The 115343-nt window shown below is 67.9% G+C and carries 95 protein-coding genes, 1 tRNA gene and 1 other RNA gene (1 of these 97 running past the window's edge); 52 read left to right on the top strand and 45 right to left on the bottom strand.

All coding sequences use genetic code 11. The features are described 5' to 3' along the window. From AX018_RS04415 to AX018_RS04400, 4 genes are all read left to right on the top strand, one after another. A protein-coding gene (locus tag AX018_RS04415) for a ferritin-like domain-containing protein (RefSeq protein WP_170146176.1) crosses the window boundary here: on the top strand, positions 1–104 show its end. Its footprint begins 1960 nt before the window's first position; the window shows 104 of its 2064 coding nt (coding positions 1961–2064); the start codon falls outside the window, past its left edge; it ends in the stop codon at positions 102–104. After that, positions 101–1063 (top strand): MNIO family bufferin maturase, encoded by a 963-nt coding sequence (gene bufB, locus AX018_RS04410; RefSeq protein ID WP_245951423.1) that lies wholly within the window; start codon positions 101–103, stop codon positions 1061–1063. The genes AX018_RS04415 and bufB overlap by 4 nt, the downstream gene beginning before the upstream one ends. Continuing rightward, the gene (locus tag AX018_RS04405) at positions 1060–1890 is read left to right on the top strand and encodes an HvfC/BufC N-terminal domain-containing protein (RefSeq protein WP_111876093.1); all 831 of its coding nucleotides are present in this window, start codon (positions 1060–1062) and stop codon (positions 1888–1890) included. The genes bufB and AX018_RS04405 overlap by 4 nt, the downstream gene beginning before the upstream one ends. A gap of 316 nt (positions 1891–2206) precedes the next feature. Beyond that, entirely contained in the window at positions 2207–2575 is a 369-nt protein-coding gene (locus AX018_RS04400; RefSeq protein ID WP_146749214.1) for a hypothetical protein, read from the top strand. A gap of 564 nt (positions 2576–3139) precedes the next feature. On the opposite strand, the gene AX018_RS04395 is transcribed toward AX018_RS04400, so the two are convergent. The 5 genes from AX018_RS04395 to AX018_RS04375 all read right to left on the bottom strand — a co-directional run bounded on the left by AX018_RS04395 (position 3140) and on the right by AX018_RS04375 (position 6653). Continuing rightward, positions 3140–4432 (bottom strand): hypothetical protein, encoded by a 1293-nt coding sequence (locus AX018_RS04395; RefSeq protein ID WP_111876091.1) that lies wholly within the window; start codon positions 4430–4432, stop codon positions 3140–3142. A gap of 16 nt (positions 4433–4448) precedes the next feature. Further along, positions 4449–5204 carry a hypothetical protein gene (locus AX018_RS04390; RefSeq protein WP_111876090.1) on the bottom strand — a complete coding sequence of 252 codons (756 nt, stop codon included), beginning with the start codon at positions 5202–5204 and terminating at the stop codon, positions 4449–4451. A 51-nt stretch (positions 5205–5255) separates the two neighbouring features. Then, a complete protein-coding gene (locus tag AX018_RS04385; RefSeq protein ID WP_111876089.1) occupies positions 5256–5843 on the bottom strand; it encodes a hypothetical protein in 588 nt (195 codons plus the stop codon). After that, a complete protein-coding gene (locus tag AX018_RS04380; protein ID WP_111876088.1) occupies positions 5840–6121 on the bottom strand; it encodes a DnaJ domain-containing protein in 282 nt (93 codons plus the stop codon). Before AX018_RS04380 ends, AX018_RS04385 begins: the two co-directional genes overlap by 4 nt. 157 nt (positions 6122–6278) lie before the next feature. Then, positions 6279–6653: a YgiW/YdeI family stress tolerance OB fold protein gene (locus tag AX018_RS04375; protein WP_111876087.1), complete on the bottom strand. Its 375-nt coding sequence runs from the start codon at positions 6651–6653 to the stop codon at positions 6279–6281. A 322-nt stretch (positions 6654–6975) separates the two neighbouring features. On the opposite strand from AX018_RS04375, the gene adh reads away from it, so the two are divergent. From adh to AX018_RS04360, 3 genes are all read left to right on the top strand, one after another. After that, entirely contained in the window at positions 6976–8496 is a 1521-nt protein-coding gene (adh, locus tag AX018_RS04370; RefSeq protein WP_111876086.1) for an aldehyde dehydrogenase, read from the top strand. A 147-nt stretch (positions 8497–8643) separates the two neighbouring features. Next, complete coding sequence (gene adhP, locus AX018_RS04365; protein ID WP_111876085.1) at positions 8644–9675, top strand: alcohol dehydrogenase AdhP; 1032 nt, start codon at positions 8644–8646, stop codon at positions 9673–9675. Between the two features lie 74 nt (positions 9676–9749). Continuing rightward, positions 9750–10157: a DUF779 domain-containing protein gene (locus AX018_RS04360; RefSeq protein WP_111876084.1), complete on the top strand. Its 408-nt coding sequence runs from the start codon at positions 9750–9752 to the stop codon at positions 10155–10157. A 12-nt stretch (positions 10158–10169) separates the two neighbouring features. Here AX018_RS04360 and AX018_RS04355 read toward each other — a convergent pair whose 3' ends face one another. The 3 genes from AX018_RS04355 to sbcB all read right to left on the bottom strand — a co-directional run bounded on the left by AX018_RS04355 (position 10170) and on the right by sbcB (position 14707). Further along, positions 10170–12194 carry a sigma-54-dependent Fis family transcriptional regulator gene (locus AX018_RS04355; RefSeq protein ID WP_111876083.1) on the bottom strand — a complete coding sequence of 675 codons (2025 nt, stop codon included), beginning with the start codon at positions 12192–12194 and terminating at the stop codon, positions 10170–10172. A 124-nt stretch (positions 12195–12318) separates the two neighbouring features. Further along, positions 12319–13203: an NAD-dependent protein deacetylase gene (locus tag AX018_RS04350; RefSeq protein ID WP_111876082.1), complete on the bottom strand. Its 885-nt coding sequence runs from the start codon at positions 13201–13203 to the stop codon at positions 12319–12321. A gap of 67 nt (positions 13204–13270) precedes the next feature. Continuing rightward, positions 13271–14707: an exodeoxyribonuclease I gene (sbcB, locus tag AX018_RS04345; protein WP_111876081.1), complete on the bottom strand. Its 1437-nt coding sequence runs from the start codon at positions 14705–14707 to the stop codon at positions 13271–13273. Positions 14708–14786: 79 nt separating this feature from the next. On the opposite strand from sbcB, the gene AX018_RS04340 reads away from it, so the two are divergent. After that, the gene (locus AX018_RS04340) at positions 14787–16151 is read left to right on the top strand and encodes a lytic murein transglycosylase (protein WP_111876080.1); all 1365 of its coding nucleotides are present in this window, start codon (positions 14787–14789) and stop codon (positions 16149–16151) included. Between the two features lie 160 nt (positions 16152–16311). Here AX018_RS04340 and clpA read toward each other — a convergent pair whose 3' ends face one another. From clpA to dnaE, 3 genes are all read right to left on the bottom strand, one after another. Next, entirely contained in the window at positions 16312–18660 is a 2349-nt protein-coding gene (clpA, locus tag AX018_RS04335; protein WP_111876079.1) for an ATP-dependent Clp protease ATP-binding subunit ClpA, read from the bottom strand. Positions 18661–18716: 56 nt separating this feature from the next. Beyond that, positions 18717–19085, bottom strand: a complete 369-nt coding sequence (clpS, locus tag AX018_RS04330) for an ATP-dependent Clp protease adapter ClpS (RefSeq protein ID WP_111876078.1) — start codon at positions 19083–19085, stop codon at positions 18717–18719. Positions 19086–19268: 183 nt separating this feature from the next. Next, positions 19269–22814, bottom strand: a complete 3546-nt coding sequence (gene dnaE / locus AX018_RS04325) for a DNA polymerase III subunit alpha (protein ID WP_111876077.1) — start codon at positions 22812–22814, stop codon at positions 19269–19271. A 191-nt stretch (positions 22815–23005) separates the two neighbouring features. Between dnaE and AX018_RS04320 the strand changes: the two genes are divergently transcribed. After that, positions 23006–23803 (top strand): outer membrane protein assembly factor BamD, encoded by a 798-nt coding sequence (locus tag AX018_RS04320; RefSeq protein WP_111876076.1) that lies wholly within the window; start codon positions 23006–23008, stop codon positions 23801–23803. On the opposite strand, the gene AX018_RS04315 is transcribed toward AX018_RS04320, so the two are convergent. After that, positions 23766–25934 (bottom strand): ATP-dependent DNA helicase, encoded by a 2169-nt coding sequence (locus tag AX018_RS04315; protein ID WP_245951422.1) that lies wholly within the window; start codon positions 25932–25934, stop codon positions 23766–23768. The two genes, AX018_RS04320 and AX018_RS04315, sit on opposite strands and share 38 nt — an antisense overlap. A gap of 209 nt (positions 25935–26143) precedes the next feature. Here AX018_RS04315 and AX018_RS04310 point away from each other — a divergent pair, with 209 nt between their 5' ends. Continuing rightward, complete coding sequence (locus AX018_RS04310) at positions 26144–26935, top strand: PP2C family protein-serine/threonine phosphatase (RefSeq protein ID WP_111876075.1); 792 nt, start codon at positions 26144–26146, stop codon at positions 26933–26935. Between the two features lie 54 nt (positions 26936–26989). Here AX018_RS04310 and AX018_RS04305 read toward each other — a convergent pair whose 3' ends face one another. From AX018_RS04305 to AX018_RS04285, 5 genes are all read right to left on the bottom strand, one after another. After that, positions 26990–27709 carry a hypothetical protein gene (locus AX018_RS04305; protein ID WP_245951421.1) on the bottom strand — a complete coding sequence of 240 codons (720 nt, stop codon included), beginning with the start codon at positions 27707–27709 and terminating at the stop codon, positions 26990–26992. Between the two features lie 35 nt (positions 27710–27744). Then, entirely contained in the window at positions 27745–28842 is a 1098-nt protein-coding gene (zapE, locus tag AX018_RS04300; RefSeq protein WP_111876125.1) for a cell division protein ZapE, read from the bottom strand. An 80-nt stretch (positions 28843–28922) separates the two neighbouring features. Beyond that, complete coding sequence (gene lpdA / locus AX018_RS04295; protein WP_111876074.1) at positions 28923–30350, bottom strand: dihydrolipoyl dehydrogenase; 1428 nt, start codon at positions 30348–30350, stop codon at positions 28923–28925. Positions 30351–30443: 93 nt separating this feature from the next. Then, entirely contained in the window at positions 30444–31706 is a 1263-nt protein-coding gene (gene odhB / locus AX018_RS04290; RefSeq protein ID WP_111876073.1) for a 2-oxoglutarate dehydrogenase complex dihydrolipoyllysine-residue succinyltransferase, read from the bottom strand. 65 nt (positions 31707–31771) lie between these two features. Continuing rightward, positions 31772–34651, bottom strand: a complete 2880-nt coding sequence (locus AX018_RS04285; RefSeq protein ID WP_111876072.1) for a 2-oxoglutarate dehydrogenase E1 component — start codon at positions 34649–34651, stop codon at positions 31772–31774. A 222-nt stretch (positions 34652–34873) separates the two neighbouring features. Between AX018_RS04285 and AX018_RS04280 the strand changes: the two genes are divergently transcribed. The 3 genes from AX018_RS04280 (at position 34874) to AX018_RS04270 (ending at position 38733) form a co-directional block, all read left to right on the top strand. After that, positions 34874–35926 carry an AI-2E family transporter gene (locus tag AX018_RS04280; RefSeq protein WP_111876124.1) on the top strand — a complete coding sequence of 351 codons (1053 nt, stop codon included), beginning with the start codon at positions 34874–34876 and terminating at the stop codon, positions 35924–35926. Positions 35927–36026: 100 nt separating this feature from the next. Further along, positions 36027–38297 carry a diguanylate cyclase domain-containing protein gene (locus tag AX018_RS04275; protein ID WP_111876071.1) on the top strand — a complete coding sequence of 757 codons (2271 nt, stop codon included), beginning with the start codon at positions 36027–36029 and terminating at the stop codon, positions 38295–38297. Positions 38298–38376: 79 nt separating this feature from the next. Further along, positions 38377–38733, top strand: a complete 357-nt coding sequence (locus AX018_RS04270; RefSeq protein ID WP_111876070.1) for a FlxA-like family protein — start codon at positions 38377–38379, stop codon at positions 38731–38733. On the opposite strand, the gene AX018_RS04265 is transcribed toward AX018_RS04270, so the two are convergent. From AX018_RS04265 to AX018_RS04250, 4 genes are read right to left on the bottom strand one after another with little or no spacing between them, the layout of a single operon-like run. Then, the gene (locus AX018_RS04265) at positions 38724–40397 is read right to left on the bottom strand and encodes an ABC transporter ATP-binding protein (protein ID WP_111876123.1); all 1674 of its coding nucleotides are present in this window, start codon (positions 40395–40397) and stop codon (positions 38724–38726) included. The genes AX018_RS04270 and AX018_RS04265 overlap by 10 nt on opposite strands. Further along, complete coding sequence (locus AX018_RS04260; RefSeq protein WP_111876069.1) at positions 40397–41497, bottom strand: ABC transporter permease; 1101 nt, start codon at positions 41495–41497, stop codon at positions 40397–40399. Before AX018_RS04260 ends, AX018_RS04265 begins: the two co-directional genes overlap by 1 nt. 10 nt (positions 41498–41507) lie before the next feature. After that, positions 41508–42542 carry a microcin C ABC transporter permease YejB gene (locus AX018_RS04255; RefSeq protein WP_111876068.1) on the bottom strand — a complete coding sequence of 345 codons (1035 nt, stop codon included), beginning with the start codon at positions 42540–42542 and terminating at the stop codon, positions 41508–41510. A gap of 24 nt (positions 42543–42566) precedes the next feature. Continuing rightward, positions 42567–44399: an extracellular solute-binding protein gene (locus AX018_RS04250; RefSeq protein ID WP_111876067.1), complete on the bottom strand. Its 1833-nt coding sequence runs from the start codon at positions 44397–44399 to the stop codon at positions 42567–42569. A gap of 125 nt (positions 44400–44524) precedes the next feature. On the opposite strand from AX018_RS04250, the gene fabI reads away from it, so the two are divergent. Next, complete coding sequence (fabI, locus tag AX018_RS04245) at positions 44525–45322, top strand: enoyl-ACP reductase FabI (RefSeq protein WP_111876066.1); 798 nt, start codon at positions 44525–44527, stop codon at positions 45320–45322. 190 nt (positions 45323–45512) lie between these two features. Here the strand turns inward: fabI and AX018_RS04240 are convergent, their stop codons facing one another. Continuing rightward, complete coding sequence (locus AX018_RS04240) at positions 45513–47882, bottom strand: arginine/lysine/ornithine decarboxylase (RefSeq protein WP_111876065.1); 2370 nt, start codon at positions 47880–47882, stop codon at positions 45513–45515. Positions 47883–48028: 146 nt separating this feature from the next. Between AX018_RS04240 and AX018_RS04235 the strand changes: the two genes are divergently transcribed. The 3 genes from AX018_RS04235 (at position 48029) to AX018_RS04225 (ending at position 49575) form a co-directional block, all read left to right on the top strand. Beyond that, positions 48029–48460 (top strand): NfeD family protein, encoded by a 432-nt coding sequence (locus tag AX018_RS04235; RefSeq protein ID WP_111876064.1) that lies wholly within the window; start codon positions 48029–48031, stop codon positions 48458–48460. 46 nt (positions 48461–48506) lie between these two features. Beyond that, positions 48507–49421 carry an SPFH domain-containing protein gene (locus AX018_RS04230; protein WP_111876063.1) on the top strand — a complete coding sequence of 305 codons (915 nt, stop codon included), beginning with the start codon at positions 48507–48509 and terminating at the stop codon, positions 49419–49421. A 64-nt stretch (positions 49422–49485) separates the two neighbouring features. Beyond that, positions 49486–49575: transfer RNA gene (locus AX018_RS04225), tRNA-Ser, on the top strand. Positions 49576–49736: 161 nt separating this feature from the next. Here AX018_RS04225 and ssrA read toward each other — a convergent pair. The 4 genes from ssrA to ompA all read right to left on the bottom strand — a co-directional run bounded on the left by ssrA (position 49737) and on the right by ompA (position 52271). Further along, positions 49737–50115, bottom strand: a transfer-messenger RNA (tmRNA) gene (ssrA, locus tag AX018_RS04220). 13 nt (positions 50116–50128) lie between these two features. Continuing rightward, positions 50129–50812 (bottom strand): HAD-IA family hydrolase, encoded by a 684-nt coding sequence (locus AX018_RS04215; protein WP_111876122.1) that lies wholly within the window; start codon positions 50810–50812, stop codon positions 50129–50131. Next, positions 50812–51528 (bottom strand): bifunctional 2-polyprenyl-6-hydroxyphenol methylase/3-demethylubiquinol 3-O-methyltransferase UbiG, encoded by a 717-nt coding sequence (ubiG, locus tag AX018_RS04210; protein ID WP_111876062.1) that lies wholly within the window; start codon positions 51526–51528, stop codon positions 50812–50814. The genes AX018_RS04215 and ubiG overlap by 1 nt, the downstream gene beginning before the upstream one ends. Before the next feature lie 80 nt (positions 51529–51608). Beyond that, positions 51609–52271 carry an outer membrane protein OmpA gene (ompA, locus tag AX018_RS04205; protein ID WP_111876061.1) on the bottom strand — a complete coding sequence of 221 codons (663 nt, stop codon included), beginning with the start codon at positions 52269–52271 and terminating at the stop codon, positions 51609–51611. Positions 52272–52504: 233 nt separating this feature from the next. Here ompA and gyrA point away from each other — a divergent pair, with 233 nt between their 5' ends. The 21 genes from gyrA (at position 52505) to AX018_RS25605 (ending at position 76804) form a co-directional block, all read left to right on the top strand. Then, positions 52505–55168, top strand: coding sequence for a DNA gyrase subunit A (gyrA, locus tag AX018_RS04200; protein ID WP_111876060.1), 2664 nt, complete (start codon positions 52505–52507; stop codon positions 55166–55168). Positions 55169–55269: 101 nt separating this feature from the next. After that, entirely contained in the window at positions 55270–56379 is a 1110-nt protein-coding gene (gene serC / locus AX018_RS04195; protein WP_111876059.1) for a 3-phosphoserine/phosphohydroxythreonine transaminase, read from the top strand. Between the two features lie 52 nt (positions 56380–56431). Further along, positions 56432–57532 carry a prephenate dehydratase gene (gene pheA / locus AX018_RS04190; protein WP_111876058.1) on the top strand — a complete coding sequence of 367 codons (1101 nt, stop codon included), beginning with the start codon at positions 56432–56434 and terminating at the stop codon, positions 57530–57532. Positions 57533–57549: 17 nt separating this feature from the next. After that, the gene (locus AX018_RS04185; protein WP_111876121.1) at positions 57550–58440 is read left to right on the top strand and encodes a prephenate dehydrogenase; all 891 of its coding nucleotides are present in this window, start codon (positions 57550–57552) and stop codon (positions 58438–58440) included. Then, entirely contained in the window at positions 58440–60479 is a 2040-nt protein-coding gene (locus AX018_RS04180; protein WP_111876057.1) for a bifunctional 3-phosphoshikimate 1-carboxyvinyltransferase/cytidylate kinase, read from the top strand. Before AX018_RS04185 ends, AX018_RS04180 begins: the two co-directional genes overlap by 1 nt. Positions 60480–60634: 155 nt before the next feature. After that, positions 60635–62323, top strand: a complete 1689-nt coding sequence (gene rpsA, locus AX018_RS04175) for a 30S ribosomal protein S1 (protein WP_111876056.1) — start codon at positions 60635–60637, stop codon at positions 62321–62323. Positions 62324–62429: 106 nt separating this feature from the next. Beyond that, complete coding sequence (locus AX018_RS04170; RefSeq protein ID WP_281269532.1) at positions 62430–62783, top strand: integration host factor subunit beta; 354 nt, start codon at positions 62430–62432, stop codon at positions 62781–62783. A 97-nt stretch (positions 62784–62880) separates the two neighbouring features. Beyond that, positions 62881–63210 carry a LapA family protein gene (locus tag AX018_RS04165; RefSeq protein ID WP_111876054.1) on the top strand — a complete coding sequence of 110 codons (330 nt, stop codon included), beginning with the start codon at positions 62881–62883 and terminating at the stop codon, positions 63208–63210. Beyond that, positions 63200–64357 carry a lipopolysaccharide assembly protein LapB gene (gene lapB / locus AX018_RS04160; RefSeq protein WP_111876053.1) on the top strand — a complete coding sequence of 386 codons (1158 nt, stop codon included), beginning with the start codon at positions 63200–63202 and terminating at the stop codon, positions 64355–64357. The genes AX018_RS04165 and lapB overlap by 11 nt, the downstream gene beginning before the upstream one ends. 32 nt (positions 64358–64389) lie before the next feature. Next, positions 64390–64695: a ComEA family DNA-binding protein gene (locus tag AX018_RS04155; RefSeq protein WP_111876052.1), complete on the top strand. Its 306-nt coding sequence runs from the start codon at positions 64390–64392 to the stop codon at positions 64693–64695. Between the two features lie 102 nt (positions 64696–64797). Further along, on the top strand, positions 64798–67764 hold the full coding sequence (locus tag AX018_RS04150) for a monovalent cation/H+ antiporter subunit A (protein ID WP_111876051.1): 2967 nt from the start codon (positions 64798–64800) through the stop codon (positions 67762–67764). Then, positions 67764–68129 (top strand): Na+/H+ antiporter subunit C, encoded by a 366-nt coding sequence (locus AX018_RS04145; RefSeq protein WP_111876050.1) that lies wholly within the window; start codon positions 67764–67766, stop codon positions 68127–68129. Before AX018_RS04150 ends, AX018_RS04145 begins: the two co-directional genes overlap by 1 nt. 46 nt (positions 68130–68175) lie before the next feature. Then, complete coding sequence (locus tag AX018_RS04140) at positions 68176–69984, top strand: monovalent cation/H+ antiporter subunit D (protein WP_111876049.1); 1809 nt, start codon at positions 68176–68178, stop codon at positions 69982–69984. Continuing rightward, entirely contained in the window at positions 69981–70475 is a 495-nt protein-coding gene (locus AX018_RS04135) for a Na+/H+ antiporter subunit E (protein ID WP_111876048.1), read from the top strand. Before AX018_RS04140 ends, AX018_RS04135 begins: the two co-directional genes overlap by 4 nt. Then, positions 70472–70756, top strand: a complete 285-nt coding sequence (locus AX018_RS04130) for a K+/H+ antiporter subunit F (protein ID WP_111876047.1) — start codon at positions 70472–70474, stop codon at positions 70754–70756. The genes AX018_RS04135 and AX018_RS04130 overlap by 4 nt, the downstream gene beginning before the upstream one ends. Further along, on the top strand, positions 70753–71127 hold the full coding sequence (gene mnhG, locus AX018_RS04125; RefSeq protein WP_111876046.1) for a monovalent cation/H(+) antiporter subunit G: 375 nt from the start codon (positions 70753–70755) through the stop codon (positions 71125–71127). The genes AX018_RS04130 and mnhG overlap by 4 nt, the downstream gene beginning before the upstream one ends. Positions 71128–71439: 312 nt before the next feature. After that, positions 71440–73269, top strand: a complete 1830-nt coding sequence (locus tag AX018_RS04120; protein WP_111876045.1) for a M14 family metallopeptidase — start codon at positions 71440–71442, stop codon at positions 73267–73269. A gap of 178 nt (positions 73270–73447) precedes the next feature. Then, positions 73448–74452 (top strand): TRAP transporter substrate-binding protein, encoded by a 1005-nt coding sequence (locus AX018_RS04115; RefSeq protein ID WP_111876044.1) that lies wholly within the window; start codon positions 73448–73450, stop codon positions 74450–74452. 52 nt (positions 74453–74504) lie between these two features. After that, positions 74505–74885, top strand: coding sequence for a fluoride efflux transporter CrcB (gene crcB / locus AX018_RS04110; protein ID WP_111876043.1), 381 nt, complete (start codon positions 74505–74507; stop codon positions 74883–74885). Positions 74886–74963: 78 nt separating this feature from the next. Next, the gene (locus tag AX018_RS04105; protein WP_111876042.1) at positions 74964–75821 is read left to right on the top strand and encodes an LOG family protein; all 858 of its coding nucleotides are present in this window, start codon (positions 74964–74966) and stop codon (positions 75819–75821) included. A gap of 122 nt (positions 75822–75943) precedes the next feature. Further along, on the top strand, positions 75944–76804 hold the full coding sequence (locus AX018_RS25605; RefSeq protein ID WP_245951419.1) for a hypothetical protein: 861 nt from the start codon (positions 75944–75946) through the stop codon (positions 76802–76804). A 222-nt stretch (positions 76805–77026) separates the two neighbouring features. Here the strand turns inward: AX018_RS25605 and AX018_RS04095 are convergent, their stop codons facing one another. The 4 genes from AX018_RS04095 to pncB form a co-directional block, all read right to left on the bottom strand. Beyond that, positions 77027–78193: an MFS transporter gene (locus tag AX018_RS04095; RefSeq protein ID WP_111876041.1), complete on the bottom strand. Its 1167-nt coding sequence runs from the start codon at positions 78191–78193 to the stop codon at positions 77027–77029. Between the two features lie 7 nt (positions 78194–78200). Next, positions 78201–79610 (bottom strand): DNA recombination protein RmuC, encoded by a 1410-nt coding sequence (locus AX018_RS04090; protein WP_111876040.1) that lies wholly within the window; start codon positions 79608–79610, stop codon positions 78201–78203. A gap of 120 nt (positions 79611–79730) precedes the next feature. After that, on the bottom strand, positions 79731–80711 hold the full coding sequence (locus AX018_RS04085; RefSeq protein WP_111876039.1) for a 2-hydroxyacid dehydrogenase: 981 nt from the start codon (positions 80709–80711) through the stop codon (positions 79731–79733). 105 nt (positions 80712–80816) lie between these two features. Further along, on the bottom strand, positions 80817–82025 hold the full coding sequence (gene pncB / locus AX018_RS04080; protein WP_111876119.1) for a nicotinate phosphoribosyltransferase: 1209 nt from the start codon (positions 82023–82025) through the stop codon (positions 80817–80819). Between the two features lie 342 nt (positions 82026–82367). Here pncB and ggt point away from each other — a divergent pair, with 342 nt between their 5' ends. Next, positions 82368–84377, top strand: a complete 2010-nt coding sequence (gene ggt, locus AX018_RS04075) for a gamma-glutamyltransferase (protein ID WP_111876038.1) — start codon at positions 82368–82370, stop codon at positions 84375–84377. Between the two features lie 123 nt (positions 84378–84500). Here ggt and AX018_RS04070 read toward each other — a convergent pair whose 3' ends face one another. Continuing rightward, positions 84501–84977: an acyl-CoA thioesterase gene (locus tag AX018_RS04070; protein WP_111876118.1), complete on the bottom strand. Its 477-nt coding sequence runs from the start codon at positions 84975–84977 to the stop codon at positions 84501–84503. A gap of 220 nt (positions 84978–85197) precedes the next feature. Between AX018_RS04070 and AX018_RS04065 the strand changes: the two genes are divergently transcribed. The 6 genes from AX018_RS04065 (at position 85198) to hemP (ending at position 88577) form a co-directional block, all read left to right on the top strand. Then, positions 85198–85755, top strand: a complete 558-nt coding sequence (locus tag AX018_RS04065) for a phasin family protein (RefSeq protein ID WP_111876037.1) — start codon at positions 85198–85200, stop codon at positions 85753–85755. A 262-nt stretch (positions 85756–86017) separates the two neighbouring features. After that, positions 86018–86290 carry a (2Fe-2S)-binding protein gene (locus AX018_RS04060; protein WP_111876036.1) on the top strand — a complete coding sequence of 91 codons (273 nt, stop codon included), beginning with the start codon at positions 86018–86020 and terminating at the stop codon, positions 86288–86290. A gap of 112 nt (positions 86291–86402) precedes the next feature. After that, the gene (locus tag AX018_RS04055) at positions 86403–87098 is read left to right on the top strand and encodes an energy transducer TonB (protein ID WP_111876035.1); all 696 of its coding nucleotides are present in this window, start codon (positions 86403–86405) and stop codon (positions 87096–87098) included. Between the two features lie 35 nt (positions 87099–87133). Next, positions 87134–87850: a MotA/TolQ/ExbB proton channel family protein gene (locus AX018_RS04050; protein WP_111876034.1), complete on the top strand. Its 717-nt coding sequence runs from the start codon at positions 87134–87136 to the stop codon at positions 87848–87850. 6 nt (positions 87851–87856) lie between these two features. Continuing rightward, complete coding sequence (locus AX018_RS04045) at positions 87857–88264, top strand: ExbD/TolR family protein (protein ID WP_111876033.1); 408 nt, start codon at positions 87857–87859, stop codon at positions 88262–88264. 94 nt (positions 88265–88358) lie between these two features. After that, a complete protein-coding gene (gene hemP, locus AX018_RS04040) occupies positions 88359–88577 on the top strand; it encodes a hemin uptake protein HemP (protein WP_111876032.1) in 219 nt (72 codons plus the stop codon). 173 nt (positions 88578–88750) lie between these two features. On the opposite strand, the gene AX018_RS04035 is transcribed toward hemP, so the two are convergent. After that, the gene (locus tag AX018_RS04035) at positions 88751–89158 is read right to left on the bottom strand and encodes a GlcG/HbpS family heme-binding protein (protein WP_111876031.1); all 408 of its coding nucleotides are present in this window, start codon (positions 89156–89158) and stop codon (positions 88751–88753) included. Positions 89159–89389: 231 nt separating this feature from the next. Here AX018_RS04035 and AX018_RS04030 point away from each other — a divergent pair, with 231 nt between their 5' ends. Both AX018_RS04030 and AX018_RS04025 read left to right on the top strand, forming a co-directional pair. Further along, positions 89390–90085: a Bax inhibitor-1/YccA family protein gene (locus tag AX018_RS04030; RefSeq protein WP_111876030.1), complete on the top strand. Its 696-nt coding sequence runs from the start codon at positions 89390–89392 to the stop codon at positions 90083–90085. A 134-nt stretch (positions 90086–90219) separates the two neighbouring features. Then, positions 90220–90588, top strand: a complete 369-nt coding sequence (locus AX018_RS04025) for a hypothetical protein (RefSeq protein ID WP_111876029.1) — start codon at positions 90220–90222, stop codon at positions 90586–90588. 97 nt (positions 90589–90685) lie between these two features. On the opposite strand, the gene rlmD is transcribed toward AX018_RS04025, so the two are convergent. The 3 genes from rlmD to AX018_RS04010 form a co-directional block, all read right to left on the bottom strand. Further along, positions 90686–92155, bottom strand: a complete 1470-nt coding sequence (rlmD, locus tag AX018_RS04020; protein ID WP_111876028.1) for a 23S rRNA (uracil(1939)-C(5))-methyltransferase RlmD — start codon at positions 92153–92155, stop codon at positions 90686–90688. A gap of 40 nt (positions 92156–92195) precedes the next feature. After that, positions 92196–92510 (bottom strand): hypothetical protein, encoded by a 315-nt coding sequence (locus AX018_RS04015; protein ID WP_111876027.1) that lies wholly within the window; start codon positions 92508–92510, stop codon positions 92196–92198. Between the two features lie 140 nt (positions 92511–92650). Further along, entirely contained in the window at positions 92651–93133 is a 483-nt protein-coding gene (locus AX018_RS04010; protein WP_111876026.1) for an Lrp/AsnC ligand binding domain-containing protein, read from the bottom strand. Between the two features lie 109 nt (positions 93134–93242). Here AX018_RS04010 and putA point away from each other — a divergent pair, with 109 nt between their 5' ends. Next, positions 93243–96989, top strand: coding sequence for a trifunctional transcriptional regulator/proline dehydrogenase/L-glutamate gamma-semialdehyde dehydrogenase (gene putA, locus AX018_RS04005; protein WP_111876025.1), 3747 nt, complete (start codon positions 93243–93245; stop codon positions 96987–96989). A gap of 127 nt (positions 96990–97116) precedes the next feature. Here the strand turns inward: putA and AX018_RS04000 are convergent, their stop codons facing one another. The 6 genes from AX018_RS04000 to AX018_RS03975 all read right to left on the bottom strand — a co-directional run bounded on the left by AX018_RS04000 (position 97117) and on the right by AX018_RS03975 (position 104927). Then, a complete protein-coding gene (locus tag AX018_RS04000; protein ID WP_111876117.1) occupies positions 97117–97845 on the bottom strand; it encodes a DUF2325 domain-containing protein in 729 nt (242 codons plus the stop codon). Between the two features lie 359 nt (positions 97846–98204). Next, positions 98205–99758 (bottom strand): methyl-accepting chemotaxis protein, encoded by a 1554-nt coding sequence (locus AX018_RS03995; protein WP_111876024.1) that lies wholly within the window; start codon positions 99756–99758, stop codon positions 98205–98207. Between the two features lie 118 nt (positions 99759–99876). Then, positions 99877–100962, bottom strand: coding sequence for a FecCD family ABC transporter permease (locus AX018_RS03990; RefSeq protein WP_245951418.1), 1086 nt, complete (start codon positions 100960–100962; stop codon positions 99877–99879). Then, a complete protein-coding gene (locus AX018_RS03985; protein ID WP_111876022.1) occupies positions 100959–101939 on the bottom strand; it encodes an ABC transporter substrate-binding protein in 981 nt (326 codons plus the stop codon). The genes AX018_RS03990 and AX018_RS03985 overlap by 4 nt, the downstream gene beginning before the upstream one ends. Then, the gene (locus AX018_RS03980; protein WP_111876021.1) at positions 101936–102709 is read right to left on the bottom strand and encodes an ABC transporter ATP-binding protein; all 774 of its coding nucleotides are present in this window, start codon (positions 102707–102709) and stop codon (positions 101936–101938) included. The genes AX018_RS03985 and AX018_RS03980 overlap by 4 nt, the downstream gene beginning before the upstream one ends. A 1-nt stretch (position 102710) precedes the next feature. Then, on the bottom strand, positions 102711–104927 hold the full coding sequence (locus AX018_RS03975; RefSeq protein ID WP_111876020.1) for a TonB-dependent receptor: 2217 nt from the start codon (positions 104925–104927) through the stop codon (positions 102711–102713). 515 nt (positions 104928–105442) lie between these two features. Between AX018_RS03975 and zigA the strand changes: the two genes are divergently transcribed. The 3 genes from zigA (at position 105443) to fur (ending at position 107855) form a co-directional block, all read left to right on the top strand. Next, complete coding sequence (gene zigA / locus AX018_RS03970) at positions 105443–106666, top strand: zinc metallochaperone GTPase ZigA (protein WP_111876019.1); 1224 nt, start codon at positions 105443–105445, stop codon at positions 106664–106666. 87 nt (positions 106667–106753) lie between these two features. Further along, complete coding sequence (locus AX018_RS03965) at positions 106754–107314, top strand: LbetaH domain-containing protein (protein ID WP_111876018.1); 561 nt, start codon at positions 106754–106756, stop codon at positions 107312–107314. Between the two features lies 1 nt (position 107315). Continuing rightward, positions 107316–107855, top strand: coding sequence for a ferric iron uptake transcriptional regulator (gene fur / locus AX018_RS03960; RefSeq protein ID WP_415842231.1), 540 nt, complete (start codon positions 107316–107318; stop codon positions 107853–107855). Positions 107856–107941: 86 nt separating this feature from the next. On the opposite strand, the gene AX018_RS03955 is transcribed toward fur, so the two are convergent. The 4 genes from AX018_RS03955 to AX018_RS03940 are packed head-to-tail and all read right to left on the bottom strand — an operon-like array spanning position 107942 to position 114953. Further along, on the bottom strand, positions 107942–109171 hold the full coding sequence (locus tag AX018_RS03955; RefSeq protein ID WP_245951417.1) for an MFS transporter: 1230 nt from the start codon (positions 109169–109171) through the stop codon (positions 107942–107944). A gap of 19 nt (positions 109172–109190) precedes the next feature. Continuing rightward, on the bottom strand, positions 109191–110612 hold the full coding sequence (locus AX018_RS03950) for an efflux transporter outer membrane subunit (RefSeq protein ID WP_111876015.1): 1422 nt from the start codon (positions 110610–110612) through the stop codon (positions 109191–109193). Positions 110613–110617: 5 nt separating this feature from the next. Then, positions 110618–113761: a multidrug efflux RND transporter permease subunit gene (locus AX018_RS03945; protein WP_111876014.1), complete on the bottom strand. Its 3144-nt coding sequence runs from the start codon at positions 113759–113761 to the stop codon at positions 110618–110620. A 10-nt stretch (positions 113762–113771) separates the two neighbouring features. Next, a complete protein-coding gene (locus AX018_RS03940; RefSeq protein ID WP_111876013.1) occupies positions 113772–114953 on the bottom strand; it encodes an efflux RND transporter periplasmic adaptor subunit in 1182 nt (393 codons plus the stop codon). A gap of 93 nt (positions 114954–115046) precedes the next feature. Here AX018_RS03940 and AX018_RS25145 point away from each other — a divergent pair. Further along, on the top strand, positions 115047–115343 hold a 297-nt coding region (locus tag AX018_RS25145; RefSeq protein WP_170146175.1), incomplete at its 3' end, for a transposase.

Genomic DNA, 115343 nt, shown 5'->3' with positions numbered 1-115343 from the left:
TGTTCCGCTACGGGCCGACCATCGGGTGGATCCAGGACTACAGCGGCCAGGGCATGACGGCCTGCGGCGCCAGCGGCATGAGCGGCGCCGGAAGCTGCGCGTGAAGCCCCCGTCCGTGGCCCATCGCATGGGCGGCTTTCCGCAGGACGCCCGGCTGGGCCTCGGCGTGGGCCTGCGCAACCAGCACTTCGGCCACATCCAGGCCCACCGGCCCCCGGTGGACTGGTTCGAGGCCATCTCCGAGAACTTCATGGACTCCGGGGGGCGGCCCCGGGCCGTGCTGCGCTGGATCGCCGAGCGCTATCCCGTGGTCCTGCACGGGGTTTCGCTGTCGATCGGCAGCACCGACCCGCTGGACGCGGGCTACCTGCGGCGGCTGCGGCAACTGGCCGACGAGGTGGCCGCGCGCTGGGTGAGCGACCACCTGTGCTGGACGGGGGTGCAGGGCATCAACAGCCACGACCTGCTGCCGCTGCCGCTGACCGAGGAGACCCTCGCGCACGTCATCCGGCGCGTGCGGCAGGTGCAGGACGTGCTGGAGCGGCCGCTGGTGCTGGAGAACCCCAGCACCTACGTGCGCTTCAGGCACTCCACCCTCTCCGAGCCCGAGTTCCTGCGGGCCCTGTGCGATGCCACGGGCTGCCTGCTGCTGCTGGACGTCAACAACGTGCATGTGAGCTGCTTCAATGCCGGCACCGACCCGATGGACTACCTCGGGGCCTTCCCGTTCGATCGCGTGGTGCAACTGCACCTGGCCGGGCACCAGCATTGCGGCACCCACATCGTGGACACCCACGACCAGCCGGTGAGCGACGCGGTGTGGGCCCTGTTCCGCGTGGCATGGCAGCGCAGCCAGGGCGCGGCCACCCTGCTCGAATGGGACGGCGACGTGCCCGATTTCGAGACGCTGCACGCCGAGGTGCTGCGCGCCCGGGAATTCATCGGCCCCGGGGCCGCGCCACGGCCGCCCGGCCCGCCCCGGCCCGCGGCGGGCGCGCGGACGGCCGTGTCCACGCCCCTCGATTTCATGGTGCCCGAGGTGGCCATGGGACATCCGGCATGACCCCGGCGCCCGAAACGCTGGCGGATGTCCAGCAATGGATGCTGGACGCCCTCGTCCACCCCGGCAGCGCCCCCCCGCGCGCCGCCAGCGCGCTCCTGGAGCCGGGGGCCCACCTCGGCGCCGCGGCCTGCCTGGCGATCTACCAGCGCAGCTACCTCCTGCGGCTCGTGCACTGCCTGCAGGAGCAGTTCCCCGCGACCCGCCATGCGCTGGGCCCGGACGTCTTCCATGCGTTCGCCACCGAATACCTGCAGGCCCATCCCTCGCGCAGCCACACGCTGTACGAGCTGGGGCGGCATTTCCCGCAATGGCTGGAGGACACGCGCCCGGACCACGACCTGCCGCCCGCGCAGCGGGAGACGTGGATCGACTTCATGGTGGACCTGGCCCGCTACGAGCGGGTGCTCTACCACCTGTTCGACGCCCCCGGCCACGAGGGCCGGCCCTGGCCCGGCGAGGCCACGCCGGACGGCGAACTGGTGCTGCAGCCCTGCGCGGTGCTCGTCACCGGCCGCTATCCCGTGGCCTGGTACTACCACGAAGTGCGCGCCGGCCGCGACCCGCAACCGCCGCAGGCCCGGCCGTTCCATGCCCTGATCGTGCGCCGCGACTACCTGACCCACACCTATCCCGTCAGCCCGCTGCACCACCGCTTCCTGGCCGAGGTCCAGGCCCGGGGCGGCATCCCCCAGGCGCTGCAGGCCATCGCGGACGGCACCGGGCACCCCCTGGACGCGGTGGCGCACTCGTGGCGCACCGAGGTCCGCCAGCCCTGGCTGCAGGCCGGCTTCTTCGTGGCCCAGGAACCCGTGGCATCCGGCGCGTGACACGGGTTGGCCATCCAGGAGAGAACCAGGCGCGAGGCTGCAAACGGTGCAGTGGCACGGCAAAGCAACGCAGTGATCTTTTGGGCTGCGAAGCCGCATGAATCCGGTCGGCCCGCCCGCGCGTAATGCGTGGGCGACCTTCCGCAGCAGGGCCCGGCATGCGCCGGCCCTGCCCCCGATGCGCGCGTGCTTCGGATCGGGCCGTTCAGGCACGAAGCGGGGGCGGGAGGCGCCACGGCGGATGCCCTCCATGCAGGCCGCGGCACGCCCCGCGGGCAGCGGGTCCGCCGCCAGACACCAGGAAAGAGCCACTCCCATGTCCGACTGCCACTGCCGACACGACACCCTCTCCCCGGATTCCGGGCACGTGAGGAACTTCGCGGTGACGGGCTTCGCAGACCCGGCCCCCGACGGTTTCGGGGCCCTCCAGGCAACCCTGCAGGGTGTCGATGCGCTCCAGATCCGGGCCTGCGTCGATGCCGCCTACGACCCGGCCACGCAACAGGCCTGCTTCCGCATCCCGTTGCTCGGCCCCCAGCGGGTGACCCTGCCGCTGCCGATCCCGCCCCACGGCCCGCTGAAGGCCTGCTGCGAAACCTGCGGCATCCTTCCGCAGGGCCTGAAGGTGACCCTCTACCTGAATGGCGTCGCCATCTTCACCACCACCCGGGGTGCCTGCCCCTGAGCGGCAGCGCAGGCCCCCGCTTTTTTCGTGCTGCCGCACGTGTGCCGAAAGACGTTCATGAAGTGCCATCCGCATACTCCCGGGGATTTTTGAACGTTGCACGTCCCGGCAGCACCGCCGCCCGGAATTCACCCGGGCGGCTTTTTTTTGCCCCTGACCGCGCGGGAGCCCCCGGGTGGCCACCCAGCCGGTAATTTCAGATCAAAACGCCCCCACGTCGCCGGATTCATTGCACATCACGCTACCAATTCAATAGCAAACCAATGCCAGCGCCGTGCAAAGCCCCAGGATGGTCACCCCGTCAATGATTTCAGGCCAAAACGCCCCCATGTCGCCGGATCTGCTGCATACCACGCTACCAATTAGATAGCAAACCGACATCCGCAACCATAGCATCCCCCCGGCGTATAAAACCGGCGCTGCGCTACCCGTCCGATGGCCGCGGAGCAGGCCATGCCAGCAAACGCCGTGGAGCGGGCTCCGCCCGGCCACCGGCGTTGTCCCCCTTCCCGCGCGCAGCGCGAGAGAAGGGGGATGGCGCGCAGCGCCACAGGGGGTTGTTCTTCAAGCCCCCACGTGGCATTCACGCCGCAGCCACGCCAGGGCCTCCTGCAGGCTCTCGTCCCGGTCGTTGCACAGGGTGGCGCGGGCCTCGTCCACGAAGCTGCTCCAGAGCGCCAGATACCCCGGCTGCAGGGCGCCCGCCGCATGGTCGCGGATGAACCCGGCCGCCAGTTCCGGCTGCCAGCCGTGCTTGCGCACCCGGCGCACCAGGCTCGCGGCGGCCTTGCCGGTCAGCACGGTCTTGCGGGGCACGCCCGCCGCCAGGCACAGGAACAGCGTCAGCAGCGAGTGCTCGTCCTCGTGGCCCTGCGTGGTGCGCGCCCAGGTCTTGCTGGCGGATGCGGGGGGCTCGCTGTCGTCGCCCTCCTCCACCATCGCATCGAGGCCGTGGTGGTAGCCGTCCACCTCGGCCAGCGGGTCGTCCACCAGGAAGTAGCGCGCCCGGAAGCTTCCCATCGGCTTGAGCAGCGCGCGCGGGGGCACCGCCGGGTCCAGCACCCGCGCGGCGTCGGCCAGCACGGCCGACCGGTGCGCCTGCGCGGCGTCGGCGGCCTCGGGCGGCATGTCCGGCGGCAGGGGAAGCTGCGCGGGCACCTTCACGGCCTTGCGCCGCAGCGCCGCAAGGCGCTTCTCGAACGCCGCGGCGTGCGGCCACGCCTCGGCGGCGGGGTGCATCCACCCCCACAGCAGGCCCATGCGCACCACGGCCTGGGCGTCGGCGGCGCCCTCCTCCAGGGCCTCCTCGTCGAGCCCCAGGCCCTCGGCGAACCAGCGCGCGGCCGCCACCTCGGCGGCGATCGCCGTGCGGCGCGCCAGCTCGGCGCGGTATTCGGCATGGCCGCGCAGCGACCACGCGGCCAGCTGGTGCACGTCAGGCTCGCCGGTCGTCGAGAGGAAGCCGAAGTTGCTGTCCTGCGGCAGGGCGATCAGGCGGCGCAGCCGGTCGGAGCCCGCCTTGGAGCGCGACAGGAGGGTGTGATCGCGCAGCACCTGGGCCGCGCGCCCCAGGTCGCCGCCGCTCTCCTCCAGCAGGTCCAGGCTCACGAGGTTCACGATGCGCTCGCGCGCCTTCTCCAGCTCGGGGCGCAGGAACTCGGTGCCGAAGTAGCGGGCGATCTGCACCATGCCCTTGGGCGCGTCGGCCTCGATGGCCGCCAGTTTGTCGGCCGGGATGATGCCGTGCCGGATGCCGTGCACCAGCGCCTTCTCGAAGAACGGGCGGGCATCGTGCAGGGAGAGCGCCGTCGCGGGCGCGGCGCCGGCCGCGGCGGGATCGGTTGCGGGGGAGGTCATCGCGGCGGCCCCGGGCTCAGATGGCCGATTCCTCGTCGGAGGCGCGCGCGGCGGGCGTCGCCTTGCCCCGGTCGGTCTCGCTGGTCTCGAACTTGCCGTCGCCCGCATCGCCCTCGTCCCCCTCCTCGTCGCCCAGCCCCAGGTCGTGGGCCTGCGCCTTGGCGCGCAGCACCAGCAGGGTCTCGATGAACAGGTCCGGGCACTGGTAGCGCAGCAGCCAGGCGAGCTGCATCCAGTCGCGGTCGGCCACCTCGTCCTGCTCGACGCGCGGGGGCGCGTAGGCCACGTCGAAGAGCTGGTCTTCCGTGAGCGCGGAGCCGTAATCCTCCGTGGCGTCGAAGGTGCCGGTGCGCGCGAAGGCCTCCAGCCGGCTCCACTTCTCGGCGAAATAGTGGGCCAGCGCCTCGCTGCCGCCCTCGGTGTCGCCGATGGCCGTGATGAACTCCAGCGGCTCCACGTCGCCACGGAAGACCACCGCGTTCAGCATGCTGCGCAGGTGCGTGTGGGTGACGTCCTTGTATTGCTTTTCGAGCACCAGCGCCCGGGCGAATTGCTGCGGCGTCACCAGCATGTTGACGACCGAGGCCCGGGATTCGTCGTACTCGCGCATCACCGCCAGCACGTCCTTGGGCGCCAGCTCGCCCAGCACCTCCACCAGCGCGCCGTCGCCCTCGGCGTCCGCCAGGTCGGCCAGCGCGGATTCGGCGCCCACGATGTCGCCGGCGGCGATCAGGCTCTGGGTCTGGGTGATGAGTGCGAGGTGTCGGGACATGGGCGGGTGCGGTCGTAGAAGCGTTTCAGGGGCGCAGGACGGGCCGGCGCGTCATTCCTTGCGGTCGAAGCCGAGGTCGGCCAGCCAGTCGGCGCCGGCGTCCTCGCGGTCGGAGCGGGTGCGCGGCTCGTCGGCGTCGTCCGCGCTCCAGCGGCCGGCGTCGTCGTCATCGTCGCGCTCGACCGGCTCGCCGTCGTCACCCTCCTCGCCTTCCGCGGCACCGGATTCGGCAGCGGCGGCGGCCGCGAAGCGGCTGTGCTGCCGCACGTATTCGAGCACCGCCGCGATGGTCAGGAAGCGCGCGCCGGACGGCTCGGCCAGCACCACGTCGGCCAGCGCCTGGGCCCAGGGCTCCAGCGTGACGGCGCCGTCCAGCGCGGACCATTCCGGCAGCTCGGCCGCGCTGCGCATGAGCAACGGCTCCAGCGCCGCCGGGCGGTGGAAGCGGAACCCCTGGTGGAAGGCCACGGCCACCATCTCGGGGCTGAAATCGACCATCTGCGCGAGAAAGGCGATCTCGCCGCGCTTTTGCGCCAGGCGCTTGCGCAGCACATCCTTGCCCTCGGAGTCGAGCGCGAGGTCATCCAGCTCGGACTGGTAGGCCGAGCGCAGGTCATGGAAGAAGGGAGAGAGTTTCACGAGGAAAGCACGTTCTTGAAATAGGACTGCCAGATCTCCCGCGCGGTCTGCAGCGGATCGTCGAGCAGGTTGCGGCGGCGGTTGTCGTCGTACGCCTGCCGGGCCGCTTCGTCGGACAGGACTTCATAGGCCTTCTGCACGGCCCTGAACCGCTCGGCCGCGTCCGGCGCCGGATTGCGGTCGGGGTGGTAGAACGCCGCCTTCTGGCGGAAGGCCTTCTTGACGTCGGCCAGCGACGCGTTCGCGCTCAGCCCCAGGGCTGCGTAGTGGTCTGTCATGCTCGGGAGTGATCGAAAAGGCCGCGGCGGGGCGCGCGGTGGCTCCGCCGCGGCGCGTCCCAGGGGGGCCATGGAACCGGCGGGGAGGCGCGGTTATACACCAAGCCCATGGCGCGCGGCGCGCGCTCCCCGGGACTGCGGCGGGGCGGCGCCAGGCTCAGGGGGCCAGCGCCAGGCTGTCCACGTCGATCTCGGGGCTCTCCAGGAACTCCTTCTCGACCTCGCCGCGCAGGTGCACTCGCGTCTTCTCGTTCACCGCCGTGGACGGGAAATGCCGGGCATCGACATCCACCCGGATCTCGCCGGTCCCGTCGGAGAAGAGGTACTTGTCCTTGCTGAGCTGCCGCACGAGGTGGCCGGACAGCGCCACGGGCGCATCGTCCACCGGGTTCTTGAGGACCTCGGCCACCGTCCGGTAGGCCGGCGTCGCCGAAGGGCCCGTGTACTGGGCCCAGGCGGACGCCCCCACGGCCGTGGCCGCCGCCGCCAGGAGAAAACGCCGCAGGCGGGAGGTTCGCGTGCTCAGGTTCATGCTCGTCCTTTCTCGGAGGGTTGATTGCAAACGGGGACACCGGCAGGCCCGGGCCCATCCCAGCGGTTATGGGGGCATCCCCCGGCTTTTCCACCCCCACCGCCGCGCCCGTCCCTGTGCCACGGGCACCGCGGTACACCTGCTCCAGAACGGAACACCTGGAACACCGGTGCCGCAACCATGGCACACCCGCCGGCCCGGCGCTCCCAGGGAGCGAGGCATGCGCCGCCGCCTGGCACGGCGATTGCGCATTCCCGCCGGCCGGGCCCGCAGTGCGGAACACCGGCACACCGACCGTCATCACCACCAGGAGACAAGCACCATGGACATGGCAGAAATCGCCAACCTCGGCATCGCCAACCCCTACAAGAAGCAATACGGCAACTACATCGGCGGCGCGTGGACGGCCCCCATCGATGGCCAGTACTTCGAGAACGGCTCGCCCATCGACGGCCAGGTCTTCACCGCGATACCCCGCTCGAACGACAAGGACATCAACGCCGCGCTGGACGCGGCCCACCAGGCCAAGGCGGGCTGGGGCAAGACCTCCGCCACCGACCGCGCCAACATCCTGCTGAAGATCGCCGACCGCATGGAGGCCAACCTGCTCACGCTGGCCGTGGCCGAAACCATCGACAACGGCAAGCCGCTGCGCGAGACCATGGCGGCGGACATCCCGCTCGCCATCGACCATTTCCGCTACTTCGCCGGCGCCGTGCGCGCGCAGGAAGGCGGCATCAGCGAGATCGACCACCACACCATCGCCTACCACTTCCACGAGCCGCTGGGCGTGGTGGGGCAGATCATTCCCTGGAACTTCCCCATCCTCATGGCGGTATGGAAGCTCGCGCCCGCGCTGGCCGCCGGCAACTGCGTGGTGCTCAAGCCCGCCGAGCAGACCCCCGCCTCCATCCTGGTGCTGCTGGAGCTGATCGGCGACCTGCTGCCGCCGGGCGTGGTGAACGTGGTGAACGGCTTCGGCCTGGAGGCCGGCAAGCCGCTGGCCAGCAGCCCGCGCATCGCGAAAATCGCCTTCACGGGCGAGACCACCACCGGCCGGCTCATCATGCAGTACGCCAGCCAGAACATCATCCCGGTGACGCTGGAGCTGGGCGGCAAGAGCCCCAACATCTTCTTCGAGGACGTGATGGCGGCCGACGACGCCTTCTTCGATAAGGCCCTCGAAGGCTTCGCCATGTTCGCGCTCAACCAGGGCGAGGTCTGCACCTGCCCGAGCCGGGCGCTGATCCAGGAATCGATCTACGACCAGTTCATGGAGCGGGCGCTGAAGCGCGTGGCCGCGATCCGGCAGGGCCACCCGCTGGACAAGGGCACCATGATCGGCGCCCAGGCCTCGCAGGAGCAGCTCGAAAAAATCCTCTCCTACCTGGACCTCGGCAAAAAGGAAGGCGCCGACTGCCTGATCGGCGGGGAGCGCAACGCCCTGGGCGGCAGCCTGGCGGGCGGCTACTACGTCCAGCCCACCGTGTTCAAGGGCCACAACAAGATGCGCATCTTCCAGGAAGAGATCTTCGGCCCGGTGGTCTCGGTCGCCACCTTCAAGACCGAGGACGAGGCACTGGAGATCGCCAACGACACGCTCTACGGCCTGGGCGCGGGCGTCTGGAGCCGCGACGGCGCACGCGCCTTCCGCATGGGCCGGGGCATCCAGGCCGGCCGGGTGTGGACCAACTGCTACCACGCCTATCCCGCGCACGCGGCCTTCGGCGGCTACAAGCAGTCGGGCATCGGCCGCGAGAACCACAAGATGATGCTCGACCACTACCAGCAGACCAAGAACCTGCTCGTGAGCTACAGCCCGGACAAGCTGGGCTTCTTCTGACCGCCCAGCCCCCGCAACCCCGGCGGCGCGGAGTTCGCCGGGATTGCGGGGCGGCCTGACCTGCATCAGCCCGGACCACGGGAGGCGCGCCTAAGGTGGAGGCCTGCCTCCTGTCCATTGCCATCACGAAGAAAGGATTCCATCGCCATGACCGCCAAGACCATGAGAGCCGCCGTCGTCCGCGAGTTCGGCAAGCCGCTGACCATCGAGGAAGTGCTGGTGCCCATTCCCACCGATGACCAGATCCTCGTGAAGATCGAGGCCTCCGGCGTCTGCCACACCGACCTGCACGCCGCCGAGGGCGACTGGCCCGTCAAGCCCAATCCGCCCTTCATCCCGGGCCACGAAGGCGTGGGCTTCGTGGCCGGCGTGGGCCGCAACGTGAAGCACGTCAAGGAAGGCGACCGCGTGGGCATCCCCTGGCTGCACTCCGCCTGCGGGTGCTGCGTGCACTGCCTGGGCGGCTGGGAAACGCTGTGCGAATCGCAGAACAACACCGGCTACTCGGTCAACGGCGGCTTCGCCGACTACGCGCTGGCCGACCCGGCCTACGTAGGCCACCTGCCGGCCCACCTGGGCTTCGTGGAGATCGCGCCCGTGCTCTGCGCCGGCGTGACGGTGTACAAGGGCCTCAAGGTCACCGACACCCGGCCGGGCGACTGGGTGGTCATCTCGGGCATCGGCGGCCTGGGCCACATGGCCGTGCAATACGCCAAGGCCATGGGCCTGAACGTGGCGGCCGTGGACGTCGAGGACGACAAGCTCGCACTGGCGAAGCAGCTCGGCGCCAGCGTCACCGTGAACGCCAAGACCACCGACCCCGCCGCCTACCTGCAAAAGGAGATCGGCGGCGCCCACGGCGCCCTGGTCACGGCCGTATCGCCCAAGGCCTTCGAGCAGGCGCTGGGCATGGTGCGGCGCGGCGGCACCGTGTCGCTCAACGGCCTGCCGCCCGGCAACTTCCCGCTGCCGATCTTCGACATGGTGCTGCGCGGCGTCACGGTGCGCGGCTCCATCGTGGGCACGCGCCTGGACCTGCAGGAGTCGCTGGATTTCGCGGCCCGCGGCGCCGTCAGGGCCACCGTGGCCACCGAGAAGCTGGAGAACATCAACGACGTGTTCGCGCGCATGCACCAGGGCCAGATCCAGGGCCGCATCGTGCTCGACATGTCGGCCTGAAGCGCGACACCCCCGGGGCGCTCCGCAGCATGGGCCCCGCGCCCGGCGGCAGGCCCCCGACAGGAGACATTCCCATGGAAACACCCGCCGCCACGCCCGCCGCCACCCGCGTATCCGCCACCCCCGAGGCGGTGGCGCTCATCGACCGGCTGCGCGCGCAGCACGGCCCGCTCATGTTCCACCAGTCGGGCGGGTGCTGCGACGGCAGCGCGCCCATGTGCTTCGCCCTGGGGGAATTCATGCTGGGCGATTCGGACGTGCTGCTGGGCGAGATCGCCGGCACGCCGTTCTACATGAGCCAGTCGCAGTTCGCCTACTGGGAGCACACGCATCTCATCATCGATGCGGTCCAGGGCAACGGCGGCATGTTCTCGCTGGAGCGGCCCACGGGGCTGCGATTCCTCACCCGCTCGCGCCTGTACGGCGACGAGGAATGGGCCGCGATCGAAGCGCTCGGCCCGCCCCGGCGCGGCGGCGCCTGATCCGGGCGGGCGTCAGTGGCGCTCCTGCGCCTGGTCGAAGGACTCCTCCAGGGCCTTGAGCCGCCGGTACACCGTGTTGCGCGAGACGCCCAGCGCGCGCGCGGCCGCCGACACATTGCCCTGGTGCACCGCCAGCGCATGGCGCAGGGCGGTGCCCGTGACCTCGTCCCACGGCCGCACGGCGGCGGCTGCGGCGGCAGGCTCCTGCGGATCGGCGCGGGCAGGCTCCCGGGCCGGCACCGGCGCCTCCCAGGCTGGCGCCGCCGGCCCGTCGTCGAGCAGGTCCTCGGGCAAATGCTCGACGCGGATCGCATCGTCGTCCCGGGCCATGAGCGCCGCCGTGCGCAACACATTGGCCAACTGGCGCAGGTTGCCCGGCCAACGGTGGCCGAGGAACAGCGCCATCGCCTCCGGCGACACGCGCGCCGCCCGCCCGGCCCCGCCCTGCTCGCGCTCCTGGGCCTGCAGGATGCGGTCCACGATCACCCCCAGGTCACTGCGCTCCCGCAAGGCGGGCAGCCGCACCACGAGGCCGTTGAGCCGGTAGTAGAGATCGTCGCGGAAGAGCCCCCGGGCCATCATGTCGCGCAGGTTGCGGTGGGTGGCGCACACCACGTGCACATCCACCGCGACCAGCCGGGACGAGCCGAGCGGCGCCACGCTGCGCTCCTGCAGCACCCGCAGCAGCCGCGCCTGCAGGGACAGCGGCATGTCGCCGATCTCGTCCAGGAAAAGCGTTCCGCCGTGCGCCTGGGCGATCCGGCCCGCGCTGCCCTTGCGCCGCGCCCCGGTGAAAGCCCCCTCCTCGTAGCCGAACAGCTCGGCCTCGATCAGCGTCTCGGGAATGGAGGCGCAGTTGACGGCCACGAACGGCCCCCGCGCGCGCGGGCCATCCTGATGGATGGCGCGGGCCAGAAGCTCCTTGCCCGTGCCGGTCTCCCCCAGGATCAGCGTCGGCACGTCGCTGCCCAGCAGGCGGGACACCCGGTCGATGACCTGGGCCAGATGCGCATCGCCCGTGTCCAGATAGCGCAGGCTCGACAGCCTCGGCCTGGCCTCCCCGCCACGCCGGGGCCGGGAAGGCTCCGGAGCCGCCGCGCCGGCGTGATCGGGCGGCGACACCCACACCAGGGGTGCCTGGCCGCGCGGGTGGAACTCGACCAGCGCATTGACCACCACGCCTCCCGGCAGCGGCAATTGCAGGGGCCGGGGCGTCGATTGGCGGGCGTGCGCGAGCAAGGCGCTCATGGGCATGCCGAAAAGCGACGGAAAGGTCTGGGCCTGGAGCGCGTTCGATGAAAGGCCCAGCTGGAACTGCCCGCTGCGGTTCGCGGCGAGGAACCGCCCGTCGGGCGTGAACGCGGCCAGCCCCTCGACCAGCGTGCCCAGGAACTCGGCGCGCGCATGGAAGCGCAGGCGCACCGCGTCTTCGTAGACCTTGCCGAACAAATGGTTCTCCACCATGCGCGCGGACATGCGCACCAGGGCCAGGGTGTGCGCGCTCTGGTGGTGCCGGTCGCCGCTCACGTCGAGCGCGCCGATCACCTGCCCCTGGGGATCGAGGATGGGCGCGCAGGAACAGGTGAGGAAATGGTTCGCCGTGAAGAAATGCTCGTCGCCGTTGACCTGGACGGCATCGCCGAGCGCCAGCGCGGTCCCCACCGCGTTGGTGCCCTTGCTGCGCTCGGACCAGGTCCCGCCGGGGCGCAGGGCCACGCGCTGCGCCCGCTCCAGGAACTCCTCGTCGCCCTGGGCATGCAGCACCACGCCCTGGGCGTCGGTGAGCAACACCATGCTCTGGGTGCCCGCGATCTGCGCCGACAGCGTTTCCATCACCGGCCGTGCGTGCGTGCACAAGGCCTCGTTGCGGGCCAGCATCCAGGCCAGCGCATCGGGCGCGACGGGCTGCAGGTCGATGGACTCATGCCGGCGCAACCCGAAGGACCGCGACCGCTCGTGCGCCTCGGCGATCACCCGTGCCGCCGGGATCGCCGGGGAACACGGGGCCGGCGGCACCATGAAAGAGGGGCTCTGCATAGGGATGTCTCCTCGCCTGGGGTGGCCGGTGCGCTCTGGAAGGCCCGGCCCATGGCTTTGTATCCGGACACCTTAGCACCCCACCAGGCGCCCACCCCCGCCAAAACCACGCTGCGGTGGTGGGTCATGCCCCCGCGGCAGGCCCTTCCCGTCCATCGGGGCCGGCCCCTTCGCGCTGGAGCTGCCCCACCAGCGCGGACAGCACCGTGCCCACGTCGTCCTCCACCTTGAGCGCGAACAGGGGGTCCGCCCGCGTGCGGCCCCGGTTGACCGCGGCGGCCGGCAGGCCGGCATCGGCCGCGGCCTGGACGAACCGGAAACCGGAATACACCATCAGCGACGAGCCGGCCACCAGCAGCCCGTCCGAGCGGGCCAGCGCGGCGCGCGCCGCCTCCACGCGGTCCCGGGGCACGCTCTCGCCGAAAAAGACCACATCGGGCTTGAGCAGCCCGGTGCCGCACCGCGGACAGGTCGGCACCCGGAACGTGGAAAAGTCGCGGCCGTCCAGATCGGCATCCCCGTCGGGCGCCGCCTGCGCATCCAGGCTGGCCCAGGCGGGATTGCCCGCCACCAGCGCCTCCTGCAGGTCCGCCCTGGACACGCGTGCCTCGCATGCCATGCAGCGCACCGTGTCGATCCGGCCATGCAGGTCGATCACGCTCCGCTGCCCGGCCGCGCCGTGCAATCCATCGACGTTCTGGGTAAGCAGCATCTCCACCCGGCCCAGCGCCTCCAGCGCGGCCAATGCCCGGTGGGCCGGCCCGGGCGCCGCCTGGCCCATCACCCGCCACCCGATCATGCTGCGCGCCCAGTAGCGCCGCCGCACGCCCTCGTCTCCCATGAACGCCTGGTAGGTCACCGGCGGGGGCCGCTTCCAGGCCCCTCCTTCGTCGCGGTAGTCGGGAATCCCGGATGCCGTGCTGCAGCCCGCGCCCGTCAGCACGAAAAGCCGGGGATGCCGCCGCACGAACGCGAGCAAGCCTTCGAGGCCGGCCTCCTGGCGGTCCATGGCCGCGCGCCCCGCCCCGGCGCCATCGCCGCTACAGCCGCCATCGCTCCATGGCGGCATCCGCCCGTCAGAAGGCGGGAGCGATGCTCTCGGCATAGTCATACAGCGCCCCCAGGATCGCCTCGCCCCGTTCGTCCGCCGCCTCGCCCAGCGTATCCAGCCGCGCGAAGAGCGCATCGAAGGTGAGCCCCCCGCCCTCGCCCTCCACGAGGCGCGCCACGCGAAGCGCCTCCCAGCGCTCCTGGTCCGCCTCCGACAGCGTCTCGGGGAAATTGCGCGCACGGTAGCGCCAGACCAGTTCTGCAAGCCGCTCGTCGTCGAAGCCCGGCTTGGCGAGGGCCAGCTCCTGCGCAGACATCCCGCGCAGGCGCTGCAGCCGCCGGCGGTCCTCGTTGCCCACGAAGCCGCCGTAGAGGTCCTGGTCCACGTCCAGGGCATCCTGCTGCGGCCTCGCGTACACCGCGGACCAAATGGCGCTCATGTCAGGCAGCGCCCGGGCGGCTTCGGCATGCACCGCCGCACGTTCCAGATCGATGCCCCAATGCTGCGCCATGGCGGGCGTGAGGGTATTCACGTTACCGACCACCATGGGGGACTTGTTGAGGTGCACCGTCTTGATGGGCAGGCGGGTGACACCTTCCGGCAGGTCGGCGCTGCGGACGAAGAGGCGCGCCCGGATCGCCTCCGCATCCAGTCCCGCCAGTTCGGCCGGGTCATGGTCCAGGTCCCAGGCGATGATCTCGTTCTTGTTGGTCGGGTGGCTGGCGAGCGGCCACAGGACCCCCAGGCACCCCCGCTGCGCCGGGAACATGCCCGACACGTGCAGGAAAGGCCGGGCGGTGGCGGGCGTGGCAGGCAGGCGCAGCTCGGCGGCCACGCGGTCTTTCTTGCGCAGGCCGAACGCGAAATCGAAAAGCCGCGGCTGCCGCTGCCGGATCAGCCGGGCCAGGGCGATCGTGGCGCGGACATCGGAGAGCGCATCGTGCGCGGCTTCGTGCGCGAGGCCGTTGGCCTTGGAGAGGTGCTCCAGCTTCAGGCTGGGCGAACCATCGTCCTTGCGCGGCCACTCGATGCCCTCGGGCCGCAGGGCGTACGTGAGCCGCACCACGTCCAGCAGGTCCCAGCGACCGCAGTCGTTCTGCCATTCGCGGGCATAGGGATCGATCAGATTGCGCCAGAACATGAAGCGCGTGATTTCATCGTCGAACCGGATGGTGTTGTAGCCGACCCCGATGGTTCCGGGCCGGGCCAGTTCCGCCTCGATGCGCGCCGCGAATTCATGCTCGGGCAGGCCGCGCTCCAGGCACAGCTGCGGCGTGATACCCGTGATCAGGCAGGACTCGGGGTCTGGAAGATAGTCCGGCGCAGGCCGGCAATAGACCATCAATGGCTCGCCGATCTCGTTCAGCTCGGCGTCGGTGCGGATGCCGGCGAACTGCGAGGGCCGGTCGCGCCGTGTATCGGCCCCGAAAGTTTCGTAGTCGTGCCAGAAAAACGTGTGCATGAATCAAAAATGGCGTGGCGGTCGGTAAAACCTGGAACCGCGAGTATGACCGCGCGCCCTCCCGGCGTGACAATGGCGCATGCACCGAAGAAACACCCCGCCCCTGCTCCGCTCCCACCACCGGACCCTGCCGGTCGTGCCTTCAGGGCGCCTGCGCCCTGCGCTGGCATGCCTGTGCGTGGCGCTGGCGCTGTCGGGCTGCGCATCGCAGCAACCCCGCCCGGGAGCGGCCATGCCCCCCGCCGCCGGCGCGCCGGCGGGCGCAGCGCCCTCTCCGGCCCCGACTCCCTCCACGCCGCCGCAGCGGACAGCGGATGCCACGCAGGCCGGTTTCACCCAATGGGTCGAAGCTTTCGGCCGCGACGCCATCCAGGCGGGCATCCGGCCCGCAACGGTGCAATCCGCGCTGGGCAATGCCCAGTGGCTTCCCCAGGTTGTCGAGCTGGACCGGGCCCAGCCGGAGTTCACGCGCCCCCCCTGGGCCTACCTGGACAGCGCGGTGTCGAACCAGCGCATCCTCCAGGGACGCGCCAAGCTCGCCGAAAACCGCGCGTCGCTCGACGACGCCGCATTCCGCTATGGCGTGCCCGCGGAAATCATCACCGCCATCTGGGGCATGGAAAGCAATTACGGGAGCAACTTCGGCAGCTTCCGCACCGTGGACGCACTGGCCACCCTGGGCTACGACGGCCGGCGCAGCGACTGGGCCCGCAGCGAACTGCTGGCGGCGTTGCGCATCATCGATCAAGGCGACATCGCCGCCGACCGGATGATCGGCTCCTGGGCCGGCGCCATGGGCCACACGCAATTCCTGCCGTCGGTCTTCCTGGCCTATGCGGTGAACGCCGATGGGGATGGGCACCGGGACATCTGGGGCAGCATCGCGGATGTCACCGCATCCACGGCGAATTTCCTCTCCCGCATGGGCTGGCAAACCGGACAGCCCTGGGGCGTGGAAGTGCGCCTGCCCGAGGGCTTCGACTACGAGCGCGCCGAACTCGCGGTGCGCCACCCCTCCACCCAATGGGCCGCGGAGGGCGTGCAGGCCATCGACGGCCAGCCGCTGCCGGCGCTGGATGCCGCCTCGATCATCATCCCGGCCGGTGCCCGCGGCCCCGCCTTCCTCGTGGGCCCGAATTTCCGGGCCATCCTGCGCTACAACAACTCCATCAACTACGCGCTGGGCGTGGGCCTGCTCGCGCGCCAGATCGCCGGCGGCCCCGGGGTCACCGCCCCCTGGCCCCGGGATCTGGAACCGCTCTCGCGCACGCAGATAAAAGATCTGCAGACCGCGCTGAACGCGCGCGGCTTCCCGGTCGGAGCGGCAGACGGCGTCATGGGCCCCGGCACCCGTGCCGGCTTGCGGCGCTACCAGCAAAGCATCGGCCAGGTGGCCGATGGCTATCCGACCCTGGAATTGCTGCAAAAGCTCCAGGCCCCCTGAGGCACGAGGCGTCACGAAAGCGCGCGCCACGGCGCGCCTGGGTTGCTCCTGCGCACGCCCAGAACTCCCACCACACCAGAAAAGAAAAGGCCCGCGGCGATCACCGCGGGCCTTGCTTGCTTCATGGAATCACGAAGCCAGCGGCTTCTCCCAGGCGACCTCAGTCGGCCGTGGCCTCTTCCGGCTCCGCAGGCTCCGACTTGGCAGATCGGTCTTTCTTGGCCAAGGGCTGGATGTCCAGTTGGACCTCCGAGGTTTCCACGCCCTTGTCGTCGGTCTTGACCTCGATGTCCACCGCGAGGCGCCCGCCATCGGTCAGGCGGCCGAACAGGAGCTCGTCGGCCAGCGCGCGGCGGATGGTGTCCTGGATGAGGCGCTGCATCGGGCGGGCCCCCATGAGCGGATCGAACCCCTTCTTCGCGAGGTGCTTGCGCAGCACGTCGGTGAAAGTGACCTCGACCTTCTTCTCGGCCAACTGGGTTTCGAGCTGCAGCAGGAACTTGTCCACCACGCGCAGGATGATCTGCTCGTCCAGCGGCTTGAAGCTCACGGTCGCATCCAGGCGGTTGCGGAACTCCGGCGTGAACAGGCGCTTGATGTCGCCCATCTCGTCGCCCGCCTGGCGCGGGTTCGTGAAGCCGATGGTGGCCTTGTTCATGGTCTCGGCCCCCGCGTTCGTCGTCATGATGATGATGACGTTGCGGAAGTCGGCCTTGCGACCGTTGTTGTCGGTCAGCGTGCCATGGTCCATCACCTGCAGCAGCACGTTGAAGATGTCCGGATGCGCCTTCTCGATCTCGTCGAGCAGCAGCACCGCGTGCGGCTTCTTCGTGATGGCCTCGGTGAGCAGCCCCCCCTGGTCGAAGCCCACGTAGCCCGGAGGCGCGCCGATCAGGCGGCTCACCGCATGGCGCTCCATGTACTCGGACATGTCGAAGCGGATCAGCTCGATGCCGAGGATGTAGGCGAGCTGCTTGGCCGCCTCGGTCTTGCCGACGCCGGTGGGGCCGCTGAACAGGAACGAGCCGATCGGCTTGTCGCCCTTGCCCAGGCCGGAGCGGGCCATCTTGACCGCCGACGCCAGCACCTCCAGGGCCTTGTCCTGGCCGAACACCACGCTCTTCAGGTCGCGCTCCAGCGTCTGCAGCTTGCTGCGGTCGTCGTTGGACACATTCGCGGGGGGAATGCGCGCGATCTTGGCCACGATTTCCTCGATCTCGGCCTTGCCGATGGTCTTCTTGCGCTTGCTGGCCACGAGAATGCGCTGCGCCGCGCCCGCCTCATCGATCACGTCGATGGCCTTGTCGGGCAGATGCCGGTCGTTGATGTACTTGGCCGACAGCTCCGCCGCGGCCAGCAGGGCCGCAGCGGCGTACTTGACGCTGTGGTGCTCTTCGAAACGGCTCTTGAGGCCCTTGAGGATGTCCACCGTCTCGGCCACCGTGGGCTCGACCACGTCCACCTTCTGGAAGCGGCGTGACAGTGCCGCGTCCTTCTCGAAGATGCCGCGGTACTCGGTGAACGTCGTCGCGCCGATGCACTTGAGCTGGCCGCTGGAGAGCGCCGGCTTGAGCAGGTTGGAGGCGTCCAGCGTGCCGCCGGAGGCCGCGCCCGCGCCGATCAGCGTATGGATCTCGTCGATGAACAGGATGGCGTTGGGCCGGTCCTTGAGCGACTTGAGCACGCCCTTCAGGCGCTGCTCGAAGTCGCCACGGTACTTCGTGCCCGCCAGGAGCGCACCCATGTCCAGCGAGTACACCGACGCCTCGGCCAGGATTTCCGGCACGTCGTTCTGCGTGATGCGCCATGCCAGGCCTTCCGCGATGGCGGTCTTGCCCACGCCGGCCTCGCCCACCAGCAGCGGGTTGTTCTTGCGGCGGCGGCAGAGGATCTGGATGGTGCGCTCGACCTCGTAGTTGCGGCCGATGAGCGGATCGATCTTGCCTTCCTTGGCGGCCTGGTTGAGGTTCTGCGTGTACTGCTCCAGCGGCGAGGCCTTTTCGCTGCGCTCGCTGCCGCTGCCCTCTTCCGACTCCGCCGGATTCTCGGCCTTCGCAGGCTCCGGCGGCTCGCCCTTCTTGATGCCGTGGGCGATGAAATTGACCACGTCCAGACGGGTCACGCCCTGCTGGTGCAGGTAGTACACGGCATGCGAATCCTTCTCGCCGAAGATGGCGACCAGCACGTTCGCGCCGGTCACTTCCTTCTTGCCATTGCCGGTGGACTGTACGTGCATGATGGCGCGCTGGATCACCCGCTGGAATCCGAGCGTGGGCTGCGTGTCCACCTCGTCCGTGCCAGCCACCTGGGGCGTGTTGTCCTTGATGAAATTGGCCAGCGACGACCGCAGGTCCTCGATGTTGGCCGAGCATGCGCGCAACACCTCTGCTGCGCTGGGGTTATCAAGCAGTGCAAGCAACAGATGCTCCACGGTGATGAACTCGTGGCGCTGCTGGCGGGCCTCGACGAAGGCCATGTGCAAGCTGACTTCCAGTTCCTGGGCAATCATGTGAACTCCTTTGTGCTTGCGGGAAGGGATAACGTTAGATCGGGACCCGAGGCCGGTTATTCAACAGGCTCGCTCAGGCACTGCAGCGGATGGCCCGCCTTGTGCGCCGCATCGCGGACCTGTTCGACCTTGGTGGCGGCGACATCGCGTGAATACACTCCACATACGCCTTTGCCGTCCAAATGGATCTTGAGCATGATCTGCGTGGCCGCCTCGCGGTCCTTGCCGAAGAACTCCTGCAACACGACGATCACGAACTCCATGGGCGTGTAGTCGTCGTTGAGCATGACCACCTGGTACATCTGCGGCGGCTGGGTCCTCAGGGTGCGTCTTTCGAGCACGACCGAACCGCCATCGTCCCGCGACGGCGCCCCCGTGGGCGGCGCTGGGGTGAAAGAGGGTGGTTTAGTTGCCATGCGGCCCATTCTAGAACGTGTCGGGGCGTTTGACCCAGGGCGAAAACGCCCATTTTCCAGGTCCGATTCCGCCCGCCGCACCCCCGGTCGCCACGGCGCGGGCGGAGCCTGCATCCACCCGATGCCGGCGCCCCTCACCTGACGCTGGAAGCGCGGATTTCAACCGCCGACCACCAGGCGCCCCGCGGAATTTCACCCTGCGTCATAGACAACGCTGATCGCCCCGCTGCCCGTTTCCGCGCCCCAGGCCGCCAAGGCGGCATCGGACGGAAAAAAGCGACTGCTCTCGCCCAGTTGCAGTTCCGCCACGGCCTCGTGCCCTTCCGCCTTGCAGCGCACGCCCATGCGCACGCGCAACCCATGCAATAGCACCTCGCCCTCGGGCGTTTCCTGGCGCTTGGGAGGAAACTCACGCACCAGACGCTGGACATCCGGTGCACAGTCCCCCACCGCCACCTGCAGATACCGCCCGAACTTGGCGCGGGCGCCGGCCAGATCCCAGCCTTGCTGCACCTTCAAACGCAATCCGCCGCTGAAATGGTCCAGCTGGAGCCGCCCCAGGAGCACCACGAATTCATCGTCCTTGAGCAAATCGCGGTTTGCATTCAGCACCCCTTCGTCGGCCGACGCCTCGATGGTGGCGGATTTGTCATCGAGCTTGAACAAGGCCAGGCGCCCCCGCTGGCCGTTGATCACCCGGAAATCGCTCACGATTCCCGCCATGGTCTGCGGCTCGCGGCTGTCGGCCATTTCGTCGATCGGCGTGCGCACGAACCGGCGCACCTCACGCTCCACTTCATCGAACAGGTGGCCCGACAGGTAGAAGCCGATGGCGGTCTTCTCCTGGGTCAACCGCTCCTTGATCCCCCAGGGCAGCATGTCCACGAGGCCAGGCTCTTGGGTACTCGACCCATGGGCGTCTTCGCCCATCATGTCGAAGAGCCCTCCCTGGTTCGCATTGGCGAGGGTGGCATTGGCGAAATCGAATGCCCGGTCGATGGAAGCGGCAAGGGCCGCCCGGTTCATGTCGAGGCCGTCGAATGCCCCGCCCTTGATGAGGGCCTCGAGCGTGCGCTTATTGAGCCGCGTACGGTCCACCCGAACGCAGAAATCGAACAGGCTGGTGAACCCCCCCCGGGTATCGCCGCGCGGCCCCACGCCACGCCCTTCGCGCGCCGCGATGATGGCCTCGATCGCCTGCTGCCCGGTCCCCTTGATGGCGCCCAGGCCGTAGCGAATGACCTTGTCGGTGACCGGCTCGAAACGGTACATGCCCCGGTTGACGTCCGGCGGCTCGAACGTCAGCCCTTCCTTCAGGGCATCCTCATAGAGCACCTTGAGTTTGTCGGTGTCGTCCATTTCCACGGTCATGTTCGCGCAGAAGAACTCGGCCGTGTAGTGCACCTTGAGCCAGCCCGTGTGATAGGCCAGCAGCGAGTAGGCCGCCGCGTGCGACTTGTTGAAGCCGTAGCCCGCGAACTTCTCCATCAGGTCGAACACTTCGTCGGCCCTCTGCTCGTCGAGGCCGTTCTTGGCGGCCCCTTCGCGGAAGATCTTCCGGTGTTCGGCCATTTCCTCGGCCTTCTTCTTGCCCATCGCGCGGCGCAGCAAGTCGGCACCGCCCAGGCTGTAGCCCCCCAGCACCTGGGCGGTCTGCATCACCTGCTCCTGGTACACCATGATCCCGTAGGTTTCGGCAAGCACCTTCTCCACCAGGGGGTGGGGGTACTCCACATCCTCCTTGCCGTGCTTGCGGTTCACGAAACTGGGGATCAGGTCCATCGGGCCCGGCCGGTACAGCGCGTTCAGCGCGATGAGATCCTCCAGCCGGCTGGGACGGGCCTCCCTCAGCATGCCCTGCATGCCGCGGCTTTCAAACTGGAACACTGCCTCCGTGCGCCCCTCGGAGAACAGCCGATAGGTCGCGGCATCGTCGAGGGGGATGTTTTCGTAAGCGAAGCCCTCCTGCCCCTTGTGGCGCCTGACGATGAATTCACGCGCGATTTCGAGGATGGTGAGCGTGGCCAGCCCCAGAAAGTCGAACTTCACGAGGCCGATCGCCTCCACATCGTCCTTGTCGTACTGGCTGACCGCCGACTCGCTGCCCGGCTGCTGGTAGAGCGGGCAGAAATCGGTGAGCTTGCCCGGTGCGATCAGCACCCCTCCGGCGTGCATGCCGATGTTCCGGGTCATGCCTTCGAGCTTCTGCGCCATCTCGATGATGGTCCGGACGTCTTCTTCCTTCTCCACCCGCTCGGCCAGCATGGGCTCCAGTTCGAGCGCGTAATTGTTCTTGTCCCCGTCCTTCTTGGGACTGGGCGGGTACTGCAGCGTATAGGTCATGCCCGGCTTGCCAGGCACGAGCTTGGAAATGCCGTCGCAGAAGGTGTAGCTCATGTCCATCACCCGGCCCACGTCACGAATGGCGGCCTTGGCCGCCATCGTGCCGAACGTGGCGATCTGGCTCACGGCATCCTTGCCATACTTCTCCTTCACGTAGTCGATGACACGGTCCCGATTGGACTGGCAGAAGTCGATGTCGAAGTCGGGCATGGACACCCGCTCCGGATTCAGGAAACGCTCGAACAGCAGGTTGTACTGCAGCGGATCCAGGTCGGTGATCTTGAGGGCATACGCGACCAGCGAGCCCGCGCCCGAGCCTCGGCCGGGCCCGACGGGACAACCGTTGTTCTTGGCCCAGTTGATGAAGTCGCCCACGATGAGGAAGTAACCCGGAAAGCCCATCTTGAGGATGGTGGCCAGTTCGAACTCCAGCCGCTCCACGTAGCGGGGGCGCTCCTTGCCACGCACCGCCTCGTTCTGATAGAGGTGGGTCAAGCGTTCTTCCAGCCCCTGAAAGGACGCATAGCGGAAGTACTCGTCGATCGGCATCCCGTTGGGCGTGGGAAAGTCCGGCAGGCGCGGCTTGCCCAGCACCAGCGTGAGGCTGCAGCGCCTGGCGATTTCGAGCGTATTCGCGACGGCTGTGGGCACATCGGCAAAAAGCGCCTCCATCTGCGCACTCGACTTGAAATACTGCTCGCGCGTGAAACGCCGCACACGGCGCGGGTTGGCCAGGATCTCTCCTTCGGAAATGCACACCCGGGCCTCGTGGGCTTCGTAGTCGTCACCCGTGAGGAACTGCGCGGGCTGCGTGGCCACCACCGGCAGATTCAGCCGGGCCGCCAGCTGCACCGCGGAAACCACCTGCATTTCATCCTCGGGGCGTCCGGCACGCTGCAGTTCCAGGTAAAAACGGTGCGGGAAGATGGTGGCCAGGCGCAACGCCACGCTGGCGGCCCCCTCTTCATCGCCGCGGATGAATGCCTGCCCCACGGGACCGGACTGGGCCCCGGAGAGCGCGATCAAATCCCCACCCAGCTCCTCCAGCCAGTCCCAGGTGCACAACGGCACGTTCTTGACGACATTGCGGGTCCAGGCCCTCGCCAGCAGCTCGCAGAGATTCAGGTAGCCCTGCTGCCCCTGCGCCAGCAGCAGCATGCGGGACGGAGCACCGCCTGGCGCCTCAGATTCGACGCTGATTTCGGCCCCCAGGATCGGCTTCACCCCCTTGCCCCGGGCCTCCTTGTAGAACTTGATCGCCCCGAAAAGATTGTGAAGATCCGTAATCGCCATCGCAGGCTGCCCGTCCTTGGCAGCGGCTTTGGCCACGTCGTCGATGCGGGTGGTGCCGTCAACGACGGAGAACTCGGTGTGCAGGCGCAAATGAACAAACATGGGCCGTATTGTAGGAATGCCCCCTTTGGCAGTCCTTGCCCGGGTGAATGGGGTGCGGCCGGCGGCCATTACAATTCGCGGCTTGCCTGCCCGGCTGGCGCCAAAGCGCGCACGGGGCCATACATTCGGCCCTCGGCCTGCCGCCCCACCGGACCGGAACCGACCTCCTCCATTGTCAGAAAGCCGCTGCCATGCCGCGTTGTCCCCTGCCTCTGTTGTCCGCACTGCTCGCCGCCGGCCTGCTTGCGGGCTGCTCCAGCACCCCCGAAGACAAGACCGCCGGCTGGAGCCCCGATCGCATCTATTCCGAGGCGCGGGACGAACTGAACAGTAGCGCCTATGACAAGGCTGTGCCGCTGCTCGAGAAACTCGAAGGCCGGGCCGCTGGAACGCCGCTGGCCCAGCAGGCGCAACTCGAAAAGGCCTACGCCCAATACAAGGGCGGAGAGAAGGCCCAGGCCATTGCGACCCTCGACCGCTTCATGAAGCTGCACCCCGCAAGCCCGGCGTACGACTATGCGCTGTACTTGAAGGGCCTCGTCAACTTCAATGACAACCTGGGGCTTTTCTCCTGGGTTTCCCGGCAGGATCTCTCCGAACGCGACCAGAAGGCTGCCAAGGATTCCTTCGAATCGTTCCGCGAGCTTGTCACCCGCTTTCCGGAATCCCGCTACGCCAACGATGCGCAACAGCGCATGACCTATATCGTCAACTCGCTGGCGCAGTATGAAGTCCACGTGGCCCGCTACTACTACCAGCGTGGCGCTTACGTGGCCGCCATCAGCCGTGCGCAGGTGGCCCTGGCCGACTACAAGGATGTTCCGGCACTCGAAGAGGCGCTCTATATCCTCGTCAAGTCCTATGACGCCTTGGGCATGACCCAACTGCGGGATGACGCTCAACGCGTGATGGCGGCGTCCTACCCACAGAGCGGCCTCATGCGCGACGGCCTCAAGGCCAAGGAAGAACCCTGGTGGAAGATGTGGTGACAAGCGCCTGCAACGCGCTTTCCCACTCCACTTCCGTCTGAATCCGGCGCATGGGCGGCAACGCCGCGAGCAGGCGCTTTCCGTAGCCCATTGTCACGAGGCGTGAGTCGGCGATCGCCAACAACCCACGGTCGCTCTCGCTGCGGATCAGACGCCCTGCACCCTGCTTGAGTGCAATGGCCGCCTCGGGCAAGACGAAATGCCGGAATGCGCTTTTCCCGTGCCCCTCCAGGCGCCGGGACCGGGCCTCCACCACAGGATCGCCTGGCGGAGGAAACGGCAGTTTATCGATCACCACCAGTTGAAGCGCATCGCCCGGGACATCGAAGCCCTCCCAGAACGAGGCCGATGCCACCAGCACGCATCCGCGCCCACCCCCCCCATCGCATCCCTCCCGGAACCGCTCCATGAGCCGCCGCTTGGGCCATTGCCCCTGCACCAGCACTTCGATATCCGAGCCTTCGGGAAAGCATGCCTGGAGGGTCTCGCCAATGGCGCGCAGAGCCTTCAGCGTGGTCGTCAACACCAGCGTGCGTCCTCCGAGCACCCGTGCCGCCTGCCCCGCCCACCGTGCGACCGCCTCGCCATGCGCGGCATCCGAGGGCGACGGCAAATGCCGGGGGACATACAGGGCAGCCTGCTCGGCGTAATCGAAGGGGCTTTCCACCCGCAGCACCCGGGCATCCTCCAGGCCGCACGATGCGGTAAACCAATGCAGCGACGCGTCGTCCCCCAGCGTGGCCGAAGTAAAGATCCATCCACGCGGGCGTGCCGACAACGGAGGCGTGTGCGGGCCTCCACCAGCCTCATCGTCCTGCCATGGCAGATCGCGGTCATCGGTGGATTCCGTGCAGGGTGGTTTCTCACCCGCCAGGTCATCCCTTTCAATGCCGGGGTGCCATAACGCGTGCATGGGCTTTGCAATGTCCAATGGCGACTGCACCATGCGCACTTGATGCGCACCGATGTCCACCCAGCGCACGGCATCGGGCTCCATCGCGTCGGAGAACATGGCGATCCGCTCCAGCAGACGAACACAGCGCTCGTGCAGGCGAGTGAAGTCAGGAGATGCCTCACCCACTCCATCCAACGCTACCAGCGCCTGGCGGCATGCACTCGACAGCCGCTGCAGCCCCGCCTGCCAGGCTTGCGGATCCACACGCTCCGGCACCTCGCCCACCCAGCGCAATCGGGTACCCGCAGGCCACATGCCGGCGGCCAGCCGCCAGTCCCTTGCCGCCTGGTCAAGCGCTGCAGCGATGGCAGGCCAGTCCTCCAGCCCGCGAGCGGACTGAAGCCCTGCCGCGAGCACATCACGCGCAAGGTCCAGCCATTGCGCGGACGATATCTGCACGCCCAGGAACTGCACGCCCGTTTCGTTCAACTGATGCGCCTCATCGAACACGACGACCCGCACGCTGGGCAGCAATTCCGCCATGCCTGAACCCCGGATGGCTTGATCCGCGAAAAACAGATGGTGGTTGATGACCACGATGTCGGCGGACAACGCCTCCTTGCGAGCGATATGGACATGACAGGATCGGAAACGGGGGCAAGAGGAGCCCAGGCAGTTCTCGAGCGTCGACGTGAAAAGCTGCACGGCGGCCGAGCGCTCATCCAACCCGGGCAACTCCGAAAGATCGCCGCTCGCAGTGCAGTGGGACCACGTTTCCACCCGGGCAATCAGGCGGGCCACGGCGGGCTCCTGTGCCAGCGGATGCTGACGCGCCAGTGCAAGGCGGTGCAGACACAGGTAGCTGGCGCGCCCCTTGAGCAGCGCCATGCGCAGCGGCAGGGCCAGCACCTGGGCAAGGCGCGGCAGATCACGGGAAAACAACTGGTCCTGCAATGCCTTGGTGGCCGTCGAGATGAGCACGCGCTCGCCACTCAGCAGCGCAGGCACAAGGTACGAAAACGTCTTGCCGACCCCCGTCCCCGCCTCCACCACGAGCGCACCTCCGCATTCGATGGTTTCCGCCACGGCGACCGCCATCTCCGTCTGACCATGGCGCGGCCGAAAATTCGGCTGCGCCGACACCAGAACCCCATCCTCGGCGAAAGCCGCCGCCACTGCCCGAACCAGCATGGAGGGATGCGGCTCCCCCGTGCCCATGGCCACCTCGCCGCTCATTCCCGGCCTTCGGTCCATGGCAGGCCAAGACACCCTGGAGGCAAGCGGGAAGGCACGCGGCGCCGGACAAAGAAGTAATCGGACATGGGAGACGGGCAGAGAGCACGAACAGGCGATAGCTTGGCGAAAAAGCACGACGCCGCTCGATAATACGGTTTCAAGCCTGCCCATGGCCGCCACAGGCCTCCACCCGCCCTCATACTGCCACCATGACCAAACCGTTTCGCCTCACCGCGTCGACCGGCATCCACAAGGGCGATCGCGAGTACCAGCAAGACCAGGTGGCACTGATTGCCCACCCTCGCCACAACGGTTGCGTGCTCGGCGTGGTGGCGGATGGCATGGGGGGGCGCAGCGGAGGACGCAAAGCCTCGGACCAGGTCATGATGACGGCCCGGCAGCTCTTCGAGCGTTACTCACCCGACAGCGACGACCCTGCCGCCATGCTCAAGCACATGGTGGAAGAAGCACACATCGTCATCCGGCTCACCGCCATCTCGGCAGAGCAGGAGCCCCACAGCACAGTGGCAGCGTTTCTCATCAACCCCAAAGGCGATTGCCATTGGGCGCACGCCGGCGATTCACGCATCTACCATTTCAAGGGTGCGCGCCTTGTCTGCCGTACCAGCGACCATTCCTACGTCCAGGCACTGGTGGATCGTGGCGAGATCACCGAGGCAGAAGCCAACACCCACCCTCACTCGAACATCCTCGTGGGCTGCCTGGGAACCGAGAGCGATCCCCCAGTGACGGTTCACACCATCCCCCAGTTGGTACCGGGCGACATCCTGCTGGCCTGCAGTGACGGCGTGTGGCATTACTTCTCTCCCACCGAGCTGGGTTCAGTCGTGGATTCGCTGACCCCTCGGGAAGCCACAGAGTTCCTGATCGAGAAAGCCCGCGCGCGGGCGCGGGGAGGCGGCGACAACCTCTCCCTTGCCATCGTCAAGATCGAAGCACTGGCCGAGGAAAAGAAGCTCCCGCGGATCAAGCAGACATGACCGTGTCTCCGGATGGGATTGATTTCACCATCCGGTCAGGCGGCCTGAACTTTGCTATGGGGTCGCGGACGCAGTTGCCTTGGGCGGTGGAGGCAAGGGGGCTGCCGGCGCACGCCCCGCCGCCGCGGATTCCGCCTGCGCCCGCTCGCGCTTTTCCCGGCGCTCCTGGGCAGCCTTCTGTTTGGCTTCGTAGCGCTCCCGCGCCTCAGCGGAGCGCGCTGGCTGCGCTGCGGCACGCTCCGCCTGGGTCGCCCTGTGGGCCTGCTCGTGGGAACGCTGGTGGTTTGCACGGGACCGGGCCGCATCCTCACGTTCGGCACGGCTTCGCTCCAGGGCATCCGCAGGACGAGATGCCCCATGCATGGGGGCCGGGCGCTCGCCGCTTTCGATCCTTTGACGCTGCTCGCGCTGCTTCTGTTCAATGGACTGGTTACGGAGGGCAGCTCTCTCACGCCGTTCAGCGTCGTTCAAGGCCACCTCGCGCTTGCGCAACGCATCTTCGCCATCGCGAACCTGGGCACGCACACCGCGGAGGCAATCCTCGACGGCAAAGTGCTGATAGCAGACGGCCTCTTCCTTGACTTTGCGCCCCTCAAGGGCACGGCGCTCTTTCTGGATGCGCTCACGCTCGATACGCCGTTCTGCCTGGGCCGCCTCCAAGGCACTCTTGGCAGCTCCTTCATCAACCATCGGCTGAGCCTGGGCGATGCCAAGCAAGAAGCAGCATGCAGCCAGAAAGGCAGCCATGGCACGGCAATCGGGCAAAAGTTGCATGCGAAATCCTCTCATCGCGCAGCCTGTGCGCAGCATCAGGTAAGCCCCGTATCGACCACCCGTCGCTCCAAAGCCAGGAACTCCCTGGACTGCATCTCGCTGAGTCGCGACACGGTGCGCGGAAACTCATGCGCCAAGGGCCCCTCGGTATAAAGCTCCTCAGGGGGCACTGCCGCCGACAGGATGAGCTTGACGCGACGATCGTAGAGCACGTCCACCAGCCAGGTAAAACGCCGGGCGGGAGACGCCATGGCGACCGGCATGTAGGGAACATTCGAGAGCAGCACGGTATGGAATTGCGACGCGATCTCCAGATAGTCGTTCTGCGAGCGCGGCCCCGCGCAAAGCTCATCGAAACCGAACCACACCACGCCGCCAGCCTTGCGGCGCACACGGATCTCGCGCGCCTCGATGCGTAGCACGGGCTCTTCGTCGCGAACTTCCGCCAATTGATTGAAGGCAGCCTCCATCTCCGCCTCGGCCTGGGGCCCCAGGGGGCAGTGGTACAGCTTGACCTGCTCCAGCGTGCGGCGGCGGTAATCCGTTCCGTTGTCCACGTTCACCACCTCGAGCTTCTGCTTCAGCAGCTCGATCGCCGGAAGGATGCGATCCCGGTGCAACCCCCCGGGATAAAGCCCGTCGGGTTCGAAGTTGGAGGTCGTGACGAAGCCCACGCCATTGTCGAACAAGGCCGCCAGCAGCCGGTGCAGGATCATCGCATCGGTGATGTCGGCCACATGGAACTCATCGAAGCAGATGAGCTTGTAGCGTTTTGCGATCTTCTCGCCCAGCACGTCGAGCGGGTTCACCGTTCCCTGGAGAGCCGCCAATTCCCGATGCACTTCCCGCATGAACTCGTGGAAATGCAGGCGCACCTTGCGGCGAATGGGAACCGCATTGAAGAAGCAATCCATCAGGAAGCTCTTGCCACGCCCGACCCCGCCATACATGTATACGCCGCGCGGTACTTCCGGTCGGTTGATCAGCTTCTTGAGCGCGTTGGACCGTTTCTCCTTGTACATAGCCCAGTCGTCCGCACAGCGCTGCAGCGCCTCGACCGCTCTCAGCTGTGCCGGGTCGCTGCGGAAACCCTTGGCGACCAGCTCGGCCTCATACGCCTGCCTCACATTCACGAACAACTCTCCATGACTACAAAAAGAACAGCTGCCAGCGCAGTGATTTCATGCGCTGGCAGCCACGTCAACTCACACCATCAGAAATTGAGCGTGCGCTTGTCGACGGCCAGCGCAGCTTCCTTCGTGGCTTCGGAGAGCGACGGGTGCGCGTGGCAGATGCGCGCGATGTCCTCGGCACTCGCCTTGAACTCCATTGCCACCACGGCCTCCGAGATCAATTCGCTGGCCATCGGGCCGACGATGTGCACGCCCAGGATCTCATCCGTGGCGGCGTCGGCCAGGAATTTGACCATGCCCGTCGTGTCACCCAACGCGCGCGCGCGACCATTGGCCAGGAACGGGAACGTGCCGGCCTTGTATTGCACGCCATCGGCCTTGAGTTGCTGCTCCGTGCGCCCCACCCACGCGATCTCGGGGCTGGTGTAGATCACCCACGGGATGGTGTTGAAATTCACATGGCCGTGCTGACCGGCAATCCGCTCGGCCACGGCCACGCCCTCTTCCTCGGCCTTGTGTGCCAGCATCGGGCCGCGCACCACGTCACCCACGGCCCATACGCCCGGCAGATTGGTCTTGCAGTCGGCATCGACCACGATGGCGCCGCGCTCGTCCAGCTGCAGGCCCACGGCTTCCGGATTCAGGCCGATGGTATTGGGCACTCGGCCGATGGAGACGATGAGCTTGTCCACCACCAGCTCCTGCGCCTCGCCCTTCGCATTGGCGTAGGCCACGGTGACGCCGTCACCGTCCGTCTTGATCTCGCCGATCTTCACGCCCAGTTCGATCTTCAGGCCTTGCTTGTCGAAAGCCTTCTTGGCTTCCTTGGCGATCTGCTCGTCCACCGCGCCGAGGAATGCAGGCAACCCTTCGAGCACCGTCACGTCGGCACCCAGGCGGCGCCACACGGAACCCATTTCCAGACCGATCACGCCGGCGCCGATGAGACCCAGCTTCTTTGGCGTGGCACCGATGCGCAGTGCGCCATCGTTGGACAGCACCTTCTCCTCATCGAACGGGACGCCCGGCAGAGCACGGGGGTTGGACCCCGTCGCCAGGATGATCTGCTTGCCCACGAGCGTTTCCTGCGCAGCGCCAGCCACCTGGATCTCGTAGCCGCCCTCGGCCGCCTTCACGAAGGAGCCGCGTCCGTGGAAGAACGTGACCTTGTTCTTCTTGAAGAGATACAGGATGCCGTCGTTGTTCTGCTTCACCACAGCGTCCTTGCGGCCGATCATCTTGGCAACATCGATCTTGACGTCGCTCGCGGTGATGCCGTGCTCGGCAAAGTGCTTGTTGGCATGCTCGTAATGCTCGGACGACTGCAGCAGGGCCTTGGAGGGAATGCAGCCCACGTTGGTACAGGTGCCACCGGGAGCGGGACCGCCCTTCTCATTCTTCCACTCGTCGATGCAGGCCACGTTGAAGCCCAGTTGCGCCGCACGGATGGCTGCGATATAGCCGCCGGGGCCACCGCCGATGACGATCACGTCGAATTGCTTGCTCATTTCAGTTCAATCTTGCTGAATCGGTTGAAGAAAAAACCCACCGGCGGGCCACGGCCAGCGGCCGACCACGCGGGCGGGTTTGTCGATGAAAGGTCAGATGTCGAACAGCAGACGGGCCGGATCTTCCAGGGCATCCTTCATCGCGACTAGGCCCAGCACAGCCTCACGGCCGTCGATGATGCGGTGGTCGTAGGACATGGCCAGGTAGTTCATCGGACGCACGACGACTTGGCCGTTCTCGACCACAGCACGGTCCTTGGTGGCGTGCACGCCCAGGATGGCCGATTGAGGCGGGTTGATGATCGGCGTGGACAGCATCGAACCGAACGTGCCGCCATTGGAAATCGAGAACGTTCCGCCGGTCATCTCTTCGATGCCGAGCTTGCCTTCCTGGGCCTTCTTGCCGAACTCGGCGATCTTCTTCTCGATGTCGGCAAAGCTCATCTGGTCGGCATTGCGCAGGATCGGCACGACGAGGCCACGGGGCGAGCCCACGGCAATACCGATGTCGAAATAGCCGTGATAGACGATGTCATTGCCGTCCACCGACGCGTTCAGCACGGGGAACTTCTTGAGGGCATGCACTGCCGCCTTCACGAAGAAGCTCATGAAGCCCAGCTTGGTGCCATGCTCCTTGGTGAAGCTGTCCTGGAACTTCTTGCGCAGATCCATCACCGGGGCCATGTTCACTTCATTGAACGTGGTCAGGATGGCATTGGTGGACTGGGATTGCAGCAGACGCTCGGCAATGCGGGCGCGCAGGCGGCTCATGGGCACGCGTTGCTCGGGCCGGTCGCCCAGCTTCGGAGCGGCGGGAGAGGCTACCTGGGGCAGCGCCTTGCTCGGTACCCCCGTGGGGATTGCGCTCGGTGCCGCAGCTGGCTTGGCAGCAGCGCCGCCGGCCACAGCGGCCAGCACATCGCCCTTGGTCACACGGCCATCCTTGCCGGTGCCGGCCACGGCGGACACGGACAGGTTGTTGTCGGCCAGCAGCTTGGCAGCGGCGGGCATTGCCACGTCGCCCTTCGTACCGCCAGCCGCGGCGGGAGCAGGCGCACTCGCCGGAGCGGCGGCAGGTGCTGCCGCCGGCGCGGGGGCCGCGACTCCGGCGACTGCCTCGGTGTCGATCCTGGCGATGACCTGATCGGCCACGACCGTGGCACCGTCGCCCTGGACGATCTCGGCCAGCACGCCGGCAGCCGGCGCAGGCACTTCCAGAACCACCTTGTCGGTTTCGATCTCGATCAGGATTTCATCGATGGCGATAGCCTCACCGGCCTTTTTCTTCCAGGAGAGCATCGTGGCTTCGGCCACGGATTCGGACAGTTGAGGGACTTTGACTTCTACGATAGCCATGAGGATTCTTTCAGAACTTATTTTTCGCTGTGGATTGCGGTTCGTGGGCCTGTGTCTTCACGCACTCATTTGGCAAGAACGAAGCCCTTGAGCTTGGCGAACGCACCGTCCACCAGCGCCTTCTGCTGCTCCTGGTGCAGGTGCGAGTAACCGACGGCCGGAGATGCAGAGGCAGCACGGCCGGAGTAGCCCAGCTTCTGGCCTTCGAGCATGTTTTCGTGGATGTAGTGCTGCACGAAGAACCATGCGCCCTGGTTCTGCGGCTCGTCCTGGCACCACACGATGTCGGCGACATGGGGATACTTTTTGAGCTCGGCCGCAAACGCCTTGTGCGGGAACGGATAGAGCTGCTCGACACGGACGATGACCACATCGTCGGCACCCTTTTCCTCGCGCTTTTTCACGAGGTCGTAGTACACCTTGCCCGAGCAGGCGATCACGCGCTTGACCTTGTCGGCCTTCTTGTTGATGGCCTCGTTCTGCTCCGGGATCACGGTCTGGAAACCGCCCTTCGTGAATTCGGACAGCGGCGAGGTCGCATCCTTGTTACGCAGCAGCGATTTCGGCGTCATGATGACCAGCGGCTTGCGCAGGTGACGGACCATCTGGCGGCGCAGCAGGTGGAAGATCTGGCTGGCCGTCGTGGGCTGGCAGACCTGCATGTTTGCATCGGCCGACAGCTGCATGAAGCGCTCGAGGCGCGCGGAGCTGTGCTCGGGGCCCTGGCCTTCATAGCCGTGCGGCAGCATGAGGGTGATACCGTTCACGCGGCCCCATTTCACCTCGCCGGACGCGATGAACTGGTCGATCACGACCTGCGCACCGTTGGCGAAGTCGCCGAACTGCGCCTCCCAGATCACGAGCGTGTTGGGATCGTTGGAGGCATAGCCGTATTCGAAACCCAGCACCGCCTCTTCGGACAGGATGGAGTCGATCACGACGAACGGTGCCTGGTTGTCGCTCACGTTCTGCAGCGGCACGTAGGTGCCCTCGCTCCACTTCTCGCGGTTCTGGTCGTGGATCACGGAGTGGCGGTGCGTGAACGTGCCACGCCCGCAGTCCTCGCCAGACAGGCGCACGGGAAAGCCGCTGGCCACCAGCGAAGCAAACGCCATGTGCTCGCCCATGCCCCAGTCCACATTGATCTCGCCGCGCCCCATGGCGGCACGGTCGTCATAGACCTTCTTGACCAGCGGGTGCGGCGTGACACCTTCGGGGATCGTGGTGATGCGATCCGCCAGACGTTTCCACTCCGTGAGCGGAATGGCGGTGTCGGCGGAATCCGTCCACTTCTTGCCGAGGAAGGGACTCCAGTCCACGGCGTACTTGCTCTTGAAGTTGGTCAGCACCGGGTCCACCGTGTGCTTGCCGGCATCCATGGCGGCACGATAGGCCTTGGCCATGTCATCGCCCAGCGATTCGCCCAGCCCCTGGGTCGCGAGCTTGTCGGCATAGAGCTTGCGCGTCCCGGGGTGCTGGCCGATCTTCTTGTACATGAGCGGCTGCGTCAGCGCGGGCGTATCCTGCTCGTTGTGACCCAGCTTGCGATAGCAGATGATGTCCACGACCACGTCCTTCTGGAACTCCATGCGGAATTCAAGGGCGAGCTGGGTGGCCAGAACCACGGCTTCGGGATCGTCGCCGTTCACATGCAGCACGGGCGACTCGATCATCTTGACCACGTCCGTGCAATACAGCGTGGAGCGGCTGTCTCGCGGATCGGAGGTCGTGAAGCCGATCTGGTTGTTGATGACGATGTGGACCGTGCCGCCCGTGGAATAGCCACGGGTCTGCGCCAGGGCCAAGGTTTCCTGGATCACGCCCTGACCTGCGAAGGCCGCATCGCCGTGCACCAGCACGGGCAGCACCTGCTTGCCGTGGGGATCGCCACGGCGATCCATGCGCGCACGCACCGAGCCCTCGACCACGGGGTTCACGATTTCGAGGTGCGAGGGATTGAAGGCCAGCGACAGGTGCACCGGGCCGCCGGGGGTGGAAACGTCGGAGCTGAAGCCCTGGTGGTATTTCACGTCGCCAGCGGGCAGCTCTTCGGGGGCCGTATGGTCGAATTCGGCGAACAGGTCTTTGGGCATCTTGCCCAGGGTGTTCACGAGCACGTTCAGGCGACCGCGGTGGGCCATGCCGATCACGATTTCCTGCACGCCCTTGGCACCGGCCGACTGGATCAACTCGTCCATGGCGGCGATGAAACTCTCTCCGCCTTCAAGGGAAAAACGCTTCTGGCCAACGTACTTGGTGTGGAGGAAACGCTCCAGTCCTTCCGCGGCAGTCAGGCGGTCGAGGATCTGCCGCTTTTTCTCGGCGCCGAAGTTGGGCTTGCTGCGGATGGTCTCCAGCTTTTCCTGCCACCAGCGCTTCTGGTTCTGCTCGGAGGCATACATGTACTCGGCACCGATGGTGCCGCAATACGTTTCGCGCAGGGCATTGACCAACTCGCGCAACGGCATGCTTTCCTTGCCGAAGAACGTGTTGCTGGTGTTGAACACGGTTTCCTGGTCGGCATCGGCGAAACCGTAGAAGGAAAGTTCCAGTTCAGGAATGGAGGGGCGCTCGGTGCGCTTGAGGGGATCCAGGTCGGCCCAGCGCTGGCCCACGTTGCGGTACGCGGAAATGAGCTGCTGGACAGCGGTGCGCTTGCGGCCGAGTTCGGAATCCGCGCCGGTGGCCACCACAACCTGGGTGCCGCCCTGTTTGGCGCGCTCGGCGAACGCATTGATCACGGGCTGATGGGGGACGTCCTTGGCATTCGTGCCATCAACCGCCGGCACATGCTGCAGCGCATCGAAGTATTCGCGCCAGGTGTCCGGCACGCTACCGGGGTTGACGAGATAGCTCTCGTACATCTCTTCGACATAGGGCGCATTGCCACCGAAGAGATAGGTGTTGCCTTGGTAGGCTTGATAGACGGACGTCGTATCGCTCATATTCCGCTGACCTCCGCTTCCCTGAGGGAAGCATTAGCTGGTTGGTAAACCTTCCGCGACACGGCTGAACCGATTGGCGGATGCGACTGTGGCTCGGGGAAGGGCCTGAATCTTGCGCCCACGATTGTGCCACTGAACATCCGTGGATGCCCGCCCGCCGGCAAATCCAGGGATATGCCACGCGTCTCGCGTACATTTCGGCCAACACAGCCGATGCCGCCCATGAAGTCTCCCCTTTTGCAGAATCGCACGTTCATTGCCCTCCTCATTGCCGTCAGCGTGGCCTTCGTCGCGATTCTTTGGCCATTCCATGGTGCGGTTTTCTGGGGCATCATCCTGGCGATCCTCTTTGCCCCCCTGCACCGCAGGCTGCTGCGGAGAATGCCCCGCAGGCGCAATCTCGCGGCGCTTTGCACGCTGATGCTGTGCCTAGTGGTAGTGATCCTGCCGATGACGCTGATCACCGTCTCCCTCGTGCAGGAAGCGAGCCTGGTGTACGAGCGTATGCGTTCGGGACAGCTGAATTTCGCAGACTATTTCCAGCAGGTTATTGCGGCCCTGCCGTCCTGGGCATTGCAGGTGCTTGATCGGCTGAACCTGACCTCGGCGGCCGAATTGCAGGCCAAGCTCTCGTCCGTGACGGTCCAGGCCACGCAGTTCGTCGCAGGCAAGGCACTGGACTTCGGGCAGAACACGCTGCAGTTCCTGGTGAGCTTCGGCATCATGCTGTATCTGCTTTTCTTCCTGCTGCGCGACGGCGCCGCCCTGACGGCACGCATCCGCGAAGCAACGCCGCTCGACGAAGAGCACAAGCGCCAGCTTGCAGGAAAGTTCACCACGGTCATCCGCGCGACGGTCAAGGGCAATATCGCAGTGGCGGCCGCGCAAGGGGCCCTGGGCGGGCTGGCCTTCTGGTTCCTTGGCATCCAGGGCCCCGTACTCTGGGGTGTGCTGATGGCATTCCTGTCGCTGCTGCCCGCGGTGGGAGCGGGCCTCATCTGGGCGCCCGTCGCGGTGTACTTTCTCGCCACCGGCGCTGTGTGGCAAGGTGCCGCGCTGGCCGCCTTCGGCATTGGCGTGATCGGCCTCGTGGACAACGTCCTGCGCCCGGTGCTCGTGGGCAAGGACACGAAGATGCCCGACTACGTGGTGCTGATTTCCACCCTGGGCGGGATGGCCCTCTTCGGGCTGACGGGTTTCGTGATCGGCCCTGTCATTGCCGCGCTGTTCATCGCCACCTGGGACCTGTTCGCTCCGCCCTCCCACGCCCGATGACAATGACGGTGCTTCGGCTTTGCGCCGGAGCACTGGAAGAGGCACACTGCTGCCCATCCGCTCCCTGGACGCCCACCGTCCCAACGCCGCATCGCCCTCCATGCGCATCCCCCCTCATCACCGTCTGATCCTGCTGGCCGTAGCACTGTCGGTCGGCATCGGGGCTCTGTTCGCACGGGCGATCCTGACCATCCGCGACGACGAATGGAACTATGCGCGCGATGCCAATGCCGCTTTTGCCCGTACCCTGGAGCAGAACATTGCCCGCACGCTCGACGGCTTTGACCACTCGCTCTCCGGCGTGGTGAATGTGCTGGCGCGGTCGGACCTCCGGTCCTTGCCCCTGGACATGCAGTACACGATGCTTTTCGACCACTCTCTGCGCACGCGCGGACTGGGCGCCGTCGCGGTTCTGGACACGGCAGGCAACGTGGTGATCAGTTCGACCGGCAGAAGCGTGGGCACCCCCAACCTGGCCGACCGCGACTATTTCCGCGTTCACACGCGCGACGGCCCCCAGGGCGTTTACGTGGGCACCCCCATCCGCGGACGTGTTTCCGGGGAATACAGCCTGGCGATGAGCCGCGCCTATTTCCACAGCGATGGGAGCTTTGCCGGCGTCGTGGTGGGCACCGTGCGGTTGAGTTATTTCGAAGAACTCTTCGAGTCGCTGGGGCTCGGGCCGCAAAGCCTCGCGGAGATCGTCCGCTCCGACGGCACGGCCATCGCGCGATTCCCGTTCCGGACGGAAGATGTCGGTCAATCCGTGGACAAACGCCATCTGAATCGCATCACGGAATTCGAGGAGGGCCACTTCACCGAAACCGCCGCAGAAGCGCGCGACGGCATTGCCCGCCTGCATGCCTTTCGCCAAGTGGGTGACTATCCGCTTGTCGTGGCCGTGGGCCAGTCGGTGGACAGCATCCTGTCGAAATGGCGCCGCAGCGCGGTGGTGCTGGGTTCTTTCGCAGCCCTCCTGATGGTGGCATGCGCGGGCCTGGCCGCTCTGTTCGCCCGTGAACTGGCCCAGCGCCAGGCCATCGCGGCGCAACTGCGGCAGGCCGAGCACGACATGCGCACCATTCTGGACAACCTGCCTTCGCTGGTGGGCTACTGGGATCGGCATCTGCGCAACCGGTTCGCCAACCAGGCCTACCTGGATTGGCTGGGCGTGTCGCAGGACCAGATCCGAGGCACGCCCATCGAACAGGCGCTGGACGCAGACACCTACGCCTGCGCCCTGCCCCACCTGGAGCGCGCGCTGCAAGGGCGCAAGCAAGTGTTCGAGCGTGCCATGCAGCTTCCATCGGGCGAGGTACGGCACACGCTCGTCTCCTACATCCCGGACCAGGACGCGAACGGCACCCAGGGCATCTTCGTTCAGATCGACGACCTCACCGAACGCAAGCGGATGGAAGACCTGCTCTTCGAAGAAAAGGAACTGGTCCGCCTCACCCTGCAATCCATCGGCGACGCCGTCCTCTGCACCGATGCAGCGGGGCGGGTGACCTACATCAATCCCGTGGCGGAAAAAATGACCGGCTGGCAAGCCTTCCACGCGGCCGGCCGCGACATCGACGAGGTCGCCCCCCTGCTGACGCCCTTGGGTGCCCCCGCCCGCCACCCCGCACGCAACGCACTGGAGGGAGCACCCGCGCAGCCCCCAGAGCGTGGCCTGGTACTGCAATGCCGCGACGGCCGCCGCATCGATGTCGAGAACAGCGTGAACCCGATTTCGGACCGGCATGGCCAGATCACGGGCACGGTGATGGTCCTGCGTGACGTCACCGAGGCGGTCACGCTGGCACGGCGCATGGCGCACCTGGCTCAGCACGACATGCTCACGGATCTCCCCAACCGGGTATTGCTGCAGGACCGTGCCCAGCAGGCGATTGCCCACGCCCGGCGCGATGGGCACAGCCTGGCGCTCATGTACATCGACCTCGATGGTTTCAAGCAGATCAATGACACGCTGGGCCACGATGTGGGCGACCTGCTGCTCGTGCAGGTTGCGCGGCGCTTCAAGAATTGCGTCCGGCAATCGGATACCGTGTGCCGCCAGGGCGGGGACGAGTTCGTCGTCCTGCTGCCCTGCGTGGAGCACGCAGACCAGGCCTGCCTGGTATCGCAAAAAATCATGGCCGCCTGCGAACCGCCTTTCGACCTGCAAGGCCAGTCCCGCCAGATTCGCCTGAGCGGCGGCATTGCGCTTTTTCCGCAGCACGGGGAAAACTTCGAAGAACTCGCCCGCAGTGCCGATATGGCGCTATACACCGCCAAACGCGCAGGACGGGGGCATTTCCGCTTGTCTTCGGGCGCCGACCAGGAACCCATTCCAGTCATGCCCTGGGCCTCTTCGCAGCAGGCATAGACCGCATGCCAGCCGAACACGGCCTTTTTTTCTACTTTCCGCCCTTCAGTTTTCTCCAGAAGCTCCGATAGACCCAGGCATGGCCACCTCCATTTCTGTTTCGATTCCCGGCGCTGCCACCCCTGCCACCGCATCCAGTGGCTCTTCGGGCAGCGAGATCGCAGCGCTTCGCAAAAAGCTCCAGGAGCTCTACAGCGAGCTGAAGGACGTCTCGTCCGGCGAAGGAACCCCCGAAGCCAAGAAGAAAAAAGCGGAAGCGCTGCAAAACCAGATACAACTGGTCCAGCAGCAGATCGCGGCCCTGCAGCAAGCCAAGGAAAAAGAGCGGCAGCAGAAAGCCGAACAAACGCAGGGACAGCAGGCCAAATCCCAGGATGCCGCCTCCAAGCCCACGTCCACCACCCACCTCGGCTCCAAGGTGGACACCTACGCCTGATGCACCTCAGGGTCCGCTGCCCTCACCAGCCGCTGGGTGTAAGGGTGCTGCGGAGCCGCCAGTACCTGCTCAACGGGCCCTGACTCCAGAACCTCGCCATCCTTCATGACCAGCACCTCGTGCGCCATCGCGCGGATCACCGCCACGTCGTGCGTGATCAGCAGATAGCTCAGCGCACGCTCTTTCTGCAGGCGCTGCAACAGCGCCAGCACCTGCTGCTGGATGGTCACGTCCAGTGCGCTGGTAGGCTCGTCGAGAACGAGTAGCGCAGGGTTCAGGATGAGGGCCCGGGCGATCGCGATGCGCTGGCGCTGCCCGCCCGAAAACTCATGGGGATAGCGCGCCAGCAGCCCCGGGAACTGTGCATCGGAGAGCCCCACATCGGCCAGCGCGGCCTCGACACGTGAGCGCCGCTCGGCGGCGGCGCATTCAGGCGCATGCACCAGCAGCCCCTCCCCCACGATCTCTTCCACAGTGAGGCGTGGCGACAGCGACGAGAACGGGTCCTGGAACACCACCTGCACGCTGCGGCGCAAGGTCTGGTTGGCGGCGCTGTTGCGCTGGGCCGGCAACTGCCACGACCGCCCCGCGATCCGCAGGGCGCCATCGAAAGGCAGCAGCCCGAGAATGGCTTGCGCCAGCGTGGATTTTCCAGAGCCTGACTCGCCCACGACCCCCAGCGTGCGCGCCACGGGAATCACGAGATCGGCCCCCTTCACCGCCACGAACGTGCCGCGCCGGAACCAGCCCCGCAAGCCGGGCAGCGCCGTGGGGTACGTCACGCGCACCCCGCGCGCATCGGCCGCCGGCGCCCCTGCCGGCGTGGACGGGCCCTCGATCACATCGCGCCGGGGGACGCTGCCGAGCAGCCGGCGCGTATAGGCATGGCTCGGGGCGCAGAACACCTCGGCCACGGCCCCCTCCTCCACCAGCACGCCACGCTCCATCACCGCCACGCGATCGGCGAAGCGACGCACCATGTGGAGGTCATGGGTGATGAGCAGCACGGCCATGCCCGTCTGGCGCTGGAGGTTCGAGAGCAGCTCCAGAATCTGCCCGCGCAGGGTCACGTCCAGCGCGGTGGTGGGTTCATCGGCCAGCAGGAGGCGGGGCCGGCTGGCCAGGGCCATCGCGATCATCGCGCGCTGGCGCTGCCCTCCGGAGAGCTGGTGCGGATACGCCGTCGCACGGCGTTCAGGCTCGGGAATGCCGGTGCCTGCCAGCAGCTCGACCGCCTGCCGCGCACCCTGGGCCGGCGTGAGCGCCTGTTTGAGTTGCAGCACCTCGGCAATCTGCGCCCCCACCGGCATCAGTGGGTTGAGCGCCGTCATCGGCTCCTGGAACACCATGGCGATATCGCTGCCGCGCACACCGCGCATGGCGCGCTCGGAGAGCGCCAGCAGGTCCTGCGCACCCTGCCCCGCAGCACGCTGGAAAAGCACGCTGCCCGATACCTGTGCATCGCCCGCGAGCCGCAGCAACGAGAGCGCGGTGATGGTCTTGCCAGAGCCGGATTCGCCCACGAGCGCCAGCTTTTCTCCCGCCGCGACGTCGAAGTCCACGCCATGCACCACGGGCTTGTCGCCGAACCGCACGCCCAGGCCCCGAACCCGCAGCAGCGGCCCCTCGTCTGCGGAGGCGGAAAAAGGAGCGGTCTGATCCATCATCGGTCGGCCTTTCGCGGATCCAGCGCATCCCGCAGGGCATCGCCCATGAAGGTGAGCAGCAACAAGGTCACGACCAGCACCGCGAACGTGGACAGCGAGATCCACCATGCGTCGATGTTGTTCTTGCCCTGGTTCAGCAGTTCGCCCAGCGATGGCGTCCCGGGCGGCACGCCCAGGCCCAGGAAGTCGAGCGACGCAAGCGCGAGGATCGCGGCACTCATGCGGAACGGCAGGAAGGTGACCACCGGCGTCATGCTGTTGGGCAGGATGTGGCGCCCGATGATCTGCCGGTCCGGCACGCCGAGCGCGCGCGCGGCCTTGACGTAATCGAGCTGCCGATTGCGCAGGAACTCGGCGCGCACGTAGTTGGAAAGCCCCATCCAGTCGAAGAGCGACAACAGCACCAGCAGCAGCGCCACGCTGGGAGCGAACACCGCGGAAAAGATGATGAGCAGGTACAGCTCCGGCATCGAGCCCCAGATTTCGATGAAGCGCTGGAAGGCCAGATCGGTCTTGCCGCCGAAGAACCCCTGGATCGCCCCCGTCACCACGCCCAGCACCACGCCCACGGCGGTGAGCGCCAGACCGAAGAGCACGCTCACGCGAAAGCCATAGATGAGCTGCGCCAGCAGGTCACGGCCCCGGTCATCGGTGCCCAGCCAATTCTCCGCCGTGGGTCCGGACGGATTGGGCGCCTTGGCGAAGTAGTTCAGCGTGTGGGGCCCGTAGGGGTTGAGCGTGTAGATCGCCCAGTTGCCGCCCGTGCCGAGCCGCTCGCGAATGAAAGGGTCCAGGTAATCCGTCGGGGTCTCGAAGTCCCCGCCGAAGGTCTTTTCCGGATAGTCGTGCAGCATCGGCAGGTAGAACCGGCCCTCGTAGCGCACGAGCAGTGGCCGATCGTTGCTGATCAGCTCCGCGCACAGGCTCAATGCCACCAGCACGCTGAACGCGATCAGGCTCCAGTAGCCCAGCCGGTTGCGCTTGAAGCGCAGCCAGGCACGCCGCCCGGGCGATAAGGATACGGCAGCACCGCCATCGCGCGGGCCGCCACGGTCCGGGCCCTGCCCGGCGGGGGGAGAAAGGCGGCCGTCGGCCATCCCGGAAGAATCAGTCGAACTTGACACGCGGGTCCACCCACACATAGCAGAGGTCGCTCACGAGCTTGGTCACGAGCCCGATCAGCGTGAAGAGATAGAGCGTACCCAGCACCACGGGATAGTCGCGCCGGATCACGCTTTCGTAGCTCAGTTGCCCCAGCCCATCGAGCGAGAACAGCGTCTCGATCAGCAGCGAACCCGTGAAGAACGCACCGATGAAAGCTGCGGGAAAGCCGGTGATGATGGGAATCAGTGCGTTGCGGAACACGTGCTTCCAGAGCACCTGCCGCTCCGACAGGCCCTTGGCGCGCGCGGTCAGCACGTACTGCTTGCGGATCTCCTCCAGGAAGGCGTTCTTGGTCAGCATCGCCGTCACGGCGAAACTGCCGATCACCATGGCCGTGACGGGCAGCGTGATGTGCCAGAGATAGTCCGCGATGCGCGCTCCCCAGGACATCTCATCCCAGTTCGGAGAAGTCAGGCCACGCAACGGGAACCATTGCAGTTGGCCGCCGAAGACCACCAGCAGCGCCACGCCGAGCACGAAGCCCGGGATCGCATAGCCCACCAGCACGATCAGCGTGGTCACGAAGTCGAATCGCGAGCCTGCCCGCACGGCCTTGGCCACGCCGAGCGGAACGGCCACCAGATAGCTGATGAAGAAGGTCCAGAGCCCCAGGCTGATCGACACGGGTAGCTTTTCCCTCACGAGTTCCCAGACATCCTTGTTCTGGAAGAAGCTGCGGCCCAGATCGAAGCGCGCGAACTGCCCCAGCATCTGGATGAAGCGCTCATGCGCAGGCTTGTCGAAGCCGTAGAGCGCCTTGATCTGCTCCAGCCGCTTCGGGTCCACGCCCTGTGCCCCGCGGTAGGTCAGGCCGCCTCCCTCCCCTCCACCATGCCCGCCGGCACCGGCCTTGGCCTCGGCCAGATACTGCTCCACCGGGCCGCCTGGCACGAACTGGATCACGACGAAGGTGAGCAGCAGCACGCCCAGCAGGGTGGGCAGCATGAGCAGCACGCGCTTGAGGATGTAGGAAAACATGGAGGACGGCGGCTGGAGCGTTTTTCAGGACTTCTTCGGCGAGGGTTCGGTTTGCGGCGGCATGCGCGCCCACCAGGTATCGATGGCCCAGGTCTCGCCCCCGGAATAGGGCGGCAGCACGTCCGGCCGCTGCAGGCGCCACGCGTTGTACACCATGCGATGGTTGCCGGCCGTCCATTGCGGGATCAGGTAGTGCCCATGGGCGATGATGCGCTCCAGGGCATGGCAGGCGGGCAGCAATTGATCGAGGCTCTTGGCCGACACCATGGAACGGATCATCGCGTCCACCGCCGGGTTCTTCACGCCGGGAAAGTTGCCCGAGTCCTCGGTGTCCGCGGCCTGGGAGCCGAACATGTCGGCGAACTCCTGGCCCGGGTTGTTCGTGCCCTGGTAGGCGATGGTGGTGATGTCGAACTCGAACTTCTGCAGGCGCTGCTGGTAGAGCGCGAAGTCCACCGCGCGGAACTGCAGGCGGATGCCGAGCTTCTGCAGGTTGCGCATCCAGGACGAATACGTGCGCACGCCGCCTTCGCTGCTGTCCAGGTATTCCAGCACCATGGGCTGGCCCTGCGCGTTGCGCAACGCGCCGTCGCGCACCTCCCACCCGGCCTGCCTGAGCAGCGCCTGCGCACGGCGCAGGTTGTCGCGCAGCGAGTGGTCGCCATCGGTGCGCGGCGGCGTGGACATCGGCCCGAACGCCGCGGCGGGGATGTCCTTGCGCCAGGGCTCCATGAGTGCCAGCTCAGCGGCGGACGGCACCCCCGTCGTCTCGCACATCGTGTTGCCGAAAAGGCCGTTCACGCGCCGGTAGGCGCCGTAGAAGAGCTGCCGGCTCATCCACTCGAAATCGAAGGCCAGGCCCAGCGCTTCCCGCACCCGCACGTCCTGCAGCATCGGCCGGCGCGTGTTCAGCACGAAGCTCTGGAAGCCCGAGGGCTGCTTGTGCGCGAACTCCCCCTTCACCAGCTCTCCGCTATCGAACTTGCGCCCCGTCACGCGGCGCGCCCAGTCGCCCGCGCTGAAGAACCGCATGAGGTCGAATTCGCCCGCCTTCAACGCTTCGAGCCGCGCGGTGTTGTCCTTGTAGATCTTGACCTGGATGCGGTCGAAGTTGGCGGACCCCTTGCGCACATTCAGGTCGCGCGCCCAGTAGCCCGGGTCCCGCACGTAGGTGATGTCCTTGCCGAAGCGCACGGGGCCGATGCGGTAGGGACCGCTGCCGATGGGGATGTCCATCACCACCTGGTCGAAGGGCTTGGCCTTGCCGTTCTCCATGCCCCAGTCGCGGCTGAAGACCGGCAGCCCCCCCACGGTGAGAGGCAGTTCGCGGTTGGGATGCTTGAATCGGTAGCGCACGGTGCGGTCGTCCAGCACCTCCACGCCCGCCACATCGAACAACAGCGTCTTATACGCCGGAGAAGTGAACGGCCCCATCAGCGTATCGAAGCTGTACTTGACGTCCTGCGCCAGCACCGGCTTGCCGTTGTGGAACCGCGCCTGCGGCCGCAGGCGGAAGGTGGCCGACAGGCCATCGGCAGCCACGTCCACGTCCTCGGCCAGCAGGCCGTAGCCGGTGGCCGTCTCGTCCAGAGAACCCGCCAGGAGCGAATCGAACATCAGGTTCGACAGGTACGCGGGAGCGTTGCCCTTGATCGTGAACGGGTTGTACTTGTCGAAGGTCGAGACGCGCAGGTTGCTCACGAGGCGCAGCTCTCCGCCCTTCGGGGCATCGGGATTGACGTAGGCGAAATGGTCGAAGCCGGGCGGCATGCGGGGCTCTCCCCACATCGCATAGGCATGTGCTCCCCACGCGGGCAGCGTGCTTCCCCAAAGCAGCAGGATCGACCATAGACGCATGCGACAATTCTGCACTACGGTTGCCGCGCCGGGCCGCGCAACATGGCAACCGCACGTTTCACGGCCTGGCCCAGGCGCCAGCGCCCCCTCCCCTCATCCACCGCCCTTTCCCCAGGAGAAGAACAATGGGTTTTCTGACCGGCAAGAAGCTGCTCATCACCGGCGTGCTGTCCAACCGCTCCATCGCCTACGGCATCGCCAAGGCCTGCCGCGCGCAGGGTGCGGAGCTGGCCTTCAGCTACGTGGGTGAACGCTTCAAGGACCGCATCACCGAGTTCGCCGCCGAATTCGATTCCACCCTGGTCTTCGATTGCGACGTGGCCAGCGACGAGCAGATCGAGCGCCTGTTCGCCGACCTCTCAAAGACCTGGCCCCGGTTCGACGGCTTCGTGCACAGCATCGGCTTCGCACCGCGCGAAGCCATCGCCGGAGACTTCCTCGAAGGCCTCTCGCGCGAGTCCTTCCGCATCGCGCACGACATCAGCGCCTACAGCTTCCCGGCGATGGCCAAGGCGGCCCTGCCCTACCTGAACGAGGGTGCGTCCGTGCTCACCCTGAGCTACCTCGGCGCCCTGCGCACCGTTCCCAACTACAACACCATGGGCCTCGCCAAGGCAAGCCTGGAAGCCAGCGTGCGCTACCTCGCCGAATCGCTGGGCCCCCGCGGCATCCGCGCGAACGGCATCAGCGCCGGCCCCATCAAGACGCTGGCGGCCAGCGGCATCAAGGACTTCGGCAAGCTGCTCGGCGTGGTGGCCGGCGCATCCCCCCTGCGCCGCAACGTGACCATCGAGGACGTGGGCAATGCCGCGGCCTTCCTGCTGTCCAACCTCGCGAGCGGCGTGACGGCGGAGATCATGTACGTGGATGGCGGCTTCAGCCAGACCGGCGGCATCAGCCGCGACAGCACCGAGCTTTCCTGAGTCTTTCAGGCCCCATGTCGCCGTATCTTCTAGGTTTCTTGCTATATTTTAAGTAGCAAAATCCAGCACGTCGGCAGGTCCAGGCCATCGATACGGAACGCCGCCGGCCAGATCCGGGGCACCGCAAAAAAGCCCGGCTGCACCGCAAGGTGCGCCGGGCTTGTCGCGTTGCGGCAGGCAACGGTGCCCGTCAGCCCTCGCCGCCCTTCAACGCAGCACCGGCACCGCTGGATGCCCCCTTGCTGCCACCACGGCGGGCCGGCCGGGATGGCTCCTCCACGACCTGTGCCACGCAATCGGCGTAGTAGCGCACGTTGCCGTTGTCGTCCTCGATCTCCACGAGGCCGTGGATGTCAGTCTCGAAGCCCGGGCACAGTTTGGAGAATTCCCGCGAGAACTTGAGGTAGTCCACGATCTTCTTGTTGAAGACCTCGCCAGGGATCAACAGCGGAATGCCGGGCGGATACGGCGTGATGAGGCTCGTGGTGATGCGCCCTTCGAGGTGGTCGATCTCCACGCGCTCCGTCTTGCGATGCGCGATGAACGCATAGGCATCGCTCGGCTTCATCGCCGGAGTGAGGTCCGAGAGGTACATCTCGGTCGTCAGGCGCGCGATGTCGTACTTGGCGTAGAGCTGGTGCACGTGCTGGCACAGGTCCTTCAGGCCCATGCGCTCGTAGCGCTTGTGCTGCTGGCAGAACTCGGGAAGGATGCGCCACATCGGCTGGTTCTTCTCGTAGTCGTCCTTGAACTGCTGCAGCGCGGCCAGCAGCGTGTTCCATCGGCCCTTGGTGATGCCGATAGTGAACATGATGAAGAAGCTGTAGAGCCCCGTCTTCTCCACCACCACGCCATGCTCGGCGAGGTACTTGGTCACGATGGATGCGGGAATGCCGGTCTTGTCGAACTTGCCGTCCAGGTTCAGGCCCGGCGTGACGATGGTGGACTTGATCGGGTCCAGCATGTTGAAGCCATCGGCGAGTTGGCCGAAGCCATGCCACTTGCTGCCGTTCTTCTTGCCCTTGCCGTCGCTGCGGATGATCCAGTCCTCGGCCCGGCCCACGCCCTCATCGGCGAACTTCTCGGGGCCCCAGACCTTGAACCACCAGTCGTCCTTGCCGAACTCTTCCTCCACCTTGCGCATGGCGCGGCGGAAGTCCAGCGCCTCCAGCAGGCTTTCCTCGACCAGTGCGGTGCCGCCCGGAGGCTCCATCATCGCAGCCGCCACGTCGCAGCTGGCGATGATGCTGTACTGCGGCGATGTGGAGGTGTGCATCAGGTACGCCTCGTTGAAGAGCGGGCGGTCCAGCTTCACGGTCTGCGAATCCTGCACCAGCACGTGGCTCGCCTGGCTGATGCCGGCCAGCAGCTTGTGGATGGACTGCGTGGCATAGACCACCGAATGCCGGGGCCGCGCGCGCTTCTTGCCCATGGCGTGGTAGCTGCCGTAGAACGGATGGAACGCGGCGTGTGGCAACCAGGCTTCGTCGAAGTGCAGGTTGTCGACGTAGCCGTCGAGCATGTTCTTGATGGTTTCGGTGTTGTAGAGCACACCGTCGTAGGTGGACTGGGTGAGCGTGAGCACCCGGGGCTTCACCGTCTTGGCGTCCACGCCCTTGAGCAGCGGATTCGCGCGGATCTTCGCCTGGATCGCGGCGGGCTCGAACTCCGCCTGCGGAATCGGGCCGATGATGCCGAAGTGGTTGCGCGTGGGCTTCAGGAAGACCGGAATGGCCCCGGTCATGATGATCGAGTGCAGGATGGACTTGTGGCAGTTGCGGTCCACCACCACCACGTCGCCGGGCGCCACGGTGTGATGCCACACCATCTTGTTGCTCGTGCTCGTGCCGTTGGTCACGAAGAAGCAATGGTCGGCATTGAAGATGCGCGCCGCATTGCGCTCGCTCTCGCCGATCGCGCCGTTGTGGTCCAGCAGTTGCCCGAGCTCCTCGACCGCGTTGCACACGTCGGCGCGCAGCATGTTCTCGCCGAAGAACTGGTGGAACATCTGGCCCACGGGGCTCTTGAGAAAGGCCACGCCGCCCGAGTGACCCGGGCAGTGCCACGAATACGACCCGTCTTCCGCGTAGTCCAGCAGCGCCTTGAAGAACGGCGGCTGCACGCTCTCCAGATAGCTCTTGGCCTCGCGGATGATGTGCTTGGCCACGAACTCCGGCGTGTCCTCGAACATGTGGATGAAACCGTGCAGCTCGCGCAGGATGTCGTTGGGCAGATGCCGCGCCGTCTTGGTCTCGCCGTGCACGTAGATCGGCACGTCGGCATTCTTGCGGCGCACCTCGGCGATGAAATTGCGCAGGCTCAGCACGATCGGGTCGAGGCCGGAGCCCAGCGTGAACTCCTCGTCATCGATCGAGAGGATGAACGCGCTCGCGCGGCTCTGCTGCTGCGCGAACTGCGACAGGTCGCCATAGCTCGTCACCCCCAGCACCTCGAAGCCTTCGGCCTCGATCGCTTGCGCGAGGGCGCGAATGCCCAGTCCCGAGGTGTTTTCGGAACGGTAGTCCTCGTCGATGATGACGATGGGAAAGCGAAATTTCATGCACAGCCTCCGGGCAATCGGGCCAAAAAACGAAACAGCCGCGAAGTGTAAGGAATATCGATGGCACGCCTTTGAATACGCATCCATTTGACCCAGAATGCGCAAACATTGATCGAAGCCGGCAGGAATCCGTGGGAGGACGCCATATGCAGGAATCCACCATCTGGTGGTTGATGGTCGGGGCCATGGTCGCCGCCGAACTCGTGACGGGCACTTTCTATCTGCTCATGCTTTCCCTCGGCCTTGCGGCCGGCGCTGTGGCGGCGCATCTCGGAATGTCGCTGGCCCTGCAGCTGTCCACCGCGGCCCTGGTGGGAAGCATCGGCGTCGTGGCCTGCCACCAGTTGCGCAAGCGCCGTCCAGGCGCGCAGCCGGCCTCCCGCAACCGGGACGTCAACCTCGACATCGGCGAGACCGTGCACGTGGAGGCCTGGAGCCCGGATGGCACCGCGCAAGTGCGCTACCGGGGGGCACAGTGGGCGGTAGTGCTGCGTGCCGGTGCCGGCGCGGCCTCGGCGCCGGGCTCCTACCAGGTCACAGAAGTCATCGGAAACCGGCTCGTCGTGGACAAGCCGTGAGGCCGAGCCACAGCCCAATACAGACCATCACCACCGCAAGGACACCATGGAAATCGCCCTCGTCATCTTCGTCATCGCCGGCATCTTCATCGCCCGCTCCGTGAAGGTCGTGCCGCAGCAACATGCGTGGGTCAAGGAGCGCCTGGGCAAATATGCCGGCACCCTGACACCCGGGCTCAACTTTCTCGTGCCGTTCATCGACCGCGTCGCCTACCGGCACAGCCTGAAGGAAATCCCGCTCGACGTTCCCAGCCAGATCTGCATCACCCGCGACAACACCCAGTTGCAGGTGGACGGCATCCTGTATTTCCAGGTCACCGACCCCATGCGCGCGAGCTATGGCTCCAGCAACTACATCATGGCGGTCACGCAGCTCGCACAGACGTCGCTGCGCAGCGTGATCGGCAAGCTGGAACTCGACAAGACCTTCGAGGAACGGGACATGATCAATGCGCAGGTAGTCTCCGCCATCGATGAAGCCGCGCTGAACTGGGGCGTCAAGGTGTTGCGCTATGAAATCAAAGACCTGACCCCGCCTGCTGAGATTCTGCGGTCCATGCAGGCCCAGATCACGGCGGAGCGCGAGAAGCGCGCACTGATCGCCGCCTCGGAAGGGCGGCGGCAGGAACAGATCAACATCGCCACCGGCGAGCGCGAGGCCTTCATCGCGCGCTCGGAAGGCGAGAAGCAGGCCGCCATCAACAACGCCCAGGGGGAAGCCGCCTCGATCACCGCAGTCGCGGAAGCCACGGCCCAGGCCATCGAACGGGTGGCCGCCGCCATCCGCCAGCCCGGTGGCGAACAGGCCGTCCAGCTCAAGGTGGCAGAGAAAGCCGTGGATGCCTATGGCAAGGTGGCCGCCGACGCCACCACCACCCTGATCGTGCCGAGCAACATGACCGAGGTTTCCACGCTCATTGCCTCAGCCATGAAGATGGTTCAGGGCACCCACAGGCCCTGAACAAAAAATCGACTGCCCATTTCAGCCCGGAGCACCCAAAGCACTGCTACAATCTAAGGCTTCCGGAGAGGTGGATGAGCGGTTTAAGTCGCACGCCTGGAAAGCGTGTGTGGGCTAATCCCCACCGCGGGTTCGAATCCCGCCCTCTCCGCCAAATTCAAAAAGCGCCCTATGGGCGCTTTTTTGTTTGGATCTTGGATATATTGCATTCGAGCGGATGGCCCTCAAACCATCACCAAAGTTACCATCGACGCCGATTGCACCAAAAAGAAACCCCACCAAGGCAGATTGCCTCGGTGGGGTTTCTCGTATTGGTGGTGGAGCTGGCGGGAATTGAACCCGCGTCCGCAAGCCTTCTTCGAGCAGATCTACATGTTTAGCGGTCTGTTTTGAATCTCGCCTCAGGCACCGCGCAGTCGCACGCTGCGCCAGAGACCAGCACCCTTAGATCTCGCCCAATGCCAAGGTACCCGGCACCAGACCAGCTGATGTGAATAACCTTGCAGCCGGGAGGCCTTGCGACCCCCTTGCCCAGCCCATCAGCGTGCTGTTGCAAGGCTCACCGGTGTTTAAGCGGCGAGTGCGAAACGTTCGTCGTTTGCAGTTGGTTTGTTGAATGCAGATTTACGAGCGCCACTCAAGCTCGACATGCACCACACCGATTCCGAACCCACGTCGAAACCATGACAGCCCCAGAACCCTCTATTTTAGGCTCCAGGAAGCCATTGCAAGAGCTCGAGAGGAAAATTAATCGAATGATGCGCACCCCACAATGACGGCTCTTTCTGCACGCCCAGGTAGCCATACAGCGCGGCCACCGTACCCATGCCTGCAGCGTGGCCCGCAATGATGTCCCGCTCATCATCGCCTACATAGAGGCATTCACCCGGGTCAACACCCAATCTTGAGGCAGCCTCAAGCAACGGCGCAGGATGGGGCTTGGAGTATGGGGTGGAGTCTCCACTGACAATCGCCCCGGCCGTTCCGAAAAGCGGAATTGCCTGGGTCAGGGGCAATGTGAAACGGGATGCCTTGTTGGTCACCACCCCCCAGGGCACACCCTCTTCGACAAGGCGGGCGATCAGGGACTCCACGCCGTCGAACACGGTGGTGCGCTCTTGAATGCAAGCCTCGTAGTTCGCAAAGAATTCTTCCCTCAGGGCCGGAAAGTCCGCATCCTCCGGCGTGATGCCAAAGGCGACGCCAAGCATGCCGCGCGCCCCCGCCCCTGCCATGGAGCGGTACTTCAGCGCTGGCAAGGAAGGCAGCCCACGGTCCGTGCGAAGCTTGTCCGCGGCCGCTGCCAGATCCGGCGCACTATCGAGCAGCGTTCCATCCAGATCAAAGAGCACGGCCCGAACACGGGTCGGAAAGGGCAAGATTCCGCTCATCATGACTCACCACGCCGGGTTGCCAGCATGTAGTTGACGCCCGTATCGCCACTCAACCAGTAGCGTCGCGTGAGAGGGTTGTGTTCCAGCCCCCGCGTATGAAGCACATCCAGGGAAGCGGTCCGGCATGCTGCGGCCAACTCGCTGGGCTTAATGAGCTTTGCATATTCGTGCGTGCCACGGGGCAACATCCCCAGCACATATTCCGCACCGACGATTGCAAGCATGAACGCCTTGGCATTGCGATTGATGGTGGAAAAGAAAACCCACCCTCCTTTTTTCACCAATCGCGAGCATGCTGCCACGACAGAGGCGGGATTTGGCACATGCTCCAGCATTTCCATGCAGGTGACAATATCAAAAGAACCAGGAAGCTCCTCCGCCAATGCCTCCACGCTGATTTCGCGGTACTGGATATTCTGCGTACCAGTTTCCAGGGCATGCAACTGGGCGACCCGCAAGGATTTTGTCGCCAGATCAATACCCGTCACGTGGGCCCCTTTTCGGGCCATGGCATCGGCAAGAATGCCACCGCCACAACCAACATCCAGCACGCGCTGGCCATTCAGCGGAGCCAAGCCATCGATCCACCCCAGCCGCAGCGGATTGATCTGATGCAGCGGGCGGAATTCACTCTCCGGGTCCCACCACCGGTGGGCCAATTCGGAAAACTTGGCCAGTTCGGCCGGATCTACATTCGCGGTGGTGTCGCTCATTCGCAAATTGTGCCCCAAGCTGGATTTGCCATAAAAAAAGCCCCGTTGCCGGGGCTTTTACAGGATGGAACCAAGCGAAATCAGTTGGCGCGGGTACCGACCACTTCGATTTCCACGCGACGGTTCTTCGCGCGGCCTTCCTTGGTCTTGTTGTCGGCCACGGGTTGCTTTTCACCCTTGCCTTCCGTGTAAACACGGTTCTTTTCGATGCCCTTGGACACCAGATAAGCCTTCACGGCTTCAGCGCGGCGAACCGACAGCTTCTGGTTGTAGGCATCGCTGCCGATGGAGTCGGTGTGACCCACGGCGATGATGACTTCCAGGTTCACGTTCTTGACCTTGGAGACCAGATCATCCAGCTTGGCCTTGCCTTCGGGCTTCAGCACGGACTTGTCGAAGTCGAAGAAAGCGTCGGCGGCGTAGGTCACCTTGCTGGCCACAGCGGGTGCGGGTGCGGGTGCCGGAGCGGGAGCAGCAGCCGGAGCAGGAACGGCAGCCGGAGCGGGAGCAGCAGCAGCTTGAGCGACCAGGGCACCATCGCAACCGGCAGCAGCGGTAGCAGGCGTCCAATTGGCATCGCGCCAGCACAGTTCATTCGTGCCGTTCTTCCACACCAGCTCGCCAGTGCCGTTTTGCCAGTTGTCGACGACCTTGCCGCCATCCGCGGCCTTGACTTGTGCACCAGCCGAGGTAGCCAGCACGGCAGAGGCCAACAACATCGCCACTTTGTTCAGTTTCTTCATGGTTCTCCTCTTGGGGAAAAAGCCGCAGCCGCGCTGCGAATATGGACGTCGTCAGTGACCATCACCAAAAACGTTGAATTGATTGTGCCATACGTAACAAGCCAAAGTGCCGGCGCGCGAACCCGCTACCGTAGGACAAAAGCGCTTTAGCCCGGGATGTGTTGCGCACTAGCTACAAGGCGTTGCGCCTAGAATGACCGACCTTCGCCGCCCCGATCCTGATCCAGATATCCATGACCCAGTTCGCCAAAGAAACCCTGCCCATCAGTCTCGAAGAAGAAATGCGGCGCAGTTATCTCGATTACGCCATGAGCGTGATCGTTGGCCGTGCGTTGCCGGATGCCCGGGACGGACTCAAGCCGGTGCATCGGCGGGTGCTGTTCGCGATGCACGAACTGAACAACGACTGGAACCGCCCCTATAAGAAATCCGCGCGCATTGTCGGGGACGTGATCGGCAAGTACCACCCCCATGGCGACAGCGCCGTGTACGACACGATTGTCCGCATGGCGCAGGATTTCTCGCTGCGGCACATGCTGGTGGACGGCCAGGGCAATTTCGGTTCCGTGGATGGCGATGGCGCGGCGGCCATGCGGTATACGGAAATACGCCTGTCGAAAATCGCGCATGAAATGCTGGCCGACATCGACAAGGAAACCGTCGATTTCGGCCCCAACTACGACGGCAGCGAAAAAGAACCGCTGGTTCTGCCCAGCAAGCTTCCCAATCTGCTAGTGAATGGATCGGCCGGCATCGCGGTCGGCATGGCCACCAATATTCCCCCGCACAACCTCAACGAGGTGGTGGATGCCTGCATGCACATGCTGCGCCATCCCGATTCAACGGTGGATGACATCATGGAGATCATCCCCGCCCCGGATTTCCCCACCGCCGGCATCATCTACGGCATCAATGGCGTGAAGGAAGGCTACCGCACGGGACGCGGCAAGGTGGTCATGCGCGCGCGGTGCCACTTCGAGGACATCGACCGCGGCCAGCGCCAGGCCATCATCGTCGATGAGCTGCCCTACCAGGTCAACAAGAAGACGCTGCAGGAGCGCATGGCCGAGCTGGTGCACGAGAAGAAGATCGAGGGCATCAGCCACATCCAGGACGAGTCCGACAAGTCGGGCATGCGCCTGGTGATCGAGCTCAAGCGCGGCGAAGTGCCCGAGGTGGTGCTCAACAACCTGTACAAGCAGACCCAGTTGCAGGACACCTTCGGGATCAACATGGTGGCGCTGGTGGACGGCCAGCCGCGCCTGTGCAACCTGAAGGACCTGATCGTCGTCTTCCTGCAGCATCGCCGCGAGGTGGTGACCCGCCGCACGGTGTTCGAGCTGCGCAAGGCCCGCGAACGCGGCCACGTGCTGGAAGGCCTGGCCGTCGCACTGGCCAACATCGACGAATTCATCCGCATCATCCGCGAGTCGCCCACCCCGCCGATCGCCAAGACCGAGCTGATGAACCGCGCGTGGGACAGCAAGCTGGTGCGCGAGATGCTGACCCGCACGCGCACCGACGGCGGCGTGATCAATGCCGATGACTACCGCCCCGAGGGCCTCGAGCGCGAATACGGCATGGGCCAGGATGGCCTCTACCGCCTCTCCGAAACGCAGGCCCAGGAAATTCTGCAGATGCGCCTGCAGCGCCTGACAGGGCTGGAGCAGGACAAGATCGTCGCCGAGTACAAGGACATCATGGCGGTCATCGAGGACCTGCTGGACATCCTGGCCAAGCCCGAGCGCGTCTCGGCCATCATCGGCGACGAGCTCACGGCGATCAAGCAGGAGTTCGGACAGCACAAGCTCGGCGCCCGCCGCAGCGTGGTCGAGCACAGCGCGCAGGATCTCTCCACCGAGGACCTGATCACGCCCACCGACATGGTGGTGACGCTCTCGCACACCGGCTACATCAAGAGCCAGCCGCTGTCCGAGTACCGCGCGCAAAAGCGCGGCGGCCGCGGCAAGCAGGCCACGGCGACCAAGGAAGACGACTGGATCGACCAACTCTTCATCGCCAACACGCACGACTACATCCTCTGCTTCTCCAACCGCGGCCGCCTCTATTGGCTCAAAGTGTGGGAAGTGCCGGCGGGCTCGCGCGGTTCGCGCGGCCGCCCAATCGTGAACATGTTCCCGCTGCAGGAAGGCGAGAAGATCAACGTGGTGCTGCCGCTCACGGGCGACATGCGCACGTTCCCGGCCGACCGCTTCGTGTTCATGGCCACGAGCATGGGCACGGTGAAGAAGACCGCGCTCGACGAATTCAGCAATCCCCGCAAGGGCGGCATCATCGCCGTCAACCTGGACGACGGCGACTACCTGATCGGCGCCGCGCTCACCGATGGCAAGCACGACGTGATGCTGTTCAGCGACGGCGGCAAGGCCGTGCGCTTCGACGAGAACGACGTGCGCCCGCTGGGCCGCGCGGCACGTGGCGTGCGAGGCATGATGCTGGAAGACGGCCAGAGCGTGATCGCGATGCTGGTGGCAGAAGACGAGACACAGAGCGTGCTGACGGCCACCGAGAACGGCTACGGCAAGCGCACCGGCATCGTCGAATACACGCGCCACGGCCGCGGCACGAAGGGCATGATCGCCATCCAGCAGAGCGAGCGCAACGGCAAGGTCGTGGCGGCGACGCTGGTGCATGCGGACGACGAGATCATGCTCATCACCGACAAGGGCGTGCTGGTGCGCACCCGGGTGGCCGAGATCCGCGAGCTGGGCCGCGCCACGCAGGGCGTGACGCTGATCGCGCTGGACGAAGGCGCCAAGCTGAGCGGGCTGCAGCGCATCGTGGAGAACGACGCGAATGCCCCGGCGGCCGAAGCCGAGGACGGATCGGCAGCCGGCGACCCCTCCGCGGACCCCGAAGCACCCGCCGGCGAATGAACCCGGTGCGGAGAGAGCAGATCCGCACCCATTTGCTACATTTTCAATAGCAGCATGCCCAGCAAAATGGCCGACATGCTCCCGATTTGATGCCTGAACCGATGAACCGCCCCTACAACTTCTCCGCCGGCCCGGCCGCCATCCCCGCCGAGGTCCTGCAACAGGCCGCCGCCGAAATGCTGGACTGGCACGGCAGCGGCATGGGCGTGATGGAGATGAGCCACCGGGGCAAGGAGTTCCTCTCGATCTACGAGCAGGCCGAGGCCGATCTGCGCGAGCTTCTCGCCGTGCCGAAGGAATTCAAGATCCTCTTCATGCAGGGAGGCGGCCTGGCCGAGAACGCCATCGTTCCGATGAACCTCTCGCGGGCCGCGACGGTGGACGTGGTGGTGACCGGCAGCTGGAGCCAGAAGTCGCTGAAAGAGGCGCGCAAGTACGCGGCCGAGGTGCACGTCGCGGCCTCGGCCGAGGACAGCGGCTTCACCACCCTGCCCGATCCGGCGGGCTGGCAGCTGAGCCGGGGAGCGAGCTACGTGCACGTGTGCAGCAACGAGACGATCCACGGCATCGAATTCCATGAGCTGCCCGACCTGCGCGCGCTCGGCAGCGATGCGCCGCTGGTGATCGATTTCTCGTCCCACGTCGCCTCGCGCCCCGTGGACTGGTCGCGTGTCGGCCTCGCGTTCGGCGGCGCGCAGAAGAACCTCGGCCCCGCCGGCCTCACGCTCGTCGTGGTGCGCGAGGACCTTCTCGGGCACGCGCTGCCCATCTGCCCCAGCGCGTTCGACTACAAGGTGGTCGCCGACAACCAGTCGATGTTCAACACGCCCCCCACCTGGGGCATCTACATCGCGGGTCTGACCTTCCAGTGGCTCAAGCGCCAGCGCGAAGGCGAGCTGACGGGCATCGCCGCCATGGAGCAGCGCAACATCGCCAAGGCCGAGCGCTTCTACCGCTTCATCGACGAGTCGCAGTTCTACGTGAACAAGGTCGCGCCGAATGCCCGCTCCCGCATGAACATCCCCTTCTTCCTGCGCGACGAGTCGCGCAACGAAGCCTTCCTCGCGGGGGCCAGGGAACGCGGCCTGCTGCAGCTCAAGGGCCACAAGTCCGTGGGCGGCATGCGCGCGAGCCTCTACAACGCGATGCCGCTCGCGGGCGTCGAGGCGCTCGTGGCCTACCTGCAAGAATTCGAGCGGCACAGCGCCTGACGCGGCGAGCGCGTCCAAGCCCCCCCCGCCGCCCGCAGCTCCCGATCGATCCATGTCCACCTCTCCCCAAGCCTCTCCCGATCTCGCGAGCCTGCGCGTGCAGATCGACAACATCGACCAGCAACTGCTGACCCTGCTGAACCAGCGCGCGCTGGTGGCCGAGCGGGTCGGCGAGATCAAGAAGCGCGAGGGCACCCCGTTCTTCCGCCCGGACCGGGTGGCGCAGGTGATCGAGAAGGTCCAGTCCGCCAACCCCGGCCCGCTGAAGGGCGCGCACGTGGCGGCGATCTGGCGCGAGATCATGTCGGCCTGCCTCGCGCTGGAATCCCCCCAGCGCGTGGCCGTGCTGGGTCCCCCGGGCACGTTCTGCGAGCAGGCCGCCGTCGAGTTCTTCGGCGGCGCCGCCGACCTCATGTATTGCGCCAACTTCGACGAGGTGTTCCACGCCACGGCGGCCGGCAGCGCGCAGTACGGCGTGGTCGGCGTGGAGAACTCGGTGGAAGGCGTGGTCACGCGCTCGCTCGACCTGTTCCTGCACACGCCCTGCCATGTGGTGGGCGAGGTCAGCCTGCTCGTGCGCCACAACCTGCTGCGCCTCTCCAACTCCCTGGACGGCATCGAGGTCGTGCTGGCCCACCCGCAGGCACTGGCCCAGTGCCAGGCCTGGCTGTCCAAGCACCTGCCGCACGCGGAGCGCCGCCCCGTGTCCAGCAATGCCGAGGGCGCGCGCCTCGCCGCGGGCAATCCCGCCTGGGCCGGAATCGCCAGCGAGCGTGCCGGCGCGCAGTTCGGCCTGCACCTGGTGGCCCACGCGATCCAGGACGACGCCTACAACCGCACGCGCTTCGCGGTCATCTGCCTGCCGCACACCCTGCAGACGCCGCCGGCCTCGGGCAAGGATTGCACCAGCCTCGTGGTGTCGGTGCCCAACCGGCCCGGCGCGGTCCATGACCTGCTGGTGCCGCTCAAGACCCACGGGGTCTCGATGACCCGCTTCGAGTCGCGCCCGGCCCGCACCGGGCAGTGGGAGTACTACTTCTACATCGACCTCGACGGCCATTCGAGCCAGCCGAACGTGGCCAAGGCCCTGGAAGAGCTGCGCGCGCTGTGCGCGTTCTACAAGGTGCTGGGCGCCTACCCGGTGGCATCGTGAGCGGCGCAGACACCCCGGTGTTCGAGCAGCTCGGCCTCATCGGCTGCGGGCTCATGGGCGGATCGTTCGCCCTGGCCCTGAAGAAGGCCGGGCTCGTGAAGCGCGTCGTCGGCTACAGCAAGTCTCCCTCCACCACCGACCGCGCGCGCCAGATGGGTGTGATCGACGTCGAGGCCCCTTCCGCCCTGCTGGCCGTGGCGGGCGCCGACATCGTGCTGCTGGCCGTGCCGGTCGCCGCCACGGAATCCACGCTCAAGGCAATCAAGCACCTGGTCACCCCGCAGATGCTGGTCATGGACGTGGGCTCGACCAAGTCCGACGTGGTGCAGGCGGCGCGCGGGGCACTGCGCGACCAGATCGGCTCCTTCGTGCCCGCCCATCCGATCACCGGCCGCGAGGTGTCCGGCGTGGAGTACGCGGAGGCCGATCTTTACTCGGGGCGCCAGGTCATCCTCACGCCGATCGAGCGCACGCTCACGAACCACCTGCGCAAGGCCGAGGCCGTCTGGCGCGCCCTCGGCTGCCGCGTGCACAGCATGTCGCCCGAGTCGCACGACGCCGCCTTCGCGGCGGTGAGCCATCTGCCCCATCTGCTGGCCTTCGCCATGATGAACAGCGTCAACGCACAGCCACAGGGCGACGTGTTCCTCTCGCTGGCCGGCCCGGGCTTTCGCGACTTCACCCGCATCGCCGCGAGCGACCCCAAAGTGTGGCGCGACATCCTCCTGGCCAACCGCGAAGAGATGCTCGCCCAGTCGCGCCATTTCGCGCAGGCGCTCCAGCAGCTGGAGCGGGCGATGCAAAAGGGCGATACCCAGGCGCTCGAAGACCTCATCACGCTGGCCAGCGAAACCCGCGCCCACTGGCGCATGGGCGCGCAGCGCTCCTCCCCGCACTCGTCCTCCTGATGTACAGCACCGCGTTTCTCGACCTTCCTCCACTCGCTTCCGCTACCGGGTCCGTGCAGTTGCCCGGCTCCAAGAGCATCTCGAACCGCGTGCTGCTGCTGGCCGCGCTGAGCGAAGGCACGACGGACGTGCACGATCTGCTGGCCTCGGACGACACCCGCGTGATGCTCGACGCCCTGCGCGAGATCGGCTGCGGCGTCGATGAGAGCGGCGCAGCGCAGGGCACGGTGCGCATCACCGGGCTGGGCGCCTCGCCGGCGCACACGCCCGCCCGGCTCTTCCTGGGCAACGCGGGCACCGCCATGCGCCCGCTCACCGCGGCGCTGGCGCTGCTGGGTGGCGAATTCGAACTCTCGGGCGTGCCACGCATGCATGAGCGGCCCATCGGCGATCTGGTCGAGGCCCTGCTGCAGCTCGGCTGCCGCATCGAGTACCTGGGCAACCCCGGCTACCCCCCCTTGCACATCGCGCACGCGCAGGGCGTGCCGCCCCTCGCCCTGGACACGCCGGTCCGCGTCCGGGGCGACGTGTCCAGCCAGTTCCTGACGGCGCTGCTGATGGCCCTGCCCCTCGTCGCCCGCGAGCAGGACGTGGTGATCGAGGTCGTGGGCGAACTCATCTCCCGCCCCTACATCCACATCACCCTGCAGTTACTGGAGCGCTTCGGCATCCGCGTGCACCACGATGCCTGGCAGCGCTTCACCATCCCGGCCGGCAGCCGCTACCGCTCCCCCGGCAGCATCCACGTGGAGGCCGACGCCTCCTCTGCTAGCTATTTCATAGCACTCGGCGCAATGGCGACGCCGACATGCGAAGAAAAACCCCTGAAAATCCTCGGCGTGGGGCTGGACTCCATCCAGGGTGACATCCGCTTCGTGGAGGCGGCCCGCGCCATGGGCGCCGAGATCACGGGGGGGCCGAACTGGCTCGAAGTCCGCCGCGGCGCGTGGCCGCTGCGGGCGATCGACCTCGACTGCAACCACATCCCCGACGCCGCCATGACGCTCGCCGTGATGGCGCTCTACGCCCAGGGCACGACCACGCTGCGCAACATCGCGAGCTGGCGGGTCAAGGAGACGGACCGCATCGCCGCCATGGCGGCCGGGTGCCGCAAGCTCGGCGCGGTGGTCGAGGAAGGCCCCGACTTCCTGCGCGTGACCCCCCCCGCCACCCCGGGCCACTGGCGCGCGGCCAGCATCCACACCTACGACGACCACCGTATCGCGATGTGCTTCTCGCTCGCGGCGTTCAACCCGGCCGCGCTGCCCGTGCGGATCGAGGACCCGAAGTGCGTCGCGAAGACCTTCCCGGACTACTTCGAGGCCCTGTTCTCCGTGGCCCGGACACCCACCGAGCACATCCCCGTGATCTGCATCGACGGCCCCACGGCCTCCGGCAAGGGCACGGTCGCGGCGGCCGTGGCGCAGCGGCTGGGCTACCGCTTCCTCGACTCGGGCGCCATGTACCGCATCACCGCGCTGGCGGCGCAGCGCGCGGGCCTGGGCATCGACGCCGCGCACCAGGACCGCATCGCCGCCCTCGCCCGCGGCCTGCCCGTGCGGTTCGAGGGTGGCCGGATCTGGCTGGGCGAAGACGACGTGACGGATGCCATCCGCACGGAGGAAGCCGGCATGAACGCCTCCCGCGTCTCGGCGCTGCCACCCGTGCGCGAAGCACTCGTGGCGCTGCAGCACGGCTTTCGCCGGCTGCCGGGCCTCGTGGCCGACGGCCGCGACATGGGCACGGTGATCTTCCCCGGCGCGCCGCTCAAGGTCTATCTCACGGCCAGCGCCGCCTGCCGGGCGGAGCGGCGGCATAAACAATTGATTTCAAAGGGAATTTCGGCTAGCATCGACGATCTTCGCGCCGACTTGGAGGCGCGCGACGCCCGGGACAGCTCCCGCGCCGTCGCGCCCTTGAAGCCCGCGCAGGACGCACTGGTACTGGACAACTCCGCGCTCACGGTCGAAGAGGCCGTCGAACAGGTGCTTGTCTGGTGGCAGCAACGACAGCCCTTCGCGACCACCGCGCAGGGCTGACCCGGCCCGCAAGGCTCCCTCCGCGCTCGCTGCGCACGGCCTTGCGGATTTTTGCAATCTGACCGCGGCCCCGAGCCGCACGAAACCTCCGCAGGCGACGATAGAAACGTCGGCAATGGTGCCGCCGGAAACGCGCTTGCGGATCTAGGAAATACATGTCTGAATCTTTTGCCGCCCTTTTTGAAGAGTCGTTGACGCGCACCGAAATGCGCCCAGGCGAAGTCATCACCGCTGAAGTCGTGCGCGTCGAGCACAACTTCGTCGTGGTGAACGCCGGCCTCAAGTCCGAAGCCTACGTGCCCCTGGAAGAGTTCAAGAACGACAAGGGCGAAGTCGAAGTCCAGGTGGGCGATTTCGTCTCCGTGGCCATCGGCTCGATCGAAAACGGTTACGGCGACACCATCCTGTCGCGTGACACCGCCAAGCGCCTGGCCTCGTGGCTCGCGCTGGAAAAGGCCCTGGAATCCGGCGAATTCGTCACCGGCACGACCAGCGGCAAGGTCAAGGGCGGCCTCACGGTCCTGGTCAACGGCATCCGCGCCTTCCTGCCCGGTTCGCTGATCGATACGCGTCCGATCAAGGATCTGACGCCGTACGAGAACAAGACCATGGAATTCAAGGTCATCAAGCTCGACCGCAAGCGCAACAACGTGGTGCTGAGCCGCCGCGCCGTGGTGGAAGCCTCCATGGGCGAAGAGCGCGCCAAGCTGATGGAAACCCTGAAGGAAGGCTCCATCGTGCAGGGCGTGGTCAAGAACATCACCGAATACGGTGCGTTCGTGGACCTGGGCGGCATCGACGGCCTGCTGCACATCACCGACATGGCATGGCGCCGTGTCCGCCACCCCTCCGAGGTGGTCACCGCCGGCCAGGAAATCACGGCCAAGATCCTCAAGTTCGACACCGAGAAGAACCGTGTCTCGCTGGGTCTCAAGCAGATGGGCGACGACCCCTGGCTGGGCGTGTCGCGCCGCTACCCCTCGGGTACGCGCCTGTTCGGCAAGGTCACGAACATCGCCGACTACGGCGCATTCGTCGAACTCGAACCCGGCATCGAAGGCCTGGTCCACGTGTCCGAAATGGACTGGACCAACAAGAACATCGCTCCTTCCAAGCTCGTGTCGCTGGGTGACGAAGTCGAAGTCATGGTCCTCGAGATCGACGAAGACAAGCGCCGCATCAGCCTGGGCATGAAGCAGTGCAAGGCCAACCCGTGGCAAGAGTTCGCACAGAACACCAAGCGCGGCGACCGCGTGAAGGGCCCGATCAAGTCGATCACCGACTTCGGCGTGTTCGTGGGTCTGGCCGCCGGCATCGACGGCCTGGTGCACCTGTCCGACCTGTCGTGGAACGAAGCCGGCGAAGCCGCTGTCCGCAACTACAAGAAGGGCCAGGAAGTCGAAGCCATCGTGCTGGCCGTGGACGTGGACCGCGAGCGCATCTCCCTGGGCATCAAGCAGCTCGACGGCGACCCGTTCACCACCTTCGTGACGGTGAACGACAAGGGTCAGACGGTGACCGGCAAGGTCAAGACCGTGGACGCCCGTGGCGCCGAGATCGACCTGGGCGAAGACATCGTGGGCTACCTGCGCGCCTCGGAAATCTCCCGCGACCGCGTGGAAGATGCCCGCAACGTGCTGAAGGAAGGCGACGAAGTGACGGCCGTGGTGGTGAACGTGGATCGCAAGACCCGCAACATCCAGCTGTCGATCAAGGCCAAGGACGCCGCCGACCAGCAGGAAGCCATGGCTTCCCTGTCGCAGCAATCGGCCCGCGAAAGCGCCGGCACGACGAGCCTGGGCGCCCTGCTGCGCGCCAAGCTGGACAACAACTCCGACAAATAATCGGACCCAGCCGCCCGCAAGGCAATGGAGGACCACGCACCCGCGTGGCCGCGAGCGGCGGGCGCCTTGTGCGCCCGCCGCTTTTTTACAAGCGCGAATTCCCACGATCCACGCACCGCATCCCATGACCCGATCAGACCTCGTCGAAGAATTGGCCGCCCGTTTCGGCCAGCTCACCCAGCGCGATGCCGAAGCCGCCGTCAAGACCATCCTGGATGCCGTGAGCGATGCCCTGGTGCGGGGACACCGCATCGAGATCCGGGGGTTCGGCAGCTTCTCGGTCAACCGCAGGCCTCCGCGCATGGGACGCAACCCGCGCAGCGGCGAGGCGGTGCACATTCCCGAGAAGCGCGTGCCGCACTTCAAGCCCGGCAAGGCGCTGCGCGAGGCCGTGGACCGGCGCTCGGCCGAATTGGGCATCGGTGGCACGAAGGCCGACGAGGCTCCCGAGAAGCCGTAGCGCGCCGCACCCCAGGATCACCCACGGACACCCGCCCGCCCCAGGGCTTTGTGCCACGGGCCTGCCCGTAGAATCGCCCCACCCACTGGGGAGACGCATGAAATACTTCCTGTGGCTGCTCAAGGCAGCCATTTTTTTTACCCTCTTCGCCTTCGCGCTGAACAACCAGCAGGACGCGACGGTGCATTTCTTCTTCGGCACGCAATGGCGCGCACCGCTCGTGCTGGTCGTGCTGGCCGCGTTCACGCTCGGCGTGGCGGTCGGCGTGCTGGGCATGGTGCCGCGCTGGTGGAAGCACCTGCGCGCCGCGCGCCGCGCGGAAGCCGCGCTGCCGGCAGCGCCGGCCGCCACGGCGGCGCCCTCGCCCGCCGCGCCCCCCGCCCCGACCGTCGATCTGCAGCAACAGCCCCCCCTCCATGGAATTTGATCTGAGTTGGCTCCTGCTGGGGCTGCCCCTGGCCTTCGTGCTGGGCTGGCTCGCCTCCCGGTTCGACCTGCGGCAATTGCGCGAAGAGAACCGGCGGGCCCCCAAGGCGTATTTCAAGGGGCTGAACTACCTGCTCAACGAGCAGCAGGACCAGGCCATCGATGCGTTCATCGAGGCCGTGCAGAACGACCCCGACACGTCGGAGCTGCACTTCGCCCTGGGCAACCTGTTCCGCCGCCGCGGCGAATACAACCGGGCGGTCCGCGTCCATGAGCACCTTCTGTCGCGGGGCGACCTGAGCCGTTCGGACCGCGAGCGCGCGCAGCATGCGCTGGCGCTCGATTTCCTCAAGGCCGGCCTGCTGGACCGCGCGGAGGATGCCCTGCAGCGGCTGGAGGGCACCCCCTTCGAGACCCAGGCCCGCATGGCGCTGCTGGCGATCTACGAGCGCTCGCGCGACTGGCCCCAGGCCACCGCCATCGCGCGCAAGATGCACGGGTCGCACCAGGGCGACTTCAGCACGCGGCAGGCGCACTACCTGTGCGAGCAGGCGCTCGCGCGCGCCGCCCAGGGCGAGCAGGAGGCCGCGCAGGCCCAGCTCAATGAGGCCGTCGCCACGGCGCCCCATGCGCCCCGCCCGCGCATCGAGCTGGCGCGCCTGCAGCACCGCCGGGGACAGGCGGAAGTCGCCCTGGCCACGATGCGGGAGCTGGCGCAGCAGGCCCCCGGCTCGCTACCGCTCGCGGCGCCGCTGCTCATCGAGCTGGCGGGCGCGACGGGCCGGCGCGCGGAGGTGTACCAGCTGCTGCAGGACCACTACGCCCGCGCGCCGTCGCTCGACGTGCTCGATGCCATCGTGGCGATGGACACGGCCTCGGGCGAGCCCGGCCGCGCACCGCGCGACTGGTACGCGCGCCACCTCGACAAGGAGCCTTCGCTGGTGGCGGCCGCCAAATGGCTGGCCCAGGAAAAGCTGGAGCACGAGGAGTTCCACCCGCAGGTGCAGCGGGCGCTGGACCAGGCGGCCAAGCCGCTCACGCGCTATCGCTGCGCGGCCTGCGGCTTCGAGGCGCGGCAGCATTTCTGGCAATGCCCCGGCTGCCAGAGCTGGGACAGCTACCCGGCGCGGCGCGTCGAGGAACTCTGAACCGGGGCCGGCGCGGCCGCAGGAGGACACGCATGCCCATCGACCGCATCCGCTGGCTCGCCCTCGCCGTGCTCCTGCCGGCAGCGCAGGCCGCCTGGGCGGCGACCGACGTGAACACCGCGTCCGTCGCCGAACTGGACGGCATCAAGGGCATCGGCCCGGCGATGTCCCGGCGCATCCTGGAGGCACGGGCACGTGCGCCCTTCGCGGACTGGCCGGATCTCGTGGCCCGGGTTCCGGGCCTGGGCCGCCAGACGGCAGCGAAGCTCTCCCATGAAGGGCTCACGGTCAACGGCACCGCGCTTCCTCCACCGCCCGCCGACGCTCCCGCCCGCTGAAAACACCCCGTCTGGCGACCCGGCGCACGGCGCCGATACACCGGAGTTTGCTCGGGTTTTCATAGCGGATTGCGCGGACCTTCCCCGTAGAATGGTCCGCACATGCCCCTGATCCTCCTCGTCCTCCTGCCCTTCATCGGCAGCCTGCTGGCGGCCGTGCTGCCGACGAACGCGCGCAACACCGAGTCCACGCTGGCCGGTGCGGTCGCGCTGTTCTGCGCGGTGCAGGCGGCGCTGTACTTCCCCGACGTGATGGCGGGCGGGGTGGTGCGGCAGGAGATCGCGTGGCTGCCCGCGCTGGGGCTGAACCTCGTCGTGCGCATGGACGGCTTCGCCTGGATGTTCAGCATGCTGGTGCTGGGCATCGGCTCGCTGGTGGTGCTCTACGCGCGCTACTACATGTCGGCCGCCGACCCGGTGCCGCGCTTCTTCTCGTTCTTCCTGGCGTTCATGGGCGCCATGACCGGCGTGGTGCTGTCGGGCAACCTGATCCAGCTGGTGTTCTTCTGGGAGCTGACCAGCCTGTTCTCGTTCCTGCTGATCGGCTACTGGCACCACCGCAAGGATGCGCGCAGCGGCGCGCGCATGGCGCTCACGGTGACCGGCACCGGGGGGCTGTGCCTGCTGGCCGGCGTGCTGGTGCTCGGGCACATCGTGGGCAGCTACGAGCTGGACCACGTGCTGGCGGCGGGCGAGCTGGTGCGCGCCCATGCGCTCTACCCCGTGGCGCTGGTGCTGATCCTGCTGGGCGCGCTCACGAAGAGCGCGCAGTTCCCCTTCCATTTCTGGCTGCCCAACGCCATGGCGGCGCCCACGCCCGTGTCGGCCTACCTGCACTCGGCCACGATGGTGAAGGCCGGCGTCTTCCTGCTGGCGCGGATGTGGCCGGTGCTGGGCGGCACCGAGCCGTGGTTCTGGATCGTGGGCGGCGCCGGCGTGTGCACGCTGCTGATCGGCGGGTACGCGGCCATGTTCCAGCACGACCTGAAGGGGCTGCTGGCGTATTCGACCATCTCCCACCTGGGCCTCATCACGCTGCTGCTGGGCCTCAACAGCCCGCTGGCGGCCGTGGCGGCGGTGTTCCACATCATGAACCACGCCACGTTCAAGGCCTCGCTCTTCATGGCGGCGGGCATCGTGGACCATGAAAGCGGCACGCGCGACATCCGGCGCCTCTCGGGCCTGCGCAGGATGATGCCCGTCACGTCCACGCTCGCGATGGTGGCCAGCGCCGCAATGGCCGGCGTGCCGCTGCTCAACGGCTTCCTGTCCAAGGAGATGTTCTTCGCGGAGACCGTCTTCCTCCAGGCCTCGCCCTTCGTCGCGGCCGGGCTGCCCGTGGCGGCCACGCTGGCGGGCGTGTTCAGCGTGGCGTATTCCCTGCGCTTCACGGTGGACGTGTTCTGGGGCCCGCGCGCGGACGACCTTCCCCGCGAGCCGCACGAGCCCCCGCACTGGATGCGCGTGCCGGTCGAGCTGCTGGTGCTGGCCTGCCTGGTGGTGGGCGTGCTGCCCGCATGGTCGGTGGGCCGCTACCTGGACGCCGCCGCGCTGCCCGTGGTGGGCGGCACGCTGCCGGAGTTCAGCCTGGCCATCTGGCACGGGTTCAACACGCCCTTCGTGATGAGCCTGATCGCGCTGGCCGGCGGCACGGCGCTCTACCTGCTGCTGCGCCGGCAGCGCGAGGCGGGGCGCATCGATGCCGCGCCGCTCATCTACCGCGTGAGCGGGCGCCGCATCTTCGAGGTGCTGCTGACCTGGCTCACGCTGGCCGGCTACCGCGGCCGGCGCATGCTGGGCACGCCGCGCCTGCAGTGGCAGATGCTGTGGCTGGTGTGCGCGGCGCTGGTGGCCGGCACGCTGCCGCTCTGGATGCGCGGCCTGCAGCTGGGCGACCGGGGCACGCTGCCGCTGTCGCCGGCGTTCGTGCTGCTCTGGGCGGTGGGCTCGGCGTGCGCCGTCGCGGCGGCGTGGCAGGCCAAGTACCACCGGCTCGCGGCGCTCACGCTGCTGGGCGGCGCGGGGCTGTGCACCTGCATCACCTTCCTGTGGTTCTCGGCGCCCGACCTCGCGCTCACGCAGATCGTGGTGGAGATCGTGACCACCGTGCTGGTGCTGCTGGGCCTGCGCTGGCTGCCGCGGCGCGACGAGCGCCTGCGCGCCATGGCGCCGCCGGTGGGGCTGCCGCGCCTGCGCCGCGCGCGCGACCTGCTGATCGCCCTGCTGGCGGGCGGGGGCATGGCATGGCTGGCCTTCGTGATGATGAGCCGCCCCTTCCCGGAGAGCACCTCCACCTTCTTCCTGGAGCGCGCGCTGACCCAGGGCGGCGGCACCAACGTCGTGAACGTGATGCTGGTGGACTTCCGCGGCTTCGATACCTTCGGCGAGATCGTGGTGCTGGGCATCGTGGCCCTGACGGTCTATGCGCTGCTGCGGCGCTTCCGCCCGGCGCGCGAGACCATGGACCTGCCCGAGCAGCAGCGCAACATGCCGGCCGACCTGCAGACCGACCTGCTCAATCCGCGCAACGCCGCCGACACCGCCGTGGGCTACCTGATGGTGCCCGCCGTGCTGGTGCGCCTGCTGCTGCCCTTCGCGGTGCTGGTGTCCTTCCACATGTTCATGCGGGGGCACAACCAGCCCGGCGGCGGCTTCGTGGCGGGGCTGGTGCTGTCGGTGGGCCTGCTGCTGCAGTACATCATCTCGGGCACGCAGTGGGTGGAGGCGCACCTGGCGCTCTACCCGCGCCGCTGGATCGCCACCGGGCTGCTGTTCGCGCTGGGCACGGGGCTGGGCGCGCTCGCCTTCGGCTATCCGTTCCTGACCAGCCACACGGCCCACCTGCACCTGCCGGTGGTGGGCGACGTGCACGTGGCGAGCGCGCTGTTCTTCGACATCGGCGTGTTCTCGCTGGTGGTGGGCGCGACGCTGCTGATGCTCACGGCCATCGCCCACCAGTCGGTGCGCGGCCACCGCTACCACGCGCGGCTGGCCGAGGAAGAGCACGAAGCCCAGGCCGCGGCCGACGCGCCGCCCCACGAACCCGCCGCCCCCGGAGGAACCCGCTGATGGAAATCGTTCTCGCCGTCGCGATCGGCGTGCTCGCCGGCTCGGGCGTGTGGCTGGTGCTGCGCCCACGGACCTACCAGGTCATCATGGGGCTGGCGCTGCTGTCCTATGCGGTGAACCTGTTCATCTTCAGCATGGGCCGCCTGGGCCTTGCCGTGGGCAAGGAGCCGGTGCTGGTCGAGGGCGTTCCGCAGGATCTGCAGCACTACGCCGACCCCATGCCGCAGGCGCTGGTGCTCACGGCCATCGTGATCGGCTTCGCGATGACCGCCCTCTTCCTCGTGGTGCTGCTGGCCTCGCGCGGGATGTCGGGCACCGACCACGTGGACGGATCGAGCTCGCGCGACGTGCAGGAGATGCCATGACCGGCCTGCGCGCAGCCCACCGACACCGCCATCGCGAGGCCGGCCGATGAGCGCCCTGTCCCACGCCCTGTTCCAGGCCCCGCTCTCGCAGGCGATCCAGGCGCTGATGCCGCACCTCATGCTGGTGCCCATCATGCTGCCGATGCTCACCGCGGCGCTGATGCTGCTGCTGCGCGAGGAGCGCCAGCGGCTCAAGCTGGGCATGAACATGCTCTCCACGCTGCTGGGCCTGGTCGCGGCGCTGGCGCTGCTGTACTGGACGCACCGGAGCGGCCAGCCGGCCACCCTGGGCGTCTACCTGCCGGGCAACTGGCCCGCGCCGTTCGGCATCGTGCTGGCGCTGGACCGGCTCTCGGCCCTCATGCTGGTGCTCACGAGCAGCGTGGCGCTGTGCGCCATCGTGTTCGCGGCAGCGCGCTGGCACCGCGCGGGGGTGCATTTCCACCCGCTCTTCCAGTTCCAGCTCATGGGGCTGGCGGGCGCCTTCCTCACGGCCGACCTGTTCAACCTGTTCGTGTTCTTCGAGATCATGCTGGCGGCCTCCTACGGGCTGCTGCTGCACGGCTCGGGGCGGGTGCGCGTGCACGCGGGGCTGCACTACATCGCGATCAACCTCGCGGCCTCGTCGCTGTTTCTCATCGGCGTGTCGATGCTCTACGGCATCACCGGCACGCTGAACATGGCCGACCTCGCCCAGACCATCCCGCTGGTGGCCGAGGCCGACCGGGGCCTGCTGCACACGGCGGCGGGCATCCTGGCCACGGCCTTCCTGATCAAGGCGGCGGTGTGGCCGCTCAACTTCTGGCTGGTGCCGGCCTACCGGGCTGCGAGCGCCCCGGCCGGCGCGCTCTTCGCGCTCATGACCAAGGTGGGCATCTACACCATCCTGCGGCTGTGGACGCTCATGTTCGGCGCCGAGGCCGGGGCATCGGCGCACTTCGGCAGCCTCTGGCTGATCGGCGGCGGGATGCTCACCATGGCCTTCGGCGCGGTCGGCATGCTGGGCTCGCAGCGCATCGGCACGCTGGCGGGCTACGCGGCGGTGCTCTCCTCGGGCACGCTGCTGGCGGCCTCGGGCTTCGGGCAGAACCTGCTCACGGCGGGCCTGCTCTACTACCTGCCCAGCTCGACGCTCGCCGTCGCCGCCCTCTTCCTGCTGGCCGACCTGATCGACCGCTGGCGCAACGACGGCGCCACGCTCGCGCCGTACGAGCTGGACGACGACGCGCCCTTCCTCACCTCCGAACTCGTGCCCGCCGAGCGGCTGAACCTCGACGAGCACGAGATGGTGCTGGTGGGCCGCGTCATTCCCGCGGCGGCGGCGTTCCTGGGCCTGGCCTTCCTGCTGTGCACGCTGGTGATCGCGGGGCTGCCGCCGCTCTCGGGCTTCGTGGGCAAGTTCGCGATGCTCACGGCCCTGCTCAATCCGCTGGGGCTGGCCCAGACGGGGCCCGCGGCGGGCAAGGCCGGGTGGGCCTTGTTCGCCCTGCTGATCGCCACCGGCCTGCTGGCCCTGCTGGCGCTCACGCGCACCGGCATGCGGCACTTCTGGACCACGCACGACCGCCCGCCGCCGCAGTTGCGCGTGCTCGAAGGCGTGCCCATCGCGCTGCTGCTGGCCGGCTGCGTCGGCCTCACGCTGAAGGCCGGCCCGGTGATGGACTTCACCCAGGCCACGGCCCATGCGCTGCACGCCCCGGGCGGCTACATCCAGGCGGTCATGTCGGCCCGCCCGCTGCCCGGCCCCGCAACCCCCGAGGCCGTGGGCGCCGGCGCGGGCACGCGCCGGGTCGCCGACATGGCCGAGGCCGCGGCCGCCGAGGGCGCCGCCGCGAAGAAGGAGGCCGCGCCATGATGAAGCGTCTTTTCCCCGCGCCGCTGCTGTCGGTGGCCCTGGCGGGCATGTGGCTGCTGCTCAACCAGTCGCTCGGCGCGGGGCAGCTCATCCTCGCGGCGCTGGTGGGCGTGTGCATCCCGCTGCTCACGCGCGGCCTGCGCCCGCTGCCGGTGCGCGTTAGGCGCCCGGGCACGGTGCTGCGGCTGGCCCTGTCGGTGGTGGTGGACACCACCGTCTCCAACCTGAGCGTGGTGCGCTTCCTGGCGTTCCCGTCGCGGCGCCGGCACCCCTCGGGCTTCGTGCAGATCCCGCTGGACCTGCGCGACGCCAACGGCCTCGCCGTGCTGGCCGTGATCGTGTGCATCACGCCCGGCACCTCCTGGGCCGAGCTGTCGCTGGACCGCTCCGTGCTGATGCTGCACGTGCTGGAGCTGGACAACCCCCAGGACGTGATCGACCAGGTCAAGCAGCGCTACGAGCGCCCCCTGATGGAGATCTTCGAATCATGACGACCAGCCCCGTGCTCTCCTGGGCCCTGCCCCTCGCCCTGGCCATGCTGGCGCTGGCCATCGTGTGCGCCCTGTTGCGCATGCTCAAGGGCCCCTCCGCGCAGGACCGCGTGCTGGCGCTCGACTGCATGTACCAGAGCGGCATGCTGGCCATGCTGGTGCTGGGCATCCACCAGGGCAGCAGCCACTACTTCGAGGCCGCGCTGCTGATCGCGCTGCTGGGCTTCGCCAGCTCCACCGCCATGGCCAAGTTCCTGCTGCGCGGCGAGGTGATCGAATGACCGGCGCGCCGCTGCCGCTGTGGGCCGAGATCGCCGTGGGCGTGCTGGTGCTGGCGGGCGCCGCCATCGCGCTGCTGGGCTCGCTGGGCCTGCTGCGCCTCAAGACGTATTTCGAGCGCGTGCACGCGCCCTCGATCATCGCCACCATGGGCTGCTGGTGCATCATGCACGGCACGCTGATCTACTTCTCGGTGTCGGGCCGGGGCCTCGCGCTGCACCCGGTGCTGATCGCGCTGTTCGTGGCCGTGACGGTGCCCGTGACCAATATCTTCCTGATGCGCGCGGCCCTCTTCCGCGACCGGCGCGCGGGCCGGAACGTGCCGCCGAGCCTCAGCCGCCTCACGGACGAAACGCCCGGGCGCGACTCCTGAGCGCGGCGAGCGGCCGCTTCCGCCCGCGCCGCCAATTGCTACCAAATAGATAGCAAACTATTCAGCAAATTCGGCGATATGGAGGCATTCCGGGCTGAATCCGGACGGCCGATGCCTCCAGGGCCCGGCCGGCGGGCCCGCCACACGCCGCCCGGTCCGCACGGGCCAGCGCGCTCGCATGCCGGATTCCACGGTACGCCGGGCACAGGGCGCATCCCGCGCCCATAACTCCCAATAATGGGGGCCTGCGGACTTTCCCTCCGCGCCCTCGCCCGGGCCCCGCCCGTTCCGCCGCCTTCCCGCTCCCGTCCCATGCCTGCACCCGACTCGCCCCCGAACGCCCTCCTGCTCGACACCACGGTGCCCCGCACCCTGGACGAGTGGGTCGCGCGCTTCTCGCAGCCCGCCTGGAAGGGCGCCCATGTCGAAGGCTGGCTCTTCGAGGGCCCGACCGAGCGCCGCGCGGCACAGCAGCGGCTGGCCGATGCCGGCGTGCACGCGCGCCTGCGCAGCGCCTACAAGCCGCTGGTGCACTGGTTCCTCGAAGACCTGCCCGCCTGCGCGCACGGAGCGTGCCCCACGGCCGCGACGGTGCGCTACCCGGTGCACCCCGGCGCCGGCGCGCAGCGCTTCCTGCTGGAGGCGTATCCGCTGGCGGCGATGCTGCCGGGCTGCGAACTCGCCTTCGAGCCCGGCGGCGAGGGCCTGCATTACGAGGTGACGCTGGATTTCGCAGGCGGCGGCCGCCAGAGCCACCGCGTCTTCGCGCCCAACCAGGTGCGGCCCGACGTGCTGGGCACGCCCCAGCTCTCGCCCACGGGCTGGCTGCGCGCGGGCCGCGCGCCGGGCGCGGGCGACCTGCTGGACGCGGCGCAGGAGACCGAGTTCGAGCAGCTCTTCTGGCGCGCGATGCAGGCCGTGCAGGCGCATCCCTGGCCCCGGCAGGAGCCCTATTTCGAGCGGCTGGAGCTGCGCGTGGACCTGCCGGGCTTCGAGTTGCCGCTGGACGTCGCGCACGAATGCATCAGCACCTTCGAGGCCCTGCACGAAGACTTCTACTTCGGGCTGCTCGAATTCTTCCAGCGGCATTCCGGCCGGCCGCCGGGCGACCGGCGCCTGCAGCCCGGGCAACTGGTGCCGGACGTGCGCCCCGCCGCGCCCGGCACCCCGCCGCGCGTGCAGATGGCGATGCGCCCGTTCGACGTCGCCCGGCAGGACGCCCTCGCCTGGGCCGACACCACCGCCGATCAGCCGCTGGACGCCCTGGAGCAGGCCCCGCCGCCGCAGCGCATCGCCCGCGAGCTGGAGCGCCTGGGCGGCCAGCGCTTCGGCGCGCGCTCGCGCCAGGGGCGCGAGGTGTGGGGCCTCTACCACCCCGGCCCGGGCACGCCCGTGTTCGTGAGCGGCGGCCAGCACGCCAACGAGACCTCCGGCGTGGTGGGCGCGCTGCGCGCGGCGCAGGCCCTGGCCGCCGAGCCGGGCGCCCACTTCGCGCTGCTGCCGCTGGAGAACCCCGACGGCTACGCCCTGCACCGCGAGCTCGGCGCCCACCACCCGCGCCACATGCACCATGCCGCGCGCTACACGGCCCTGGGCGACGACGTCGAATACCGCGAGCAGGCGCCGCTGTACGAGCGCGAGGCGCGCGAGCAGGCGCTCGCCCTCTCGGGCGCGCAGCTGCACGTCAACCTGCACGGCTACCCCGCCCACGAATGGACCCGGCCGCTCACGGGCTATGTGCCGCGCGGCTTCGGCCTCTGGACCATTCCCAAGGGCTTCTTCCTGATCCTGCGCTACCACGCAGGCTGGGAAGCGCAGGGCCGCGCGCTGCTCGAACGTGTGGCCGCCGAACTGCGCGGCGTGCCCGGCCTGCCGGAGTACAACGCGCGCCAGATGGCCCTCTACGAGCGGCATGCCGGCGCCCTGCCTTTCGAGGTGATCCACGGCATGGCCTGCACGCAGTCGGAAGTGCCGCGCGGCGCGCCCGTGACGCTCATCACCGAATTCCCCGACGAGACGGTGGACGGCGAGGCCTTCCGCTTCGCTCACACGGCCCAGTGCGCGGCCGTGCTGGCCGCCGCCCGGGCCTGGCGGGACATCGTGGCGCAGCGGGGAACGCCCGGCGCGCCCGCGCGGCCCTGATGCACCGCCGGGCAGACGGCTTGGCACGGGACATGCAAACGCGCATTCCGGAGCGCGGGGCACCATCCTGCATCCGGGTCGCCCCGCTGGGCGTACCCCCTGCACCGCGCGTACATTCCATGCACCATCGCACGGCATCGGCTGTCCCTGTTGTCCCGCCAACCCCCGGAGCGTCACGATGAAGCGTAGAGCAGCCTCGATCCTGGCCCTGACCCTGGCACTCTCGGGCGGCCTGCCGCTGTCCTCCGCCCTCGCGCAGGCCCGCTGGGACCTCGCGACCGCCTACCCGGCCACGAACTTCCACACCGAGAACCTCGCGCAGTTCACGCGCGAGGTCGAGGCCGCTACCGGCGGCCGGCTCAGGATCACGGTGCATGCCAACGCATCGCTCTTCAAGGCCAACGAGATCAAGCGCGCCGTGCAGGGCGGCCAGGCACCGGCGGGCGAGATCCTGCTGCCCCATTTCGAGAACGAGAACCCCGTGTTCGGCGTCGATGGCATTCCGTTCCTCGCCACCTCGTACGCCGACTCCCGGCGTCTCTACGACGCGCAGCGGCCCGTGCTCGAAAAGCTGCTGGGCGCGCAGGGCCTGCGGCTGCTCTACGCCGTGGCCTGGCCGCCGCAGGGCATCTTCTCCAGGAAGGAGATCAACTCGGCGGCCGACCTGCGCGGCACCCCCTGGCGCGCCTACAGCCCCGCCACGGCCCGGCTCGCGGAGCTGATCGGCGCCCAGCCCGTCACCATCCAGGCGGCCGAGCTGGCGCAGGCCATGGCCAGCGGCGCGGTCGATTCGATGATGTCCTCGGGCTCCACGGGCTACGACAGCCGCATCTACGAAAGCATCCGGTACTACTACGACACCCAGGCCTTCCTGCCCAAGAACGCCGTCATCGTCAGCCGCAAGGCCTTCGACGCGCTCGACCGGCCCGCGCAGGACGCCCTGCTCAAGGCCGCGGCCGATGCCGAGGCGCGCGGCTGGCAGCTGAGCGCCGAGAAGGACGACTGGTACAAGAAGGCCTTGGCCGACAAGGGCATGAAGATCCTCCTGCCCCCCGCCCGGCTCACCGCCGACCTGCGGCAGATGGGCGACACCATGCTGGCCGACTGGCTCAAGAAGGCCGGCCCGGACGGCGAGGCCATCATCGCCGCCTACCGCAAGTCCACGCCCGCCCCGGCGCGCTGAACCGAGGCCCCCCGCTCGCGCGCCGGGCCCGTGTCCTGACATACTCCAGGGAATGCTGCTGAACATCGCCGTCATCTGCCTGGCCGCCTGCGTGGGCGCCCTGCTGCGCTGGGGCTTCGCGCTCTGGCTCAATCCCGGCGGGCTCCTGCCCTGGGGCACGCTGGCCGTCAACCTCATCGGCGGCTACTGCATCGGCATCGCCCTGGCGGTGTTCACCAGCCGGCCCGACATCGACCCGGCCTGGCGGCTGCTGGTCATCACGGGCTTCCTCGGCACCCTGACCACCTTCTCCAGCTTCTCGGGCGAGGTGGTCACCATGCTCATGCAGCAGCGCTTCGGGCTCGCGCTCTCCACGGTCCTGCTGCACCTGGGCGGCTCCCTCGCGCTCACCTGGGCCGGCATGCGCACGGCGCTCTGGTGGATGGCCCGCTGAACATGGCCGCGCACCGCATTCCCCCGCCCTGAGGCCCTGCCACGGCGGCGCCATTTTTACCCTGCACCATCTCAATCCATGGAATCCAATACCGAACTCAACGACAGCCGCCTGGCCAATGCCTGGGCCGAACTCCAGAACCATGCCGTCAACGGCAACCCGCTGCACGCCGACGCCTACCGGCTCGCCTTCGCGGACCCCGAATTCATGCTGCGCCGCGAAACCCGCGGCATCCGCTTCCAGCTCGAAATGCTCAAGCCCGACCTCGGCCAGGCCGCGCAGGGCATCGAGCACACCGTGGTCGTCTATGGCAGCGCGCGCTTCCTCGCGCCCGAGGACGCGGCCCGGCAACTGGCCGAGGCCAGCGGCGATGCGGCCCGCATCGCGCGGGGCAGGCTCGCCGTGCGCAACGCCGGCTACTACGACCTCGCGCGCCGCTTCGCGCGCATCGTGGCCGACTACAGCGAGCAGAAACAGCCCTCGGAGCGCATCTACATCTGCACCGGCGGCGGCCCCGGCATCATGGAAGCCGCCAACCGCGGCGCACACGAGGCGGGCGCGCTCAACGTGGGCCTGAACATCGCGCTGCCGCACGAACAAAGCGGCAACCGCTACATCTCGCCGTCGCTGTGCTTCAAGTTCCACTACTTCGCGCTGCGCAAGATGCACTTCATGATGCGCGCCAAGGCCCTCGTCGCCTTCCCCGGCGGCTTCGGCACGCTGGACGAGCTGTTCGAAGTGCTCACGCTGGTGCAGACCGGCAAGGCCAAGCCGGTGCCCATCGTGCTCTTCGGCACCGACTTCTGGAAGAAGGTCGTCAGCTTCGACGCGCTGGTGGAGCAAGGCACCATCTCGCCGGAAGACCTGGACCTCTTCCACTACACCGACGACCCGCAGGAAGCGTGGGACTACATCCGGGCGTTCTACAAACTGTGAGAACGCCCACCGGAGGGGCGCCCCGGGCCGTTTCGCCCGCCCGGTAACGGCTTCTCTCACGCGGCCCGGGCTCCGGCACAGACTGCGAAGAATGGGCACGGCCATTTCCACCGGAGAGCCCCATGCCCCACATCAATACCAGTGCTTCGGCCCCGGGCACCCGCGCCGCTTCGTCCGGCCGCGCCGAAGCCGGCCCGTCCACCGCGCGCCCGCGCTCCAGCGCACGGCACGCCGCGCCCGAGGGCCTGCCCGCCGCAGCCCGCCGGCCGGTCGGCCCCCAGGACGCCCAACCGACACGGATGCGCATCGCCCTCGACACGCTGCAACTGACCGCCCAGACCGTGGTCAACAGCGGAGCCCGGATGGCGCACACCGGGGCCCGCATGGGCGCGGCAGCCGGCCACGCGATGATGGCGAACCCCCTCAAGACGATGGGGGTGGCAGGGATGGGCATGATGGCCGCCGGCGCCGCGCAGGCCCTGGTCCAACTGCAGCACAACGATGGAACGGCCCCGGCATCCGACGTGCCGCTGGCGGGCGTGGGGTTTTCGCTCCTGCTGGCCACGCAGGCCGCGGATTTGATACGCCAGGGTGCAGAGGGCCTGCGCCCCTCGATGCAGACGCCGGAGGCGGCCGAAGCCGCCGTGCCCGCGAGCCGCCCGCCACAGGTCGATGCCGAGCTGCTCAGCCAGGCCATCAATCACGTCGTGACTTTCGGCGAACCCGATCCCGATGATCCCGACGACATGTCGGCGGAAGTCGGCAACCGCACGCACCAGGTGATCGACCATCTGCTCGATCTGCGCGCCGACACCGCGCACCCGGATGTCGCGGCCGCGGTAGCGGCCGCGAACGGAGACTCGGCGCAGCTCGTGCGCAACATCCTGGCCCTGATCAACGCCGATCCCCCGGTGCTTTCGTCACGGCCCAACTCGGTGGCGCTGCGCCCCGCGGACCGACCGGCTCCGCAAGACCCAGCCTGAAATGAAGCCACAACCCCCTGTGGCGCTGCGCGCCTTCCCCCTTCTCTCGGAAGGGGGACGACGCCGGTGGCCTGGCCAAGCCCGCCCTACGGCGTCCGCTGGCATGGCCTGCTCCGCGGCCTTCGGACCAGAGGCGCGGCGCCGGTTTCATGCATCGCGGGTGACACGCAGCGCTATGGATCACTGAGATGGTGTGAACGCTCCGGGCGCCCCCTGCGCGATTCAGCCCGGCTCCCCCAGCCGCCGCGCCGACCGCACCCCCAGCCCCACGACGCCGCCCACCACCCAGAACAGCCCCGCCACGCCGATCAGCGCCCCTGCCGAGCCGAACAGCACGGGCATCGCCACGCTCGACGCGTTGATGGCCATGAGCCGCAGGCCCAACGCCTCGCCGTGGCGGTGGTGCGGCGTGATCTGGTGCAGCATGCTCATGATCATGGGCTGCACCGATCCGAGCGCGAAACCCAGCAGCACCGAGCAGGCGCCCAGGGCCCAGGCCGTGGGCAGCAGCGGATAGACCGCGAACAGCGCGGCCGCGGCCACCATCGCCCACATCACCACCACCGACTCCTTGAGGTGCGCAGCCACGATGGGCATCAGCACGCGGATGGCCGCCGCCGCGATGGCGAACGCGCCCAGGATGGTGCCGATCACCGAGGCGGAGAGCCCCCGCTCGTGCCCGAGCAGCGGCACCACGAAGGTGTGCACGTCCCAGCAGGACGACAGCAGCCAGTTCACCAGCAGCAGCCGCCGGAAGCCCGCATCGGCCAGCAGGTCCCACGAGCGCTGGCGCGCCCCGCCCTCGGCGGCGATCACGGGGGGCAGCTCCACCGTGGCGCGCACCCAGAACCACGTCGCCACGGGCAGCAGCGCCGTGAGCGCGAAGGCGGCGCGGTAGCCCTCGGTGCTGCCCGGCGCGGGGCCCGCGTGGTCGATCAGCAGGCCGGCGAAAAAAGGCCCTATGAAATTCGACACGGCCGGGCCGATGGCCAGCCAGCTGAACACGCGCCGCAGCTGCGTGGAATCGTGCGCCGCGCGGCCCACGTGGCGCTGCAGCGCGATCATCGCCGCGCCGGAGGCGCCGCCGGTCATGAGCGCGGCCAGGCACAGCACGGGAAAGGCCGGCCACAGCACGGCCCCGCCCGCGCCCACGCACGCGACCGCCACGGCCCACCCCACGGGCCGCTTGAGGCCGTGCCGGTCCGCGTAGCGCCCGGCGGGCAAGGCGAGGAACACCTGCGTGAGCGCGAAGAGCGCCAGCAGCACCCCGACGGCGGCGGGGCTGTAGCCCTCACGCAGCGCCAGCAGGGGCGCCGCCAGCCGCATGCCGGTCATGCTGGCATGGATGCAGATCTGTCCGGTGATCAGGCGCGCGAGGGCGGTGTCCATTCCGGGCTCACTCCTCGCCGGCGGCGGTCTGCGGGCCGCCGAGGCCCTCGGCCTGCGGCGCGGGCAGATCCTGCACGTCGCGCAGCCGGCGCTGGATGGCGCGCGTGCGCACGCCCACCTCGTCGAAGCGCTTCGCCGCCGCATCGATGGACTTGCGCGTGGCATCCACCACGTCGCCGAACTTGGCGAACTCGGTCTTCACCGCGCCGAGCAGCCCCCACACCTCGGACGAGCGCTTCTCGATCGCCAGCGTCTTGAAGCCCATCTGCAGGCTGCTGAGCATCGCCGCGAGGTTGGCCGGGCCCGCGACCATCACGCGGCAGTCGTTCTGCAGCGCCTCCACCAGGCCCGGCCGGCGGATCACCTCGGCGAACAGCCCCTCGGTGGGCAGGTACAGCACCGCGAAATCGGTGGTGTGCGGCGGCGAAACGTATTTGGCGAAGATCTTGCGCGCCTCCAGCCGGATGGCCGCCTCCAGCGCATTGCCGGCCGCCTGCACGGCCGCCCGGTCGGCCGCGTCGTGGGCGTCGAGCAGGCGCTGGTACGACTCGACCGGGAACTTCGAATCGATGGGCAGCCACACGGGCTCCTCGTGGCCGCGCCCCGGCAGGCGGATGGCGAACTCCACCAGCTCGTCGCTGCCCGGCACGGCCTTGACGTTGCGCGCGAACTGGTCGGGGGCGAGCACGTTCTCGATGATGGCGCCCAGCTGCATTTCGCCCCAGGTGCCGCGCGTCTTCACGTTGGTCATCACGCGCTTGAGGTCGCCCACGCTGCCGGCCAGCGTCTGCATTTCGCCCAGGCCCTTGTGCACCTGCTCCAGCCGGTCGCTCACGAGCTTGAACGACTCGCCCAACCGCTGCTCCAGCGTGGCGTGCAGCTTCTCGTCCACGGTGCGGCGCATGTCCTCCAGCTTGGCGGCGTTGTCCGCCTGGATGGCCGAGAGCCGCTCGTGCAGCGTGCCGCGCAGCGATTCCGAGGTCTGCGCGAGCTCGGCCCGGAAGGCGCCCAGCGCCTCGCCCAGCTCGCGCCGCGCCACCGCCGCGTCGGCCTGGGCCTGGGCGAGCCGCTGGGCGAGCTTGGCCTCGAAGGCGTCGAAGGCCTCGCGCAGCTCGGCGCGGCCGCCCCGCGCGTCCTGCACGGCCTGCGCGAGCCGCTCGTCCACCGCCGCGCGCTGGCCCTCGAACAGCCCCTGCGTGGCCTGCGTGAACCCGCGCAGCTGCTGCGCCATGCCGCCCAGCGCGCCGTCGTTCTTCGCCACGGCGAGCTGGGTGGCCTGCGCCATCGCCTCCAGGCGCTGCAGGCGCACGCCCCATTCCGCGGGCAGCTCCGCCCGGGAGCCGCGCAGGAGCAGCACGGCCAGCAGGGCGGCAATGATCACGAGCATCGCGAGGATGGCCAGCGTTTCGAAGGGCATGGAACCTTTACTACTATTTTGATAGCGAACTATTGAGCAATTCCGGCGACATGGAGGCTGAATGGCTTCATAAACTCCCCCGGGAAGCCCCGGGGCACCCCAACGCCGCCTGCCAGCACCTCAGCGCGGCGCCGGCGCGTTCACCGGCGTGAGCGGGCCGCGCCCCCCGAAGAACGCGATCAGATTGTCGGCCGCGAGGTTCGCCATGGCGCGCCGGGTGGGCACGGTGGCGCTGGCGATGTGGGGCGTGAGCACCACGTTGGGCACCGTGAGCAGATCGGGGTGCACCTGGGGCTCGCCCTCGAACACGTCCAGCCCCGCCGCGGCAATGCGGCGCTCGCGCAGCGCGCGGGCCAGGGCCGCGTCGTCCACGATGCCGCCGCGCGCGATGTTGATCAGGTTGGCCGTGGGCTTCATCTGCGCCAGCTCGGCCTCGCCGATCGCGTGGTGCGACTGCGGGCTGTAGGGCAGCACCAGCACGAGGTGGTCGGCGGTGCGCAGCAGCTCTTCCTTGCCGACGTAGCGGGCCTTGCATTCGGCCTCCAGCTCGGGCGAGAGGCGCGAGCGGTTGTGGTAGACCACGTTCATGCCGAAGCCGTGCGCGCCGCGCCGCGCGATGCCCTGGCCGATGCGGCCCATGCCCAGGATGCCCAGCGTGGAGCCATGCACGTCGGAGCCCGCGAACATGTCGTAGCTCCACTTGTTCCAACGGCCCTCGCGCAGGTAGATCTCGCTCTCGGTCACGCGGCGGGCCGTGGCCATGAGCAGCGCGAAGCCGAAGTCGGCCGTGGTCTCGGTCAGCACGTCGGGCGTGTTGGTGGCCTGCACGCCGGCCGCCGTGAGCGCGTCCACGTCGAAGTTGTTGTAGCCCACGGCCATGTTGGCCACGATGCGCAGGCGCGGGCACGCGGCGATCAGGGGCGCGTCGATGCGCTGGCTGCCGGTGGTGAGCGCGCCGTCCTTGTCGGCCAGGCGCTCGGCCAGCTCGGCGGGCGTCCAGATCGCGTCGTCCGGATTCGCCTCCACGTCGAAGTGCTGCGCGAGCCGGTCCACCACGTCGGGGAAGATCGCGCGGGCGACGAGGATGCGGGGCTGGGTCATGGTCGGGTCTCCTGGAATGTTGGCGAGGTCAGAGGAAAGCGGATGCGGCCGCGGCTCGGCCACCGGGGCAAGGCCTGGGGCGGGACGGCCGCCACGCGCCCCGCGTCATGCCGCGGCGGGAACGTCGAACACCTGGCGCAGGTAGGCCAGGTACTTCTCGTCGTCGCACATGCCCTTGCCGGGCGTGTCCGACAGCTTGGCCACGGGCTGGCCGTTGCAGCGGGTCATCTTGATGACGATCTGCAGCGGCTCGCAGCCCAGGTCGTTCGTGAGGTTCGTGCCGATGCCGAAGGCCAGCTGGCAGCGGCCATGGAACTGGCGGAACAGCTCGATGGTGCGCGGCACCGTGAGCGCGTCGCTGAAGATCAGCGTCTTGGTGAGCGGATCGACGCGGTTGCGGCGGTAGTGCTCCAGCAGGCGCTCGCCCCAGGCGAAGGGGTCGCCGCTGTCGTGCCGCGCGCCGTCGAAGAGCTTGCAGAAGTACAGGTCGAAGTCGCGCAGGAACGCGCTCATGCCGTACACGTCCGACAGCGCGATACCCAGGTCGCCCCGGTACTCGCGCGCCCACATCTCGAAGCCGTAGATCTGGCTGTCGCGCAGCCGCGGGCCCAGCGCCTGGCAGGCCTGCAGGTACTCGTGGGCCATGGTGCCGAGCGGGATGAGGCCGAGCTTCATCGCATACAGCACATTGCTCGTGCCCGCGAACTGGCCCGGTCCCACGCGGCCGTCCGGGCGGCGCTCGCCGGCGCCCAGGCGCCCCACCAGCACGCGCAGCACCTCCTCGTGCCATGCGCGGCTGAAGCGGCGGCGCGTGCCGTAGTCGGCGATCTTGAGCTCGCCCAGGCCCTCGCCCTGCAACTGCCCGATCTTGGTTTCCAGGCGGCGGCGGCCCTCGGGGAAATCCGGCACCCTCTGCGTGTTGCGGAAATAGACCTCGTTGACGATGGCCAGCACCGGGATCTCGAACAGGATGGTGTGCAGCCACGGCCCGGCGATGCGGATGTCGATCTCGCCGGAGGGCAGCGGCGTGACCGTGATGTATTTCTCGTTGAGCCGGAACATCCCCAGGAAATCGACGAAATCGCTCTTGATGAAGCGCAGCGATCGCAGGTACAGCAGCTCGGCATCCTGGAACTGCAGGCCGCACAGCGAACGGATCTCGTCGCGGATCTCGGCCGCGAAGGGCGCGAGCTGCACGCCCGGATTGCGGCACCGGAACCGGTACTCCACCTGCGCCCCCGGAAACTGGTGAAGCACCACCTGCATCATGGTGAACTTGTACAGATCGGTGTCGAGCAGGCTGGTGATGATCATGGCGGAGGCATCGGCGCGGCACGCGGCACCCAAGGCAGGGCGCGCTGTCGCGGGGGAGAGGGAAGCTGCTGAAGCCGTGGAGCGGCACGGCATTGTGGCACCAAGCGCGCACCCGCATGGCGCACCGGGATCGCACATGCGGATGGCGCGGAACTCGTCGAACGCCCCGACCGTCGCCTGCGCGACAGCGCGGCGGGCATGCGATCTAAAATTCCGTCCTGCGGTATTTTTCAGACCCCGTCAAGGCAAAACACCCGGCATGGTCCGCATATGCTTATGCGGCATATTTTTGCAACACACCGTTACATTGCTCCCCGTTTCTTCAACAGGAAAGTTCTTCGGATGAGTCCACTTCGCAAGTTCAACGCCCGCTCCTCCATCCAACCCGCATGGTGCTACTCCGCCGTGCTGACCGCGGCGCTGCTGGCCCTGGCCGGCTGCGGCGGCAGCGGTGGCGGCGGCACGGCGACGTCCGTGAGCCAGGACAGCGCCTGCGCGGTCGTGAGCGACAGCGGCGCGGTCACGGTCGGCTCGGGGCTGCCGGGCGACCCCGCCGCGCCCGAACCGGCTTCCGGCTACCGCGTCGGCAAGACCTCCGTCTACGCCCGGCAGTACATGGTGAGCACGGCCAATCCGCTCGCCTCGCGCGCGGGCTGCGAGGTGCTCCGCAAGGGCGGCTCCGCCGTGGATGCGGCCGTGGCCGTGCAGATGGTGCTGGGGCTCGTGGAGCCGCAATCCTCCGGCCTCGGCGGAGGCGCCTTCATGCTGCACTATGACGCCACGCAGAAAAAGGTCCAGGCCTACGACGGCCGCGAGACCGCGCCGGCGGCCGCCACCGAAAACTACCTGCGCTGGGTGAGCGACGCCGACCGCACCACGCCCCAGCCCGGCGGCGCGCGCGCCAGCGGCCGCTCGATCGGCACGCCCGGGGCGGTGCGCATGCTCGAGCTGGCCCACCGCGACTACGGCAAACTCACCTGGGGCGAACTGTTCCAGCCGGGCGTGCAGCTCGCGCGGGACGGCTTCCAGATCGGCGGGCGCATGGCCGCCGCCATCTCCGGCTCCGCCGCCGGACTCGCGCGCGATCCCGAGGCCGTGGCCTACTTCTTCAACGCCGACGGCACGCCCAAGGCCCTGGGCACCACCCTCAGGAACCCGGCCTACGCCGACACGCTGTCCTCCATCGCGCGCAACGGCGCCGATGCGTTCTACAACGGCGCCATCGCGCAGGGCATCGTCAACAAGATCAAGGTCACCAGCGGCGGCACGCCGGCCGTGGCCATCACGCCCGGCCTCACGGAGCTGAGCGATCTCACCAACTACCGCGCCAAGCGCCGCGACCCGGTGTGCACCACCTACCGCGACTACTGGGTCTGCGGCATGTCGCCACCGTCCGCAGGCGGCATCACCGTGGCCTCCGCGCTCGGCATCCTGGAGAACTTCGACCTGGCGAGCCAAAAGCCCACGAACATCGACATCGAGGGCGGCAAGCCCACCGTGATGGGCGTGCACCTCATCAGCGAAGCCGAGCGCCTGGCCTATGCCGACCGCGACAGGTACATCGCCGATACCGACTTCGTGCCCCTGCCCGGCGGCTCCCCGGCGCGCATGCTGAGCAAGTCCTACCTGAGCAGCCGCGCGGGCCTGATCAGCACCGCCCGGAGCATGGGCACCGCAACGGCCGGCGACTTCGGCACGGCCACGGCCGGCGTCGTCCCCATCGAGGAGCGCGGCACCACGCACGTCACCATCGTGGACAAGGACGGCAACGCGGTGGTCATGACCACCACGGTGGAAGCCAGCATGGGCTCTTTCCACATGACCCAGGGCTTCCTGCTGAACAACCAGCTCACCGACTTCTCGGCCACGCCCACCGACAGCACCGGCGCCGTCGTCGCCAACCGCATCGAGGCCGGCAAGCGCCCGCGCAGCTCGATGGCGCCGACCCTGGTGTTCCGCAAGGCCGCCGACGGCAGCATGGGCGACTTCCTCATGGGCACGGGCTCGCCCGGCGGCGGCACCATCATCCAGTACGTGGTGAAGACCGTGGTCGGCGCGCTCGACTGGGGCCTCGATGCCCAGCAGGCCACGTCGCTCGTGGACTTCGGCGCCAGCAACAGCGCCACCACGGCGGTGGGCGGCGAGCATCCCAACATCGACACCAGCAACAACGGCAACAACGACCCGCTGATCACGGGCCTGCGCGCCCTGGGCCACACGGTCTCCACCTCCGCGCAGTCGAGCGGCACGGCCACGATCATCCGCGTGCGCCGCAACGGCGAGAACGTGCTGCAGGGCGGCGCGGACCCCCGCCGCGAAGGCGTGGTGCTGGGCGATACGTTCCGGCCCTGAGCCCCCTGCGCGCGGACCGCTCCCGACGGGTCCGCGCATTTCCCGGCCCGGCCGCAGCCCGCTGCGGCCGGGCTTTTTCGTCAGTGCGCGGCCTGCCGGGCGATCGCCCGGAGCGCGCCGCGATCAGGCGGCATCGCGCCGCAGCGGCTCCAGCGCCTCGCGAAGCGCATCCGGCAAGGCGCATGGGCGGCGGCTCCGGCGATCGACATACACGTGCACGAAATGCCCCGCTGCGGCCGACAGCGGCTCGCCCTGCGCGAACAGCCCCACTTCATAGCGCACGCTCGTCGATCCCAGGCGCGCCACCCGGATGCCGGCATCGATCGCCTGGGGAAACGCGAGCGGAGCGAAATAATTGCACTGCGTCTCCACCACGAGGCCGATGACCTCCCCGCCGTGGATGTCCAGGGCACCCTGCCCGATCAGGTAGGCATTCACCGCCGTGTCGAACCAGCTGTAATAGACGACGTTGTTGACATGCCCGTAGATGTCGTTGTCCATCCAGCGGGTGGTGATGGGATGAAAGACGGGGTAGCAGGAGCGAGGCTCGGGCACCCGCCGCGCGGCGGCAGCGTCGGAGGAAGGCTTGGGCGGCGTCATGCCGGCGCATTCTGCCAGCCAGGGCTCCGGCCCCATCGCCATGGCGAGGCCGCGCGCTTTTCGAGGCAGGCCTCTAAAAATGCTGCGATGCAGCAAAAACGCTTGCACCCTGCGCCCAAGCTCCTAGAATAAACCCCATGCTGCACTGCAACATGAGCAAGGCGTAGCGCGGCTCCATCCACCCCGTCCATCCGAGGACACCTTCCAGAGGAGATACACCATGTCGCTGACCCCCGAGCAAGTTCTCGCTTCCCACAAGGCCCACCTCGACACCCTCTTCGGGCTGACGACCAAGGCCTTCGAAGGCGTGGAAAAGCTGGTGGAGTTGAACGTGACGGCCTCGCGCGCCACCCTGGCGGAAGCCGCCACCCACACCCAGGCCCTGCTGTCGGTGAAGGACGCCCAGGAACTGCTGTCCCTGCAAGCCAGCGTCTTCCAGCCCCTGGCCGAGAAGACCGCCGCCTACAACCGCCACCTCTATGAGATCGCGTCCGGCACCACCGCTGAATTCGGTCGCACCTTCGAAGCCCAGGCTGCAGAGATCCAGCGCAACTTCAGCAACCTGGTCGACACCGCAGCCAAGAATGCCCCCGCAGGCAGCGAAACCGGCGTGGCCGTGTTCAAGAGCGCCGTGTCCGCCGCCAACAATGCCTTCGAGAGCGTGCAAAAGGCCGTCAAGCAGGCCAGCGACGTGGCTGAAGCCAACTTCAACGCCGTCACCAGCACGGCCACCAACGCGGCCGCCACGGCCACTGCAGCCGCGGCACGCAAGCGCTGAGCACCGGCTTCGCCAGTACCATTTGTCTCCTTGGATCCTCTCGAAGCGCACGTTTCAGGGATCCAATTCAAAACCCGGCCCTGCCGGGTTTTTTTTCGCCCGGACCGGCCGGCAACCCCTTGCAACAAACCACGCGGCCGATCGCGGGAACCCTGGGGTTCGGCAAAGATCCTTACAATGGAAATATCCAATGAATTGCAAATGCGATGAATTCGCATTTATAATCAATTCATCGATAACAGCCAGCCACCACTGCAGTCCCATGATCGTCTGTGTATGCCGCCGGGTTTCTGATCGCGAGATCGCACGCCATGCGCATGCGGGCCTGAGCTTCGACGAAATCCAGTTCGAACTCGGCGTCGCCACCCAGTGCGGTCGCTGCGAATCCTGCGCCCGGGATCTCGTGGCGCAATGCAGTGTTTCGCACCCGGTTGCCGCCCTGCACAAGGAATCCGCGCCGCAAACGATCCAGCTTGCCAACTCCATCCTGGAAAGCAAAGCATGGAACTCCTCAGCATCCTCGCTGGCAGCCTGATCTTCGTCGTGGGATCCATGTGGTGGATCTTCCGTAAGTAACCTACTCCACCGGTTTTCCCGTTCACCGGCGCTCGCGGCCTGCCGCCGCGCCGGCTGCAGATATCTTCCCTATGTCCCAGTTTGATCGCTATGGCTCCCCCCGGGGCGTGAGCCGCAATGCGGTGATCGCAGGATCGGTCGTGCTGCTGCACGTCGCGGGCCTGTGGGCCCTCCAATCCGGGCTGATGCGCAAGGCCGCCGAGATCATCGTGCCCGCGGAGGTCCTGAGCGAGTTCATCTCGCCGCCCGCTCCGCCCGCGCCTCCGGTTCCACCGCCTCCCAAGCCCGCCCCGCCACCGCCCAAGCCGGCGCCGCGCACTCCCGCGCCCCGCCCGGCCCCGATGCCCGTGGCGATTGCCGACCCCACGCCGGCGCCCAACGCGCCCGTCGGCACCACCGAGCCCCAGCCGCCCGCGCCCCCGATCGCCGCACCGATGGCTCCGCTGGCGCCCCCCGCGCCACCGGCCCCTCCGGCGCCGCCCAGGATCGAGTTACCTTCCAGCGATGCGGCCTATCTGAACAATCCGAAGCCGACCTACCCGGCCATCAGCCGACGTCTTGGCGAACAGGGCAAGGTCGTGCTGCGCGTGCTGATCGGCACCGATGGATTGCCCCAGAAAGTCGAGATCAACAAATCCAGCGGGTACGAACGCCTGGACCGGCAGGCGATCGATGCCGTGATGCGCTGGAAATTCGTGCCCGGCAAACGCAACGGCGTGCCGGAAACCATGTGGAACCTCGTTCCGGTCAATTTCGTTCTCGAATAAACGTCTCGAATATCTCTACAGCTTCAGGAGTTCTCATGGAATCGCATTTCGGCATTGCCAACGTCTGGACCCAGGGTGATTTCGTCACCCGCGCCGTCGCCGTGCTGCTGCTCGGCATGTCCCTCGCCTCGTGGATCGTGATCCTCATCAAGGCCATGGACATCATCAAGTTCAAGAAGCACGCCCGGTCGGCGCGCGACTTCTGGCACAGCGAGGATTTCGCCGCCGGCATGGAAAAGCTGGGCAACGACCCCGCGAACCCGTTCCGCCACCTCGCGCTGGAAGGCCGCGAAGCCACCGCCCACCACCGCAACACCAAGGCGCACCTGCACGACAGCCTCGATGTGAGCGACTGGATCACGCGCAGCCTGCGCAACTGCATCGACGAATTCACCGCGCGCCTGCAGTCGGGCCTCGCCATCCTGGCATCGGTGGGCTCCACCGCGCCGTTCATCGGCCTCTTCGGCACCGTCTGGGGCATCTACCACGCGCTGGTGGCCATCGGCGCTTCGGGCCAGTCGACCATCGACAAGGTGGCCGGCCCGATCGGCGAGGCGCTGATCATGACCGCGCTGGGCCTGGCCGTGGCCATTCCCGCCGTGCTGGGCTACAACGCCCTGGTGCGCGGCAACAAGTCGATCCTGAACAACCTCAACAGCTTCGCGCACGACCTGCACGCCTACTTCGTCACCGGCGCCCGCGTGAGCGCTCCGGGCGAGCAAGCCAAGGTCCTGCCCATCAAGAAAGGCTGATGCGCCATGGCTTTCGGAACCCAGGAAGACGCCGACGAGGTGATGAACGAGATCAACATGACGCCCCTGGTGGACGTCATGCTGGTGCTGCTCATCATCTTCATCATCACCGTGCCCGTGATGAAGCACGCGGTGCCGGTGGATCTGCCGCGCGCCTCCAACCAGCGCGAGGACATCAAGCCCGAGACCATCCGGCTGAGCGTCACCGCCGATGGCAAGTACCACTGGAACGAGACCTCCATCGGCGACGAGGAGCTGGAGCCCCGCCTGAAGGCCGAGGCCGCCAAGGACCCGCAGCCGGACCTGCACATCCGCGGCGACAAGGAAGTGCGCTACGAGCGCGTGGCGCAGGCCATGTCGGCGGCCCAGCGCGCCGGGGTGCGCAAGATCGGTTTCGTGACCGATCCGCAATGAGACAAATTCTTGCAAGAGAATCGGTTTCGGGTCTTGACGATCAGTTGAGAATGGTTATCATTACCTCATTGCCAACGCACCGAGGTTCCATCCCATGCACGCCAGCCTGACTGCCATGCCTTCTTCCGCGGCCTTTTTCGGCTCCACGGGTCTTCATGACCGGCAGGGAGACGCCCACGGTCGCCAGTCGGCCGCTCCCGCGGTCGACAGCAGCGAGTTGCTCAAGGGCCAGAAAACCGTGGCGATCTTCCACAACGGCTCCATCTACCGCCTGCAGGCCACGAAGCTCGGCAAGCTGATCCTGACCAAATAGGTTTCATCGTGGGGCGACTCCCGGGCGCCGTTCAGTGCCCGCCGGGTCGTATTGGCCAGCCAACGGTTCACCCGCGTAGCCAGGCTCTTTTTCCACGCAGAAACACGCCTCCATGAAAAAACCGGCCTCCACGAGGCCGGTTTTTCTTTGGGCGCCAGGCCTTGCGGCCCGCCTCAGAGACCGATGGCCGCGATGCCCGCGCGGGCGATCTGCGCGTCCTCGGTGGACTTCACGCCGCTCACGCCCACGGCCCCCAGGCACTGGCCATCCTTGAGGATCGGCACGCCGCCTTCGAGGAGGCCGTCGATGAAGGGCGCCGTGAGGAACGCGGTGCGGCCACCGTTGATGATGTCCTCGTACGCCTTGCTCTCCTTGCGGCCCAGGGCGGAGGTGCGGGCCTTGGCCGGAGCGATGTGGGACGACACGGGAGCCGCGCCGTCCAGGCGCTGCAGCGACAGGAGGTGGCCGCCATCATCGACGATGGCGATGGTCACCGCCCAGCCGTTGCGCAGGGCCTCCGCCTCGGCGGCGGCGGCGATCTTCTTGACGTCGGCGAATTCAAGCTCGGGTTTGGTCTTCATGGAATTCCGGGAATGGGGGTGGAGGGATATCGCCACGGCGCATGCCAGGGCCATGGCGGCGGTTCGCGAGCATAGCGGCTGGCGCCGGGGCCGGCAGGCTGCTCCCGGCAAAACACTGCATCCTAAAAGTATGGGAGTGCAAGAGGTTATTTGAAATCGCCCGGGAAGCCACCACCTAGAATTTGCCGGCCTGCACTGTGCAGGCCTCAACAGGCAAGGGAGAGATAGAAGATGAACGATCAAGTCACGGTCCTGGACTCCGCGGGGGGCTACGGCGTCTCGCAGGAGCAGCGGCAGAGAGTGCTGCGCAACACCTACTGGCTGCTCGCGCTGAGCATGCTGCCCACGGTGCTGGGCGCCTGGATCGGCGTGGCGACCGGCATCACGCAATCGCTGCGTGGCGGCGTGGGCCTGATCGTCTTCCTGGGCGGCGCGTTCGGCTTCATGTTCGCCATCGAGAAGACCAAGAACTCCGCTGCCGGCGTGCCCGTGCTGCTGGGCTTCACGTTCTTCATGGGCCTGATGCTCTCCCGCCTGATCGGCATGGTGCTGGGCTTCAAGAACGGCACCGACCTCGTGATGACCGCCTTCGCGGGCACGGCGGGCGTGTTCTTCGTGATGGCCAGCCTCGCCAGCGTGATCAAGCGCGATCTCTCGGGCATGGGCAAGTGGCTCTTCGTGGGCGCCATGGTGCTCATGGTGGGCTCGGTCATCAACGTGTTCGTGGGCTCCTCGGCCGGCATGATGGCGATCTCGGTGGCGGCCATCGGCATCTTCAGCGCCTACATGCTGTACGACCTGAAGCAGATCCTCGACGGCGGCGAGACCAACTACATCAGCGCCACGCTGGCGCTGTACCTGGACATCTTCAATGTGTTCCAGAGCCTGCTGGCCCTGCTGGGCATCATGGGCGGCGAGCGCGACTGACGCGCGCCCTGCCCTTCTCCGCCGGCCCACCGGCTCCCAAGAGGCCTCCCCCCGTGGAGGCTTTTTGCTTTTTGTCATGCCAGGGTTCGGCCCACCCTCAATGATGGAGCGGCCCGGCCGATAATGGATGGAACATGCCGCACCATCGCCCCCACCCCCGCCTTCCCTCCCCCGGGCGCGCCCCGTGGCTCGCGGCATCGCTCGCCGCGCTCCTGCTGCTGTCGGGGTGCGAGATCCCCGGGCTGGGCCCCGATCCCCGGGCCGTCCAGAAAGAGGCCGAGGCCAAGGCCATCGGCGGCGCCTGCCGGCATGCGCTGCGCGGGCTGGAAGACTGCTTCACCCTGAACCCCAAGGCCCCCAAGGCCCAGGTCTTCGCCGGCTGGAAGGAGATGGACCAGTACATGCGCGAGAACAAGCTGGAGGGCTCGCCTTCGGTGCTGGGCAAGCTGGAAAAGCCCGCCGCCAGCAAGCGCTCCGAAGACTCCGACGCGGGCCGCAGCTAGGCCGGGCGCACAGGGCCCTGGCCATCCCGGGCCCGCCTGAAGCCCGCCGGCCAGGGGGCCGGACAGGACGCCCGGACGCGGCCGGCGGTGCGCCGCCTCAGGCGCGCTCGAACACCGCCATGCTCTCCACGTGGGCCGTGTGCGGGAACATGTTCACCACCCCGGCCGCCACGCAGCGGTAGCCCGCCTGGTGCACCAGCAGGCCCGCATCGCGCGCAAGCGTGGCCGGGTTGCAGCTCACATAGACGATGCGGCGAGGTGGCGTCCAGCCCTCCGCGGACGCGGGCAGGGCCGGCGCGTCCTCTGCGCCGATGCGGGCCTGGTGGATGTCGGCCAGCGCCTTCGAGAGCGCGAACGCCCCTTCGCGCGGCGGGTCCACCAGCCATTTGTCGGCCACGCCGTCGGCGATCAGCATCTCGGGCGTCATCTCGAACAGGTTTCTTGCTACGAAATCAGTAGCAGCCAATGCAGCGGATCCGGCGACATGCGCCTGATTCTTCTGATAATTCTCGCGGGAGCGCGCCACCAGGGCCTCGCTGCCCTCGATCCCGACGACCTCGCGGGCCTGGGTGGCGATGGGCAGCGTGAAGTTGCCCAGGCCGCAGAACCAGTCGATCACGCGCTCGGTCTTGCGGGCATCGAGCAGCCTCAGGGCGCGCGTGACCAGCACGCGGTTGATGTGCGGATTGACCTGGGTGAAGTCGGTCGGCTTGAACGGCATGGTGATGCCGAAATCGGGCAGCCCATAGCTGAGCGCCGGGCCGCCCTCGTCCAGCAGGTGCACGGTGTCCGGCCCCTTGGGCTGCAGCCACCACTGCACGCCATTTGCCGCCGCGAAGGCGCGCAGCTTGCCCAGGTCATCGGCGGACAGCGGCTCCAGGTGGCGCAGCACCAGCGCGGTCACCGTGTCGCCGCAGGCCAGTTCGATCTGCGGGCAGGTGTCGCGCGCCTGCAGGGAGGCGATGAGCGCGCGCAGCGGCAGCAGCATGGCGCTCACGTGCGGGGGCAGCACGGAGCAGACCTCCATGTCGGCGATGTAGCGGCTCTTGCGCTCATGGAAGCCCACGAGCACCTTATCCTTCTTGGCCACGTAGCGCACCGACAGCCGGGCGCGGTAGCGGTAGCCCCAGGCGGGTCCCTCGATGGGGCGCAGGATGGTCTCGGCGCGCACCTTGCCCAGGTGCCAGAGGTTGTCTTCCAGCACGCGCTGCTTGACCGCCACCTGGGCGCCCACGTGCATGTGCTGCATCTTGCAGCCACCGCAGGCCCCGGCGTGCAGCCCGAAGTTCGGGCAACCCGGCCGCACGCGCTGCGACGATTCGCGGTGGATGGCGGTGAGGCTGGCCTGTTCCCAGTTGTTCTTCTTGCGGTGGGTATTGGCGCTCACCCATTCGGAGGGCAGCGCGCCGTCGATGAAGACGACCTTGCCGTCGGGCCTGCGCGCCACGCCCTGGGCCTCCATGTCCATGGAGGTGACTTCGAGCCAGCCGGGCGGCAGGTCGGCGGGCTCGTGGAAGAGGGAAGGATGCGCCGGGAGGATCGTGGAATGTTCTGTGGGGTCGCTCATCCCCCGATTGTCTCAGGCCGCCCGGCCCTGCCCGGCGGGTTCAGCTGCGCTCGGGGCGCACGAGCCGGGGCGTGGAGCTTTGCGCCGGCAGCGCAGCGCCCGTGCCCGTGGGCAGGCGGTTGAGTTCCAGCTCGCATCCGGCGTTGTCGAGGGTGAAGACGAGGGTCGCTCCGGGGGCCGTGCGCTGCAGGGTCTGGTGGATCTCGCGCGACAGGTCCACGGGAGGGGTCGGCGAGCGGTAGATCACTTCCTGGCTGGCCGAATAGACCACGTAGCACGCGGCCGAGGCCGAGGAACTCCACAGGCCGGCGAGCAGCGCGGCGGCAATGAGCGTGGCATGGCGGGGTACGGGCATCGGTCGGGCTCCTGGGATCGGGAAGAAGGAACATCGCCGCCTGCGGGACGCACCCGCGGCACGCTCGCCACGGGCGGGGCGACGGCGGAATTATTGCGGACTTCGCGGACTTTGCGGCCTCCGCAACGCCGTCAGGGTCGTCAGGGGCGAAGGCCGCGCTCCTCCAGCGCCAGGTGGAAGGAATGCTTGACCTCCTCCATCACCGCATAGGTGCGCGTCTCGCGCACGCCGGGCAATTGCCACAGCACCGCGCCGGCGAACTGCCGGTAGGCGTTCATGTCGGCCTGGCGGGTCTTGAGCAGGTAGTCGAAGCCGCCGGCCACCATGTGGCATTCCATGATGGCCGGGTGCGCCTGCACGGCGGCCTTGAACTGGTCGAACACGTTGGGCGTGGTGCGGTCGAGCAGCACCTCCACGAACACTAGCATGCCGGCGCCGAGCTTCAGCGGGTTGAGCCGCGCCTCATAGCCCAGGATGTAGCCCTCGCGCGCGAGGCGCTGCACGCGGGCCAGCACCGCCGTGGGCGAGAGGGCGACGCTTTCGGCGAGCTTCAGGTTGGAGATGCGCCCGTCGCGCTGCAGGATCGCCAGGATTCTGAGGTCGATCCGGTCCAGACCATCCATGGGGCACCCCACTCATAGTGAATCATTCGCTAGATGATCGCATCTTTGCGCATTCATTCACCGCCACCCACCGGATGATGGCGAATATTCCACACCACCCGGCCGCGCCATGAATGCCCCCCTTCCCCTCCTGGACGATCTGCCCTTCGCCGCCTTCGCGTCCCGCGTGGGCGCCCCCGCCGACTCGCCCCAGCGGCGGGCCATCGCGGCCGCGTGCCGCATGCCCGAGCCGGATGCGCTGGCACCGCTGCTGGAGCAGGCCCGCGCCAGCGATGCGGCGGCGGCACAGCGCGTGCAGGCGCTGGCGCTGCGGCTGGCCACCGGCCTGCGCCAGCGCGGCCACGCCGGCGGGCGGGCCGGACTGGTGCAGGGCCTGCTGCAGGAGTTCGCGCTCTCGTCGCAGGAGGGCGTGGCCCTGATGTGCCTGGCCGAGGCACTGCTGCGCATCCCCGACAGCGCCACGCGCGACGCGCTCATCCGCGACAAGATCGCGCCGGGCGACTGGGAGCGCCACCTGGGCCGCAGCCCGTCGCTGTTCGTGAACGCGGCCACCTGGGGCCTGCTGCTCACCGGCCGGCTGGTGGCCACGCACAGCGAGCAGGGCCTGGGCGCCGCGCTGCGCCGCATCACCGCGCGCGGGGGCGAGCCGCTGGTGCGCAAGGGCGTGGACGTGGCCATGCGCATGATGGGCGAGCAGTTTGTGACGGGCGAGACCATCGCGCAGGCGCTCGCCAACGCCCGCCCGCGCGAGGCCCAGGGCTTCCGCTATTCCTACGACATGCTGGGCGAGGCGGCTCTCACCGCCGACGATGCCGAACGCTACCTGCGCGCCTACGAAGACGCGATCCACGCCATCGGCGCCGCCTCGGCCGGGCGCGGGGTGTACGAGGGCCCGGGCATCTCGATCAAGCTGTCGGCCCTGCACCCGCGCTACGGCCGCGCGCAGCAGGAGCGCGTGGCGCGCGAGCTGCTCCCGCGCGTGCTGCGCCTGGCCGAGCTGGCGCGCGGCCACGACATCGGCCTCAACATCGACGCGGAGGAGGCCGACCGGCTGGATATCTCGCTCGACCTGCTCGAAGCGCTGTGCCACGCGCCTTCGCTCGCCGGCTGGAACGGCATCGGCTTCGTGGTGCAGGCCTACCAGAAGCGCTGCCCTTTCGTGATCGACCACCTGATCGACCTGGCCCGCCGCACCGGCCACCGGCTGATGGTGCGGCTGGTCAAGGGCGCCTACTGGGACAGCGAGATCAAGCGCGCCCAGGTGGACGGGCTCGCGGACTACCCCGTGTACACGCGCAAGGCGCACACCGACGTGTCGTACCTCGCCTGCGCGCGCCGGCTGCTCGCGGCACCGGACGCCGTGTACCCGCAGTTCGCCACGCACAACGCGCACACGGTGGCGGCCATCCACGCAATGGCCGGGCCGCAGGCCTACCGGCCCGGGCAGTACGAGTTCCAGTGCCTGCACGGCATGGGCGAGCCGCTCTACGAGCAGGTGGTGGGCGCGCGCGGCCTGGACCGGCCCTGCCGCGTGTACGCCCCGGTGGGCACGCACGAGACCCTGCTGGCCTACCTCGTGCGGCGGCTGCTGGAGAACGGCGCCAACACCTCCTTCGTGAACCGCGTGGCCGATGCCACGCTGCCGCTCGAAACCCTGGTGGCCGACCCGGTGGCCGCGGTGGAGGCCGAGGCGCCGGCCGGCCGACCCCACCCGCGCATCCCGCTGCCGCCCGAGCTCTACGGGCCCGCGCGCCGCAATTCCGCCGGGCTGGACCTGGCGAGCGACGCGGTGCTGGAGCCCTTGGCCGAGGCGCTGCAGGCGCAGGCGCGCCAGGCCTGGCACGCCGCCCCCCTGCTGGCCGGGCCGGTGTCGCCGGGCCCGCGCCAGCCGGTGCGCAACCCGGCCTGGCACGCGGACATCGTGGGCGAGGTGCAGGAGGCCACCGAAGCCGATGCCGACCGCGCCCTGCAATCGGCCCACGATGCCGCGCCCGCCTGGGCCGCCACGCCGCCCGCGCAGCGCGCCGCCCTGCTGCGCCGCGCCGCCGACGCGCTGGAGGCGCGCGCGCCCGCCCTGCTCTCGCTGCTGGTGCGCGAGGCCGGCAAGACCTGCGCCAACGCCGTGGCCGAGGTGCGCGAGGCCGTGGACTTCCTGCGCTTCTATGCGGCGCAGGCCGAGGCGCTGCTCACCACCGGCACCTGGGCGCCGCTGGGGCCCGTGGCCTGCATCAGCCCCTGGAACTTCCCGCTCGCCATCTTCGCGGGCCAGGTGGCGGCCGCGCTCGCGGCGGGCAACACGGTGCTGGCCAAGCCCGCCGAGCAGACCCCGCTGGTGGCGGCCGAGGCCGTGCGCCTCCTGCATGGCGCGGGCATACCCGCGGGTGCGCTGCAGTTGCTGCCCGGCCCGGGCGAGACCGTGGGCGCGCGGCTGGTGGGCGATGCGCGGGTGATGGGCGTGCTGTTCACCGGCTCCACCGAGGTCGCGCGCATCCTGCAGCGCGCGCTGGCCGGCCGCCTCGACGGCGCGGGCCGGCCCGTGCCGCTGATCGCGGAGACCGGGGGGCAGAACGCGATGGTCGTGGACTCCTCCGCCCTCGCGGAGCAGGTGGTGTCGGACGTGGTGGCCTCGGCCTTCGACAGCGCGGGCCAGCGCTGCTCGGCGCTGCGCGTGCTGTGCGTGCAGCACGACGTGGCCGACCGCGTGCTCGGCATGCTGCGCGGCGCCATGGCGGAGCTGCGCATCGGCCGCCCCGACCGGCTCGCGACGGACGTGGGCCCGGTCATCGACGCGCCGGCGCGGGCGGGCATCCTGCGCCACGTCGCCACGCTGCGCGGGCGCGGCCGCGCGGTGCACCAGGTGCCCGTGGACCCCGCCACGGACGCGCAGGGCACCTACGTGCCGCCCACGCTGATCGAGCTGCACAGCCTGTCGGAGCTGGGGCCGGAGGTGTTCGGGCCGGTGCTGCACGTGGTGCGCTACGCCCGCCACGAACTCGATGGCCTGCTGGACCAGATCGCGGCCACCGGCTACGGGCTGACCCAGGGCCTGCACACGCGCATCGACGAAACCGTGGAGCGGGTGCTGCGCCGCGCCCGCGCCGGCAACCTCTACGTGAACCGCAACATGGTGGGCGCCGTGGTGGGCGTGCAGCCCTTCGGGGGCGAGGGGCTGTCGGGCACCGGCCCCAAGGCCGGCGGGCCGCTGTACCTGCTGCGCCTCGTGGCCCGGGCGCCGGCGGATGCGGCCCTGGCGGCCGTGCGCGGCGTCGCCCAAGAGGTCCTGCAGGCGCCGCCCGAGGGCGGCCCGGCGCCGCTGCAGGCCCTGGCCGGCTGGGCGCGCGGTGCCGGGCCCGGGCACGCCCCGCTGGCGGCGGCCTGCGAACGCTTCGCCCAGGCCTCGCCCGCCGGCTGGACGGCCACCCTGCCCGGCCCCACGGGCGAGCGCAACCAGTACCGCGTGCTGCCGCGCGAACACGTCCTGTGCCTGGCCGGCACCGATGCCGATCGGCTGGTGCAACTGGCCGCCGTGCTGGCGGTGGGCGGCCGCGCCCTGTGGCCCGCCACTGCCTCGGCGCTGCGCGGCGCTTTGCCAGGCGCCGTGCAGGAGCGCATCGTGCTGGTGGCGGACTGGCAGGCACCCGGCGTGCCCCTGGACGCGGTGCTGCACCACGGCGACGCACAGGCCCTGCTCGGCGTATGCCGGGCGCTGGCCGCGCGGCCGGGCCCGATCGTTGGGGTGTCGGGCCATGCGCCGGGCGATGCCGCCGTGGCCCTGGAGCGCCTCGTGGCCGAACGCGCGGTGAGCATCAACACCGCCGCGGCGGGCGGTAATGCGAGCCTGATGGCCCTGGGCTGAGCGCAGGCCGGGCTGGGGCCCGCACCGGGCCCTGGCGGGTCACTTCAGCCCGGTTTGCGTGCCAAATCGCCGCCATGTCGCCGTCGGCATTCAGCAGATAGCTATTAAAAGCATAGCAATCAAAAACTCAGGGGGTGACCTCCAGGCTGGCGTGGCGGGTGAGCCCCCGGATCACGTGCACCACCTGCGGCTGGTCCACCAGCACGCAGGGCTTGCCCGTGCGGCGGCAGTGGTCCTGCACGCGCCAGTAGTCGTCATGGCCCACGCAGCCCGTCTGGCAGATCACGAAGTCGGCCGCGCGCAGGCTGGCCTCGAAGGCCGCGGAATCGTCGGGCCCGGCGGGCAGCGGTGCGCCCTCGGCCAGGGCGGCCGGCAGGGACTCGGCGGCGCCCAGGGGCCGGGCCACCAGCCCTCCGCGCGGCCCCCGCGCGATGCAGACGACCGCCCGGGGCACTTCCTGGACCGCGCCCGCCAGATCCGCACCGGCCTCTGCCGCCCCGGGCCGGGTGGACGGGCCGGCGGCGCCCCGGGCCGCCGCGCGCCACTGCCAGTGCAGGACCTCGCGCATCAAGCCGTGCAGGCGCTGCGTCAGCCCCTCCACCTGCCGGGCCAGGGCGCGGCGCCGGGGCAGGCCGGGCACCTCGGCCTCGTGCAGCAGGTGGTCTTCACGCGCCCAGGCCAGCGCCGTCTCGGCCACGATGGCCCGCGCGCGCAGGCGGATGGCCTGCGCCTGCAAGGCCTCGATCTGCCGGGCCTGGGCCGCCAGATCCCGGCTGCAGCGCAACTGCGCACGCCCATACTCCGCCATCAGCGCGCGGTGCTCGTCGAGCACGGGGTCGAGAAAACTGGGCCTCATGCAATGCTCCTCCATATCGCGGCGCCAGGGCTGCCACGCGGCGAACGAATGCCCGTCTGCCCCCGCCGCTCCCTGCCAATGAGAAATTTCAATTCGATTGATTGATAACTATTCTCATTTAATGCTACACTGCCGTCAATCGATTCCCACAGCGCCTCCGGCACCGCGGGAATCACCCCAGACAAGTTTCATCGTGGGGCGACTCCGGACCTGACCTCAGGTCCCAAGGGTCGTTTTTGCCAGCCAACGGGCTTTCCGCGTAGCCAGGCTTTTTTTGCGATGAACATTCCTCCGCGGCCCCGGGCCGCAAGGCGCCCTGGCGTGCCGCGCCCTGCGGCCCGGTCGCGCGCCTCCCGCACTCAGGTGCGGAAAATCGCCACCGCCTGGACCAGGTGATCCGCCTGCTCGGCCAGTCCGTCCGCGGCGGCGGCGGTCTGCTCCACGAGCGCGGCGTTCTGCTGCATGGTCTGGTCCATCTGCGTCACGGCCTCGCCCACCTGCCCCACGCCCGAACTCTGCTCACGGCTGGCGGAACTGATCTCGCCCACGATGTCGGTCACGCGGCGGATCGAATTCACCACGCCCTCCATGGTCGTGCCGGCTTTCTCCACCAGCGCGGAGCCATGGTCCACGCGCTCGACGCTGGCGGTGATCAGCGACTTGATCTCGCGGGCCGCCTCCGCGCTGCGGCCCGCAAGGCTGCGCACCTCGCCGGCCACCACCGCGAAGCCCCGGCCCTGCTCGCCCGCGCGCGCCGCTTCCACCGCCGCGTTCAGCGCCAGGATGTTGGTCTGGAAGGCGATGCCGTCGATCACGCCGATGATGTCCGCGATCTTGGCGCTGCTGTCGTGGATGCCCTTCATGGTCTGCACCACCTCGGTCACCACGCTGCCGCCCTCGATGGCGACGTTCGACGCGCTGACGGCCAGCTGGTTGGCCGTCTGGGCGTTGTCGGCGTTCTGCTGCACGGTCGAGCCCAGTTGCTCCATCGATGCCGCGGTTTCCTCCAGCGCCGCGGCCTGCTGCTCGGTGCGGCGCGACAGCTCGCCCGTGCCGCCCGAGATCTCCCGGGCCGCCTGGGCCACGGCATGCGCGGAGCTGCGCACCTGGTCGATGATCTGCGCGATCTGCCCGCGCATGGCCGACATGTGGAACAGCAGGCTGCGCGCATCGCCCGGGCGCAGCCGGAAGCTCTCCTGCAGATCGCCCGTCGCGATGCGGCGCGCGACCTCGACGGCCTCGGCGGGGTCGCCTCCCAGTTGCGCCCGGACCGACCGGCTGATCGCCGCGCCCAGCAGCACGCCCAGCACCAGCATCGCGCCGATCAGGCCGGTGACGAGGTAGGCCGTGCGGTCCACGGTGAGGGCCGTGGCCTCCACTTCCTCCCGCACGGCCTTGTCGTAGATCGCGACCACCTTGAGGAACGGCTCCCGGATGCTCACGTGCAGCCGGTCCGTGGCGTTCGCGATCTCGGCGCGGGCGCCGTCGATGTCGTTGGCATCCGCGGCGGCGTAGACCTTCTGGATCGACGCCTTGTACAGCGGCCAGCCCTTCTCCACCTCGGACCAGAGCGCCTTCAGCTCGGGCGTGTCCGCATGCCTGCGCAGGTAGTCGAAGGCCTTCAGGATGTCCACCTCGGCCTTGGTGTTCAGGTCGAGGGTGGCTGGGCGCGAGGTCGCGTTGTTCGGGAAGACGTACGGATACACGCGGCGGAAATGGGTGGCCATCTGCCGCGCCGCGGTGGACATGGTCTGCATCGGCTCCAGCTTTTCCTGGTACATCTGGCGCTGCCGCTGGCTGATGTCCTTGAGCACGCTGATGCCCAGCCCCCCGACGATCAGCAGCGACACCAGGAAGAACGCGGTCAGTGCCATGAGGCGCTGTGACAAGGTCAGGCGTTCGAGAAATTTCATGCGCGACTCCCACTCATAAGCAACAAATAGCCGCGCATTCTATGTTTCAGAAACATCAAGTTACACTGAAATCGCATAAGCGATGCATGGACCCAACACCGCCGCGCGCGCCCTGGCCTCACCCTTCGGCGGACGCGGCGCGCTGGCGCAGCAGCCCGATGACGAAGCACGCGCCCAGACCCGAAGTCACGATGCCCACGGGCAATTCCTGGGCGCCCACCAGGGTGCGCGCGGCCAGGTCGCTGGCCAGCAGCAGGGCCGCGCCCAGCAGCGCCGCCGCCGGCAGCAGAACGGCATGCAGGGGGCCGGCCCAGCGCCGCGCCAGGTGCGGCACCATCAGCCCCACGAAGCCGATCAGGCCCGTGAGCGCCACGCAGCAGGCCGTGGCGAAGGCCGCCACCACGAACACCTGGGTGCGCAGCCGCCCGGGCGCCACGCCCAGGCTGTGGGCCGTCTCGTCGCCCGCCAGCAGCGCGTCCAGCGCCCGGTGCCGGCGCAGCGCGAAGAGCGTCGGCGCGAGCAGGCCGCACAGCGCCAGCCACAGGTTGTCCCACCGCGCCATGCCCAGCCCGCCCAGCGACCAGAACACCACGGAATGGGCCGCCCGCTGGTCCCCCGTGAAGATCAGGCCATGGGTGAGCGCGCCGAACAGGAACGACACCGACACCCCCGCCAGCACGACCTGCGCGGAGCCCTGCCCGGCCGCGCCGCGCATGATCAGCAACACCGCCGCGGCGGCCACCATGGCGCCGGCGAACGTGGCCACCGGCAGCGTCCACACGCCCAGGGCCGCTCCGGCCCAGGTGATCACGGCCACCGCCCCGGCGGACGCCCCGGACGACAGCCCGAACAGGAACGGGTCCGCCAGGTCGTTGCGGGTGGTGGTCTGCAGCAGGCACCCCACCATGGCCAGCGTGGCCCCCACGGCCAGCGCCAGCAGCACCCGGGGCAGCCGCAGATCCCGCACGATGGCCTGCGCCATGGCGGCGGCCGGCGAGCCCCCTTCCGGTGCCGCCCACGGCCCGGCCAGCGCGCCGAGCACGTCGCGCCAGCCGATCGCGATGCTGCCCGCGGACAGCGACAGCCCGATGAGCCCCGCCAGCACCACCGCCAGCGCCCACGGCACCCCGCGGCGCCAGCCGGCGCTCCAGGGCCGCTCCATGCCAGCGCCGCGCGACACCCACCGCCCCGGCGAAGCGCTCACCGCGGCGCCCTCAGGACGCGGGCGATCTTCTCGATCGCCTCGATATTGGCGGGGCCGGGCGTGAGTTCGGCATAGCGCAGCACGATGAAGCGGCCCTGGCGCACGGCGTCGGTCAGGCGCATCACCGGATGGGCCCGCAGAACCTTCTCCAGGTGGTCCGGCCCCTGCCCGCTCTGGTAGTAGAGCAGGATCACGAACTGGGGATTGCGCTCCGCCACGGTTTCCCAGCCCACGGTACCCCAGCCCATGGGCAGATCGTCCAGCACGTTGCGCCCGCCCGCGGCATCGATCAGCGCCGTGGGCATCGCCGAGCGCCCGGCGGTGAAGGGCTTGTCCTCGCCGGAGTCGTACACGAACACCCGCGGGCGGCGCGGCAATGCCGGCACCGCCGCCGCGCGCACGCGCTCGCGCCACCCGGCCACGAGGCGGTCCGCCTCGGCGCGCCGGCCGAACACCGTGCCCAGGCGCTGCATGTCGCCGTACAGCAGATCCATCGTGGCGTGCGGCTTGTCGGCCTGGTTGTGCACACAGCTCTCGGTCAACACCAGCGTCTGGATGCCATGGCGGGCCAGCGTGGCGGGCGTCACCTCGCCGCCAGGCAGCATGCCGTAGTACCAGCCCGCGAAGAACAGGTCGGGCTGCACGGCCACGAGGTTCTCCAGCGTGGGGTATTTGGAGGCCAGCTCCGGCACACCGCCCAGCGATTCGAGCAGGGCCTTGCCGCTCGTCTTGTACCAGCCGGTGATGCCGGTCACGCCCACCAGGTTGGGCCGCAGCCCGAGCGCCAGGGCCATCTCGACCATGTTGAGGTCATGCACCACGAGGCGCCGGGGCGGCTGCTCCACCCGCAGGGTCTCCCCGCAGTTCGGAACCGTCACGGGAAAGCCCCCGGCCGACTCGGAGGCCACCGCCTCCGTGGCCGCTGCCAACACCGCCGCCCACACGAAAGCCGCCATCCATCGCCACCGGAACGTCATGCCATCTCCCGCTCGAAAGACCACAGCACGCCACCGTGCCGAGGGTGCCGCGTGTGCAGCAGTTCCATGCCGAACACGCGCGAAACGCAGTCGCCGTTCAGCGCCTGCGCCGGAGTGCCCTCAGCCACCAGCCGCCCGGCCTGCAGAACCCAGACCCGGTCGGCGAAAGCCGGCACCAGCCCCAGGTCGTGCAGCACGGCGACCACCGTAATGCCCAGGCCACGCAGCAGCGCGAGCACGTCCGCCCGGGCCGCCAGGTCCAGGTGATTGGTCGGCTCGTCCAGCAGCAGCAGCCCCGGCGCCTGGGCCAGGGCCCGGGCCAGGTGCACGCGCTGGCGCTCTCCGCCCGACAGGCTTTGCAAGGCCCGGGGTGCCAGCGCCTCGACGCCGCAGGTCCGCAGCGCTTCCCGCACGGCCCGGGCATGGCCGGCGGCCTCCCCGCGCCCCTCGTGCGGCAGCCGCCCGAGCGCCACGTAGTCCCAGACGCGCAGGCATCCCTGCGCCGCATCGTCCTGGCTGAGCACGGCCACGCTGCGCGCGCGCTCGCCCAAGGGCAAGGCGGAGAGATCCCGGCCCCGCCAGTGCACCCGCCCCGCCGCGGGGGCCAGGCGCCCCCCCAGCAATTTCAGCAGCGTGCTCTTGCCCGCGCCGTTCGGCCCCACCAGGGCCACGCACTCCCCTTCGCCCGCCTGCACGGCGATGTCCTGCACCAGCCACCGCCCGCGCGGTGAACGGAATGCCAGGCCCTCGGCCTGCAGTACGGCGGCCATGTCAGAGCGTCCAGCGCAGCGCCAGCTCGAAGCTGCGCGGCGCGCCCAGCAGGATCTGGTCGGGATAGAACGGATCGGACCAGGCCGCATAGACCTTGTTGGTCAGGTTGCGGCCGCGCAGCGTGAGCTGCGTGCCCGGGGCGATGTCCACGCTCCACGCGGCGTCGAGCACGCGGTAGGCCGCGAGGCGCACCGTGTTCGCGTCGCTGTGGAAGCGCTCGCCCACATGGCGCAGCGACGCCGAAACCTGCATCGGCACGCCCGCCACGAAACGGTAGCTGGCGCCCACGCTGCCCGCCACGCGCGGCGCGTTCGGCGGCGTGTTGCCCGAGAACGATCCCCCATTGCCCAGCAGGTAGTCCTCGTAACGCGCCCGGTTCAGCGCGAGCTGCGCCCAGAGCTTCCACGGGGCCGCGGGCCGCAGCGCGAGCGACATCTCGGCTCCATGCGACTCCAGCGCGCCCGCCTGCGCGAGCGACTGCCCGCCCTGCGCGGCATAGACGTTGTGGCGCACCGCGTCGTACAGCGCGAAGGTCGACTCCCCGCGCTCCTGCCAGAAGCTCTGCTTGACGCCCACCTCGGCATTGCGCGCGCGGGTGAGTTCCAGCGGCTGGGTGGCGCCCAGCAGGAAGATGTTGTTGGCGGCCACGTCGGCGCCGGTCGCGTACTGCCCGTAGAACGTGGTGCCTGCGCGGGGCTCCCACGTCAGGCCCAGCCGGCCGGTGGTCGGATGCCAGGTCTTCTCGTAGGGAAAGCCCCGGCGCGCCGCACCGGCTGCGTCGGTGGAGGTGCGTGCCAGCTCGATGGACTCATGGCGCACCCCCGCGACGAGGGCCACGGCGGGCGCGACCTGCAGGCGGTCTTCCAGCGCCAGCGCAGCATTGCGCAGCCGCGTGGTCTGCAATTGCCGGATCAGCGGGCCATACAGGCCGCGGTCCGGCGCGGTGAGCGACACGCTGTCGCCCGGGAAATTGGCGGCGCCGGGGCGCGACAGGTCCGTATCGCTGGCTTCCAGCGCGGCGACGAAGCGGTTGGCACGGCCCGCGAGCATGCCGTCCCACTGCAGTTCGGTCTTGTTGCCCGTGGTGGTCTGGTCCTGCGCGACGAAGAAGCGCTCGCGGTCCACGAGGCCCGTCGCGGCATTGAAGGCCAGGACCTCGTTGTTGAACCACGAGCGCGTGGCCGTGTAGCGGTAGAACTGGCTGCGCAGCGACCAGGCCGCGTCGATGCGCCAGTCCACGCCGGTGCGCAGCCACGTCTCCCGGGCTTCGTTGCGGTTGTCCAGCACGTTGTAATTGGTGCGCAGCGTGCGCCGGTCAATGGCCACCGGCCCGAGCGCGCTGCCGTTGAACCCCGAGGTGTAGGTGCCCGACACCACGCCGGGCTGCGCCTCGATGCCCGGCGCGGAGGCCGACACGAGGGGCGTGCCCCAATACGGATGGCCGCGGTCGCGCTTGACCTCGGCCGCCGCGAACAGCTTGAGCCCCGGCCGGGCGTACCAGTCGATCCCGCCCGAGACATGCCAGTTGCGCTGGGCGGTGTCGTGCACGTAGCCGTCGCTGTCCGAGCCGCTCGCATCGAGGCGGAAATCGACGTCCTTCCACGCGGTGGTGCCGCCGGAGCCGACGGACAGGCGCCGCTCGCCGAAGGAGCCCACCGCGCTGGACACCTCGGTCTCGATCGCCCCGCGGCGCGGCGCCCGGGTGATGAAATTCACCGCGCCGCCCGCGGCCCCTTCGCCCGACATCAGCGAAGCCGGGCCCTTGAGGAACTCGATGCGTTCGAGATTCGCCGTATCCATCACCCGCGACGTCATGTTGGGCGGGCCGATCTTGATGCCGTTGTAGAGCGTGTTGATCTGGCTGTTGGCGAAGCCGCGCATCGAAAACGCGCTGGGCTCGGCCGGAAAATCCCCCGCCGTCACGCCCACGGCCGCCTGCGCCGCCTCCGTGACCGTGCGCAGCCCGCGCTCGGCCAGCACGTCGCGCGGCACCACGTCGATGGAGGCCGGCGTCTCCCGCACGGTGAGCCCCAGGCGGGAGGCACCGTCGGCCGGCAGCGCCAGCCGGGGCACCTCGGCCCGGTCGGTCACCACCACCGCCGGCAGCGACGGGGGCGCGCCGGCCTCGGCGGGCAGGGGCTGCGCACCGGCAGCCAGGGGCATCACGCCCAGGGGAAACGCCCACCAGCGGGGCGCAAACAGCGTTCGAAGAGACATGGGGACATTGTCGGCGCCGCACTCCACCCCGCTGGGCACGGCGCATGCCGGCCAGCGGGAGGGCGAACGCCAAAGACCAGGATTCCAGATAAGGGGGAGGCACGCCCGGCGCCATGCAACGGCGACCAGTGACCCGTGAAACATCCCCGGCGGCAGCGGAACCGCACCCTCGGCGCCCCGGCACACCCGGGCATGCCATCGCCGTCAAGCGCTGCGATCCACCAAGCCGAATATTAATGCAACATATTTGCGTTAATAGGCTGATACCACCAGGCACCGAGAGAAGCGCGACGCTCCTCATGCATGCACTGCCCGGTGCCTCGTGAGCTCCTGGCGCTTACAACTGCAAACCCAAATCTATCACTTCTTATTGATAATATCGATATATTTGCAGTATCGCAACAGTGTTGCAATATGCCAGTATCCTACGGGCCTTCGCGCAGGCGTCATCGGACACCCCCTTCCCGCAGCTACGCGGATGCCCCTCGTCCACCTCTCTCTCCATCCGAATCGCCATGCTTTCTGCCACGATGCACCCCAGCCTGCCCGTGACCGTGCTTTCCGGCTTTCTCGGCGCCGGCAAGACCACCCTGCTGAACCACATCCTCCGCAACAGCGAAGGCCGCCGGGTGGCCGTGATCGTCAACGACATGTCCGAAATCAACATCGATGCGGAACTGGTGCGCCACGCGCGGGTGGTTCTCTCGCGCGCCGACGTGAAGCTGGTGGAAATGAGCAACGGCTGCATCTGCTGCACGTTGCGCGAGGACCTGCTGGTGGAGGTGGAACGCCTCGCCCGCGAGGGGCGATTCGACCAGCTCGTGATCGAATCCACGGGAATCTCGGAGCCCCTGCCCGTCGCGGAAACCTTCACGTTCAAAGGCGACGACGGATGGAGCCTCAATGAGGTGGCGCGGCTGGACACCATGGTCACCGTGGTCGATGCCTTCAACTTTCTCCGGGACTACGCCTCGCACGACAGCCTGCAGTCGCGCGGCGAATCGCTGGGCGACGACGATCTGCGCACCGTGGTGGACCTGCTGGTCGAGCAGATCGAGTTCTGCGACGTGATCGTTCTCAACAAAACCGATCTGGTCAGCCGCGAGGACCTCGAACGCATCCACGCCATCCTCCGCGGACTGAATCCGCGCGCCCGCATCCAGGCCACGTGTTTCAGCGAAGTGCCGCTGGACACGGTCCTGGACACGGGGCTGTTCGATTTCGATCAGGCGGCGAAGGCCCCCGGCTGGCTGCGGGAATTGCGCGGCCAGCACACGCCCGAGACCTTGCAGTACGGCATCTCCAGCTTCGCCTACCGGGCGCGGCGCCCTTTCCACCCGCGCCGCTTCTTCGACCTCGTGGAAAGCGAATGGCCGGGCGTGATCCGCTCCAAGGGCCTTTTCTGGCTGGCCAGCCGGCCGGCGTTCGCGGGCTCCTGGTCACAGGCAGGCGCGGTCGCCTGGCATGGTCCCGCGGGGCTGTGGTGGGCCTCCATCCCCCGCGAGCGCTGGCCCGCCGACGCCGAAGCGTTGAAGGTCATCCAGAAACACTGGCAACCGAAGATGGGTGATGCACGGCAGGAGCTGGTGCTGATCGGCCTGGGCATGGATGAAGCCGCACTGCGCGCCAACCTCGATGCCTGCCTGCTCACCGACGCCGAAATGGTCATCGGCCCCCACGCCTGGGCACGCTTCGAAGACCCGTTCCCCGTGTGGGCCGAGCCCTCCGCGCCTCGCTGAACAAACGGCCACACCACAACCTCCACGCCCCATGAAAGCACGACGCTCCGGCATCGCAGCGACCGCATCTCAGACCTGGAGCCAGCCATGATCCGGCGCAACCCGAGCGGCGATGTGCCGTGGGTCCATCCGGACGCCTTCGTCGATCCCACCGCCATCCTGTGTGGCCGGGTGATCGTGCAGCCCCGTGTCTTCGTCGGCCCCTATGCAGTGATCCGTGCCGACGATCTGAATGCGCAAGGCCACGCCGAGCCCATCGTGATCGGGGCGCACTCCAGCATCCAGGACGGCGTGGTGATCCACTCCAGGTCGGGCGCGGCGGTCACCATCGGAGAGCGCACATTCATCGCTCTGCGCGCCATCGTGCATGGCCCCTGCACGGTGGGCGACGGTGTCTTCATCGGCTTCAACAGCGTGCTCTTCAACTGCACCGTGGCTTCGGGCTGCGTGGTCCGCCACAGCGCCGTGGTGGACGGCTGCAACCTGCCACCGGGCTTCCACGTGCCCTCCACCATGCGCCTGGGGCCTCACACCGACCTGACCGGTATACCCAAGGCGACCGAAACCGCCTCCGGGCCATTGGAAAACATGGCCCGCTCCCACAACCACTGGCTACAGGGCTACAAGCGCATTCAGGATGACCTCTGAAATGGATACGAAAAGACCGATACATGGCGAGCGCATCGCAGACACGCCCCCCGGAGCCTCCGGCCTGCCAGGAAAGCCCTCCATGAACGATGACGACCAGCCCCGGCTGCGCGGCGCAGGCCTGAAGGTCACCCTGCCCCGCCTGAAGATCATGGCGATCTTCCAGACATCGGAACAACGCCATCTCAGCGCCGAAGACCTCTATCGGCAACTGATGGAACAGAAGCAGGAAATCAGCCTGGCCACCGTGTACCGCGTGCTCGGGCACCTGGAGCAGGCGGGCCTGCTGCGGCGCAGCAGCCTGGGCTCGGGCAAGGCCGTCTATGAATTCGACGATGGACAGCACCACGACCACCTGGTCTGCGTGACCTGCGGCCGCGTCGAGGAGTTCCACGATCCGGTCATCGAAGAGCGGCAGCAGCGCATGGCACAGTCGCGTGGCTTCAAGCTGCACCACCACGCCATGGCGCTTTACGTGGCCTGCGAGCGCCCCAGCTGCGCGCATCGCCCCCCTCCTGGCAAGGCCCGGTCCGGCGCCTGATCCACACGCCCGCCGGGAGCCGATGGGCGGCGAACGTCCGTGCCTCCATCGGGGACAGGCTCCGGGTTCAACACCGGACTGCAGGTCTACTTCTGCGATCGGCAGAGTCTCTGCGTTTCCAGCTCGTTCAGCGACCGCAGCGGCCGTGAAAGAAACCCTGCAAGGCTCGCTGCAGTCCCGGCAACGCCCGCGGCAATGAAGACTCCTCGAACACCCACCCATTCGCCCAGCGGCGCCACCAACGCCAGGCCGACCGGTGCTGCCAAGGCCATGATGGTCGTCATCAGCGACAGAACGCGACCCTGCAGATGGCTCGGAACTGTCGTTTGGAGCAACGCGATCAGCGGCGCATCGCCAAGGACAAAGGCGATCCCGCTGATCACCCACCAGACCACCGCGATGCCGAACAGGTTCTGCGGAACCAGGGCGGTCAGTGCCAGCGCCGAGCAGGACGCGGCAAAACCGAGAAGAATCCAGTACACAGGCCTGCGCGGCGCCATCACCGCGACCAGCAGCCCGCCCGCCAGCATGCCAACGCCCGCCAGCCCCTCCAAAAGCGCAACCTGCGAAGCGCCGCCGCCGAAGTGCTCCTTGACCAGCAGGGGCACCAGCGTGAAAGTCGGCATGACCGCAAGCACCACCACGCCCAGCAGGATGTAGAGTTGCCGCAAGCCCGGTGTGTGCCATACCAGCTCGACCCCTTCGCGGAAGTCCGACCAGAGTCCCTTCTTCTCTGCCCCCGCAGCGAAGTCCTGAGGGATCCGGAAGAACAGCAGCGGCACGATTCCCAGCAGCGCCGTGACGACGTCGATCGCCAGCGCCCAGCCGATCGGCATTGCGCTGATCGCAAGCGCGCCCAGGGGCGCGGCAGCCACCACGGTCAGGCTCTGGAGGGATTGGTTCAAACCCGACGCGCGGATCACGAAGCGACCCGGCACCAGCATGACAACACTGGCCGCCGCGGCCGGCGACTGGAACGCCTGCATGGCGCTGCGCACTGCCATCATGGCGTAGGCATGCCACAGCTCGATGCGGTCTGTCAGGAACAGCCCGATCAACACCAGCATGCACACCGCGCTGACCGCATCGGCTGCGATCATCAGGAGCCGACGGCTGTAGCGGTCGGCCAGCGTTCCGCCCAATGGCGAGAGCAAGGCCTGCGGCAGCAAGGCGGCCATTCCCGCCGCGGCCAGGGTCGAGACGCTCCCGGTGGTGTCGGTGATCCACCAGAGCAGCACGAACTGTGTCAGCGCAGAGCCCACCAGCGAAAGCGCCTGGCCGCCGAAAACCGTCCAGAAGCGCTGTTGCCATCTCACCCCGGTTCCAGGGCAGGCCTCAGGGGTTGCGATCCGCGCCGACATCAGTGTCCGTCAGGCCGCCGCCCAACGCCTTGTAGAGTGCCACCGCACTGCCGAACTCGCTGCGCCGCAGATCCAGCTGCGTCTGTCTGGCCGCGTACAACTGCCGCTGGGCATCGAGCAGCTCCAGCCGGCCTTCCGTTCCCGCGCGGTAACGCAGGCTGGACAATTCGGCACGACGCTCAGCGCTCGCCACCGCACGGCCCTGGGCTTCGATCTGCCGCGCGTAGGTCTCGCGCCCCGCCAGCCCATCGACCACCTCCTTGAACGCCGACTGGATCACGCGCTCGTACTCCGCCACCGCGCTGGACTTGCGCACTTCGGCAAGGCGGAGTTCGGAACGCAGCCGACCGCCCGAGAACAGCGGAACGGTAAGCTGGGGCGCAAAGCTCCACGCACGCTGGCCGCCATCGAACAGCCCGCCCAAAGCCGGACTGGCGTAGCCGAGCGATGCCGTCAGCGAAAGCCGAGGGAAGAACGCGGCCCTTGCGGCATCGATGTCCGCATTCGCTGCAACCAACGATTGCTCGGCCTGCTGGATGTCGGGCCGCCGGAACAGCAGATCCGAAGGCAGGCCCGCAGGTAGTTGGGTCACCACAGGCTGCGCTTGCAGCGGCAGCGCCTCGGGCAGGTCGCTCGGAATCTCCCTGCCAACCAGAAGCCGCAATGCATTGCCGGCCTGTGTCAGCGTGCGCGTTCTCGCCTCCAGATCGGCTTCGGCCGTCGCCACCTGCCCTTCGGCCTGTGCGACGTCCAGCCCGCTGCTCTGGCGCGCGGCCTTCAGCCGGTGCGCCAGGTCCAGCGACTGGCGCCAATCGGCCAGTGTGCGTGCAGACAACTGCAACTGCTCCTGTGCCAGACGCTCGGCGAAGTAGGCATCGGCCACGGCACCGACCAGCGAGATCTGTGCGGCCCGTCGCCCCTGGTCACTCGCCAGATAGCGGGCAAAGGCAGCATCCGACAGCGACCGCACGCGACCGAACAGGTCGATCTCGAAGGCGCTCAAGCCCACGCTCACGCCGAACTGGTTCTGCACGGCGGCAGGAACGGCGGGATTCGATCCGTCATTGGCTGCGGTCCGCTGACGTGCCGCGCTACCGGTCGCGTCAATGCCGGGCAAGCGGGCTGCGCGCTGGATGCCGTACTGGGCCCGCACCGCCTCGACGTTCAGCGCAGCGATGCGCAGGTCGCGGTTGTTGTCGAGCGCCATCGCGATCAGCCGCTGCAGTCGCTGGTCGCCGAACATGCTGCGCCAACCGAGGTCGGCGCCATGCGCCGCGGGGTCGGCCCCCACCTGTCCAGGATAGGCGGCGGCAATCGGAGCCGCAGGCTTGACCAGTTCCGACGTCAGCGAGCAGGCGGACAGCGCCAGGACGAGGGGAAAAACAAGGAATCGCATGGTGCTCAGCCCTCCTGGCCCTGGGCATGCTGCATGTGGGGCCGACGGGACGCCCGCCAGCCGTCGATGCGCTCCTGCAGGCCCATCACGAACACGAAGAAGGCGGGCACGAAGAAGATGGCCAGCACTGTGGCCGTGACCATGCCGCCGAACACGCCGGTGCCGATCGCATGCTGAGTCTCGGCACTGGCACCCGAAGCGATCATCAGCGGCACCACGCCCAACCCGAAGGCCAGCGACGTCATCAAGATCGGACGCAGTCGAAGGCGTGCAGCTTCGATCGCCGACTCGACCAGTCCCCGGCCCTGCTCCCGCAACTGCTTGGCGAACTCCACGATCAGGATCGCGTTCTTGGCCGACAGGCCGATCACGGTGATCATCCCGACCTTGAAGAACACGTCATTGGGCATGCCACGCAACATGACGGCTCCCACCGCGCCAAGCAAGCCCAGCGGAACCACCAGCATCACCGACAACGGGATCGACCAGCTTTCGTAGAGCGCAGCCAGCACCAGAAATACCACCAGCATGGACAGCGCCATCAGCATCGGCGCCTGGGCTGCGGACTGCCGTTCCTGCAACGACTGGCCGGTCCATTCGAGGGCGAAGCCGGGCGGCAGTTGCCGGGCCAGCCGCTCCATTTCCGCCATCGCCTCCCCGCTGGACGCGCCAGGCGCCGCGTTGCCGGAAATACGAGTGGCCGGAAAGCCCAGGTAACGCACCAGCTGCAGCGGCGTATCGCTCCACACCGGCGTGACCACCTCCTTCAGTGCCACCATGCCACCGCCGCTGTTGCGAACATAGAGCCTGAGCACGTCGTCGATCTGCATGCGGGCGGGCGCATCCGCCTGGATGATGACCTGCTGCATGCGTCCGGCATTGGGAAAATCGTTCACATAGGCCGACCCCATCGCAGCGGACAGCGTTTCGCTGATGTTGGAGAACGACACCCCCAGCGATTCGGCCTTCTGCCGGTCGATGTCCAGACGGATGCTGGTCCCCGCCGGCAACCCGTCGGGATAGACGCCGGTGACGACCTTGCTTTGCGCAGCCAGTTCGAGCAGCCTGGCCTCCGCTGCCTTGAGCGCTGCGTAGCCTTGGTTGGCGCGGTCCTGCAGTCGCAGGGCGAAGCCGGAGCTGTTGCCCAGTTCGTCGATCGCCGGCGGCATGAGGCTCATGACCGTTCCCTCGGTTGTTCCGACCATGGCCTGCTGGGCCAGGGCCACCTCACCCCTGGCCGTGGCGCCATCGCGCTTGTCCCAGTCGCTGAGCATGGTGAAGGCCATGGCCGCGTTGGAACCCGATCCGGAGAAGCCGAACCCGACGACGGACATGTTGGACTGGATGGAAGCACGGTTCGCCGTGTGCTCCTCGAACTTCTTGACGACGTCCAGCGTGCGCTCCATGGTTGCATCCGCCGGCGGTTGCACCACCGTCATGAAGTAGCCCTGGTCTTCCTCGGGCAGGAAGGCCGAAGGCAGCTGTCTGAACGCGACGACCAACACCGCGGACAGTGCGGCGAACACCAGCATGACACGGCCGGAGCGCGCGACCAGATGGCCGACGCGCGATTCGTAGCGCGCGTTCATGGCATCGAATCGGCGGTTGAACCCACCGAAGAAGCCCCGCTTCTCATGGTGACCAGGGTCCACGGGCTTGAGCAGCGTCGCGCAGAGTGCAGGCGTGAGCGTCAGGGCCAGGAAGGCGGAGAACAGGATCGCCACCGCCATCGACAGCGTGAACTGCTTGTAGATCACGCCCACCGAACCACTGGCGAAGGCCATGGGGATGAACACCGCCGTCAGCACCAGGGTGATGCCGACCACCGCGCCGGTGATCTCTTTCATGGCCTTCATCGTGGCCTCACGCGGCGCCAGCCCCTCCTTGGCCATGATCCGCTCGACGTTCTCCACGACGACGATCGCATCATCGACGATGATGCCGATGGCCAGCACCATGCCGAACATGGTGAGCACGTTGATGGAGAAGCCCGACACCAGCATCACAGCAAAAGTGCCAAGCAAGGCGATCGGCGCCACGATCGCCGGGATCAGCGTGTAGCGGATGTTCTGCAAGAACAGGAACATCACCAGGAACACCAGCACCATGGCTTCGAGCAGGGTGTGGATCACCTTCTCGATGGAGATCTTCACGAAGGGCGCGGTGTCGAACGGAACCGAGTAGTTCATGCCCGCGGGCATGGTGCGACTCAGCTCATCGAGCCTGTCCCGCACGCCCTGCGCGGTGCGCACGGCGTTGGCACCGGGTGACAGCTGCACGGCCGCCGCCGTGGCGACCTTCCCGTTCTCCCGGTTGATGAAGCCATAGGACTGCGCACCCAGTTCGACCCGGGCCACGTCGCCCATCGTCACCTTGGAACCATTGGCGTTGGCGCGCAGCACGATGGCTGCGAACTGCTCGGGCGTGCTCAGTTGGCCCTGCACCGTCAGCGGCACGGTCACGCGCTGTCCAGGCAGCGAAGGCGAAGCGCCGACGCTGCCCGGCGCGATCTGCGCGTTCTGCTGGCTGACCGCGGCCGACAGGTCGTTCATCGACAGACCGTACGAGATCAGCTTGGCTGGGTCCACCCAGATGCGCATGGCCTGCTCGGCACCGAACAGCTGCACCTTGCCCACGCCTTCGATGCGGCGGAGCTCCTCGACGAGGTTGCGCACCATATAGTCGCTCAGCGCCGTCTCGTCGAAGCGCCCGTCGTCTGACCTCAGACCGATGATCATCAGGAAGCCTGATGCGGCGGACTCGACTGTCAGGCCGTTCTGTCGCACCGTCTGCGGCAGTCGTGGTTCGATGGCCTTGAGCTTGTTCTGCACGTCGACCTGGGCCATGGCCGGGTCCGTGCCCGGCTTGAAGGTGGCCACGATCGACGCCGAACCGGAAGTATCGGCAGACGATTCGAAATACAGCAGGTTCTTGACGCTGGACAGCTCGCGCTCGATGAGGCTGATCACCCCATCGTTCATGGTCTGCGGGGACGCGCCAGGATAGACGGCCGTGATGTTGACGGTCGGCGGTGCGACCGAGGGATAGCGGGCGATCGGCAGCATCGGAATCGCGATCACGCCGAAGAGGATGATGAAGAGAGCCACCACCCAGGCGAAGACCGGGCGCTTGATGAAGAACTGAGGCATCGCGGGCCCTTCAGCGAACGGACGCAGCGGCGGCTTGCGGCCCCTGCTCCGTGGCAATCGCTTCGGCCAGCTTCCAGTCCCGGGCCGTCACGGGTGCACCGTCGGCCAGGCGCTCCATGCCTTCGACCACGACCTTCTGGCCGGCGCTGAGACCGGATCGCACACGGTAGCTGCGGTCGGCCAGTTCACCCAGCTCGATCGGCTTGCGATGCGCCTGCCCCTGGGCATCGAGCGTCCAGACCTGCGGCTGGCCCGCTACGCGCACCACCGCCTGCTGCGGCACCGTGAGAGCCTCGGCATAGCGGGTGTGCGGCACCCGTGCCCGCACGAACATGCCCGGCAGCAGTTGGCGCTGGGGGTTGTCCACCAGAATGCGCAGCAACACGTCGCCGGTTCCGGCATCGACGTTGACGCCGGAGAACAGGATGCGCCCCTTGACTCCGTACGGCTCGCCATTGCTGCGCAGCACCGTCACCGGCAGCCCGTTCCCGGAGCCCTCCTGCTTTCCCGAGAGCGCCTCGCGCAATGCTTCAAGCGAGGACGCCGGACGGCGCACGTCCACGTACACCTGATCGATCTGCTGGATGCGCGCCATCGGGTTGGCGTCGCTGCTGCCGACGAGTGCGCCCTCGGTCACCAAGGCCTGGTCGATACGGCCGGAGATCGGCGCCTCCACCAGTGCGAACTTCAGATCGAGCCGCTTGCGTGCCAGGGTCGCGCGGGCCTGCGCCACGTCGGCCGCGGCCTGGTCCCGCTGGGAGACGGCATCGTCATAGACTTGGCCGCTCACCGCGTCGGCCTCGACGAGAGGCTGAAGGCGGGCAGCCTGCGTCCGCGCGCGCGCCAGCACGGCCTCGGCACGCTGCAAGGTCGCCGCCGCCGTATCCAGATCCGCCTTGAAAGGGGCCGGATTGATCTGGAACAGGCCCTGGCCGGCGCGCACCTCGGTGCCTTGCTCGAACAAGCGGCGCTGGACGATGCCGCTGACCTGGGGACGGATCTCGGCAACACGCACGGCCGCCACGCGGCCCGGCAGGTCCTCCGTCAGTTTCAGGTTCGCGGCGCTCACGGTCATCACGGAAACGACGGGCGGCGGTACCGCCGTCTCTGGCTCGGCCGCACCGCAACCAGCGAGCATGGCCGCCACCAGCACGGACATGCAGCCCAGCCGGGGTGGGAAATCGATCTTCATATTGGGTTCCTTCGAACGCCGGCAGACCCTTGCCAACGTCAAAACGGCGATTGTTCTAAGAGCGTGTTTACGATCTCCCCCGACAATCCTGGGGTGAAAAGAAAGCCATACCCAAGCGACATCAGTAGAGAGAAGTTTGCCGAGATCGAGCCGCTGCTGCGCAGCGTTCGGCGCAGCACCAAACCGATCAAGCTGGACCTGTACGAAGTGTTCTGTGCAGTGCTGTACCTGCTTCGCACGGGTTGTCAGTGGCGCTATCTGCCGCCGCAGTTCCCCAAGTGGCACAACGTCTATGCGTACTGGCGCAAGTGGAGCGAGCCTGACCAGCACGGAGTGAGCGTGCTGGAGCAGGCTTTAAAAAAATCAGGTTGGCGCGGCCCGCGAGAGACA

This window comes from Paracidovorax anthurii (genome assembly GCF_003269065.1).
Classification (GTDB): Bacteria; Pseudomonadota; Gammaproteobacteria; order Burkholderiales; family Burkholderiaceae_C; genus Paracidovorax; species Paracidovorax anthurii.
Note: the sequence above shows the minus strand (reverse complement) of the source record. Positions and strands in the feature narration are given on the sequence as shown.

Excerpts from the sequence above, each read along its gene's own strand:
- AX018_RS04405 (WP_111876093.1), top strand. The coding sequence starts at position 1,060 with ATGACCCCGGCGCCCGAAACGCTGGCGGATGTCCAGCAATGGATGCTG.
- AX018_RS04400 (WP_146749214.1), top strand. The coding sequence starts at position 2,207 with ATGTCCGACTGCCACTGCCGACACGACACCCTCTCCCCGGATTCCGGG.
- AX018_RS04395 (WP_111876091.1), bottom strand. The coding sequence starts at position 4,432 with ATGACCTCCCCCGCAACCGATCCCGCCGCGGCCGGCGCCGCGCCCGCG.
- AX018_RS04390 (WP_111876090.1), bottom strand. The coding sequence starts at position 5,204 with ATGTCCCGACACCTCGCACTCATCACCCAGACCCAGAGCCTGATCGCC.
- AX018_RS04380 (WP_111876088.1), bottom strand. The coding sequence starts at position 6,121 with ATGACAGACCACTACGCAGCCCTGGGGCTGAGCGCGAACGCGTCGCTG.
- AX018_RS04375 (WP_111876087.1), bottom strand. The coding sequence starts at position 6,653 with ATGAACCTGAGCACGCGAACCTCCCGCCTGCGGCGTTTTCTCCTGGCG.
- adh (WP_111876086.1), top strand. The coding sequence starts at position 6,976 with ATGGACATGGCAGAAATCGCCAACCTCGGCATCGCCAACCCCTACAAG.
- adhP (WP_111876085.1), top strand. The coding sequence starts at position 8,644 with ATGACCGCCAAGACCATGAGAGCCGCCGTCGTCCGCGAGTTCGGCAAG.
- AX018_RS04360 (WP_111876084.1), top strand. The coding sequence starts at position 9,750 with ATGGAAACACCCGCCGCCACGCCCGCCGCCACCCGCGTATCCGCCACC.
- AX018_RS04355 (WP_111876083.1), bottom strand. The coding sequence starts at position 12,194 with ATGCAGAGCCCCTCTTTCATGGTGCCGCCGGCCCCGTGTTCCCCGGCG.
- AX018_RS04350 (WP_111876082.1), bottom strand. The coding sequence starts at position 13,203 with ATGGACCGCCAGGAGGCCGGCCTCGAAGGCTTGCTCGCGTTCGTGCGG.
- sbcB (WP_111876081.1), bottom strand. The coding sequence starts at position 14,707 with ATGCACACGTTTTTCTGGCACGACTACGAAACTTTCGGGGCCGATACA.
- AX018_RS04340 (WP_111876080.1), top strand. The coding sequence starts at position 14,787 with ATGCACCGAAGAAACACCCCGCCCCTGCTCCGCTCCCACCACCGGACC.
- clpA (WP_111876079.1), bottom strand. The coding sequence starts at position 18,660 with ATGATTGCCCAGGAACTGGAAGTCAGCTTGCACATGGCCTTCGTCGAG.
- clpS (WP_111876078.1), bottom strand. The coding sequence starts at position 19,085 with ATGGGCCGCATGGCAACTAAACCACCCTCTTTCACCCCAGCGCCGCCC.
- dnaE (WP_111876077.1), bottom strand. The coding sequence starts at position 22,814 with ATGTTTGTTCATTTGCGCCTGCACACCGAGTTCTCCGTCGTTGACGGC.
- AX018_RS04320 (WP_111876076.1), top strand. The coding sequence starts at position 23,006 with ATGCCGCGTTGTCCCCTGCCTCTGTTGTCCGCACTGCTCGCCGCCGGC.
- AX018_RS04315 (WP_245951422.1), bottom strand. The coding sequence starts at position 25,934 with ATGAGCGGCGAGGTGGCCATGGGCACGGGGGAGCCGCATCCCTCCATG.
- AX018_RS04310 (WP_111876075.1), top strand. The coding sequence starts at position 26,144 with ATGACCAAACCGTTTCGCCTCACCGCGTCGACCGGCATCCACAAGGGC.
- AX018_RS04305 (WP_245951421.1), bottom strand. The coding sequence starts at position 27,709 with ATGCAACTTTTGCCCGATTGCCGTGCCATGGCTGCCTTTCTGGCTGCA.
- lpdA (WP_111876074.1), bottom strand. The coding sequence starts at position 30,350 with ATGAGCAAGCAATTCGACGTGATCGTCATCGGCGGTGGCCCCGGCGGC.
- odhB (WP_111876073.1), bottom strand. The coding sequence starts at position 31,706 with ATGGCTATCGTAGAAGTCAAAGTCCCTCAACTGTCCGAATCCGTGGCC.
- AX018_RS04285 (WP_111876072.1), bottom strand. The coding sequence starts at position 34,651 with ATGAGCGATACGACGTCCGTCTATCAAGCCTACCAAGGCAACACCTAT.
- AX018_RS04280 (WP_111876124.1), top strand. The coding sequence starts at position 34,874 with ATGAAGTCTCCCCTTTTGCAGAATCGCACGTTCATTGCCCTCCTCATT.
- AX018_RS04275 (WP_111876071.1), top strand. The coding sequence starts at position 36,027 with ATGCGCATCCCCCCTCATCACCGTCTGATCCTGCTGGCCGTAGCACTG.
- AX018_RS04270 (WP_111876070.1), top strand. The coding sequence starts at position 38,377 with ATGGCCACCTCCATTTCTGTTTCGATTCCCGGCGCTGCCACCCCTGCC.
- AX018_RS04265 (WP_111876123.1), bottom strand. The coding sequence starts at position 40,397 with ATGGATCAGACCGCTCCTTTTTCCGCCTCCGCAGACGAGGGGCCGCTG.
- AX018_RS04260 (WP_111876069.1), bottom strand. The coding sequence starts at position 41,497 with ATGGCCGACGGCCGCCTTTCTCCCCCCGCCGGGCAGGGCCCGGACCGT.
- AX018_RS04255 (WP_111876068.1), bottom strand. The coding sequence starts at position 42,542 with ATGTTTTCCTACATCCTCAAGCGCGTGCTGCTCATGCTGCCCACCCTG.
- AX018_RS04250 (WP_111876067.1), bottom strand. The coding sequence starts at position 44,399 with ATGCGTCTATGGTCGATCCTGCTGCTTTGGGGAAGCACGCTGCCCGCG.
- fabI (WP_111876066.1), top strand. The coding sequence starts at position 44,525 with ATGGGTTTTCTGACCGGCAAGAAGCTGCTCATCACCGGCGTGCTGTCC.
- AX018_RS04240 (WP_111876065.1), bottom strand. The coding sequence starts at position 47,882 with ATGAAATTTCGCTTTCCCATCGTCATCATCGACGAGGACTACCGTTCC.
- AX018_RS04235 (WP_111876064.1), top strand. The coding sequence starts at position 48,029 with ATGCAGGAATCCACCATCTGGTGGTTGATGGTCGGGGCCATGGTCGCC.
- AX018_RS04230 (WP_111876063.1), top strand. The coding sequence starts at position 48,507 with ATGGAAATCGCCCTCGTCATCTTCGTCATCGCCGGCATCTTCATCGCC.
- AX018_RS04215 (WP_111876122.1), bottom strand. The coding sequence starts at position 50,812 with ATGAGCGGAATCTTGCCCTTTCCGACCCGTGTTCGGGCCGTGCTCTTT.
- ubiG (WP_111876062.1), bottom strand. The coding sequence starts at position 51,528 with ATGAGCGACACCACCGCGAATGTAGATCCGGCCGAACTGGCCAAGTTT.
- ompA (WP_111876061.1), bottom strand. The coding sequence starts at position 52,271 with ATGAAGAAACTGAACAAAGTGGCGATGTTGTTGGCCTCTGCCGTGCTG.
- gyrA (WP_111876060.1), top strand. The coding sequence starts at position 52,505 with ATGACCCAGTTCGCCAAAGAAACCCTGCCCATCAGTCTCGAAGAAGAA.
- serC (WP_111876059.1), top strand. The coding sequence starts at position 55,270 with ATGAACCGCCCCTACAACTTCTCCGCCGGCCCGGCCGCCATCCCCGCC.
- pheA (WP_111876058.1), top strand. The coding sequence starts at position 56,432 with ATGTCCACCTCTCCCCAAGCCTCTCCCGATCTCGCGAGCCTGCGCGTG.
- AX018_RS04180 (WP_111876057.1), top strand. The coding sequence starts at position 58,440 with ATGTACAGCACCGCGTTTCTCGACCTTCCTCCACTCGCTTCCGCTACC.
- rpsA (WP_111876056.1), top strand. The coding sequence starts at position 60,635 with ATGTCTGAATCTTTTGCCGCCCTTTTTGAAGAGTCGTTGACGCGCACC.
- AX018_RS04165 (WP_111876054.1), top strand. The coding sequence starts at position 62,881 with ATGAAATACTTCCTGTGGCTGCTCAAGGCAGCCATTTTTTTTACCCTC.
- lapB (WP_111876053.1), top strand. The coding sequence starts at position 63,200 with ATGGAATTTGATCTGAGTTGGCTCCTGCTGGGGCTGCCCCTGGCCTTC.
- AX018_RS04155 (WP_111876052.1), top strand. The coding sequence starts at position 64,390 with ATGCCCATCGACCGCATCCGCTGGCTCGCCCTCGCCGTGCTCCTGCCG.
- AX018_RS04150 (WP_111876051.1), top strand. The coding sequence starts at position 64,798 with ATGCCCCTGATCCTCCTCGTCCTCCTGCCCTTCATCGGCAGCCTGCTG.
- AX018_RS04145 (WP_111876050.1), top strand. The coding sequence starts at position 67,764 with ATGGAAATCGTTCTCGCCGTCGCGATCGGCGTGCTCGCCGGCTCGGGC.
- AX018_RS04140 (WP_111876049.1), top strand. The coding sequence starts at position 68,176 with ATGAGCGCCCTGTCCCACGCCCTGTTCCAGGCCCCGCTCTCGCAGGCG.
- AX018_RS04135 (WP_111876048.1), top strand. The coding sequence starts at position 69,981 with ATGATGAAGCGTCTTTTCCCCGCGCCGCTGCTGTCGGTGGCCCTGGCG.
- AX018_RS04130 (WP_111876047.1), top strand. The coding sequence starts at position 70,472 with ATGACGACCAGCCCCGTGCTCTCCTGGGCCCTGCCCCTCGCCCTGGCC.
- mnhG (WP_111876046.1), top strand. The coding sequence starts at position 70,753 with ATGACCGGCGCGCCGCTGCCGCTGTGGGCCGAGATCGCCGTGGGCGTG.
- AX018_RS04120 (WP_111876045.1), top strand. The coding sequence starts at position 71,440 with ATGCCTGCACCCGACTCGCCCCCGAACGCCCTCCTGCTCGACACCACG.
- AX018_RS04115 (WP_111876044.1), top strand. The coding sequence starts at position 73,448 with ATGAAGCGTAGAGCAGCCTCGATCCTGGCCCTGACCCTGGCACTCTCG.
- crcB (WP_111876043.1), top strand. The coding sequence starts at position 74,505 with ATGCTGCTGAACATCGCCGTCATCTGCCTGGCCGCCTGCGTGGGCGCC.
- AX018_RS04105 (WP_111876042.1), top strand. The coding sequence starts at position 74,964 with ATGGAATCCAATACCGAACTCAACGACAGCCGCCTGGCCAATGCCTGG.
- AX018_RS25605 (WP_245951419.1), top strand. The coding sequence starts at position 75,944 with ATGCCCCACATCAATACCAGTGCTTCGGCCCCGGGCACCCGCGCCGCT.
- AX018_RS04095 (WP_111876041.1), bottom strand. The coding sequence starts at position 78,193 with ATGGACACCGCCCTCGCGCGCCTGATCACCGGACAGATCTGCATCCAT.
- AX018_RS04090 (WP_111876040.1), bottom strand. The coding sequence starts at position 79,610 with ATGCCCTTCGAAACGCTGGCCATCCTCGCGATGCTCGTGATCATTGCC.
- AX018_RS04085 (WP_111876039.1), bottom strand. The coding sequence starts at position 80,711 with ATGACCCAGCCCCGCATCCTCGTCGCCCGCGCGATCTTCCCCGACGTG.
- pncB (WP_111876119.1), bottom strand. The coding sequence starts at position 82,025 with ATGATCATCACCAGCCTGCTCGACACCGATCTGTACAAGTTCACCATG.
- ggt (WP_111876038.1), top strand. The coding sequence starts at position 82,368 with ATGAGTCCACTTCGCAAGTTCAACGCCCGCTCCTCCATCCAACCCGCA.
- AX018_RS04070 (WP_111876118.1), bottom strand. The coding sequence starts at position 84,977 with ATGACGCCGCCCAAGCCTTCCTCCGACGCTGCCGCCGCGCGGCGGGTG.
- AX018_RS04065 (WP_111876037.1), top strand. The coding sequence starts at position 85,198 with ATGTCGCTGACCCCCGAGCAAGTTCTCGCTTCCCACAAGGCCCACCTC.
- AX018_RS04060 (WP_111876036.1), top strand. The coding sequence starts at position 86,018 with ATGATCGTCTGTGTATGCCGCCGGGTTTCTGATCGCGAGATCGCACGC.
- AX018_RS04055 (WP_111876035.1), top strand. The coding sequence starts at position 86,403 with ATGTCCCAGTTTGATCGCTATGGCTCCCCCCGGGGCGTGAGCCGCAAT.
- AX018_RS04050 (WP_111876034.1), top strand. The coding sequence starts at position 87,134 with ATGGAATCGCATTTCGGCATTGCCAACGTCTGGACCCAGGGTGATTTC.
- AX018_RS04045 (WP_111876033.1), top strand. The coding sequence starts at position 87,857 with ATGGCTTTCGGAACCCAGGAAGACGCCGACGAGGTGATGAACGAGATC.
- hemP (WP_111876032.1), top strand. The coding sequence starts at position 88,359 with ATGCACGCCAGCCTGACTGCCATGCCTTCTTCCGCGGCCTTTTTCGGC.
- AX018_RS04035 (WP_111876031.1), bottom strand. The coding sequence starts at position 89,158 with ATGAAGACCAAACCCGAGCTTGAATTCGCCGACGTCAAGAAGATCGCC.
- AX018_RS04030 (WP_111876030.1), top strand. The coding sequence starts at position 89,390 with ATGAACGATCAAGTCACGGTCCTGGACTCCGCGGGGGGCTACGGCGTC.
- AX018_RS04025 (WP_111876029.1), top strand. The coding sequence starts at position 90,220 with ATGCCGCACCATCGCCCCCACCCCCGCCTTCCCTCCCCCGGGCGCGCC.
- rlmD (WP_111876028.1), bottom strand. The coding sequence starts at position 92,155 with ATGAGCGACCCCACAGAACATTCCACGATCCTCCCGGCGCATCCTTCC.
- AX018_RS04015 (WP_111876027.1), bottom strand. The coding sequence starts at position 92,510 with ATGCCCGTACCCCGCCATGCCACGCTCATTGCCGCCGCGCTGCTCGCC.
- AX018_RS04010 (WP_111876026.1), bottom strand. The coding sequence starts at position 93,133 with ATGGATGGTCTGGACCGGATCGACCTCAGAATCCTGGCGATCCTGCAG.
- putA (WP_111876025.1), top strand. The coding sequence starts at position 93,243 with ATGAATGCCCCCCTTCCCCTCCTGGACGATCTGCCCTTCGCCGCCTTC.
- AX018_RS04000 (WP_111876117.1), bottom strand. The coding sequence starts at position 97,845 with ATGAGGCCCAGTTTTCTCGACCCCGTGCTCGACGAGCACCGCGCGCTG.
- AX018_RS03995 (WP_111876024.1), bottom strand. The coding sequence starts at position 99,758 with ATGAAATTTCTCGAACGCCTGACCTTGTCACAGCGCCTCATGGCACTG.
- AX018_RS03985 (WP_111876022.1), bottom strand. The coding sequence starts at position 101,939 with ATGACGTTCCGGTGGCGATGGATGGCGGCTTTCGTGTGGGCGGCGGTG.
- AX018_RS03980 (WP_111876021.1), bottom strand. The coding sequence starts at position 102,709 with ATGGCCGCCGTACTGCAGGCCGAGGGCCTGGCATTCCGTTCACCGCGC.
- AX018_RS03975 (WP_111876020.1), bottom strand. The coding sequence starts at position 104,927 with ATGTCTCTTCGAACGCTGTTTGCGCCCCGCTGGTGGGCGTTTCCCCTG.
- zigA (WP_111876019.1), top strand. The coding sequence starts at position 105,443 with ATGCTTTCTGCCACGATGCACCCCAGCCTGCCCGTGACCGTGCTTTCC.
- AX018_RS03965 (WP_111876018.1), top strand. The coding sequence starts at position 106,754 with ATGATCCGGCGCAACCCGAGCGGCGATGTGCCGTGGGTCCATCCGGAC.
- fur (WP_415842231.1), top strand. The coding sequence starts at position 107,316 with ATGGATACGAAAAGACCGATACATGGCGAGCGCATCGCAGACACGCCC.
- AX018_RS03950 (WP_111876015.1), bottom strand. The coding sequence starts at position 110,612 with ATGCGATTCCTTGTTTTTCCCCTCGTCCTGGCGCTGTCCGCCTGCTCG.
- AX018_RS03945 (WP_111876014.1), bottom strand. The coding sequence starts at position 113,761 with ATGCCTCAGTTCTTCATCAAGCGCCCGGTCTTCGCCTGGGTGGTGGCT.
- AX018_RS03940 (WP_111876013.1), bottom strand. The coding sequence starts at position 114,953 with ATGAAGATCGATTTCCCACCCCGGCTGGGCTGCATGTCCGTGCTGGTG.